This is a genomic window from Bradyrhizobium iriomotense (genome assembly GCF_018130765.1).
GTDB classification, from domain to species: domain Bacteria; phylum Pseudomonadota; class Alphaproteobacteria; order Rhizobiales; family Xanthobacteraceae; genus Bradyrhizobium; species Bradyrhizobium iriomotense_A.
Genome location: NZ_JAFCJZ010000002.1, coordinates 228424 through 343766, shown reverse-complemented (window position 1 = coordinate 343766; position 115343 = coordinate 228424). Strand labels below are relative to the sequence as shown.

The 115343-nt window shown below is 65.0% G+C and carries 91 protein-coding genes (2 of these 91 only partly in view); 40 read left to right on the top strand and 51 right to left on the bottom strand.

Annotated elements, in window-relative coordinates; all coding sequences use genetic code 11:
• The 3 genes in view from JQ635_RS05005 to JQ635_RS04995 are tightly spaced (at most 50 nt apart) and all read right to left on the bottom strand, a layout consistent with a single transcriptional unit that may run on beyond the window.
• A protein-coding gene (locus tag JQ635_RS05005) for a hypothetical protein (protein WP_211408753.1) crosses the window boundary here: on the bottom strand, positions 1-970 show its start. The gene continues 1073 nt to the left of window position 1, outside the view; only the first 970 of its 2043 coding nucleotides appear in the window; the start codon lies at positions 968-970; the stop codon falls past the left edge of the window.
• Positions 967-5370 (bottom strand): bifunctional RecB family nuclease/DEAD/DEAH box helicase, encoded by a 4404-nt coding sequence (locus JQ635_RS05000; RefSeq protein ID WP_211408752.1) that lies wholly within the window; start codon positions 5368-5370, stop codon positions 967-969. The genes JQ635_RS05005 and JQ635_RS05000 overlap by 4 nt, the downstream gene beginning before the upstream one ends.
• 50 nt (positions 5371-5420) lie before the next feature.
• On the bottom strand, positions 5421-5696 hold the full coding sequence (locus tag JQ635_RS04995) for a hypothetical protein (RefSeq protein WP_211408751.1): 276 nt from the start codon (positions 5694-5696) through the stop codon (positions 5421-5423).
• Between the two features lie 121 nt (positions 5697-5817).
• Here JQ635_RS04995 and JQ635_RS04990 point away from each other — a divergent pair, with 121 nt between their 5' ends.
• Positions 5818-6072: a hypothetical protein gene (locus JQ635_RS04990; RefSeq protein ID WP_211408750.1), complete on the top strand. Its 255-nt coding sequence runs from the start codon at positions 5818-5820 to the stop codon at positions 6070-6072.
• A gap of 7 nt (positions 6073-6079) precedes the next feature.
• Here JQ635_RS04990 and JQ635_RS04985 read toward each other — a convergent pair whose 3' ends face one another.
• Positions 6080-7006, bottom strand: coding sequence for a Ku protein (locus JQ635_RS04985; RefSeq protein ID WP_211408749.1), 927 nt, complete (start codon positions 7004-7006; stop codon positions 6080-6082).
• 176 nt (positions 7007-7182) lie between these two features.
• Between JQ635_RS04985 and JQ635_RS04980 the strand changes: the two genes are divergently transcribed.
• The 5 genes from JQ635_RS04980 to JQ635_RS04960 all read left to right on the top strand — a co-directional run bounded on the left by JQ635_RS04980 (position 7183) and on the right by JQ635_RS04960 (position 14883).
• Entirely contained in the window at positions 7183-7551 is a 369-nt protein-coding gene (locus JQ635_RS04980) for a hypothetical protein (protein WP_349631838.1), read from the top strand.
• 34 nt (positions 7552-7585) lie between these two features.
• Positions 7586-8035, top strand: a complete 450-nt coding sequence (locus JQ635_RS04975; protein WP_211408747.1) for a hypothetical protein — start codon at positions 7586-7588, stop codon at positions 8033-8035.
• A 1-nt stretch (position 8036) separates the two neighbouring features.
• The gene (locus JQ635_RS04970) at positions 8037-8771 is read left to right on the top strand and encodes an SOS response-associated peptidase (RefSeq protein ID WP_211408746.1); all 735 of its coding nucleotides are present in this window, start codon (positions 8037-8039) and stop codon (positions 8769-8771) included.
• 164 nt (positions 8772-8935) lie between these two features.
• A complete protein-coding gene (locus tag JQ635_RS04965) occupies positions 8936-11584 on the top strand; it encodes a PD-(D/E)XK nuclease family protein (protein ID WP_211408745.1) in 2649 nt (882 codons plus the stop codon).
• A complete protein-coding gene (locus tag JQ635_RS04960) occupies positions 11581-14883 on the top strand; it encodes a UvrD-helicase domain-containing protein (RefSeq protein ID WP_211408744.1) in 3303 nt (1100 codons plus the stop codon). Before JQ635_RS04965 ends, JQ635_RS04960 begins: the two co-directional genes overlap by 4 nt.
• Positions 14884-14896: 13 nt before the next feature.
• On the opposite strand, the gene JQ635_RS04955 is transcribed toward JQ635_RS04960, so the two are convergent.
• Positions 14897-20092, bottom strand: coding sequence for a DUF4011 domain-containing protein (locus JQ635_RS04955; protein WP_211408743.1), 5196 nt, complete (start codon positions 20090-20092; stop codon positions 14897-14899).
• A 472-nt stretch (positions 20093-20564) separates the two neighbouring features.
• Positions 20565-23051, bottom strand: coding sequence for a helicase C-terminal domain-containing protein (locus tag JQ635_RS39320; protein ID WP_211408742.1), 2487 nt, complete (start codon positions 23049-23051; stop codon positions 20565-20567).
• A gap of 790 nt (positions 23052-23841) precedes the next feature.
• On the opposite strand from JQ635_RS39320, the gene JQ635_RS04945 reads away from it, so the two are divergent.
• Positions 23842-24828: a hypothetical protein gene (locus JQ635_RS04945; RefSeq protein ID WP_211408741.1), complete on the top strand. Its 987-nt coding sequence runs from the start codon at positions 23842-23844 to the stop codon at positions 24826-24828.
• A 444-nt stretch (positions 24829-25272) separates the two neighbouring features.
• On the opposite strand, the gene dksA is transcribed toward JQ635_RS04945, so the two are convergent.
• Both dksA and JQ635_RS04935 read right to left on the bottom strand, forming a co-directional pair.
• The gene (gene dksA, locus JQ635_RS04940) at positions 25273-25638 is read right to left on the bottom strand and encodes an RNA polymerase-binding protein DksA (protein ID WP_008554760.1); all 366 of its coding nucleotides are present in this window, start codon (positions 25636-25638) and stop codon (positions 25273-25275) included.
• Positions 25639-25853: 215 nt separating this feature from the next.
• Complete coding sequence (locus JQ635_RS04935) at positions 25854-26465, bottom strand: NAD(P)-dependent oxidoreductase (RefSeq protein ID WP_211408740.1); 612 nt, start codon at positions 26463-26465, stop codon at positions 25854-25856.
• A 157-nt stretch (positions 26466-26622) separates the two neighbouring features.
• Here JQ635_RS04935 and JQ635_RS04930 point away from each other — a divergent pair, with 157 nt between their 5' ends.
• Positions 26623-26994 carry a winged helix-turn-helix transcriptional regulator gene (locus JQ635_RS04930; protein ID WP_211408739.1) on the top strand — a complete coding sequence of 124 codons (372 nt, stop codon included), beginning with the start codon at positions 26623-26625 and terminating at the stop codon, positions 26992-26994.
• A 175-nt stretch (positions 26995-27169) separates the two neighbouring features.
• On the opposite strand, the gene JQ635_RS04925 is transcribed toward JQ635_RS04930, so the two are convergent.
• Positions 27170-27583, bottom strand: coding sequence for a flagellar assembly protein FliX (locus tag JQ635_RS04925; protein WP_211408738.1), 414 nt, complete (start codon positions 27581-27583; stop codon positions 27170-27172).
• 283 nt (positions 27584-27866) lie between these two features.
• Between JQ635_RS04925 and JQ635_RS04920 the strand changes: the two genes are divergently transcribed.
• The 4 genes from JQ635_RS04920 to JQ635_RS04905 all read left to right on the top strand — a co-directional run bounded on the left by JQ635_RS04920 (position 27867) and on the right by JQ635_RS04905 (position 30393).
• A complete protein-coding gene (locus JQ635_RS04920) occupies positions 27867-28991 on the top strand; it encodes a flagellar basal body P-ring protein FlgI (RefSeq protein ID WP_211408737.1) in 1125 nt (374 codons plus the stop codon).
• Positions 28991-29365, top strand: coding sequence for a flagellar assembly peptidoglycan hydrolase FlgJ (gene flgJ / locus JQ635_RS04915; protein ID WP_063682348.1), 375 nt, complete (start codon positions 28991-28993; stop codon positions 29363-29365). Before JQ635_RS04920 ends, flgJ begins: the two co-directional genes overlap by 1 nt.
• An 11-nt stretch (positions 29366-29376) precedes the next feature.
• A complete protein-coding gene (locus JQ635_RS04910) occupies positions 29377-29874 on the top strand; it encodes a hypothetical protein (protein WP_211408736.1) in 498 nt (165 codons plus the stop codon).
• Positions 29875-30033: 159 nt separating this feature from the next.
• Positions 30034-30393: a hypothetical protein gene (locus JQ635_RS04905; protein ID WP_211408735.1), complete on the top strand. Its 360-nt coding sequence runs from the start codon at positions 30034-30036 to the stop codon at positions 30391-30393.
• On the opposite strand, the gene JQ635_RS04900 is transcribed toward JQ635_RS04905, so the two are convergent.
• From JQ635_RS04900 to JQ635_RS04885, 4 genes are all read right to left on the bottom strand, one after another.
• Complete coding sequence (locus tag JQ635_RS04900) at positions 30394-30759, bottom strand: hypothetical protein (RefSeq protein WP_211408734.1); 366 nt, start codon at positions 30757-30759, stop codon at positions 30394-30396.
• A gap of 13 nt (positions 30760-30772) precedes the next feature.
• Positions 30773-31141 carry a flagellar biosynthesis regulator FlaF gene (gene flaF / locus JQ635_RS04895; protein WP_211408733.1) on the bottom strand — a complete coding sequence of 123 codons (369 nt, stop codon included), beginning with the start codon at positions 31139-31141 and terminating at the stop codon, positions 30773-30775.
• 287 nt (positions 31142-31428) lie between these two features.
• Complete coding sequence (locus JQ635_RS04890) at positions 31429-33039, bottom strand: flagellin (protein WP_211408732.1); 1611 nt, start codon at positions 33037-33039, stop codon at positions 31429-31431.
• Positions 33040-33272: 233 nt separating this feature from the next.
• A complete protein-coding gene (locus JQ635_RS04885) occupies positions 33273-34877 on the bottom strand; it encodes a flagellin (RefSeq protein ID WP_211408731.1) in 1605 nt (534 codons plus the stop codon).
• A gap of 324 nt (positions 34878-35201) precedes the next feature.
• Between JQ635_RS04885 and flbT the strand changes: the two genes are divergently transcribed.
• Positions 35202-35642: a flagellar biosynthesis repressor FlbT gene (flbT, locus tag JQ635_RS04880; protein WP_211408730.1), complete on the top strand. Its 441-nt coding sequence runs from the start codon at positions 35202-35204 to the stop codon at positions 35640-35642.
• Positions 35643-35749: 107 nt separating this feature from the next.
• On the opposite strand, the gene JQ635_RS04875 is transcribed toward flbT, so the two are convergent.
• The 9 genes from JQ635_RS04875 to JQ635_RS04835 all read right to left on the bottom strand — a co-directional run bounded on the left by JQ635_RS04875 (position 35750) and on the right by JQ635_RS04835 (position 49333).
• Positions 35750-37246: a pyridoxal phosphate-dependent decarboxylase family protein gene (locus JQ635_RS04875; RefSeq protein ID WP_211408729.1), complete on the bottom strand. Its 1497-nt coding sequence runs from the start codon at positions 37244-37246 to the stop codon at positions 35750-35752.
• Positions 37243-38496 (bottom strand): ATP-grasp domain-containing protein, encoded by a 1254-nt coding sequence (locus JQ635_RS04870; protein ID WP_211408728.1) that lies wholly within the window; start codon positions 38494-38496, stop codon positions 37243-37245. The genes JQ635_RS04875 and JQ635_RS04870 overlap by 4 nt, the downstream gene beginning before the upstream one ends.
• Position 38497: 1 nt before the next feature.
• Positions 38498-40120, bottom strand: coding sequence for a hypothetical protein (locus JQ635_RS04865; RefSeq protein WP_211408727.1), 1623 nt, complete (start codon positions 40118-40120; stop codon positions 38498-38500).
• 10 nt (positions 40121-40130) lie between these two features.
• On the bottom strand, positions 40131-40913 hold the full coding sequence (locus tag JQ635_RS04860; protein WP_211408726.1) for a hypothetical protein: 783 nt from the start codon (positions 40911-40913) through the stop codon (positions 40131-40133).
• A 73-nt stretch (positions 40914-40986) separates the two neighbouring features.
• Positions 40987-42861, bottom strand: a complete 1875-nt coding sequence (locus JQ635_RS04855; RefSeq protein WP_211408725.1) for a flagellar protein — start codon at positions 42859-42861, stop codon at positions 40987-40989.
• Between the two features lie 21 nt (positions 42862-42882).
• Positions 42883-44766 (bottom strand): flagellar hook-associated protein FlgK, encoded by a 1884-nt coding sequence (flgK, locus tag JQ635_RS04850; RefSeq protein ID WP_211408724.1) that lies wholly within the window; start codon positions 44764-44766, stop codon positions 42883-42885.
• A gap of 34 nt (positions 44767-44800) precedes the next feature.
• Positions 44801-47074 carry a flagellar hook-basal body complex protein gene (locus JQ635_RS04845; protein WP_211408723.1) on the bottom strand — a complete coding sequence of 758 codons (2274 nt, stop codon included), beginning with the start codon at positions 47072-47074 and terminating at the stop codon, positions 44801-44803.
• Positions 47075-47263: 189 nt separating this feature from the next.
• Entirely contained in the window at positions 47264-47776 is a 513-nt protein-coding gene (gene msrB / locus JQ635_RS04840; RefSeq protein WP_026311967.1) for a peptide-methionine (R)-S-oxide reductase MsrB, read from the bottom strand.
• A gap of 87 nt (positions 47777-47863) precedes the next feature.
• A complete protein-coding gene (locus JQ635_RS04835; protein WP_211408722.1) occupies positions 47864-49333 on the bottom strand; it encodes an NAD(P)/FAD-dependent oxidoreductase in 1470 nt (489 codons plus the stop codon).
• A gap of 195 nt (positions 49334-49528) precedes the next feature.
• Here JQ635_RS04835 and JQ635_RS04830 point away from each other — a divergent pair, with 195 nt between their 5' ends.
• Genes JQ635_RS04830 through JQ635_RS04820 form a run of 3 tightly spaced genes read left to right on the top strand, consistent with a single transcriptional unit; the run spans position 49529 to position 51024 of the window.
• Complete coding sequence (locus JQ635_RS04830; RefSeq protein ID WP_211408721.1) at positions 49529-50065, top strand: SixA phosphatase family protein; 537 nt, start codon at positions 49529-49531, stop codon at positions 50063-50065.
• Positions 50066-50121: 56 nt separating this feature from the next.
• Positions 50122-50547: a universal stress protein gene (locus JQ635_RS04825; RefSeq protein WP_183240113.1), complete on the top strand. Its 426-nt coding sequence runs from the start codon at positions 50122-50124 to the stop codon at positions 50545-50547.
• A gap of 15 nt (positions 50548-50562) precedes the next feature.
• Positions 50563-51024: a hypothetical protein gene (locus JQ635_RS04820; protein ID WP_211408720.1), complete on the top strand. Its 462-nt coding sequence runs from the start codon at positions 50563-50565 to the stop codon at positions 51022-51024.
• Positions 51025-51979: 955 nt separating this feature from the next.
• On the opposite strand, the gene JQ635_RS04815 is transcribed toward JQ635_RS04820, so the two are convergent.
• Complete coding sequence (locus JQ635_RS04815; RefSeq protein WP_183240111.1) at positions 51980-52216, bottom strand: DUF1127 domain-containing protein; 237 nt, start codon at positions 52214-52216, stop codon at positions 51980-51982.
• A gap of 186 nt (positions 52217-52402) precedes the next feature.
• Here JQ635_RS04815 and JQ635_RS04810 point away from each other — a divergent pair, with 186 nt between their 5' ends.
• Positions 52403-53746: a PLP-dependent aminotransferase family protein gene (locus JQ635_RS04810; protein WP_211408719.1), complete on the top strand. Its 1344-nt coding sequence runs from the start codon at positions 52403-52405 to the stop codon at positions 53744-53746.
• 59 nt (positions 53747-53805) lie between these two features.
• Here the strand turns inward: JQ635_RS04810 and JQ635_RS04805 are convergent, their stop codons facing one another.
• Complete coding sequence (locus JQ635_RS04805; protein WP_211408718.1) at positions 53806-54387, bottom strand: hypothetical protein; 582 nt, start codon at positions 54385-54387, stop codon at positions 53806-53808.
• A gap of 64 nt (positions 54388-54451) precedes the next feature.
• Here JQ635_RS04805 and JQ635_RS04800 point away from each other — a divergent pair, with 64 nt between their 5' ends.
• Positions 54452-54886 carry a hypothetical protein gene (locus JQ635_RS04800; RefSeq protein ID WP_211408717.1) on the top strand — a complete coding sequence of 145 codons (435 nt, stop codon included), beginning with the start codon at positions 54452-54454 and terminating at the stop codon, positions 54884-54886.
• A 3-nt stretch (positions 54887-54889) separates the two neighbouring features.
• Here JQ635_RS04800 and JQ635_RS04795 read toward each other — a convergent pair whose 3' ends face one another.
• From JQ635_RS04795 to JQ635_RS04785, 3 genes are all read right to left on the bottom strand, one after another.
• Positions 54890-57289, bottom strand: coding sequence for a bifunctional diguanylate cyclase/phosphodiesterase (locus JQ635_RS04795; protein WP_211408716.1), 2400 nt, complete (start codon positions 57287-57289; stop codon positions 54890-54892).
• A 95-nt stretch (positions 57290-57384) separates the two neighbouring features.
• A complete protein-coding gene (locus JQ635_RS04790; protein ID WP_211408715.1) occupies positions 57385-58812 on the bottom strand; it encodes an MFS transporter in 1428 nt (475 codons plus the stop codon).
• A gap of 295 nt (positions 58813-59107) precedes the next feature.
• A complete protein-coding gene (locus tag JQ635_RS04785; protein ID WP_211408714.1) occupies positions 59108-59614 on the bottom strand; it encodes a ferritin-like domain-containing protein in 507 nt (168 codons plus the stop codon).
• A gap of 430 nt (positions 59615-60044) precedes the next feature.
• Here JQ635_RS04785 and JQ635_RS04780 point away from each other — a divergent pair, with 430 nt between their 5' ends.
• From JQ635_RS04780 to garD, 8 genes are all read left to right on the top strand, one after another.
• Positions 60045-61127 carry a lysylphosphatidylglycerol synthase transmembrane domain-containing protein gene (locus JQ635_RS04780; RefSeq protein WP_211408713.1) on the top strand — a complete coding sequence of 361 codons (1083 nt, stop codon included), beginning with the start codon at positions 60045-60047 and terminating at the stop codon, positions 61125-61127.
• Positions 61128-61214: 87 nt separating this feature from the next.
• Complete coding sequence (locus JQ635_RS04775; protein ID WP_211408712.1) at positions 61215-63167, top strand: hypothetical protein; 1953 nt, start codon at positions 61215-61217, stop codon at positions 63165-63167.
• 404 nt (positions 63168-63571) lie between these two features.
• A complete protein-coding gene (locus tag JQ635_RS04770; RefSeq protein WP_211408711.1) occupies positions 63572-64924 on the top strand; it encodes an MFS transporter in 1353 nt (450 codons plus the stop codon).
• Between the two features lie 122 nt (positions 64925-65046).
• Positions 65047-65952, top strand: a complete 906-nt coding sequence (locus JQ635_RS04765) for a LysR substrate-binding domain-containing protein (RefSeq protein ID WP_211408710.1) — start codon at positions 65047-65049, stop codon at positions 65950-65952.
• Positions 65953-66081: 129 nt separating this feature from the next.
• Positions 66082-67026, top strand: coding sequence for a 5-dehydro-4-deoxyglucarate dehydratase (gene kdgD / locus JQ635_RS04760; RefSeq protein WP_211408709.1), 945 nt, complete (start codon positions 66082-66084; stop codon positions 67024-67026).
• A 26-nt stretch (positions 67027-67052) separates the two neighbouring features.
• A complete protein-coding gene (gene gudD, locus JQ635_RS04755; RefSeq protein WP_211408708.1) occupies positions 67053-68396 on the top strand; it encodes a glucarate dehydratase in 1344 nt (447 codons plus the stop codon).
• 24 nt (positions 68397-68420) lie between these two features.
• On the top strand, positions 68421-69869 hold the full coding sequence (locus JQ635_RS04750) for an aldehyde dehydrogenase family protein (protein WP_211408707.1): 1449 nt from the start codon (positions 68421-68423) through the stop codon (positions 69867-69869).
• Between the two features lie 116 nt (positions 69870-69985).
• Positions 69986-71527, top strand: a complete 1542-nt coding sequence (garD, locus tag JQ635_RS04745; RefSeq protein WP_211408706.1) for a galactarate dehydratase — start codon at positions 69986-69988, stop codon at positions 71525-71527.
• Positions 71528-71530: 3 nt separating this feature from the next.
• Here garD and JQ635_RS04740 read toward each other — a convergent pair whose 3' ends face one another.
• Both JQ635_RS04740 and JQ635_RS04735 read right to left on the bottom strand, forming a co-directional pair.
• Positions 71531-72271 carry a hypothetical protein gene (locus JQ635_RS04740; protein WP_211408705.1) on the bottom strand — a complete coding sequence of 247 codons (741 nt, stop codon included), beginning with the start codon at positions 72269-72271 and terminating at the stop codon, positions 71531-71533.
• Between the two features lie 5 nt (positions 72272-72276).
• Positions 72277-73164 carry a MipA/OmpV family protein gene (locus JQ635_RS04735; RefSeq protein ID WP_211408704.1) on the bottom strand — a complete coding sequence of 296 codons (888 nt, stop codon included), beginning with the start codon at positions 73162-73164 and terminating at the stop codon, positions 72277-72279.
• A 342-nt stretch (positions 73165-73506) separates the two neighbouring features.
• Here JQ635_RS04735 and JQ635_RS39315 point away from each other — a divergent pair, with 342 nt between their 5' ends.
• The 4 genes from JQ635_RS39315 (at position 73507) to JQ635_RS04715 (ending at position 76373) form a co-directional block, all read left to right on the top strand.
• Entirely contained in the window at positions 73507-74187 is a 681-nt protein-coding gene (locus JQ635_RS39315; RefSeq protein WP_211408703.1) for a response regulator transcription factor, read from the top strand.
• The gene (locus JQ635_RS04725) at positions 74184-75548 is read left to right on the top strand and encodes a sensor histidine kinase (RefSeq protein ID WP_211408702.1); all 1365 of its coding nucleotides are present in this window, start codon (positions 74184-74186) and stop codon (positions 75546-75548) included. The genes JQ635_RS39315 and JQ635_RS04725 overlap by 4 nt, the downstream gene beginning before the upstream one ends.
• 188 nt (positions 75549-75736) lie before the next feature.
• Positions 75737-76006: a hypothetical protein gene (locus tag JQ635_RS04720; protein ID WP_211408701.1), complete on the top strand. Its 270-nt coding sequence runs from the start codon at positions 75737-75739 to the stop codon at positions 76004-76006.
• Complete coding sequence (locus JQ635_RS04715; RefSeq protein WP_246583309.1) at positions 75972-76373, top strand: TonB-dependent receptor domain-containing protein; 402 nt, start codon at positions 75972-75974, stop codon at positions 76371-76373. Before JQ635_RS04720 ends, JQ635_RS04715 begins: the two co-directional genes overlap by 35 nt.
• A 9-nt stretch (positions 76374-76382) precedes the next feature.
• On the opposite strand, the gene JQ635_RS04710 is transcribed toward JQ635_RS04715, so the two are convergent.
• Positions 76383-76739: a hypothetical protein gene (locus JQ635_RS04710; RefSeq protein WP_018642868.1), complete on the bottom strand. Its 357-nt coding sequence runs from the start codon at positions 76737-76739 to the stop codon at positions 76383-76385.
• Positions 76740-77107: 368 nt separating this feature from the next.
• Between JQ635_RS04710 and JQ635_RS04705 the strand changes: the two genes are divergently transcribed.
• Complete coding sequence (locus tag JQ635_RS04705) at positions 77108-78232, top strand: hypothetical protein (protein ID WP_246583308.1); 1125 nt, start codon at positions 77108-77110, stop codon at positions 78230-78232.
• A gap of 89 nt (positions 78233-78321) precedes the next feature.
• Here the strand turns inward: JQ635_RS04705 and JQ635_RS04700 are convergent, their stop codons facing one another.
• Both JQ635_RS04700 and JQ635_RS04695 read right to left on the bottom strand, forming a co-directional pair.
• The gene (locus tag JQ635_RS04700) at positions 78322-78930 is read right to left on the bottom strand and encodes a DUF2147 domain-containing protein (RefSeq protein ID WP_211408699.1); all 609 of its coding nucleotides are present in this window, start codon (positions 78928-78930) and stop codon (positions 78322-78324) included.
• 172 nt (positions 78931-79102) lie between these two features.
• On the bottom strand, positions 79103-80131 hold the full coding sequence (locus JQ635_RS04695) for an NAD(P)/FAD-dependent oxidoreductase (RefSeq protein ID WP_211408698.1): 1029 nt from the start codon (positions 80129-80131) through the stop codon (positions 79103-79105).
• 182 nt (positions 80132-80313) lie between these two features.
• Between JQ635_RS04695 and JQ635_RS04690 the strand changes: the two genes are divergently transcribed.
• A complete protein-coding gene (locus JQ635_RS04690; protein WP_211408697.1) occupies positions 80314-80781 on the top strand; it encodes an acyl-CoA thioesterase in 468 nt (155 codons plus the stop codon).
• Between the two features lie 15 nt (positions 80782-80796).
• Here the strand turns inward: JQ635_RS04690 and JQ635_RS04685 are convergent, their stop codons facing one another.
• Positions 80797-81117 (bottom strand): 2Fe-2S iron-sulfur cluster-binding protein, encoded by a 321-nt coding sequence (locus JQ635_RS04685; RefSeq protein ID WP_008143731.1) that lies wholly within the window; start codon positions 81115-81117, stop codon positions 80797-80799.
• A gap of 175 nt (positions 81118-81292) precedes the next feature.
• A complete protein-coding gene (locus JQ635_RS04680; RefSeq protein WP_211408696.1) occupies positions 81293-81667 on the bottom strand; it encodes an Hpt domain-containing protein in 375 nt (124 codons plus the stop codon).
• A 397-nt stretch (positions 81668-82064) separates the two neighbouring features.
• On the opposite strand from JQ635_RS04680, the gene JQ635_RS04675 reads away from it, so the two are divergent.
• A complete protein-coding gene (locus JQ635_RS04675; RefSeq protein WP_211408695.1) occupies positions 82065-87779 on the top strand; it encodes a negative regulator of septation ring formation in 5715 nt (1904 codons plus the stop codon).
• Positions 87780-87852: 73 nt separating this feature from the next.
• Here JQ635_RS04675 and JQ635_RS04670 read toward each other — a convergent pair whose 3' ends face one another.
• The 7 genes from JQ635_RS04670 to JQ635_RS04640 form a co-directional block, all read right to left on the bottom strand.
• A complete protein-coding gene (locus tag JQ635_RS04670) occupies positions 87853-88506 on the bottom strand; it encodes a response regulator (protein ID WP_211408958.1) in 654 nt (217 codons plus the stop codon).
• On the bottom strand, positions 88503-92048 hold the full coding sequence (locus JQ635_RS04665) for a hybrid sensor histidine kinase/response regulator (protein ID WP_211408694.1): 3546 nt from the start codon (positions 92046-92048) through the stop codon (positions 88503-88505). Before JQ635_RS04665 ends, JQ635_RS04670 begins: the two co-directional genes overlap by 4 nt.
• Before the next feature lie 142 nt (positions 92049-92190).
• Positions 92191-93684: a monocarboxylate uptake permease MctP gene (mctP, locus tag JQ635_RS04660; RefSeq protein WP_211408693.1), complete on the bottom strand. Its 1494-nt coding sequence runs from the start codon at positions 93682-93684 to the stop codon at positions 92191-92193.
• Positions 93674-93850 carry a DUF3311 domain-containing protein gene (locus tag JQ635_RS04655; protein ID WP_018317353.1) on the bottom strand — a complete coding sequence of 59 codons (177 nt, stop codon included), beginning with the start codon at positions 93848-93850 and terminating at the stop codon, positions 93674-93676. The genes mctP and JQ635_RS04655 overlap by 11 nt, the downstream gene beginning before the upstream one ends.
• Positions 93851-94078: 228 nt before the next feature.
• Positions 94079-94954: an MlaD family protein gene (locus JQ635_RS04650; RefSeq protein ID WP_211408692.1), complete on the bottom strand. Its 876-nt coding sequence runs from the start codon at positions 94952-94954 to the stop codon at positions 94079-94081.
• 16 nt (positions 94955-94970) lie between these two features.
• The gene (locus JQ635_RS04645; RefSeq protein WP_211408691.1) at positions 94971-95741 is read right to left on the bottom strand and encodes an ABC transporter ATP-binding protein; all 771 of its coding nucleotides are present in this window, start codon (positions 95739-95741) and stop codon (positions 94971-94973) included.
• Positions 95742-95743: 2 nt separating this feature from the next.
• Positions 95744-96877, bottom strand: coding sequence for an MlaE family ABC transporter permease (locus JQ635_RS04640; protein ID WP_211408690.1), 1134 nt, complete (start codon positions 96875-96877; stop codon positions 95744-95746).
• Between the two features lie 143 nt (positions 96878-97020).
• Here JQ635_RS04640 and dgcA point away from each other — a divergent pair, with 143 nt between their 5' ends.
• Positions 97021-98016 carry an N-acetyl-D-Glu racemase DgcA gene (gene dgcA / locus JQ635_RS04635; RefSeq protein ID WP_211408689.1) on the top strand — a complete coding sequence of 332 codons (996 nt, stop codon included), beginning with the start codon at positions 97021-97023 and terminating at the stop codon, positions 98014-98016.
• Here the strand turns inward: dgcA and JQ635_RS04630 are convergent.
• The gene (locus tag JQ635_RS04630; RefSeq protein WP_211408688.1) at positions 97986-99182 is read right to left on the bottom strand and encodes an MFS transporter; all 1197 of its coding nucleotides are present in this window, start codon (positions 99180-99182) and stop codon (positions 97986-97988) included. The genes dgcA and JQ635_RS04630 overlap by 31 nt on opposite strands.
• Positions 99183-99257: 75 nt before the next feature.
• Between JQ635_RS04630 and JQ635_RS04625 the strand changes: the two genes are divergently transcribed.
• Positions 99258-100670: a hypothetical protein gene (locus JQ635_RS04625; protein WP_211408687.1), complete on the top strand. Its 1413-nt coding sequence runs from the start codon at positions 99258-99260 to the stop codon at positions 100668-100670.
• Positions 100671-101105: 435 nt separating this feature from the next.
• Here JQ635_RS04625 and JQ635_RS04620 read toward each other — a convergent pair whose 3' ends face one another.
• Complete coding sequence (locus tag JQ635_RS04620) at positions 101106-101465, bottom strand: hypothetical protein (protein WP_211408686.1); 360 nt, start codon at positions 101463-101465, stop codon at positions 101106-101108.
• Between the two features lie 136 nt (positions 101466-101601).
• A complete protein-coding gene (locus JQ635_RS04615; RefSeq protein WP_211408685.1) occupies positions 101602-102045 on the bottom strand; it encodes an RbsD/FucU family protein in 444 nt (147 codons plus the stop codon).
• Positions 102046-102232: 187 nt separating this feature from the next.
• Between JQ635_RS04615 and JQ635_RS04610 the strand changes: the two genes are divergently transcribed.
• Positions 102233-104035, top strand: a complete 1803-nt coding sequence (locus JQ635_RS04610) for a caspase family protein (protein WP_211408684.1) — start codon at positions 102233-102235, stop codon at positions 104033-104035.
• Between the two features lie 242 nt (positions 104036-104277).
• Here JQ635_RS04610 and JQ635_RS04605 read toward each other — a convergent pair whose 3' ends face one another.
• From JQ635_RS04605 to thiD, 4 genes are all read right to left on the bottom strand, one after another.
• Positions 104278-105261, bottom strand: a complete 984-nt coding sequence (locus JQ635_RS04605) for a threonine/serine dehydratase (RefSeq protein WP_183240052.1) — start codon at positions 105259-105261, stop codon at positions 104278-104280.
• A gap of 164 nt (positions 105262-105425) precedes the next feature.
• On the bottom strand, positions 105426-106469 hold the full coding sequence (locus tag JQ635_RS04600) for a glycosyltransferase family 4 protein (RefSeq protein ID WP_211408683.1): 1044 nt from the start codon (positions 106467-106469) through the stop codon (positions 105426-105428).
• Positions 106469-107281: a UDP-2,3-diacylglucosamine diphosphatase gene (locus JQ635_RS04595; protein ID WP_211408682.1), complete on the bottom strand. Its 813-nt coding sequence runs from the start codon at positions 107279-107281 to the stop codon at positions 106469-106471. The genes JQ635_RS04600 and JQ635_RS04595 overlap by 1 nt, the downstream gene beginning before the upstream one ends.
• Positions 107282-107804: 523 nt before the next feature.
• Entirely contained in the window at positions 107805-108605 is an 801-nt protein-coding gene (gene thiD / locus JQ635_RS04590) for a bifunctional hydroxymethylpyrimidine kinase/phosphomethylpyrimidine kinase (protein ID WP_211408681.1), read from the bottom strand.
• A 276-nt stretch (positions 108606-108881) separates the two neighbouring features.
• Between thiD and JQ635_RS04585 the strand changes: the two genes are divergently transcribed.
• Both JQ635_RS04585 and JQ635_RS04580 read left to right on the top strand, forming a co-directional pair.
• Positions 108882-110858, top strand: coding sequence for an ATP-binding protein (locus JQ635_RS04585; RefSeq protein WP_211408680.1), 1977 nt, complete (start codon positions 108882-108884; stop codon positions 110856-110858).
• A 96-nt stretch (positions 110859-110954) separates the two neighbouring features.
• Complete coding sequence (locus tag JQ635_RS04580; RefSeq protein WP_018642903.1) at positions 110955-111200, top strand: Lrp/AsnC ligand binding domain-containing protein; 246 nt, start codon at positions 110955-110957, stop codon at positions 111198-111200.
• An 11-nt stretch (positions 111201-111211) separates the two neighbouring features.
• Here JQ635_RS04580 and JQ635_RS04575 read toward each other — a convergent pair whose 3' ends face one another.
• Positions 111212-112144 carry a c-type cytochrome gene (locus JQ635_RS04575; RefSeq protein WP_211408679.1) on the bottom strand — a complete coding sequence of 311 codons (933 nt, stop codon included), beginning with the start codon at positions 112142-112144 and terminating at the stop codon, positions 111212-111214.
• 154 nt (positions 112145-112298) lie between these two features.
• Between JQ635_RS04575 and JQ635_RS04570 the strand changes: the two genes are divergently transcribed.
• Positions 112299-112718 (top strand): CHRD domain-containing protein, encoded by a 420-nt coding sequence (locus JQ635_RS04570; protein WP_211408678.1) that lies wholly within the window; start codon positions 112299-112301, stop codon positions 112716-112718.
• 184 nt (positions 112719-112902) lie between these two features.
• Positions 112903-113277 (top strand): VF_A0006 family four-cysteine protein, encoded by a 375-nt coding sequence (locus JQ635_RS04565; protein WP_211408677.1) that lies wholly within the window; start codon positions 112903-112905, stop codon positions 113275-113277.
• Positions 113278-113289: 12 nt separating this feature from the next.
• On the opposite strand, the gene JQ635_RS04560 is transcribed toward JQ635_RS04565, so the two are convergent.
• Together JQ635_RS04560 and JQ635_RS04555 are read right to left on the bottom strand one after the other, a co-directional pair.
• On the bottom strand, positions 113290-114573 hold the full coding sequence (locus tag JQ635_RS04560) for a cystathionine gamma-synthase family protein (protein ID WP_211408676.1): 1284 nt from the start codon (positions 114571-114573) through the stop codon (positions 113290-113292).
• Positions 114574-114921: 348 nt separating this feature from the next.
• Positions 114922-115343: the 3' portion of a cytochrome c gene (locus JQ635_RS04555; protein WP_211408675.1), read on the bottom strand. 28 nt of this gene lie beyond the right edge of the window; the window shows 422 of its 450 coding nt (coding positions 29-450); its start codon lies off the right edge, out of view; the stop codon is at positions 114922-114924.

Genomic DNA, 115343 nt, shown 5'->3' with positions numbered 1-115343 from the left:
ATTTCAGCAGCCGCTGGTCCTTGCGGCCTTCGCGTGGGATCGGCGACGGCGGGATCGAGTCCGGCGTCTCCATCTCGATCGCAGCAAGAGCCGTTGCGGCGTCCGAGAACATTTTGCGATCGAACGAGGTGGCTGCGCGGATGCGCCGGTCGTTGCCCGTGAACCGACGCTCCGGACCGGACGGAATGGTTTCGACCGCAAACAATCGGAACACAGGCGGCAAACCCCTGCGGGCCGCCTCTTCGATCAGCTTCTGCCGGTGCGAGCATCTCGGACATACGCCGGCGCCCCCGTCCATGTTGCCTGCGAAGACCTTTGTCCGGACACCGCAGGCACAGCCCACAGTCTTGGCGTCCTTCTTCGATTGGTTTATGTCGCCGCAGCCGCGGCAGACGACCCATTGTTTGTCGATGTTCGGATCGGAAGCCAGGCGAAATTGCGGGTGAGCATGGTATTCGTGCCGGCATTCCTCGCAGCGCACGACCTGCACCCAGAAGGCATGCAGCAGGATCTCTTCGCGACCTTCGCTGCGGGAGCGGTAATACGGAGCGAGCTTGGCGCCGACGGTCGTGCAGAGTTGCTCCAAGGTCTGCTCAAGCGAGGGGAGGTCGCGGAGCCGCCCCTGGAACGAGGAGATCGCCGCCGCGACCGGCTCGACATCGACGCCGTTGACGTCGGCTCCGAGCCGCGATGCCTCCAACACCATGACGCCGCCGCCGAGGAACGGGTCGAGCACGGTTCGGCCTTCGTACGAGGGTGCGTCGTAGTAGGCCTGCCAGAACGAGCCGCCGGACGGCGTGCCGGCGGCGACGAGCAGCGACCGCGCCGTCACCGCCAGGCGCCGCGCGAACCACTTATGCGCCCCGTAGGCGTCGCGCGGCCGCACCGTCTCGCGGACGGCGAGACGCGCCAGGCCGACGACTGGGATGTCGCCGTCGTCGAGCAACGATCGGTCGGGAAATTTCGTCATCGTCCGTGAAGGTGACACTCAGTGAAGCCCGGTACCGAGATTTGTTCGGATCTGCGCAAGAATCCATCCACGAAGTGCTTCAGCAGCCGCGACTGGATCAAGGCCTCCTTGTCGGAAGGAAGATGGTCGACGAGCTTGCGGCTCATGATCGCCACGAACTTAGCCTTCGCGCGCGACGCGGTCACGTTGAAGCGATTGAGGTTGAAGAGGAACGTTTCCTCGGCCGCGATCTGATCCTTGTCGCCGAGCCCGAAGCTTGCGATCATGACGGTCTTTTCTTGGCCCTGGAAGCGCTCCACGGTGTCGACGGCGGCGAAGATCTCGTTCTCATCGACGCGGCCGGCGAGCGCGGCCGACAGGCGCTCGAAGACGGCAGCTTGCTGCGCGCGATGGGGTGTGACGATGCCGACGCCCTTGCGGAAGAAGTCGACCGGCGACAGAGCGGTGCGATTGTCGTCATCGATGTCCATCAGGCCAGCATCGAACAGCGCGAGCACCATTCCGGCGACGAGGTCCGCTTCTTCCTGGTTACGCTGGCTGCTGTAGCGATCGTTGTGCACCACGGCCGCGAGCGGCTGCCCGGGATCCAGTATGTCCGGTAGAGCCGGCGAGAACTCGAGTTCGCCAGGCCAGGTCGCCGGCCGGCGTGCCGGGATCGGTCGCGCGGTCGCGAAGCGCAAGCCGGCGGTGAGATCGCTCGCATGCAGGTCGGGGTAGCCGGCGAGTTTCACGAAATCGATGATCTCCCGGTTCGAGCGAAAGCTCCGGTCAAGCATCGTGCGTTCCAACTGTTCGCCGCGGTAGTTGCGGTAGAAGTCGAAGATCGAGCCAACGAGATGTCCTGCACCTTCGGGCGGCTCGATCGGATGGATCGGGGCCATCTGCAGATCGTCTCCGACTACGACCACCCGCGCATCCGGAGCCAGCTTCGTGAAGCCGACGATGGCGTGGGCGACGTCGACCTGGGATGCCTCGTCGATCAGCATCAGATCGAACATCGGCTCCATTACTCCGCGGCCGAGCTTGGCAATCTGATCGACGGTACTGGCTACGACGACGAGCCTGTCTCTGGCGGCCAGCGCAGCCTCAAGTTCGATACGGTCGGCGGCATCCCGATCGTCCATCGCGAGCATGAACGGCTCAAGCTCGGGCGCGATCTGCCCCGCCGCCTCCGCCCTCGAAACCAGTCGCGCCAACAGCACACGGTCCTCGAGGCCGAGTTGGTGCAGGATTTCCGGTACCTTGCGGGCAACGTGGTCGATCGCCACCCACGTTACGGCGGTGATCGCTATGCGCAAGCCGGTTCCCTCCTCGGCCGCACTCGCCAGCGAACCCGCCAGAAACCCCTGCGCCGTTGCGCTCTTGCCCGTGCCCGGCGGTCCCCACCAGATCGCCAGATGCCGTTGCACGGCGCGTTCGATGGCGTCGACCTGGCGCGGCGTGATGCCCAGATTGCGCTGTCGCGCGACACGTAGCACGGCATCGGCGTCAAGGCCGGTGGCGCTACGGGAGGCGATATCGGCGTTCCAGATGAAGGTCTCGGCTGGAACGCCGGCGGTGCGCCGCGGATTGAGCGCGGCGACGTTAGCAATTGCGGCCGGAAAGAGAGGACGAGCCGCTGCGAGCGGTGGATTGCGGATTCCCTGCGAGCCCGGTCTTCCGGAAAGTGCCTCGCGAAGCCGCCGCGTGAAGAAATCGATCACGACTGGATCGAGAATGCCGAAGCGCGCACGCGCAGCGTCGAAGCCAAAATCGGCGATGTCGAGTTCGACGAGATCGACGAGCAGCGTCGGTGCCTCGATGACAAGGCGCCGCGCTGCGCGGTCGAGCTTTTTGACTGAAACCTTGAGGTCGGCCCGTGCAGGCCTGGTGTAGTCCCAATTCTCGATCGGGCGGCGACGCTCCAAAGCCGGGAAGCGTCTCTTAAGACCGGCTATCGTGTCGTGCATCGTCAGAGCGAGCAGGTCCTCGGGCAGGAAAGAAAAGAGGAAATCGCCGTCCTTCACCCGCACTTCCTTGGAAGCCTCACGCAGATCGAAGACAAAGACCGCCGCGTCGGCGACTGCCCCGGGGAGTCCGATCTGGCGGAGATAGTCTGCGCGCTCGGCACCAGTCAACGTACGCTGCACGCGCGCGCTCTCGAAGCGAGCCTCGCGTTCGTGCGGGGGCATGGCCATGAGCAGGTCGTTCTCGAGCCTGTCCGCTGCATGCATCAGACGGGCGTGCTGGTAGATCATCTGGCCGTCGACGCCGACACCGGTGAGCGCCTGCACGGGCCGGAAGACGTCGTCGACGTTCGGCGCATCCGCACTCAACGTGTCGCTCAGCCGCCGCTGCAGTCCCTGCACGGTCCACGCAACCGCGCGGAGCTTATCGATCACGACACGCCTGGTCTGCTCCTGATGCCACTGGAAGTCCTGCGTCCGGAACGGCGACTTGCGCTCCCAGATTTCGGTGCCCCGCTCGGAAGGGATCTGGTCCGACAGCGGGTCCAGATAGAACTTGTTCACGTTGAAGTGCCATGGCCGGCCGTCGCGCACGCGGCGCTCGGGATCGATCGCATTGGCGAGGGAGACCAAGCCGTAGTGATGGGGCACGGCGGCTGCCATCAGGCTGTTGACAATCTCAGAGACGACGGTGATCGGCGAGGAGACAGCCGTGAAGCGGGCGTCTTCGAGGACGCTGTCGGCGGGGAACAACCATGAGACCGGGCTCACGTTGGCGCCACCCGCATCCACCGGCTGCAACATGAGATCGAGATGCCGCCCCATGACGCGACACAGGTGATCGAAGATCAGTCGGTCCCAGACGTAGAACTGGATGCTCACGTCATCCTTGTCGGGATCGTACTGTCGATAGCCGGCGAGCAGCTCGGCACGGGCGCGCATGATGTCCTGGACAAGGAATCCCAGCCACTCACGGAGAATGCGCCCCTCCTCCTCCACCGAGCGATCGAGCACCAGCATCGGACGGCGGCGCTCTCTGAAATCGCGGCCATAGCCGCGGTTCGCCGCCGGATCGCGCGGAGCGTTCGGTATCCCGTAGGAGATGAAGGAGCCGAGCGCGAAGGTGATGCCTGTCGCCACGTCGAAATCGGCGGAAAGGAAAACGCGGATGTCGGAAAAGCGCGGAAGCACCGCCGAGGTACCCGCTCTGTCCGGAATCTCGGCGGGGCGCCGTTCAGTGAGCGAGACGCCGCGAGCCACCAGCACTGTGCGCTTGGCCCGCAGCGTCTGGTGCGTCTCGAACACGGGGTTGCCGGGTTGAACCCCGGCCACCTCGGCGACGCTGGCGATCCCGCGTTCGAGCAGTTTGCCGGTTGCGCCCTCCGTCAGCCCCGCGATCTGGCTAGGATGACCGACGTCGCGGGCCATCGTCCAGCAGTACGCCATGTTCTCGCGCTCGGATCGCGCGGGTGGAGTGGCGATACCCGCAGCGGCGTCTTCGTCCGTGGACCAGCGGTAACCGAGATAGTCGCAGCCTAGACAACGACGATCCACGTGCCACGACAGGTCGCGCCAGTCGGGAACGGAGAGCACCGCCCGCAGCTCGTTCTGCAGGAAGCGCGAAACACGACCGAGCACGACCTCCGGCGGCATCTGCTCGAGATCCTGCGCGAAGGCCGCCAGATACAAGGCCGGCCGCCGCTCGAGGATGTGCTCGGCGACGTCGGCCTGAAGTTGGCGCTCGATGCTGGAGGCGTCATGCCGTCCGGGCCAGACCGCTGCCTCGGCCAGTACGAAGAAGCGGTCGTCGTAGCCGTGTTCTGTCAGCCAGCCGGCGAGCGTCATGCCGTAGTAGGCGAGTTCGGCGAAGTGCGCCGGCGACGCTTCACCCGAGATCTTGATGTCCACGATCTTGAGGCCAAGGCGCCGCTGATCGTCGACGGACTCGAGCCGACCGTCGACGAGCATCGCGCGGCGCGGGGTACCGTCGGGCGGCACGACATGGATAATGTCCGGCCTGACCTTGGCGAATTCCAATCTGTCTGTCCCGCCGAAAAAGGCGCCGCCGTATAGATCGTCGAGCCCGTGAGCCGCCCTGAACGGCGCCTCGACCTCATACTCGGCCTCGATCAGAATCTGATTGGGAATGACTCCACCGAGGCGGTCCGCCAGCGACAGCGTGCCGAACGCACGCTCCTCGCCCTCAGCGAAGGCTCTCGACTCCCCGTGCATCACCAAGCCGGGCAGCACTTCCGCTAATTCGCCGAATTTGCGCCGCTCATGACTGCGACCGGCCTGGGTGAGCAGAGCCAAACCGGGCCGATGGGTATCCCGCTTCGGCGCACCGACTGCCTCCCTGTCCCTTTCGGACCTGTACAGGTCGAGCCGCAGGCGCCGCTGACAATCAGAGCGGATGAACTGCGAAATGGCTCGCTTGCCGAGACGATAGACCATGAGACCGGAGCTCCATGCCCAAGCCGCCAAGGAAACCCGATCCTTGGATGTCAGGGTTGCGGGACGCGGACGGAAACGCCAGAGATTGATTCAAGGGAACATGCGAAGTCAATGAGCGGCGCGCTTCCCGACCGATCTTTCCCTATATATTTGAGCGACTTGGCGCGAGCGACCGGGAAAGTCGGTCGCACCCACCCGTATTTTTCCCAGTGGCCGATCACGAATACCGGTGCCGACTCGGAGACTGCGCATCGACCGCCTGCGATCGCGGGCCAGCAGGTGCCGCCGACCAGCGAGTTGATGGTGCCGACGATGACAATTGCCATGATCAGAACTCCGCGGAACACGTGGACAAGCCCGGTCCTTCCGATCTCGAATCCCAGCCCTGTGCTAACCGCTCGGAACGCGGCAGCGACCGAAGGGATTCGTCAGGCAGGAGTTATTCGGATGCCAATGGCGAGGAAGAGACCACAAACGCTGCGCGGCTGGGCGATCAACGTGCTGCTGGAGGCGGGGGCGATCCAGGAGTGTGAGCAGCATGGATGGGCGCAAGACCGCGCCGATCCCCACGCGCGCGAGCGCGCTATCGATATCGCGCGCCACGATCCACCGAACGGCATTACCGCCGACGAAGCTGTCATGGAAGTCCGTGAGATCCTGGCTTCTACTGGAGACATCTGCCCTGAATGTCCGGGCGATTGAGGTCAGTTCAGGCCGATTTCCGCCGCGCCCCTGCTGCGGGCTTCTTCGCCGTCGTCTCCTTAGCCGGCTTCTTGCCCGCGATCGGCATCAACATTTCCTTTTGACCGGCAGACGCCTTCTTCGGCTTCTTGGCGGGCTTAGCCGCCTTCGCCGGCGCGGCCTCGCGGCCGACGCTCTTACGCAGCGCCTCCATCAGATCGACCACGTTCTCGCCTTTGGGCCGTTCTTTCGGGCGGATCACCTTTCCTGCGCGCTTCTGGTTGATCAGGTCGACCAGCGCCGTTTCGTAGTGGTCCTCGAATTTGTCCGGCTCGAAGTTGCCCGCCTTCTGATTCACGATGTGCTTGGCTAGGTCGAGCATGTCCTTTGTGACTTTGACGTCCTGGATGTCTTCGAAATACTCGGCTGGATCGCGAACCTCATAGGGATAGCGCAGCAACGTGCCGATCAGGCCTTTGTCGCGTGCTTCGAGCGCGATGATATGCTCGCGGTTGGTCAGCACCACCCGCCCGATCGCGACCTTGTCCATTTCCCGGATGGTCTCGCGGATCACCGCGAAGGCGTCGTGACCGACCTTACCGTCGGGACGCAGATAATAGGGCCGGATCAGATACCTCGGATCGATGTCGCTGCGGTCGACAAACTCGTCGATCTCGATCGTGCGGGTCGATTCTAGCGCGAGCTCCTCGAGTTCCTCTTTAGTGACCTCGATGTATTGGCCCTTCTCAAGTTCGTAGCCCTTAACGATGTCCTCGTTCGCCACCTCGTCTCCCGTATCGGCGTCGACCTTGAGGTACTTGATGCGATGGCCGGTCTGCCGGTTCAGCTGGTTGAACGAGATCTTTTCAGATTCCGAGGTGGCTGGATAAAGGGCCACCGGACAGGTCACCAGCGAGAGACGCAGGAAGCCTTTCCAATTCGCGCGAGGGGCCATAGCGAACGCAACACTCCTTAACGGGACTCGGACTCAAGACGAACGAACGCGCCCGGTTCCGACAGCAAGGCAGCCCGGCGGCGGCAATTTTTCACTTCTACGGGCTCGCGTTTTTGTTCTTGTTATGTTCTTATGGGTTTATGTCAGATCGTCCGGCCAGTTGGCGTTTCCCGACCATGAAACAGATCCAAACACTCGCCAATGCCCCTGTCGTCGGCAAAAACACTCCTCCGGCGCCATCCGTGGGTCCGGGCGACGATCTGCCCGATTCCTATTGGGAGGCGCTGCTCACGGACGCGCGGGCCGATGCAGTCGCTCCCGCGAAGCCGGTCCAAACGCGCAAGCTGTGCGAGATCGGCCGCCACGTGCTGCGGGTGTCATGCCGACGCTGCGGCAGGATCGTCGAGATTCAGAAGGCCGACGCCACCAGGCTCTACGGTCCGCAAGCCCTCTGGAGAGACGTCGGTCAGCGCCTACTCGACAACACCTGCCAGCAACGCACGGGCAGCCACGAAGAGGATGGTTGTTGGCCTGCGTTCGAGTAACCGCGCTGGCGATGCCTGACCCTAGGATATCCGGATGGCCCCTCGCTATCACCCAACGCCTTTAAGCGGCGGCGATCGCAAGGCACTCGCGAAGGAGCTCGGCCGCGCACGCGCGATGACGACCATCCTGGCAGCGCAATCCGCCGTAGCCCGATCCAAAGGGGAAGCGCTGATCCGCGAGGCCGACAAGCTTCTTGCGGAAAGCTGGAACGAGCGCATGTGGTCGAACGGCGGCCCGATCGATCCCTCACCGACGATCGATCAGGCCATCAACGGCGGCTACGGCTGGCTCGAGATTGAATGCTCGAGATGCAAGGCGAAGCGGGAAGTCGACATGGCTGCGCTGCGCCATCCGCCCACGACGGCGGTCCATGACCTCGCGGGCAGACTTCGATGCAGCAAATGTGCTAAGGCCGGCCGCCGTCCCGCCGCCACCCTCCTGCAATTGACGCCACGAGCCCACCAGGCCGCTCCGGAGACCTGAGATGTGCAACCTCTACAGCATGACCAAGAACGTCGACGCGATCCGGCGATTGTTCGGAGCCCTCAAGAGTAGCGTCGGCAACTTGCCAAGTATGCCCGGCATCTTCCCGGACTACCCGGCACCGATCGTCTGGAATGCGGCCGGCGCTCGCGAGATCGTCATGGCGCGATGGGGCATGCCGTCCTCATCGAAAGCCCTGATGGACGCAACGAAGAAGCGGGCCGAGAAGCTGGAGGCGAAGGGAAAGACGGTTGATTTCAAGGAGCTGTTGCGGCTGGAGCCGGACAGCGGGACAACGAATATCCGCAATACTAGTAGCGGTCACTGGAAGCGGTGGCTCGGTCCGGACAATCGTTGCCTTGTGCCTCTCACCTCGTTCTCGGAATATGACGCGATCGACGGCAAGAAGGTGCCTGTCTGGTTCGCCCTCGATGAGTCTCGCCCGCTGGCCGCTTTCGCCGGCATCTGGACGAACTGGACCAGTGTGCGAAAGGCGAAGGAAGGCGAGATCACCACGGATGTCTTCGGCTTCTTGACCTGCGATCCAAACGCGGAGGTGAAGCGTGTCCATCCGAAGGCGATGCCGGTGATCCTCACCACCGCCGACGAGTACGACACGTGGATGCGCGCTCCATGGGACGAGGCCAAGGCGCTGCAGCGTCCCCTCCCCGACGGCGCACTACAGGTTGTCGCGACGGGCGAAAAGGAAGATCCTTCGCCGGCGGCTGCGACCTGAATTAGCCGGTCAAGATCGAGGCATGACGTCCGGATGGATGAGCGGGACATTCTTCAGCTTCATCGCCGCTGTCGGCTTCTCGCCGAAAAGGTCGCTTTTCGGTACCGTCAACGTTCTAGCTGTTGCCAGCGCGCATTGTTTCAGATGGGATGCGACTCGTTATCATGTTCGAACTCCGCACTTCTGTTGTCGGGAACCGGCTCGCTCTTCGGATGCGGCGCGCTGTCGCTGCTCGCAGGAACGAATGCGGCGTCCAGATCTGGACGCTACCGCAGCTTGCCGCACGACTCGCGGGCGGCTTCTCGACTCCGCTCTCGTCAGAACGACTCGACCTCACCGTCCAAGATGCGCTCGCGGAGAGTCGCTTCGCGGAGTTAGAGCGCGTTCGGCACCTTCCGGGCATGGCCCGAGCGGTGTCGCGGAGTTTGCGCGAGCTGTGGGATGCCGACGTCGATCTGCGCGCGGAAGCCCACGCGGAAAATGCTCGGCTTAACGACTTGGGATTGATCGAACAGCGTGTTCGAAATGATTTACCGTCAGCAATGCTGATTCCGCGCGATCTGCGTAACGGAGCACTCGCACGAATCCGATACGCGGCACGCACGATCGGTCCGGTGACCATCGAAGGTCTTTCGTTCGTCGCACCTGTCTGGCGTCCTCTGATCGACGCGCTCGCGAATGAGGTTCCGGTCGAATGGCGCGCCCCCGAACATGCCGAAACCGAGTGGTTCGCGGGGACCGTTGTCCGAGCGCCGACCTCCAATCGGCGATCCACCATCGCGGCAGTGTCCTGCGCCGATCCGCATCATGAAGTCGTCGAGGCGCTTCGCTGGGCGCGCCGGCTGATCGTCTCCGGGACCGCGAGGCCGGACGAAATCGCGATCGCTTCGGCCGGCACCATCGCGTGGGACGACCATTTTTGCGCGCTGGCTGCCGACGCCGGGTTGAGACTGCATTTCGCTCACGGGATTCCAGCCCTCTCGACGCGCGACGGCCAACGATGCGCGGCGCTCGCGGACATCCTGCTGCACGGCTTAAACCAGCAGCGCATGCGACGCCTCGTTTCGCTGTGCCGAGGACAAGGTTCGCTCGACGCCCTTCCCGAGCGATGGCTCGGATCCCTTCCACGTGGCGCGACGTTGGCCCGGGTCGACGATTGGCGGCGCGCGATATCCGCCGCGACACTGAAGGATACCTCCTTGGCCGGCGTCGAGGCGATCCTGCCACTTCTCGGCATGCTGGCCACGGGCGTTTCCGCAGCGCAGGAGGCGGCGAAACATTTTCTGCGCGGGCGCGCGCTGCAGCTTTGGGGAGCGGCCCTGCGAAGCGCGCCGGCCGAGGCAATCGAACTTTCCCTGGCTAATGCCCGGTTCGCATCCGAAAACGATCCCACCGATTCGATCGTCTGGTGCTCGGCGCGTGAACTCGCGGCTGCGCCGCGCGCGCACGTCCGTCTGCTCGGACTGACGGACCGGAGCTGGCCCCGGCGCGCCGGCGACGATTCCATCGTGCCCGATCACGTGCTCTCCTCGACCTTGCTGGACGTCGATCCGATCGCTCGGGCGGATCGCAGGCATTTCCAAGTCATTCTCGAAAGTGCGTCCGGCGGCGTCGTGCTGTCGCGCAGCCGCCGAAGCGCGCAGGGTGCCAGGGTCGGACGCAGTCCACTGTTGCAGGATGTCCCGGAGATATCGCTGTCGCGGGCCCGCGTGCCCGAACATGCCTGGAGCCAGTCGGACCGCCTGATGGCTCGCCCGAACGACGCTGCGAAGGACGGAGGAATGGCATCCGCGGATCTGTGCTGGCGCAATTGGCATCTCGGGCGGCTGACGCCACACGACGGACTGTTCGGCGCCGACCATCCGGTCGTTCTGAAGGCCATCGACCGAGTGCAGTCCCCGACGTCGTTGCGGCTGTTGCTGCGGGATCCTCTCGGCTTCGTCTGGCGCTATGGGCTCGGATGGAGAGTGCCTCGCGATCGCGAGCAGCCGCTCACGATAGCGCCCGAAGAGTTCGGCAAGCTGGTCCACGAATTGCTGCGGCGAGCGGTCGACGCGCTCGAGCCTTGGCCTGGCTACGCCCGCGCGTCAGACGAGGAGATCGAAGCCGCCCTGCAGGACGCCGTGCGCACCGTGCGGGAAAGCTGGCCTTTACAGGAACAAGTGCCTCCGCTCCTCCTGTGGGCCAACACGGTCGACTTCGCGGCTTCGATGGCCTCAGTGGGCTTGTTGCGCAAGGAAATCTCCGATGCCGGTACGCGCAGTTGGACCGAAGTTCCCTTCGGCCAATCCGAAGAACTCGTCATCGAGCGGGAGCTCCCCTGGGATCCAACAATTCCAGTCGCCGTGCCGGGAACGCCGATCTCTTTGCGCGGAGCGATCGACCGCGTGGACTTGCGAAGCGATCATTCGGCGGTCCGCGTCACCGACTACAAGACGAGCGCGCCTCCCAAAAACCCCGGTCGCATCGTGATCGGAGGCGGCGCCGAATTGCAACGAACCTTGTACGCGCTCGCCTGCCGTCAGTTGCTGACGGAGGATTCGCAGGTTGTCGCAAGACTGCTCTATCTCGGCGGCGAGACGTTGGTGCTCAGACTTCACGATCTCGACGCGGCCATTGGACAGATCGCGGACTTCGTGAACGCGGCGGTCGCGATGCTCAGGCGCGGCACGGCCTTCCATGGGCGGTCGTCGTTCGACGCGTCGAACGAACTGCGATTGGCACTTCCGGCGTCTCCAGGCTACGGACGGCGCAAACTCATCGCCTACAACAGGGCGAGCGAGGGTCTCGCGCGTTTCTGGAGCGCGCCATGACGGGTGCGGTCGACGAAGTCGCGCGCCAGCGGGCGCTCACCGAGCTGGATTCGTGTCTACTGGTCGAGTCAGCCGCCGGTACCGGCAAGACGTCCCTCCTGGCCGGCCGCGTTGTCATGCTACTTGCCTCCGGCACGGCTCCCCGATCGATCGCCGCCATCACCTTTACCGAGCTTGCGGCCGGCGAGCTGCGCCAACGCATCGCCTGGTATCTGGACAGCGTCCTTTCAGGAAGCGTTCCCTACGAACTCCGGCTTGCCCTACCGGACGGACCTTCGACGGAACAGAGGGCGGCGCTGCGGGCAGCTTCCGAACGGCTCGACGAGTTGACGTGCGGCACGATTCACTCCTTTTGTCACGACCTGCTGCGGACCTACTCCGTGGAAGCGGCTATAGACCCCGGCGCCGAGGTTCTGGACGGCGACCAGGCCGACTTTGCCTTCGACGCGATCTTCGACGGATGGTTTCGCGCTCGCCTCGATGCCACGACTGCCGCGGCCGATGATCCGATCGCCGCCATCGCGCGGAGAGACCCTATTGGCGCCGAGGAGCTCCTGCGGAACTTCGCGCGATTCCGTCGGCGTTATCGCACCGCGCGGCCCCTCCCCTCCGATCTGGATCCGAACGCAGACCTCGAATTCACGGAAGCTGTCCGGGAATTACGCCGATGGTGCGACCACGTCGATGTGACGCCGGAGGCGGACCCTGACATTGTCGCTCTTGAGACGTTGGTCGCGCACTTTCGGGGCGGCTTCGACCCTCTGCCGGACTTCGAAAAGCTCTGGACGTTGGCGCACCCGACCTGGCTGCCGATCATGCGCAAGAACTCTTTCGACTTGCGCGACTACAAGCGGCGCTCGATCTGGCGAAAGATTTCCGGACGCGAAGCGGGCGATCGCCTGGCGGACGAGGCAGAGGAACACTATGCGCGGTGCCGGAACGCCTATAGCGCGCTGATGGGCCGCGTCGCGACCGCGATCATCGGAACGTTCTCCGCGGAGGTCGACGAGGTGCTCGACGGGTACGCGGCGTTCAAACGAAGCGCCGCGGTGTTGGATTTCGACGACCTCCTGTTCACGTGTCGCGACGTGCTTCGCGACCATCCGCTCGTCCGAAGTAGCGCCGCCGAGCGGTTTTCCCGGCTCCTCGTCGACGAATTTCAGGATACGGATCCGACACAAGCCGAGACCTTGTTCTTGCTGTGCGGATTGGAGGGCCACTCGCCGACATGGCACCAAAGATCGTTGCGGCCGGGGTGCCTCTTCCTCGTCGGAGACCCCAAACAGGCTATCTATCGCTTCAGAGGTGCGGATCTCGCGACCTATCTAACGGTACGACGGGCCGTCGAGGCGCAGTTTCCGGACAACGTCCTGCATATCACGGCGAACTTCCGCTCCCGGGGGCAGATTCTCGACCACATCAACAGTTGTTTCGAAGAGCGGCTGTCCTCCCAGGAAGCTGGTTACGTCGCTCTTCGTAGCACGCGGACCGATACCACGCCTGGCTTGCCGTGCGTTGCAAAGGTGTCGGTGCAGCTTCCGCCCGAGACGCGCGTCGACGGCGCGCGAGACGAGGAAGCTCGCGTCGTCGCCGAGGTCTGTTGCCGACTGATCGGCAACGTCGAAGTGAAGCTCAACGACGGCGAGACGAGGCGCCTCGGTCCTGGCGACATTGCCTTGCTCGCGCCCGTCTCGACCGATCTTTGGAGATACGAAAGGGCATTGGAGGAAGCCGGCCTGCCTTTCGCGTCGCAGGCGGGCAAGAACCTGTTCAAGCGGCAGGAAGCGCAGGATCTGGTGGCCTTGATCCGGGCCTTAGCGGACCCTCGCGATACTTTAGCGCTCGGGGCACTGCTGCGCGGGCCTCTGGTCGGTCTCACCGAACAAGAACTGCTCGACATAACTGCGGGCCTGCCGGCAGCGGATAATCGAGAAGGAATCGTCGGGCTTTCCCTGCGGACCGACCCGAGCACGATCGAACATCCGGTCGCACGGGACGTGCTGACCGTGCTCCGCGATCTCCGCATCCGGGTCAATGGCACGACGCCCGCCCTGATCCTCGCCGAGGCTATCGAACGGCTGCGGGTTCGCGGCATCGTTGCGGCCCGCAGCGCCGACCAAGCCGCCCGATCGCTCGCGAACATCGATGGGCTGGTCGAACGGGCGCGCCGCTATCGCGTCCGGGGCTTCGTTCAGTTCGCCAGGGACATCGACGACGAGTGGTCGCGTGGGCAGGCTTCGCCGGAAGGAATGGTCGAGGCGGACGGACAGTCTATCGAGATCGTCACCGTCCACAGCAGCAAGGGGCTCGAGTGGCCGGTCGTCATACCGATCAATCGTGCGTCGATGCCCCGCCGCGCCGAAACGTTCGTCTACCGCCGGTCCGACGAGAGTCTGCATTGGTCTTTAGGGCAAGTCGTGCCGCCTAGTCTCGGAGACGCCTTGCTGGCCGAGGAGACGGAGAAGCGCAACGAGAACCTCCGCCTGCTCTACGTCGCGTGTACGCGCGCGATGGAATCCCTGATCATACCGGACTTCACCTGGAGCAACGACGCTTCTTGGGCGAAGCTCCTGGACTTCAGGCTGGACACGATTCCCGAGCTGAACACATCGCGCCTATCTCGCGCCGCGACGGTACCGCCGGTCACGACAGACAATTTGCAGAGCGCAGAAATCTTCGCCGAGGAGCAATCGCGGTTGGAGAGCACGCCACGGACCCGTTGGATCGCTCCGAGCGACGGCGATCCCGACGAGATCGCCGATATTCTTCCGTCGGCGATCGACGCCGATGAACCGCTTCGCCTGACGATCGAACTCGAAGGAGGACGTGTTCGCGGCATTCTTCTGCACAAATTAATGGAGGAGCTGATCACCGGCGAGCTCCCGGAAGACCTTGAAGCAGCAAGCGCGAGAGCAGCGTTATTGTACGACCAATTGCTTTCACTGTCGTCGTCCGACGCTGCGATCGAAGCGGTCGAACTGGCGACCACCGCGCTCGCCACTCTGCGCCTCCCGGAGATTGAACCGTATCGTAGTCGACTCGTCGCGGAAGTTCCGATTCATGCCACGACCACAACAAGCGCGTACGACTTGATCGCGGGTCGCGCTGATGCGATGGCGCAAACTAAGGATGGCGACATCGTTGCCTTCGACTGGAAAAGCGATATCGCGCCTGACGACGCCAATCGCTCGGCTTACAGACAGCAGCTCGCGCAATATCTTCGCGCGATCGGAGCTCGAAAAGGTGCTGTCGTCTATATGACGATAGGCCACCTCGATTGGATTACCATTGCCCCGTAGGATGCCCGAACTTTCATGCGGGAACTCTAAGCCGCTCGATGCGCTCGATCAATCGATCGAACTCTCTCTCAGGGTCTCGGTACCAATCGGTCGACCATATCCTGTAGATCGTCCAGTTGAGTCCTTCGAGGACGTCCTGTCGCAGACGGTCGCGATCCCGCGCTGACTTCGAGGAGTGGTAGGTCGCTCCGTCGCACTCCACACCCAGGATGTAACTGCCCGGCTTGTTGGGGTGCACGACACCGATATCGATCCGGTACCCCGCCACGCCGACCTGGGGATGAGCTTCGTAGTTAGCCGCCTTCAGGCGCGACAGGAACCATCGCTCGAAATCGCTCCCGGGCTCCTCTCCGGTACCGCGTCCTGGTGTAAAGGTGCCGCGATCCGCATATTCGAGGAACTCCTTCAAAACTCGAACTCCGCGGCGATTTCCGTCGGCCACGATGCGACCGGGGTCGAGCGAAGTGAAGACCGTGAGTTTGCGCTTCGCTCGAGTGAACAGCACGTTGAGTCGCCGATGACCATACGCTCGGTTCAAAGGGCCGAAGTTCTGCCGGAAGACACCCTCGGCCGTGGGCCCGTAGACCGTCGAAATCAATATGACGTCGCGTTCGTCGCCTTGCACGTTCTCGAGGTTCTTGACGAAAAAGTCTTCCAGGCTGTCGGCCCACTTTTCACGGTACGCCTGGACGTCGGGATCCGAAGTGGCCCGATCGTCCATCAAGGTCTCGATGAGATCTCGCTGCGCTTGGTTCATCGCGACGATGCCGATCGAACGATCGGCCCGTGTTCGCATCAGCTCCGCCGCTTCTGCCACGATCGCTTGGGCTTCCTTGGGATTTCTTCCCTGGCCAACCTCGTAGTCGCCGACGATCTTTCGGCACGACACTCCGTAGTCCGGATCATCGAGCACCGGACTGGGGTAGACCAGAAGTCGCTCACCATAGAACTCGCGGTTCGAATATGCGATCAGGCTTTGGTGTCGCGAGCGATAGTGAACTTCCAGCATCCGCATCGGATGCCAGCAGCGACGACCGAGCTCTAGGATCGATTCTTCGGGAGCATCTTCGACTTTTTCGTCGCTCAGGTCGTCCGACGCGCTGAAGAAGTCCGTGGGCGGCAATTGTTCGGGATCCCCCACGATGACGGCCTGCCCGCAACGCAGCATCGCGCCCAGCGCGTCCTCGGGGCGCATCTGTGAAGCCTCGTCGATCACGAGCAGATCGAAGCTATGTCGGCCAGGTTCGAGGTACTGCGCTACAGACATCGGGCTCATCATCACGCAGGGCGTGTACGCACGGATGGCGTTTCCTGCATTTGAGAACAGTCGGCGCAGTGCGATCCGCGGCTGCTGCAGGCCGGTTTGGTGCGTCAACATCTCATTGTCGGTGTAGTCGCGCGTCGAGCCCGCGCGCCGACCGGGAGGAATCGACCGAGCGCGAAGCTGGGCCGCGACCATCTTGCGATTCAGTTGAAGTATCTCGCGATCCAAGTCCTGAAACCGCTTGCGCACCTGCTCGTGAGTGTTCCCGGCATGCCGCGTCAAGACGGGATGCTCCCTCATGAGCTTCTCCGCAGCCGAGCGATAGAATGCGGCTTCGATGGCGAGGGCGACGCCCGAGTAGCGTAGCCCTTCCGTCGGCCAGCAACGGATAAGGTCACTCAAACCAAGGCTTGCGGCTTCGAGCTCCGTCGACAGCAACGCGATTTGCTTTTCGAGAGCATCGGGAGCCTGAGACGCTCGCTCGCACTTTTGCAATAGCGTCCGGATCGGCACAGCTCTCCAGGGGCCGCCGCACCATTCCTCGGGTCGAAGCTTGAGGAGTTCATCCGCCTCCGCGGCAGCTCGATCGACTTCGGCGATCGCGGCCTTCAGATCCTCTGCGGTTCGCTTCAAACTGGACGATCGGTCGCCGTAGCCTTCTTGTAGGAGATAGCGTGCGACGGAAGGCGGGAGCTTCTTCGACTGCACACCTACGACGAAGCGAGTCGTCGCTCGAACACGCCGAGCCCGCTCCAATTCAGATCCCGCAGCAATCGACGCGCAGGCGTTCGTTGCCATGACATCTGCGGCCATTTCCTGCCGGAGGACCTTGGCCTCTGTCTGCATCTGCAGGGCTTTCGGAAGAGAGGCCACCGGCTGGCTGGGCTGAATACCAAACTGCTGACTGGTCGTGACGATCAAATCGAGGGCTGACGCGCGAGATTCGTGGCGATCGGCCTCCGCGTGGATCGTGGATCGGGCAGCGAACGCTGTCTGGAACGCATCGACGAGATTCAAGCTGCCGGCAGCTTCCGCGAAGCGGACGAGCATCGCGAATTCGTCGGGGCCGCCTTCGAACGCCAGCCGCCGCAATTCTCGTGAGCCCGACTCGCCGGGAGGAGTCACTTTCTGGACCGATCGCATCCATTCCGACACTTCAATGAGGCGCTCGAACGGAGTTTCCGCCCCTTTCCAGTGTCGACCGGCAGCAGCTTTTGCTTCGGCGCATTCCTCCAACCGATGCAACCGATCCTTCCACAGAGCCGCCGCAATCAGCCGTTTTGCAGCATCGACCGGAGGAAGCTGGGGCTCGTCCGGAAAGGTTTGGCGGCAGACGGCGCGCGCAGCCCGCCATTCTCCTCCGAAGATTTTGCCGAAGAAACCAGTAGAGCGAAACGTTCCTGCAGCTCGACGCAGTTCGGCCACAGACGGAATCGAGTCAGCAAGCCTCGTCGTAGCCTGCTCCGAAAAGCTTGCTTCGGCCGCCGCGGATTTGACCTCGCCAGCAAGCTCGTGGGCGGTACCCAAATCGTCGATCGCCGCTTCCGCCGTGAGTGCCTGCGAGCGATAGCGAAGATTGTCCTGCCGGATCTTGGGAACGACGAGAAGGTAGCCCGCGGCCATCGCCTCTGACTTGACGTCGGATGGCGCATTCGGATCACGGCTCGCCGCGCTGAGCAGGTCCGCCATCAGTCGGACCAAGGAATCAAGTCTCGCAGCGGATTGTCTCGCCGCTTCGAGATTCGTCGATATCGCATCGACCGACAGAGTGGCTACTTCGAGAGCCTTCGCCCTCTCGAACAGCGTCCCGACGCCTTCACTGTTGGTTTCGAGCGCCTGCTTTGAGCAGATACCGTCTACCTGCAGTTCGAGATCATGGGCTCTTAAGCAACGATCGACCCAATCGTCGAGCGACTTTCGAGCCGATTCGCCGGACGCAAGGGTGAGCAACTTCTCCTCGACGTCCACCGCCGGTGTGGGTAGATCGGAAACGATCGTCGCTGCCGCGGAGGCGTCGGCCGGCGAGTTTAGACCGTCCCACGACGTCGCGCCGGCGAGTGCCTCGACGTGCTGCAGAAGCTGCCTCAGCGCGGCGCCCCAACCCGCCACGACTTCAACGGCCCTGGTCCGATCGAAGCGGTTCAGGTTGAGGTTCCCGACGCCGCGCCAAGGCTGATGCTTCGGTTCGGCGGCGGCCCCCATCGCCATCGCCCAATCGTCCAAGGCTTTGCCGAGTCCGACCAGTTCGGCGAGCTTGAAACGGTCGATGCCTAACGGCTCCGGAAAACGGAACTCCGTCGTCGGTCTTGGAGGTGCAGGCTCTTGACCGGCTCTGGTGGAGTCGCCCCAAAGGACCTGATGAACGCTGAGGCCGGTAGCGCCGGCCGAGCTGTTGATCAGACTCGCATACTCGGTGAGACGCTGACGCGCCTGGCGAAGAGCTTCGCGGGCGCTCTCGACCTCCTGGACGTTCGCGGCGCTACGCGGGGTTTCCATGCGCTCGCGTATCGATTTGAGGACCGACGCCTTCGAAGCTTTAGCGGAGTGCACCTCAAGGCAATAAAGCCCGAGGCCCATATGATCGAGCCGATCCTTGACCACCTTCAACGCGGCCATCTTTTCGGAGACGAACAAGACCGATTTGCCGTGCCAAAGAGCGTTGGCGATGATGTTGGTGATCGCCTGCGACTTGCCGGTGCCTGGCGGCCCCTGGATGACGAGGTTCTTCCCGCTTGTGGCGTCGATCACGGCGCTGAGCTGCGAGGCGTCGGCCTCGATGACCAACGCGGGGGCTTGAGACTCGAGCTCTGGATGGTCGACGTCGTAGACCGCAGCGACGTTGTCGCCGTGCTCGCCGACGACATCGCCGTAGACTTGCCCCAGCAATTCGTGAGCCTCTGGACGGGAGTCGGCCGGCCATCGAGCCGAGTCGAGATCGCTCCACATCGCCTGCCGGGCAAATGAAAAGAGCCCGACGGTCGCGAAGCGCCGAACCTTCCATCGAGGTTTGTTGGTGAGGCGGGCAGCTACGCCGGAAAGATAAGTTTCAATTCCGGCCTCTGGATCGTACTCGGGCAGATCTATCGCGAAGCGCTTCAGCTTTTCGCGAAGCGCGACATTGCTCGCTTCGTCGTCGTCCCGTCCGGCGATGGAATAGACGTACTCGCCGCTCGCGATGCGCTTCTCCATGTTGATCGGCAACAAGACGAGGGGAGCGTACGATGGATCCGTCGAATCGTCCTGTTCGTACCATTCGAGGAAGCCGACCGCGAAGTATAGCGCGCTGAGGCCGGCATCCTCCTGGAGCGCCCGCGCGGCACTGTGGATGCTGGCCAGTTTCGGCTCCAGGCGATCCGGGAAAAAGAGTGTCTGCAGAGTGTTGTCTGCATGGTGCTTTTGCGCGGAGCGTTTGGACGGCGGCAGATCGTACGATGGGTCTATTCCGAGTTCCCGGGCTCTTGCTCTAGCATCGGTCGCGACCCGCCATTCTAGCATCCCGAGCTTCGCCCTCACACGATCGCGTAGCGCCCTTTCAGCGACCTTATCCTTCGTGCGACGGCGGTTACCTGCAGCGCGACGCGCATCTTCAGCGGCCAGCCAGTCCGAATCGGTTTCCTTAGCCGTCTTCAGGGCGGCTCGGAAATCGTCGGTCTCCTCGTCCCGAGGAACCTGCTCGACAGGTGGAATCGGAATGACATCGAGGGATTTGCCCGAGGCCAAGGCTGCGATCAGCAGCGCCAAATCCTCGTCGACGATGCGGACGTGCTTTGCCGACGTCTCCGAATGACGAAAGTTCAGCATGGTATTACGCATGCTGAGATCGATCAGCTTTTCCCGAGCTTTGCGGACGCCTTCTCGCACCAACTCGGCGATGCCGGAAATACCCTCACTGGACCTGGTCGAGCGAGAAGAGTTGTTGCCGTTAGTTTGCCCGAACGTCGTCATAAACTGGAACTGCCACCTGAACTGAGTCGCCAGGCATGCCGTCTCGTTCCTTGTGAAATTGCCGACGCCGGCCCCCTCAGAACAAGCTATGCCCCCTTGATTTCGCTTGCATATTGCCTCGCGGACAACCGGCTCGCAAGCAAAAGGAATTCCCTCTTTGGTTCAATGGTGGCAATCTGAACGCTGGTCACCGTCCGCCGATGTGTAGACCCGCAGCGGCGCGAGTTCGAGAGCAAGCCCGCGCGTCAACGCCTCCATCGCCGCAGCCACGGCTCCCTGCAGCACGGTGTTTACCGAGAGACGCGCGCTCCGGGAGCCGGAAACGAAGCAGAGCGAGCCTCCGCTCTTGATCTTCGCCGCTCGCGCCACGTGATAGGCGCCCCAGAATGCATAGCGATTCTCGGCCAGGCAGATCGAGGCGCTTGCGCTTCTTCCCGCCCGGCTTGGCGTTCACGTGATTCTCCCGCCTCGCTCAGGACTTCTTGAAGCGCACGGTAAACTTCGTGACCAAATCGTTCGGTGTCAGACCGAAGTGGTTCAACTGGGCAGCCACTACCTTGACGTCCGCGTAGCCGTTCTTCTGGCTGATCGCCACCGCGTACTTCCTGACCGCCTCGACCAGGCGAGCCAGGCATTCCACCGTGATGATCCTCGCGTCGGCATGCAGGGTCGCGGCGTGCTCGGGCGTGATCTTCGGATGCACCATGACCGGCGTCGCGCTGCAGCTCTTGTCGTACTTGTCGGCGAACCACGTCATGGAGCCGGTGAGCTGGTTGCAGTCGTGCTTGTTGATGGCAGTCGCCTTGACGGCGCCGCTCTTGCACTCGATCACAAGGTACTGCAGAGAGCCCAGAGCCCAGAGGTTATCGGGCCCGCGACCGGTGTCTTGTTCGGGTCGCTGGGATCCGAAGCCGAGGAAGAGGCCGAGATCGAACATCGTCGACTCGAATTTCTTGCTGTTTTCCTCGCCCCACGCCAACGTTTCGATCAGCGCATTGACCCACATAATCAGATCGTTCGCTTCGAGGAAGCGCTTCATGAATGTTACCGCCATGGCGGCCTGGCTGTCCTTGGGGACGCTGAGCTTGCTGTAGACGATGCCGCTGATCGGGCGCACCAACGCGGGGTTGGCCTGAACCGCCGCAAGTTGGATTTCTTGCGCCTTCGTCTGGTCGGTGTGATGGACGTACTCCGCAAGCTGTTGCTTCAAGTAGCCGAGCGCCTTCTTCTCGGTCACCTTCCTGACGGCCTCCTGGACCGTTTGCTCAGCGAGGTCGAACCGCTTCGAGCGCGCGAAATCGAAGGCCTTGCGCAGCGCGACCACGGTCTCGTCGACGTGGCTCGCATCGCCGGCATCCGCGTTGACGACGGCGGATCTGCTGGCGTCGAGCCATTCATCGTCGCCCGTCAGGCAGAGGTCCATCACCGTCTCGATCTCGGACAGTGGCTTGCCTTTCAATTGCGCGGTGACCTCACGCCCGAGATCGAGTTGCGCGCGCGTCGCGGACGAGAACAGCGCCCGGGCATCCGGCCGATGCAGGCGCTGCGTCAGCTTGGCGCCAACGAGGAGAACGACGCAGTGATCCTGGCTGGAACGCACGCCGCGCCCCATGCCCTGCTCGATCCGTTGTACTTGGCGGACCAATTGCCGGCGGGTACCGTCCAGCGCTTCCTGCTCGATCCTCTCCAGCAGGCCATAGAGCTCGGGCAGACCGTCGATTACCAGAAGTTCGCAGGCCTTGGCAGGCAGATCGACGCCGTCGTACTTGCCGACGAATACCGTCAGGCCGACGTGCCCCTTGCGGAGCTTGTCGGTCCCCTCCTCGATGTTTTCGGCCGTAAGCGTCTGGTTGGCGATGTCGGACCAGAATTCCGCCCTCTTCTTCGACGGCACGATGACCGCGACGTTGATGGTCTTGGCCTTGGCTGCGACCAGCGCCTTGATCTCGTCCATTGTGATGTCGGGGTTGATCTCCTGCGGCGCGAGGATCATGCGGTCGCCGATGTCGCCGCCGCCCTTGGGCCGAATAGGATCGGCAACCTCGGCGGCGTCGGCCTGGAAGTGGCTGACCAACACGCCGTCGTCCGCCAGGGTCGCGGTCATGTAGATGCGCCGCTTCGCGCCGGTGAACGCGGGGATGTTGTCGATCGGGATGAAGCGCGGCGCGATCTCGACGTTGCCGCCTCCGAACGCGCACTGGCAGAGCTCCAGGACATCCTCGACGAGGCGCCACGGCCACTTCAACGTCTCGTCGCCGCGGTGAGGATGCAGGATTCGAAGGACTTCGCTCTGCTTGTTCTTCCAGGCCCAGAACGGCACCGCCATGGCGATCTGCGGATCGTGGTCGGCGACGTCGAGATAGGCCGACGCCGACTGGTTTTCGAGATCCGGCTTGAACAGCTCCAGTAAGGCGTCGTAAGCGGGATGCGAAGCGGGTAGCCGTATCTTGAACTGGTCGGCGACGGTCGCGAGGCAGGCGTGCGCGTCATCGATGACGAGGCTTCCGATCTCGATCTTGGCGCCGCCGCGCCCGACGCCGAAGACGGATCTGCCGTTGACGAGCTTCCAGATGTTGATGACGAGGATCGCGTTCCCGGAGAGGAAGGCCGCGTCTCCCTCGTCTTCGGTCACCGCCACGCCCAAGGACCCGGCTTCGGCGATGACCTGGCGAAGGAGGTAGTTGTCGGGCGTGACGTACACCGCGGGCCCGACGCCTTCGTTCAGGCTGCTCTGCAGGCACAGCAAGCCGACCACGGTCTTGCCGGAGCCGGTGTTCATTTTCAGGGTGTTGTCGCCCCGCGTCCTCTTGCCGTACCAGGCGTCGAACACGTCGCCCTGCTCGTCCGACGGTCGCTTGAACTTGGTCGTGTCGCGCTTGAGCGTCGTGAAGATCTTGCGGGGGTCGGTTGGCTTCGTCGATGGGAGGCCGGATTTGATCTTCTTGTAGTCGAGGGCCACGGGGTTTACTCCAAAACTTTACTGCTGGCGCCGACGGGCGCGGTCGCCGGCGAGAATTCGTCCGCCAGCGCCCAGTTCAAAATCCGGAACAAAATCATCGAATCGGCTGCCGCGGGGGCGTCAATAGAAAGCAATTCTCACCGGGTCGCAACGCCCGGTAGCAGAAAGTGTAATAGACCTCCGCACTCTTAGAGCGTCATCGGTTCCCGCCAACGCGTGGCTTCAACCGGTGCAGCCCCCGTCTGGCGAGCGTGCGCAGAGGCAAGGATGGCCGATTTCGTCGAGCTGTAGCCACGCGAGGGGCCCCGGAAGCGGCCCGGTTCGGCAGCAAATCTACAGAAAAATCGCGATGGTTAACGCCGGATGCCGGATTCCGGAAAATCTCGCGATTTAGCTGACTTAGCCAATTTCCGGGTGCAATTTTTCAAGGATTCGTCTGCCGTAAGTCACTGATCTAACTTCTCTTTTTCGAAGATTCTTGTTGATCTTCACCGGGGCATGGCCTCAGTTGACCGCAGGCCTAAGACGTAGGCCGGCGCCGCCTTCTCTTGCGCGAGGGACCTTCGCCTAGGATTCGCGACCGTTCGGGTGAACGGCGGCGGCGCCCCCGGGCCACACGACAGACAATTCCACCGACGCCGCGCGAGCGGCGAACGCCGATCCATGTCGGGACGGCGAGCGGAGAGCTGCGTTCGATGAGCAAGAAGCGACCGAGGCCAAGGCACGCCGTCGCGGGCCGGCCGACTGACCTGATTGCCTGACCATCAGAGCCGATAGGAACCGATTTCCAATGGTTGACGATAGCGTTGCATCAACTGTCCCCGACCAAGAAGCCCGCCGGCCCAAAACGGCCGCCGAGCGACAGCGCGCTTATCGGCAGCGCAAGCGGCAACAGCGCCAAATAGCGCCGGCTAGTGCTCCGCCCGAAGCGCTACCTGATGCCCAGCCAGTCGCTGCGGTCGTTGGGTTGCCAGTCGCGTCCAACGTCACCGTCACGCCTGCCGCGTTACCCGTCACGGCCGTCACGCCCGTCACGCCCGTTACGTCCATCACGCCCGTCACGCTCGCCGTCACGTTACCCGTCTCCGCCGACGTCACGCACGTCACGGAGCCACTCAGCCAGGTGACGAACGGGCGGCCGATCAGCGCGCACGGGTTGACGGTGGCAGCCCTCGCACTCGCTGCCGTTGGCATCACGATGAACGGTTGGTTCGCCCAGACGCTGGGTTCGACCGATCTTGCTGGATTGCTTTTTCTCGCCATCGGCATCGCCAGCGATCTTGTGGCCCTGGCGGTGCCCCCCACCGCCGTCCAGCTTTGGCAGGCACGCCGTCGGGCCACAGCCATCATAGCTTGGCTGGTATGGTTGGCGACCTTTGTGTTCGCCGTCACGTCTGGCATCGGGTTCGCTTCCGTCAACATCGCGGACGTCACCCTCACCCGCGCGTCACGCGTGACGCCAGCCGTAACGATAGCGCAGGACGCGTTGCGTGACGCCGTTGCGGCACGTAACCGAGAATGCGCCGGCGGAGTGGGTCGCTTCTGTCGCGAGCGCGAGCAAGCCGTGACGGATCGCCAACGCGCGCTCGATGCTGCGCTGAGTGCGGTCGAACGTGCCGCGGATCCCCAAACCGACGCGGCCGCTAAGATCGTGGCCTGGCTCAGTGTCGGAGTCGCGAACCCGGGGGCTGATGCCTTCGCAATGCTGCGCCTAATACTGCTGGCGCTCTTGCCGCAAATCGGCGGCATCTTGCTGATGATTGCTCGGTCGCGCTAAAAGCCACCTGGCGGGCTCTCAAGCCGCTGCGGCAACCGGCAAACAGGCGCGATCTATCGTAACGCCCGGATCACGATCCCCGCTGAGGAGATCGCCAAGCTTGGAAGGTCAAGCTGATCGCCGGCGTGCCGGTGTAGGCCTTCGTCAAGACCGCCGATCGCAGCGAAATGTCCTACCTGACGCAACCGACAGCCGATCAGATCGCGCGGGCGTTCCGCTTGGCTGCGGGCGTGGTCAGCCCAGGCGCTGAGTTCGAAATTTGAAACAAAACTAGCGAATCCGCCGCCGTCGGCAGGCGCCGATAGAAAGCAAATTCTCACCGGGCCGCAACGCCCGGTAGAAGAAATAGCAATAGACCTACCGCCCCACTCTTAGAGCGTCATCGACGCGGTCTAAGCGTGTCGGCATACAAAAACAAAGAGCCGCATCGCTGCGGCTCGGACCTTATTCGTCGCGATAAACCTTCTCGCGTTTCTCGTGGCGCTCCTGCGCTTCCACCGAGAGCGTTGCGATGGGCCGGGCTTCGAGCCGCTTCAACGAAATTGGCTCGCCGGTGTCCTCGCAATAGCCGTAGGTGTTGTCCTCGATACGCTGGAGCGCGGCGTCGATCTTGGCGATCAACTTGCGCTGGCGGTCGCGGGCGCGGAGTTCGATGGCGCGGTCGGTTTCGGACGATGCCCGATCGGCGAGATCGGGGTGGTTCACGTTCTCCTCCTGCAGAGCCTGCAGGGTGAGCTTGGACTCTTTGAGGATCTCATCCTTCCAGGCGAGGAGCTTCAAACGGAAGTACTCCTTCTGCCGGTCGTTCATGAAAGGCTCTTTTTCGGTCGGTCGGTAGTTTTTCAACTTTTCCAAGGGCGGCCTATCTGTCTAAGCAACGACTCGCAAACGGAACGGGGTCCGTTGAGCGGGGCGTTATATAGCGGCCTCCTGTGACAGACAATATTTCCTTAATCACTCGGTTACCGCCCCCAAACCCTTGCACAGGAAGGTTTATCCTGGAGAGCCCAGGGGCGGCCGAAGGCCTAGTAGCCGACCGTGAAACGCTGCTTCAGATGGGCCGGCTTCTCGATCTCGTCAGCCAGCGCAATGGCGTAGTCGGCGAAGCTGATCCAGCTCTTGCCGTTCGCATCTGCGAGAAGCTGATCGGTCCCGAGCCGGAACTTGCCGGTGCGTTCCCCCTCGATGAACAGCGCCGATGGCGAGATGAAGGTCCAGTTCAGGTCCTTTTCCTGCCGCAGCAGGTCGAGAAAGGCGGAGCCCGCCTCCGCCTCGGCCTTGTATTGGGCCGGAAAACCGGGAGTTGTGACCAGCTTCACGCCGGGGGCGACTTCGAGGCTGCCGGCTCCGCCGACGACGAGGTAACGGCCCACCCCGGACGCCTTGGCCGCGCCGATCAGCTTCTGCGGGTCGCTTGCCAGGAAGTGGACGGAACTCACGGCGACGTCGTGCCCGGCCCACTGCTTGGTCAAGCCCGCCTGGTCGAGCACGTCGCCCTTGGTCGGCGTGACGTTCGGCAGGGCCGCGATCTTCTCCGGGTTCCGGGCGATCGCGGTCACGCTATGGCCGCGGCGCGACAGCTCCTTGGTGAGCTCCGACCCGGCTCGGCCCGAGGCGCCGGCGACTGCGATTTTCATTGGAAGGCTCCTTTGCTTCTGTGGTAACTAACAGTGACTAGATATCGCAAAGAATGCTGGTGTTAAGAGAGCACTTTGTGCTTACCTGATTACGCTCGAGTAACCGGCACAACGGACCGGCGCGCGCAGGCGACCGGTATGGATTGAGGACCCGACGATGAAGCCCGACGTCTATGCAGCGAATTGCCCTACTCGCCAGATCCTCGACCGCGTCGGCGACAAATGGGCGGTGCTGATCCTCTTGCTGCTGCGCGAAGAGCCGATGCGCTTCAATCAGTTGCGCCGCACGATTGAAGGCATTTCGCAGAAGATGCTGAGCCAGGTTCTCAAGTCGCTCGAACGCGACGGATTGATCAAACGCCGCGCCATCGCAACCGTGCCTGTGACGGTGGAGTATTCGATCACGCAGCTCGGGCTGACGCTCGCCGCCGCGGTCGATCCGCTGCGCGATTGGGCCGAACAGAATCTGAAAGACGTTCTCGCCGCCCAGCGCCGCTACGACGCCCAACAGAAGGAGGAAGCGGCGTAAGGTGTGCGAGGCGACGTGCGGTTTCGCCCCAAACTCCGCTGTCATGCCCCGGCTTGACCGGGAATCCAGTACGCCGCGGCTATCGATTCAACAATAACTGTCTCTGGAATACTGGATCGCCCGCCCCTGTGCGCAATTGCGCACCAGGCGGGCGATGGCAGCGCGCGACGCCTGATCAGGCCTGCCCCGCCTTCGCCAGTTCCACCTCGACGCGCAGCTCGATTTCCGAGAGCACGGAATCCAGTCCGGGATCGCCCGAGGACGATTTCAGGTTCGCCGCGGCATCGCGCAGCCGCATCACAGTCGATGCATCGAGATTGCCGGACAACAGCCCCATCTTGAGCTCGTCGAGCACGTCGAGCGCGGTCCTGCCGCGGGCGACCGAGCGCTTGCGGCGCTCGACCGGATCCTCCTCGACGCCTTGCAGCGCGAGCAGAGCATCGATGTTGGCGGCGGCCTTCGGTGCGGCAGCGCTCCGCGTCTCCTGCGCCGACGAGGTGTCGGGCAGCACGAAGGTGCCGGAGCCGGTCCGTCTGGCCTGGCTGGCCGACGTTCCAAGCGTGGTGCCGTTCGGTCCGTAGATGCGCATCGGAAGCAATCCGGGTGATCGATGCGCCACATTCGCCGTTTTATGGTTAACGGCCCGTAAACGGCCCGGCAAAATCTGCCGACAGGCGGCAGTTTCGCTCCTGAAGGCGAACGCCCGCTGACACCGGTCGAAACAGATTTATTCAACCTATTCAACCGCCTAACTCCTCTGCCCCGCGTTGGCACAGCGCTCGCAAGGAAAGCGCCGGACCAGCTCGTCATGGGAGTGTCGTGCAGGTCTTGTCGATTTGAGGAGGCTCTTTGGAAGCCTTGGGGAGCAGAGGATGCCAGGCGTTCGTTGGGTGAGGATTGTTGGGGTGGCCTGCGCCGCGCTGTCAGCGCTGGCGTTGTCGGTCGCGTCGGCGGCTGCGACCTCGCGCATCAAGGACCTCGCCAATATCGAAGGCGTGCGGCAGAACCAGCTCATCGGCTACGGCCTCGTCGTCGGCCTCAATGGCACCGGCGACACGCTCAACAACATCCCCTTCACCAAGCAGTCGCTGCAAGCGATGCTCGAGCGCATGGGCGTCAACATCCGCGGCGCCACCATTCGTACCGGCAACGTCGCTGCCGTGATGGTGACAGGCAATCTGCCGGCCTTCGCCACCCAGGGCACGCGCATGGACGTCACAGTGTCCGCGCTCGGCGACGCCAAGAACCTGCAGGGCGGCACCCTGCTCGTCACTCCCCTGTTAGGTGCCGACGGCAACGTCTATGCGGTCGCACAGGGCTCGCTCGCGATCTCCGGCTTCCAGGCCGAGGGCGAGGCGGCCAAGATCGTGCGCGGCGTTCCGACCGTGGGGCGCATCGCCAACGGCGCGATCATCGAGCGCGAGATCGAGTTTGCGCTCAACCGGCTTCCGAACGTCCGCCTGGCGCTGCGCAACGCCGACTTCACCACCGCCAAGCGCATCGCGGCGGCGGTCAACGACTATCTCGGCGTCAAGACGGCCGAGCCGATCGATCCTTCGACGGTGCAGCTGTCGGTCCCGCCGGAGTTCAAAGGCAACGTCGTCGCCTTTCTTACCGAGATCGAGCAGCTCCAGGTCGACCCTGATCTGGCCGCCAAGATCATCATCGACGAACGCAGCGGCATCATCGTGATGGGCCGCGACGTCCGCGTCGCCACCGTCGCGGTTGCACAGGGCAACCTCACCGTCACGATCTCCGAGAGCCCGCAGGTGAGCCAGCCCAACCCGTTGTCGCGCGGCCGCACCGTGGTCGCGCCGCGCAGCAGCGTCAGCGTCACCGAGGACGGCAGGAAGCTGGCGCTGGTCAAGGACGGCGTCTCGCTCCAGCAGCTCGTCGACGGCCTCAACGGCCTCGGCATCGGCCCCCGCGACATGATCAGCATCCTCCAGGCGATCAAGGCCGCCGGCGCGATCGAAGCCGACATCGAGGTGATGTGATGCAGACGAGCACGATCAATACCCCGCACCTCACGACGTACTCCCCGGCCTTCTCGGTCGAGAGCCGCAACGGCCGGCCCGACTTCGAGCTCGCCGCGGCCCTGCAAAAGGTCGCGCCACAGCAACAAGCCAAGGCGCAGAAGACCGCCACCGACTTCGAAGCGATGTTCCTCAACAGCATGTTCTCGCAGATGACCTCGGGCCTGAAGGGCGATGGCCCGTTCGGCAGCACGCCCGGCACCGGCGTGTGGCGCTCGATGCTGACCGAGCAATATTCCAAGAACTTCGCCAATGCCGGCGGCGTCGGTGTCGCCCGCGACGTCTATCGCACCCTCATCATCCAGCAGGCGAAAACCACTCTTCGTACGGCATAAGGTCCAACGAGATGAACCAGTTCAACGCCTCACGTCAGCCGATGCAAGCGCAGCGCCCGAACGCCGCGCCCAGCCATGCCGAAGCGCGCAAGGTCGCCGAGCAGCTGATGGATGCGATGAGCGCCCTGCTCAGCCTGATCGAGCACGAGACCGAGCTGGTGCGTGCCGGAAAGGTCCGCGAGGCGATGACGCTCGAGAGCAGGAAGCAGGAGCTGTCGCGCAACTATGTCGGCGCCGTCAGCCAGCTCAAGGCGAACCAGGCTCAGCTCGCGAAATCCGCGCCCGAGCTGCTCTCGACGCTGCATCGGCACCACGATGCGTTCCGCGCGATGCTCCAGGTCAACCTCACCGTGCTCGCGACTGCGCATGCGGTCTCCGAGAGCGTCGTGCGCGGTGTCAATGCCGAGATCCAGAAGCGCAACGTACCGAACACCTATACCGCCGCAGGGCGTCGCGCTGCTCCCGGCCCGCGCCACATCACCCCGCTCGCGGTCAGCCGCTCGCTCTGAGCGCAGTCGAAGACAAGCGACAATTTTACGAAAAACCGCGCGACGATGTCGTCGCGCGGTTAGTCACGTTTGCTTACCGGGTCTTCAGTCCTGGTGTTCCAAGGTTGCGTTATTAGAGGGGTTGGGATTTGACTCAAGTAAGGCAACCAGGAGGCTGCCATGAGTACAGATTTCAGCATCAGGCCGGTGGGGATCCCGGCCCCCGTGCAGATCACAACGACGTCGAATGCGGCGGCGAATGAAGCCGTGCAAACTGATCTTCCGGTGAGCCAGACGGTCGCCGCGAGCGATGCGAGCGCGATCGTGCGCAATGATTTGCACACCAACGACAACGTCTCGCGCCAGGTCGTGTTCGACCAGGCGGCAGCATCCTTCGTCTTTCAGGTCGTCAATGACAGGACGGACGCGGTGGTCAATCAATTTCCCGACGAGGCCATGCTGCGGCGGCGTGCTTACTTCCATGCACTGGACTTGAAGTCCGAACCCACGCGTCCGCTCAACACGGACCTCAGCGCCTGATCAAGTGCTCCGCGTCGCTTGGGCGGTGTCGATGTAGGTCGACCCGGTCGCGGGGTCGGTGACGACGTTCTTGATCTGGGCCTTGCCGTTACCCGTCAGGATGAACTTGGTGTTGCCGAACCGAAACGCCGAGTCCTTGATCAGCACCTGCTGATACTGAGACGTGCTGCCACTTTGATAGTGGACCTGCGCGCGGAAGCCGTCGATCTGCGAGATGCTGAGCGAGAACGTCTTTCCGTCGGGATACTTGCCCGTCCACGTGCCCTGATAGAGCGAGGCATCGACCGGAACGTATTTGGTATGGCTTGGAATCGACATGCCGGCCGACTTGTACGAGCTCGACAGGATGCTCATCACGTCGGCCACGACTCGTCTCCGTCTACGGCCGCCCGGACAGACCGGCGGCAATATTCCTGTTGATCTCGATCAGCGGGCGGAAATGATCGAGCTGCGGGCTCGCCTGGAGCGCCGCGGTCTGACTCAGCACGAACACGCTGATATTTGCGATCTTCTGCCGCACGTCGATCGGCTGCGGGTTGGTGTCCCGCATCGCCTCGCTCAGGAAAATGGTCCAGAGCTTGCGGTTGAACATCAGGGCCTGCATGGTCTGCTCCCCGTAGGGATCGTCGCTGTTGATCGCGTCTTGCAGCTTGTTGGCGGCCTTCAGCAGCGTTTGCGCCTCAATGTCGCGGGGGGACGCAGTGGTCGTTGCGACGCGCGCATAAGCCGAAGCAGCAGAACTCGACATTTATCACCCTGGAAGTTTCCTTGCCCGTTATGCAGGCTTAAGGATTCATTCCGACACTAGGCAGCACCGTTTAAGATTTGCTTACGTGAGAGTACGGACAGTCTCCGGACAATTACGGGCCCGGTTCTCATCGTGCTTCAAGGATAAATCCGAGAGCGCGCACTGTAAACGATGCATCGCAGCCTGCGCCGATCTCGACTAATCGAGCGTTAGCGATCTCGCTCAAAACAACGGCGAAGCTTTCAGCTTCGCCGCTGCATCATCCGTCATCTTCGTCGGCGCTACTTTTAGCGGAGGAGCTGAAGCACGCTCTGCTGCGACTGGTTGGCGAGCGACAGCGCGGACACCGCGATCGACTGGCGCGTCGAGAGCGCCTGGCTGTTGGCCGCTTCCTCGTTGGTGTCAGCAAGGGTCAGGCTCGAGGAGCCAGTCTGCAGCACATTGATCAGGTTCTTGCTGAAGTCCTGCCGGATCTGCACGATCGACAGGTTCGAACCGAGCGTCGACGCTTCCGCGCGCAGCGTGGTGCTGGCCGCGTTGAGCGAAGTCAGAATGGCGTTCGCCGAATTCGAGTCGAGGAAATCGACGCCCTGGTTCAAGGGCGCAAGGCTGAGGCCGGCGTCGTTGAGAGTCACGCCCTGAATGGTCAGCGTCGATCGCCCCGTCTCATTGAACACGAGCTTGAGCGTATCGCCGTTCAGCAGGTTGACGCCGTTGAAGGAGGAGTCCTGCGCGGTGGTGTTGATCTGCGCGAGCACGTTGTTGTACTGCGCGACAAGGTTGGCGCGTGTCGCCTGCGAATTCGCGTCCGCGACGGGCGGCTGCGCGATCAGGCCGTAGAAGGGCTGACCGCTCGCCGCGGCCGTGCCGCCGATTGCGCCGATCGTCAGCGAAGCGGCATCGTTGCTGGTTACGATGTTGAGATGCCCCGTCGGGTCGATCGTTGCCTGCAGATTGTTCGGCGCCAGGGCTGCGTTGAGCTGATTGAGCGTGGAAATCTGCCCGGTGCCGGTGCCGAAGGTGATGCTGACGGGGCTGCCGCTGCCGGTCGCGCCGATCGTCAACGTCTTGCCGCTGAGCGGAGGCGGGACGCGGGCGGTGGTGCCGGCGGCGAGGCCGAGCGCCGTGAGCACGTTGCCCGATCCGGAGATCGCAAGATCCTGGCCCGTGCCGGTGCTGAGCACGAGCTGACCGGTACCGTTGACGGTCGACGGCGTACCCGCGCCCGTGATGCCGTCGATCGCGCTCAACACGGTCTGCACCGAGAGAGCGCTGCCGGCGCCGATGCCGATCGTAACGTTGCCGAATGAGTCCGTGGTCGAGGTGGTTTGCGCGGTCGAGAATGTGATCGTCTTGCCGTTGACGGTCAGAACCGAACCGTTGGTGATGGCCGAGCCGAGGTTGTCGGACGACGTGCCCGCCGTGCCAACCAGCTTGGTGTTAGCCGTGATGTTGGCGGCAGTGGTGGTATTGTCGTTGGTAACGGTTATGCCGTTGACCGTGTTGTTGGTGTAGGCGGTACCCAGCAGGTTGTTGGCGGTTGCACCGGTGATCGCGGCCGCCGTCACGTTGGACTTGGGCGAATAACCCGTCGGGCTTTGCAGCACCTGGCTGGCGATCGACTTTGCGCTGTCGACCAGCTTCTGCAACGAGGTGATGCCGGTATTGGCGGCCTGCAGAACCTGCACGCCGTTGCTGATGCCATCGAGGAGATTGCTGATGTCGTTGGCGCGGTTGTCGAGACCCTGGGCGGTAAAGAAGTTGGTCGGATTGTCCAGCGCCGTATTGACCTTCTTGCCGCTCGCGAGGCGCTGCTGCGTGGTGGCGAGCAGGTCGGCTGTCGACTGCAGCGACAACAGGTTCTGGCGAACTGATGCCGAGAGAACGATGTTGGACATTGGCGGATCTTCCTCTTGCGCGACGCTGTACGAATCGGTGCTCGCCGATCGGGGAATGCACTTTCGTCCAGTCTTAGGGGGTCTCCTTTAAATTAAGGTTAATGGCGGCTTAAGCAGCAGGGTTAACAATGCGTTAACCCGCCCCGGTTCCCCGGCCTCGTGCGAACGCGCAAAAAAAAGCGGCGGGGCAAAAGCCCCGCCGCGATGCCTTGAGTAGCGATTTTCGTCGCGTATCAGCGCAGAAGCTGCAACACGCTCTGCTGCGACTGGTTGGCCAGCGACAGCGCCGAGACCGCGATCGACTGGCGGGTCGACAGCGCCTGGCTGTTGGCCGCTTCCTCGTTGGTGTCGGCCAGCGTCAGGTTGGACGAACCGGTCTGCAGAACGTTGATCAGGTTCTTGTTGAAGTCCTGGCGGATCTGCACGACCGAGAGGTTCGAACCCAGCGTCGACGCTTCCGACCGCAGCGTGCTGCTGGCGGCGTTGAGCGTGGTCAGAACCTTGTTGGCCGAAGCGTTGTCCAGGAAGTCGGTGCCCGAAGTCAGGGACGAGATGCCCAGACCAGCGGTGTTGAACGTCACACCGGTGATGCTCAGCGTCGACTTGCCGGTTTCGTTGAACGTCAGCTTCAGCGTGTCGCCGTTCAGCAGGTTGACACCGTTGAACGACGCATCCTGGGCGGTCGTGTTGATCTGCGCGAGCACGTTGTTGTACTGCGCGACCAGGCTGGCACGCTGGGCCTGCGAGGTCGGGTCCGCAACCGGAGCCCCCGCGGTCAGGCCATTGAATGCCAGGCCGGAGCCTGTCGCAGTGCCCGTGACCGCACCGATCGTCGCGGAAGCCGCATCGTTCGTCGTCGTGATGGTGATCTTGCCATTCGAGTCGATCGAGGCCTGCAGGTTGTTGGCCGCCAGCGCCGAGTTGAGCCCGTTCAGCGTGTTGACCTGGCCGGCGCCGGTGCCGAAGGTGACGTTGACGGCGGTGCCGCCACCGGTCGCGGCGATCGACAAGACCTTGCCCGAGATGGTGGGCGGGGTACGGGCGGTGGTGCCGGCCGTCAAACCGAGGGCGGTGAGCACGTTACCGCTTCCCGCGATCGTCAGGTCCGAGGCCGTGCCGGTGCTGAGCGTGAGCTTACCAGCGGCAACCAAAGACGCAGTCCCGGCACCCGTGATGCCATCGATAGCCGAGAGGACATCGCTCACCGCCAAGGTGCTGCCCGAGCCGATGCCGATCGTGACATTGCCGGAAGCGTCGGTGGTCGAGGTGGTCTGCGCAGTCGAGAAGGTGATGGTCTTGCCGTTGACGGTCAGAACCGAACCGTTGGTAATGGCCGTGCCGAGGTTGTCGGAGCCGGTGCCGGCCGTACCGACCAGCTTGGTGTTAGCCGTGATGTTGGCGGCAGTTGTGGTGTTGTCGTTGGTAACGGCGGTGCCGACGACCGTGGCGTTCGTGTAGCCCGTACCGATCAGATTGTCGGCAGTCGCACCGGTGATCGCAGCTGACGTCACGCTCGACTTGGCGGAATAGCCCGTCGGGCTCTGCAGCACCTGGTTTGCAATCGACTTGGCGCTGTCGACCAGCTTCTGCAGCGAGGTGATACCAGTGTTGGCGGCCTGCAGCACCTGAACGCCGTTGCCAATGCCATCGAGCAGATTGCCGATGTCGCTGGCGCGGTTGTCGAGGCCCTGCGCGGTGAAGAAGTTGGTGGGATTGTCGAGAGCCGAGTTCACCTTGCGGCCAGTCGAAAGACGGGACTGGGTGGTGGCGAGCAGGTCGGCGGTGGACTGGAGAGAGAGCAGGTTCTGACGAACCGATGCGGAGAGGACAACGGACATACTGATACCTTTCTGGTAGCTACGCGTCCCATCTGACCACGATTGGTCAGACGACCGCCGGAACCTGCGTCCAAGCCTCTAACAATCCGTGAAATGAAACCCCCGCTTTCTCTGCGTTGGCAGGCGAGCCTCCTCCCGGCAGCAACTATCGAGGCAACCAAATGCCGCTACAACGCTCTAATCACTAAACTTTCGGCCGCGAGCGCATTCGTTTACTAACCGTTAACCATGTTGCGCGACGATCGCCCCAAATCGCTGCCGATCGTCGCCATATAGAAGGGGCGCACCGACCGCTTGCTGCAAAAGGATTGATGGAGAACAGGCATGGCTCTCAAGGTCGAGCTCAAACCGCACGAGCGCATCATCGTCGGCAACTCCGTGATCACTAACACGGACCAGCGTGCCCGCCTCCTGATCGATGGCGAGAACGTGCCGATCCTGCGCGAGCGCGACATCCTCACGCCCGAGACCGCCGACACGCCGGCCAAGCTTGTCTATCTGGCGGTCCAGCTCATGTACATCTCGCCGGACCCGCAGACCCAGCACGGCACCTATTTCAGCCTGGTGCGCGACATCGTTACCGCGGTGCCGAGCGCCTGGCCGATCATCGAAGACATCAACAACAACATCATGAGTGGCGATCTCTATCGCGCGCTGAAGGATGCCCGCAAGCTGATCGCTTATGAGGAGAAGCTGCGGAGCCAGTTCGAGGCGACGCATCCCAAGACGGCAGCGGACAAGGGCGACGTCAGCACCGCCGCCTGAACAGAGGCGGTCGCGCGAACGACCACACCTTACGAATGACAACGGCCCCGGATCGCCTCCGGGGTCGTTGTCGTTTCAGCCATTGTCGTTTCAGCGATGCAGCGATGCTACTGCGCCACGAGCGGCGGCGCCTCGACCTCGATCACTCCGCCGCTCCGGCGTTCGCCGAACTCCAGCACGGCCGCAACCAGCGCATCGATATCAGTCTCGTCGGTGCGGTGATTGACGATCGCCGCACGGATCGCGAACTTGCCGTCCAGCGTCGTGCCCGAGGGCGCGGCGATGCCGGACTCCTGGATGTCGGCAACGATCTCGCGATTGATCGCATCGCCGCACCGGTAGCGGAAGCAGACGATGTTGAGATTCACCGGCGCCAGCAATTCCAGCCGCGGCTCGGCCAGCACGCGCGCCTCCAGATATCTGGCGAGCGCGCAGCTTCGCGCGATCACCGCACCCAGCCGGTCGGTGCCGAACGTCTTCAGCGTGAACCAGGTCTTCAGCGCCCGGAAGCCGCGCGACAGATCGGGACCGAGATCGCAGGGCCAGACCGCACCGGCCGCAAGCCCCCTCGCCTCGCGGCTCAGATAGGCCGCCGGCTGGGCAAAGGCCTGCCGATGCTGCTCACCGTCGCGCACCAGCAGGAAGCCGGCGTCATAGGGCACCTGTCCCCATTTGTGGAAGTCGAGCGCAATGGAATCGGCAAGCTCGATGCCGCCGAGCAATGGCGCGAGTTCGGGAGAGAGAATTGCGAGCGCACCAAAAGCGCCGTCGACGTGAAACCAGATGCCTTCCGCGCGGCACAGCTCCGCGACGGCCCTGAGATCGTCAATCGCGCCGACATCGACCGTGCCGGCGGAAGCGACGACGAGGAACGGCTTGAAACCGACCTCGCGATCGGCCGCGATCTGCGCACGCAGCGCGGCGACGTCGATGCGATGATCGGCGTCGACGTCGATCTTGCGCAGCGCATCGGTGCCGAGCCCGGCGATGTCCATCGCCCTGGAGACACAGCCATGCGCGGCCCGTGACGTGTAGGCCGTGAGCAGCGCGCCGTCATTGCCGATACCGTGCTGCCGCGCCAGCGTGCCGAGCGCAGCGCTGCGCGCCACCAGCACCGCCATCAGATTGGCCATCGACGTGCCCGTGACGAAGATGCCGCTCGCTTCTTCCGGGAAGGTGAACAGGCGGCGCATCCAGCCGACGATCTGCCGCTCGACCTCGATCGGCATATGATCGCGCCCGCCGAGATTGGCGTTCAGACCCGCGGCAAGCATCTCCGCGACCATGCCGACAGCGGTGCCGCCGCCATGTACCCAGCCCATGAAGCCGGGATGAACGTTGCCGGTCGCGTAAGGTGCGACATGTTCGGCGAACTCGCGATAGACATCGGCGAGATCGCTTGCCTCGCGCGGCACGTCGGACTTGATGGCCGCGCGGACCTCATCGGGGATCGGCTGCCAGACGGGGCGCGCGCGAACATTGGCGATGCCGTCGATCGCCTCGTCGAGCATGCGATGGGCGAGCGCGCGGAATTCGCTCCAGTCCTGCGGATCGAGCGCAGTGTGCGTGACGGAGGCTTGCGTGTTGCGGATGATCTCGTTCATGCTGCGCTCCCCTCGCCCGCCTTTGCATGCCGCGACAGCATTGCCGTGAACGCGGCGAAGATCTTGCGCATCTGCGGCGGCTTGTACGGAAACACGGCGGGCGGATCCATGTTGTGCACGACGGCGGTGTTGTCGGCCTCGAACACCAGCAGTTCGCCGTCCTGGTTCTCGGCACAGTCGACGATGAAATAGTCGAGGCCGACGCGGCGGCTCATCTCGTCGAGCGCGTTCTTGTGGCGCGCAGCGAAAGCGCTGTCGAAGTCTTGTATGAAGACGGCCTCTTCAGCGCGCTTCTCGTCGCTGAATGCCATGTAGGCGTTGAGATACCAGATGTCCCAACGATCGGCGATCGCCATGTGACAGGCGTAAGGCTTGCCGTCGACCATGGTGAGCCGGATCTTGCGAAAGAGCCCGTCGGGGCTCGCGTAGTTGACGAAACGCGCGACGAAAAAGTCCTGCTCCTGTCGCTCGGCCAGATAAGCCTTCAGCGCCGCAGCATCGTCGACCTTCGCAAGCCCGACGCCGGCGTGCGTGCCGCGCGGCCGTACGATCATTGGAAAGTGCAATTCGCTCGTAATCTCCGCGCAAGCGATCCGTCCGTCCGAGAGAGCCGTCAATTGCGCACGGGTCGCGTTGGCGGTGACGGGAATATCGAGACCGGGGATATCAGCCAGCAACCGATAGAGCTTGTCGCGATCGAGATTGCCGATGAGCTCGGGGCGATTGAGCAGCGGACGCGGCCAGCGCGGCGCGGCCTGTTCGATGACGGCGAGCGCCTCGCGGCATTCCGCGGAATCGGAGGCGACCACGATGGCCACGTCATGCTCGGGCAACGTCTCGGGCAGGCCGACGCCCTTGACCACGTAGAGCGTCAAAAGCTCGATGTCGGAGCCTTCGAGCAGGAACTCGATCGGCGTATTGCCGCCCATGTCGATATCGGCCGCGAGCGCCAGCACGCGCATGCGTGGTTTGGCAACCGCGCAACGCGTGCGAAACAATTGATGGAAGGCGAGCACCTCGGTCTGGATCACGAGGCCGGCCTCCTTCTCGCCGAGCAGTTGGGCAACCAGCGACAGATCAAGGCCTTCGCCCGCCTCTGCCGTCCCCTCCGCGATCCGCGCAAGGAGCTGCTCGCGCAGCGGATGCAGGTCGCCGCCCTCAAAGGCCCGGCGCGTCAGCTGCGCAAAGCCGATACGGTCGGAATAGGCTGGCGCGGCGGCGCCGTTCGGCGCGGAAACAGGATGGAGCATCTTAGGCCTCGAGCACAAACTTCCCCGGCGCAGCCGTGGCACTGTCGAGCAGCAGCTCGATCTTCACCAGCACGTGGGCGATGCGATCGAGGATATGTTGCAGATTGCGTTGCGATTGTGCGGCGTCCGCCGACCAGGCTTCGGTGACGAGCCGCGCGCCGACACACAGCCGCAGCAATCCCTGCTTGCCGTCCGCCCGCTCAAGCCGTACCGGCTGACCGACGAGGCAGCGTTGTGCGGCGACCTGCCGGTCCGCCGCACTGCCGCCGATGTCGTTGCTCATGTCGCGCGCCAGAGCGCGATGCACGGCGCTGGTGTCGGCGATGGAGACCGGCTTGCCGTCGCGCAGCAGCGTGAACGGAAAGATCGTGGCGGCCGCGAATTCCTCGTCGTCGACGCCACCCTTCTCGGATGCGTTCGGAACCGGGCGAAGCGCCGGCGACAGCTTGATCATGCTGTCGATGCCGGCAGCAAACTCGGCCAGCGCCTTTGCACGGAACGCGCCGGGCACGGCATAGTAGCTGCCGATCTCCGCCAGCGCCGCCTCCCAGCGCAGCCATTGACCGAAATTCGGCCGGCGCTCGAAGCGCGAGCGCAGCGCCGTCCAGGCCATCGGCCAGTCGCAGCGGCCGGCATAGTCGAAGATGCCCGGCGCGATCGCGCCAATCCGGTCGATCGACCGCGACAGGCCCTTCGGCACCAGCAGCGCGCCGCTGAAGGCGGGGCCGCCGAAGAATTTCGAGCCCGTCATCAGCACCATGTAACCGCGATCGAGATAGGAACGCAGCCGCCGGCCGCCGAGTCGCGCCTGGCAGGCATCGACGACCACCTGAACCTTGCGCGGCCAGCGCCGCGCGATCTCATCGAGGCAGGCAGCACTCGGCGCGCGCCAGCCGAGTTTTGACGAATCCATGATGTGCAGGAGAACGCACCGGCCTTGCGCGAGGCTGTCCTCGATTGCACGCATTACTGCAGCGTCGGCATCGGCGCGCATCGCGATGTCGGACGCGGCGGCGTCGAACAGCGGCACCGCGATGCTGTCACCGGCAAGCCCCGCCACCGCGCCGTCCTTGCGCACCGCAAGGCCGCTCGCCGTCAGCGTGCTGAAATGGCGCCCGCCCGCAGTATGGACCATCCCGCTGCCGGTCTGATCGGCGCCGACCACGATCGTCACCGGCGGTGCGCCGAGCACCGCGCGCGCCAGGAACAAAGCGTGGAGCTGGGAATCGGTGCCTGACGGCGAGAACACGATGTCGACGCGCCGCGGGAGCTGGAGATGCCCGCGCAGCTCCTCGCGCATGCCCTCGCAGCGCGCGTCGAAGGCGACCTCGACCTCGTCGAACAGGCATTTGTGCATCAGCTCTTCGCGCGCCAGCGCAGCGCGGTCATAGGCCGCCTGCGAGATCACGGATGCGGTCGAGGATGCGAAATTCCAGATCTCCGGCTCCGGCGATGGCGCACAGCCATAGGCGTTGACGCGATCGTTCGGATCGAGCGTCAGGCGCGGATCGCCGCCGGAGACCAGCAGCGTGTCGAGCGGCGTGAAGAGATCGCGCAGGCGATAGCGCGAGCCGCCCTCGGACGCCCGCTCGATGTCTGACAGAGGGGATGCGCCGGTGCTCATCCCGGACCGCTCACGCCGCGTCGGCCGCCGCCGCGGGCGCCGGTGCGAATTGCGAGGCGATGTCGCCATGGAAGACCGACGGCCCGACGTGATCGAGCGAGCTCTGGATGTCGGCCCAGATCTCGCCGCCGATATCGGTCCAGCGCCTGCAGAAGGCGAAGTCCTCGGAGAGATAGGTGCCGGTCGCAGGATCGATCATGCATTCGAACAGCGCGAACCGGTTCTGGCTCGCCGCCAGCGTGTCGTGCGAATGCTCGCGGAAGAACTGCAGGTTCGCATAGTCCGGATGGCGGCACATCGCCTCCAGCACGTGGCGCCGGATCATCAGGAAACCCGTACCGGCATAACGCACGCGGGTGAAGCCGTTGACCACCACGATGCGATCAGGATCCTCGATCTCCAGCACGTAGTCGAGCGAGGCAGCCGGCACGTCGGCCCGACCTGACTGGATCGCCCGCTTCACCTTGTCCCAGTTGACCCGCTTGATCGGATAGCAGCCCGCAACGACGTCCGCGCCGCATTCGATCAGCCGGAACACCTGCTCGGGCTTGAAGCCGATATCGGCATCGATGAACAGGAAATGCGTCGCCTTGGGATCGTCCAGGAACATCGCGACCAGATTGGCCCGCGCCCGCGTGATCAGCGCATCGCCGTCCCGCAAGTGTACCTTGAGCTCGAGATTGGCCATGCCGTGCACGGCGCGCTGGAGCGCGAAGATCGAGCTTGCATAGATGCTCGACACCTGCCCGCCGAAGCAAGGCGTTGCCACCACCAGTTGCATCCTGTCAGACATCGACCGCTCCGCCCCCGCTTGCAATCCTCACCAAGAGGTAAACAGGCATGGTTAACGGCGTCTTAACGTATCCTTACAGGAACTTGACGAGCGAGAGCTGCGCGAGGTTCGAGGTCACCTGGTAGGACGCCTGGAGCGCGTTCTGCAGCGACAGGATTTCGCTCGCGACCTGATCGGGCGAAGCCGATTCCGCTTGGTCGACGATGGTCTGGAGCTGCGCCTTGGCCTGGGTCTGGCGCGTGGTCGCGTCCTTCATCGTGTTCTGGGCCATCGCGATGTCGGTCTGGATGTCCTCGATGCGCTGCTGGCCGGGCTGCTGGGTCAGCGCCTGCGTCACCCGCAGGCTCAGCGCCGAGACCTGCCCGCCCGAATACTGCCCGGTCGGCGAGGTCGAGAAGGTCCCGAACACGGCGATCGCCTGCAACTGGCGGCGGATCGCGTCCTCGTTCGCCTGCGCGCCATACTGCACCGTGACGGAATCGTCGACCCGCGCCATCGCGGTGGAGCGCGGCGAGCCGGGCCCGTCATTGCCTTGGTACCATTTCACGGTGTTGGCCGAGCCGTTCACCAGCGTCGTCGCCGAGCTCGCCGGCGAGGAGCCGACGCGCAGCGGCGGCTGCGTGGCGGTCACCGGCGTCGCGCTGAAGCCGAGCGAGCCCAGCGCGCCCGTATTCGAGCTCGTGATGTTCAGGCTCGCCGCATCGTCGGTGTTGATCGTGATCGCGCCACCATGGACCGTCGACGGCTTCGAGGTCCCCGTGATCGCGTCGATCTTGCTCAGCAGGGTCTGGATGCTGTCGCCGACATTGAGCTGGTTGCCGGTCGCGCCCGAGCTGACGAAGGTGAGCGTGGTGCCGTTGACGGTGATGGTGTCGCCGGCGGCGAAGCCCGGCGAGATCGAGTCCGAGGGAGCCGTGCCCGACAACGCCGTCGCACCACTGATCGGTGCGGCAGGAGCCGCCTGGTTGGTCTTGGGAGCGCCGATCGCAGAGCTCGCCGTGTTGAAGAAATTGTCGCCGGCGGTCACGGCGGACGCTGCGACCAGCGAGGTGTTGGCGAGCTTCTTGATGGCGGTGTTCAGCGCCGTGTTGAGATTGGTCGCGGTGTTGCCCGGAGTGGTCGTATCGATCGCAAAGCTGCCGGCCGGCGTCGGCGTGGCGGTCGAGGCGGTCAGATCGATCTGCTCGGTCGTACCATCTGGCAGCGTGAACTGGACGCTCAGCTTGTCGCCGTTGTTCGGATTGGTGCCGTTGAGGTCGACGGAGAACGACACCGGCGAGCCGCTCGGGCCGGTGACGGTCGCGCCCGTCAACGTCGAGGACACCGCCTTGATCTTGAGCCCGAACGGCGATCCGGCGACGTCCTCCGACACCTGCACTGAGCTCGGCGTCGGCTGCGTCTGCACCAACCGCCCCATACCGTTGGCCCCGAGGTCCGCGGCCTGGCGCTCCGCCATCACGGTCTTGAAGCCCGCCTGCGTCGTGGTGCCGTTGATGATGTCGCCGGCATCGGTGACCGACTGCGTGTTGACCGCCGTTCCCGAGAACAGATAGCGGTTGCCCGATTGCGTGTTGAGCACGCCGACCATCGAGCCGAACTGCGCGGCGGCGGTGTTCTGCGCGACCGTCTGTCCGTTGACGTTGAGATCCTGCGCGGTGCTGGCCGAGCCGGTCTGCACCGTGTTGCGGATGGTCGTCAGCGACTGCAGCGCGGTATTGGCGAGGTTGATGTTGACGTTGACGTTGGTGATCGTGTCGGTATAGGCGGCGATGTTGGAGAGCTGCGCGCGCGAGGCGATCGCAAAGCCCTCGTTGGTGCCCATGCCGGAATAGTTCTGCGACAGCTTGCCGGTCGAGAGCTGCGTCGACAGGTCGGTGAGCTGCTGATTGATGTTGCGGATCTGCGCGCCGAGGATCGACGAGGAGTAGTTGATGCTGCTGATCGACATGTTTCAGAGCCCTGTTACTTGTTACGCTTGAGCCTGGAGCAATGTGTTCATCATGCTCTGCACCACCGACATCACGTGGGCGTTGGCGGCATAGGCATTCTGGAGCTGGATCAGGTTCGACATCTCCGAGTCCAGATTGACTTTGGAGGTCGAGTCGAACTTGGCCTGCAGCGTCGAGACCACGACGCTCTGGCCCTGCTGGAGCTGCGTGGCCTGGGTCGAGGCATTGGCCTGGATGCTCAGGAACTGCTGGAGGTAGTTCGAGACGCTCCCGGTAAAGGGCTGGTTCGCCGAGCCGAGGCCGGTCGTCGGCGAATAGGAGAACACCGCATTGGTGAGCTGCGAATACAGATAGTCCGAACGCGTGGTGTCGCCAGCGGGCGTCACCGGCGAGGTGTTGTAGACCGACAGCCGCGTCGGATCGCTGACCAGCTGCGTGTTCACGGCGATGCGCCCGGCAAGGCCGGTCATCTGCGAGCCCGAGGCGGTGATCGCACCGGTGTAGAGCGCCTGCCCGCCGTCGGTGAACACCGCCAGCTGCGGGCTGCCCGAGGTCAGCGACGAGATCGTCTTGGTGGTCGAGGCCGAATTGACCTTGGCAAGGCCGGTGTTGTCGTCGGTGACCCGCAGCGTCGTGGCGGTGGCCGGCGACGGCGCGGCGGAGAACGAAAGATGCGAACCCGATAGCGCGGTGTTGAGCGCAGCGGCGATCGCACCCATTCCGCCGGAGAAGTTGACGCCCACCCGCATCGGATTGGCGTTGGTGGCGTTCTGGAGGGGCAGCGCCGCCGGATCGGTCACGTTGACCAGCGTGATCTGGCGCTGGGTGTTGGTCGCCGTGTCCGTGTAGGTGATGTTGACGGTATTGCCCGGCTGCGCGCCGGCGAGGTCCAGGTCGAATCCGGCCGGCGGGCCCGAGACCGTGCTGCCGGCCGTGGTCTTGTCCGACAGCGCGCTCGACATCGTCGCGGCGAGCTGGTCGATCTGGGTCTGCGCCTGCACCAGCGTCTGGTCGCGCAGCTTCAAATCGGCCGCGATCTGGCCGGACGAGACCACGTTGTTGGCGACGACGTCGAGCTGCGAGCCGTTCGGCAGTTTGATATTGAGCGCGCCGACGCCGGACTTAGCCGGGTCGGTGTTGTAGAGCGAGGTCGCCGACAGTGCGCCGGCGGAGGCAAAGGTGAATTGCGAGGCGAGCCCGGCGCCGACCAGTTGGACGCCGGTCGTGGTGTAGATGTTGGCCTGGTTCGAACCGTCGGTGGTGACGCGGACGTCGACATATTTCGACAGCGTGTTGATAGCCTGGTCGCGCTGGTCCATCAGCGTCGCAGCCGAAGGATCGTTGGCCGACAGGCCCTGAAGCTTGGTGTTGATGTCGGCGACCGTCTGCATCGCCGCGTTGGCGGCTTGCGCCGAGGTACCGAGATCCTGCTCGACGTTGGAGCGTAGCGACTGGATACCCTTGGTGGTGACGTTGAGTTGCTGCGCCAGCGCCTGCGCCGCGCCGAGCGCAACGGTTTGCGCCGACGACGCGCCCGAGCTGGTCGACAGCGCCTGCAGCGCGGTGGTGAAATTGTTCAGCGCGGTTTCGAGCGTGCCGTTGTTGCCGGGCGTGCCATAGACACTCTGAAGCTGCTTCAGAAAGTTGGCCATCTGGTCGGCGTAACCGCTGCCGCCGGTCTCGGTACGCAGCTGGTTCAGCACAAAGGTGTCGAGCTCCCGGCTGACGCCGGTCGTCATCGCCGTCGAGCCGAAATCGCCGGTGGTGACCTCGATCTGGTTCGGCGTCTGGACGACGTAACCCAGCGTCTGCGAGTTGGCGACGTTCGAGGAGACGATCGAGAGCGCGGCCTGGTTGGCACGCAGACCGCTCATCGCACTGGCGAGGGCTGAACTCAAACCCATGTTACTTGCCGCCTTTGGTTACGTTACGCGCCGATCAGCGCAACACGTTCAACAGGTCCTGCACCATCGAGTTCGCCGTCGTGATCACCTTGGTGTTGGCCGAATAGGCCTGCTGGGTCACGATCAGCTTGGTGAACTCGTCGGCGATGTCGGTGTTCGAGCCTTCCAGCGACGAGCCGCTGATGGTGCCCGAAGCGCCGTCGATCGCAGGTCCCGATTGTTCGGTCGCGGCATAAGCGCCGCCGTCGAGCGCCTTCAGGTAGTTGGTGCCGTTGAAGTGCGACAGCGAGACCTGTGCGAGGTCCAGGTTCTGGCCGTTGGAGAAGGTGCCGACCACAAGCCCGTTGTTGTTGACGGCGACCGAGCGGAGCTGACCGGCGGCGTAGCCGTTCTGGGTGATGGTGTTGATGGTCACCGCGCCGCTGGTGCTGGCGTATTGCGTCAACCCGCCCGAGGAGATGTTGAAGGCGAGCGAGCCGAGCGACTGGCCGCCGACGCTGACATTGTTGATGGTGACGCCCGAGCCGCTCGGTGAGGTCAGCGAGCCGTCGGCGGCAAAGGTGAACGCCTGTCCGGTGTTGACCCAGCCGACCGTCGTGCCAGTCGCATTCGGATCGGTCTGGTAGAACAGGTTCCAGGTGTCGGAATGGCCTGTGCCCAACGAGGCGCTGTCGGTCTTGGCCCAGCGCAGCTGCAGGTTCACCGGCGTGCCCGCGGCGTTGTAGGCGGTCACCGCACCGCCGCTGATCGATTCCTTGGTGAAGGTCGCGATGTCGTTGCCGATCACGGTGCCGGTGCCGGCGGTGCCGCCGCCGCCGCGGTTCTTGGTGACGGTCGAGGTGAAGCCGAGCGCGGCGAAGGCGCTGCTGTTGTTGCTGGTCACCGTCAAGGTGGGATTGGCGATACCGGTATTCAGGGTGATCACGCCGTTGCTGATCGACGAACCGCTCGCACCGCTGAGGTTATCGATCTTCTGGAGCAATGTCGCGATGTCGTCAGTGACGTTGATCAGGTTCGGGGTCGCACTGGTAGCGCCGGAGTTCACGAAGGTGATCGTATTGGGGCCTGCCGTGCCGTTGACCTGGATCGTGTTGCCGGCCACGAAGGGCGTCGAGAGGACTTCCGCCCCGCCGGGCGTCGCGGAGCCGCCGAGCACTGTCGCACCCGTAATTGCGGGGGTGGACAGCACGTTACCGCCGCGCGTCACGCTGCTGACGCCGAGCAAGCTTGCTGCAGTGCCGCTGATCGTCACATCGGCCGTCGTGCTGGTTGTGATCTGGATATTACCGCTGGAATTCATTGTCGCGGTGGCTGGGGCGCCACCGGCGCCCAGGGTGATCGCATTCAGGACGTCGGACATCAGTGAGCCGGTGGGCGAGAGCAGACCAATCGTGGTGGTGCTGCCGCTCGTCGAGGCGCCGGAAACGGTGGCATCGAAGTTGATAGTCTGGCCGTTGACCTTCAATGTCTTGCCGGCCAGGCTGGTGAGAAGACTGGTGTTGAGATGCGGGGACACGGCGGAATCGAGCGACGTAGCGCCAGTTGCCGCCGCCGAAGCGCTGTCCAGCAGCGCCACCGTGCCGGTCGCGGTCGTCGCCGTATAGGCCGAGCGCAGATTGCCCGTCGCCGCTGCGCCGGAGACCGTCGCATTCGTATAGGGCGGCGGCGGCGTGCCGATGATCAGCGGGTTGGCCGCGAAATCGGACGGGTTCAGGCCGCCGGCCGCCAGCAGCGTGCCGCTCGCCGCGGTCGAACTCGCCGCCGTGTTCGGCACGCTCGGCAGGTTGGCAGCGTACTGGATCGAGGTGGTCGCCTGGGCCGGGATGAAGTTGTTCTGGAATTTCAGGACCGTCGCCACGTTGCCGGTCGGGTTACCGGTCTTGGGGTCGACCGTGACGCCCATCAGGTAATAGCCGGCACCGTTGACCAGATTGCCGTTGGCATTGAGCTGGAAGTCGCCGCGGCGGGTGTAGTAGGTGACGCCGCTGAACACCGGCACGTTGTCGACGACGCCGGTCGCCTTCTGGATCGAGAAGAAGCCGTCGCCGGTGATCGCCATGTTGGTGGCGACGGTGGAGGACGAGATCGTGCCCTGGGTGGTGATGGTCGCTTTCGCGTTGGCCGTGACGCCGCCCGCGACCTGCTTGCTGGGCACCGAGGCGTCGGGAATGAGATCGACGAAGCTGGTGCCGATGCCCTTGTAACCGGTGGTGGAGGAGTTCGCGATGTTGCCGGAAATGTTCTGCAGCGCGTAGGACTGCGCCTGCAGACCACCCACCGAGGTGTTCATTGCATCGAAGATACCCATAACTTTGTCTCCAAATCCGATCTCGGCGGCCGGTCGACCATGGCCGCAGTCGGAGGAGACAGTCGCAAGGGCTATGCCAATGCGGGTATTCTCACGAAATCAATAACTTAAATAGAAGCGCCCCGGTCGGATGACCGGGGCACAATTGCCGGGCCGGCAACAATTGCCGGGGCATGACACCTCAACTCACTACGTCGCCGACGCTGCCGCCGGGTGGAAAACCAGCCCGAAACCGTCAATGCAGTAGCGCAGTCCGGTCGGCTTCGGGCCGTCGTCGAAGACGTGGCCGAGATGGCCGCCGCAGCGCCGGCAGTGCACTTCGGTACGCACCATGCCGTAGGTGCGGTCCTCGGTCTTGCCGACATTGCCCTCGATCGGCTGGTAGAAGCTCGGCCAGCCCGTGCCGCTCTCGAACTTGGTCTCGGACGCAAACAGCGGCAGGTCGCAGCCGGCGCAGGCGAAGATGCCCTTGCGGTGTTCCTTCAGCAGCGGGCTGGAGCCAGGCCGCTCGGTGCCGTGATTGCGCAGGATCTCATATTGCTGCGGCGTGAGCTGGGCACGCCATTCGGCCTCCGTCTTCGTGATCTCGAACGTTTCCGCGGCCTTCTCGCCGGCCTCGGCAGGTGAGCCTCTCAGCCAGCGGAAGGCCGAAAGGCCGAACAGGCCGGCGACAGTCGTCAGCAGGATGCGGCGGTCAAACATCTCATTCTCCGTGCGCGGGAAGTCCACGCCCTGAGATACGGGCTCTAACGGCCGACGTTACACTTCCAGGCGGAGGATTTTCTCAACTTATTGCGAGACGCTCTGGTCCTGCACAGCCGGTTCCGCAGCCTGTTTCACGCCTTGGGCCGCATGTTCCGGTGCAGGCGCCGGCTGCGGCCGCACGCCGGGCGGCGGACGGCGCGGACCGGTGCCGGCGGCGCGGTTGGCTTCGGCCAGACGGGCCTCGCGCTCCCTGTCCTTGACCCTGGCACGTTCGCGGTAGCGGGCCAGCGAGCCCGCTGCGGCGGAGCTCGCCCTGCCCCAGATGCCGACCAACTGGCCGGCAACGCGGCCGGTCGCCCCGCCAGCCCAGACCAGTTCGAACGGCGAGAACAGCTTCCAGCGGTCATCGCCCCACAGGATGCTGCGCGCGATCATCTGTCCGGCCATGGCCGAGGTGTTCATGCCCTGGCGGCCGAACCCGCTCGCCACCCACAGGCCTTTGCGCAACTGGCCGATCTGCGGCATGCCGTGCACGGTCTGGCCGGTGGCGCCGCCGAACGTCTCGGTGATCTCGACGTTGCCGAGCTGGGGGAAGATCGTGCGGATGCGCCGCTTGACGCTGCCTGCAAAACGCTGCGGTCGCGCGGCCCAGGTGGTCTCCGGGCTCTCCCACATCAGGCGGTCGCCATCGACGATGCGAAAATGGTCGACGCCGTCGGAATCCATCACCGAACCCTTGAAGGCGATGATCTCGTGCACGCGCTCGCCGAGCGGCGCGGTGATGCCGGCGTAACGCCAGACCGGCAGCAGCGTCTCCGACAGGCGCCGCAAGGGCGCACCGAGATGGATGTTGCCGGCGAGCACGATGTGGGTTGCGCGCAGCCGCGCCGAGGGCGTGACGATGCGCTTGCGGATGCCGGAATGATCGATGCTGACGACCGGCGTGTCCTCGAAGATGCGGGCGCCCGCGCGCCGCGCCAGCGCCGCAAGGCCGTGCACATATTTGCGGCCGTCGACCTGCAACGCCCTCGGGTAATACACGCCGTGGAAGTAATGATCGGTCTTCAGCACCTCGCGGACGCGATCGACCTGCCAGCCCTCGACCTCGGTGTCGAAATCCTCGTTCAGCATCTGCAGCCGGCTGATCAGCCGGTCGCCGGCATCGACGTTGGAGACCTCCAGCACGCCGTCGCTGGGGGCGATCCCCGGCATGTTCGCCTCGGTGGCGTTGGCGCGGACGAATTCGGCGCCCTCCTTCGACAGCGCCCACAATTCGCGGGCGTCCTCGAAGCCGATGCGCTCGATCAGCTCAGTGAGCGGCAGCGCAAAGCCCGGCATCACGGTGCCGAGCTGGTTGCCGGAGGCATTCCAGCCGACATGGCGGCCCTCGAGCACTGCGACGCTGGCCCCGAGCCGGGCCGCCTCCAGCGCGATGGAGAGCCCCGCAAGCCCGGCCCCGATCACGCAGATGTCGGCATCGAGATCGAATGACAGCCGCGCGCGCTCGCGAAAGCCGGCTTCTTCCTGGGACACGCTTGTGAAAGTCTCGCTCATGTCGTTTTCTTAGAGCATGATCCGGAAAAGTGTGCAGCGGTTTTCCGAAAAGTTCATGCTCAAAACCAAAAATTTAGAGCACGACGAGGATTGTCCTATTCGCATCGCGCTTTAAAGGACTGTGCGGGCGCCTGTCACCTTGTCCTCGACCGGCGCCTATAGATTATCCCGAACGTGGAACGATTCGAGAATGCCATGCGCCGTTTGATGCTGCTGCGTCACGCCAAGACAGAGACTGACGCGCCAAGCGGCCGTGACCAGGATCGCCGCCTCGACGACCGCGGCCACAAGGATGCCGCGCAGATGGGCGACTGGATCGCCTCCCATCCGCCCTTCCCCAATGCCGTGCTGGTGTCGCATGCCGTCCGGGCACGGCAGACCTGGGACATCGCCTGGCATACGATGAAGGACCGCGTCCCGGCGCCGCAGGTCGAGGTCCTGCCGGAGCTCTATGGCGCCCATCCCGCGCAGATCCTGGAGGCCATTCGCACTGCAACGATTCCCGCCGATCCGAAGCGATTGCTGCTGGTCGGCCACAATCCCGGCATGCACGAGATCGCCCTGATGCTGATCGGCGGCGGCGATCCGGCCGGCGCCAAGGCGCTCGCCCACAACCTGCCCACGGCGGGGCTTGCGATCTTCGACTTTGACGTCAAGGATTGGGGGGACGTGGCCTACCGCCGCGGCAAGCTGGTGCTGTTCGTCAGCCCCAAGCTGCTTCGATCGGGCTAGAGACGCGCGGGCGCCGTCTCGACCGGTTGATCAGCTTGATCAATAGGGAGGCGCAGATGTTCAAGTCCATCCTCGTGCCCATCGACCTCGCCGACACCGACCTCGCCAAGCCGGCGATCGCGACCGCGGCAACGCTGTCGCAGACCTGGAGCGGCACGGTGCGCCTGCTCAACGTGCTGCCGATGACGCCGGTGATGCTGGCCGAATACGTGCCGGCCGATTTCGACGAGCAGCAGCGCCAGACCTCGGAGGAAGCCCTCGCCATCGTCGCGCGCGAATCCGGCATCGACGCTTCCCGCATCTCCAGCGTGGTACGCCAGGGCGGCATCTACCACGAGATCCTGGAAGAGGCCGTGCACATGAAGGCCGACCTGATCGTGATGACCTCGCACCGGCCGGCGATGCGCACGTATTTCCTCGGCTCCAACGCCGGGCACGTCGTGCGCTACGCCAAGTGCTCGGTGCTGGTGGTCAGGCACTGAACTCGGAGCAATGTCGTGAAGCAATGGTGGCGGAGATGGACTTACGAGGTCCCGCTCGCGATCGGCGATGCGCTATGGGAGGTGCTGGTCGTACAACTGGCCGCACTGCTGGACAGGCTGACGGTGCGGAAGGTGATCGCCTTCATCCCCGTAGCGATCATCGTACTCGCCTACTACCACAGGATCCCGATTCCGCCGGAACTGATCCTGGTCGGCGACTTCCTCGCCTATATCGACATCTTCTCGGTGCTCATCCTGCTCGGCGTGCTGAGCCGCGTCGCGACGATCCTGTTCGTCGTCAAACAGGCGGCGGCACGTATCGTCACGTTCGCGGGCAGCGTCGCCGCCCATGCGCAGCGGCTGGACCTGCGACATCGGCGCGAACGTGGTGCGTCAACAAGGCCTCGCCGCGAGCCCGGCCGGTCCGAGGACGATCGACCTTATGGCGGCATTTGGGACCATGTCGCGATCGCCTGATCCCGGCAGCACGTTGCTACAAGACCTTGCGTTGCCCGGCGGGCAAAACACGCCAGCTGTGGGTCCATGCGGCGTCGCTAAAATATTCCACTTTACCGAAATTCGGAATTAGCGGATAGTGCGCACACTCCGGCCCAAGGAAGAGGGGCGTATCGCGATCGTCACGAACGCGGGCCGGACGGCGGTGGACGCTGGCCACATCGGCGCGAAGGGTTTTGCAGGGCAGGCAACTGTGAGCAAAGACCTCGCGCACACGACCGATGTGATTCTAGCGTACGGCCAAATCGTGTGGTCCTGGCGCCCGGGGTCTGTGCGCCAAGTCTTGCGGTGATGCGGCGGCCCGACCGGGCACGCGCATCAGTCATCCGCACGGCGACGGGGGCAATAGTGCATCGCTCCCCGGGGAGAGCGCGACATAAACCGTAAAACCACTGCGCAGGGAAGGCCGGGATGTCCTGGCTTCACCTGTATGCCGCTGTGCAGATTTTCTGACTGCAAACTTCGCACAGTGGACCGCGGGTGCCAGCCGGCTCCCGGCCTTCCCTGCGCCCTCTTTCATTGGGGGCAAGGCGACGACGCAAAGCTCGGGCGACATGAGCCGCGAGGATGCGAAGGTGTGTCTGCGATTGAGACGCGAGCGAAAGGAACGATGGTACCAACCACACACTCCGCCATTGCGAGCGCAGCGAAGCAATCCAGAGTCTTTCCGCGGTGGGATTCTGGATTGCTTCGCGGAGCCTGTCATCGGGCCGCGCTTCGCGCGGACCCGTTGGCTCGCAATGACGATGTCGAGGCAAGTGTGCGCGAAAACTGGGTTTCGTGCCCCGGACGCAGCGCAGCGCTACTTCAGCGGTGCGCTGCTGAGCCGGGGCCCATGCTGCAGCGAGCGCCGTGGCTCTCTGGGTCCCGGCTCAGCGCCGCAACGCTCGCGCGCTGCGTCGGGGACACGAGAGGCTCACAGATACCGCGACAGCTCGGTCTTGAACTGCCCGTAGACGGCGTCCTCGATCTGGCTGCGATTGATGCCGATGTCGCGCAGGGCGCGGTCGTCGAGCTCGTTCAGGGTCTTGACGGCGGAGCGGCGCTCCAGGCGGTCGAACAGCGCGTAGGCGGCGGTGACGAGCGTGCCAAAAAATCCGCTCGACGAGGATGGGCGTAAACTCCGCCCGGCAGTTTGCGAGATCGTGGTCATTCTTCTTCTCCGGCGTATTGTCCCGCGCGGCGAAGCAGGTGCCGTTGGCGCGGACGCTGTCAGCGTCTGCACCTCATTTGCCGTCGGATTGCTCTCGCTCTCCTCGGCTCAATCGCGGAACTTGATGGAACTTAAATGCTCCAGTACACTTCTCGGATCAAGTAAAACATTGCTCTCGGTGCAATAATGTCCAAGTTCGAGTACGTGAAGCTTGCCGATGCCATTGCCGCGGATATCTCTAACGGCACGTTAAGGCCCGGCGACCGGCTGCCGCCGCAGCGCAATTTTGCCTATGATCGCGGCATTGCGGTCTCCACCGCGAGCCGGGTTTATACGGAGTTGCTCCGCCGCGGCCTCGTGGTCGGCGAGGTCGGCCGCGGCACCTTCATCTCCGGCGACATCAGGCGCGAGGTCGAGGCGCTGAGCGAGCCGCGCGATGCGCGGATCGATTTCGAGGTCAATTATCCGTTATTGCCACAGCAATGGGCGATGATCGCCAAGAGCCTTGCGGGGCTCGAGCGCGTCGACGCGCTCGAATCCGCGCTGCGCGTCTCCACCAGCACCGGTACCAAGAGCGCACGCAATGCGGCCGCCGCCTATCTCGCGCGCAAGGATTTTGCGCCGCAGGCCGAGCAGATCGTCTTCACCGCCAACGGCAAGCAATCGCTCGCGGCCGCGCTCGCCGCGCTCGTCCCCACCGGCGGCCGCTGCGGCGTCGAGGCGCTGACCTACCCTTACGTCAAAAGCATCGCCGCGCGGCTCGGCATCACGCTGGTGCCAATACCGATGGACGAATTCGGCGCGCGACCCGACGCGATCCAGAAGGCGCATCGCGAGGCACATCTGTCGGCGCTGTATCTGCAGCCCATCATCCAGAATCCGCTCGGCGTCACCATGAACGCGACGCGGCGTGCCGACATCATGCGCGTTGCCGAGAAGCTCGATCTCACCATCATCGAGGACGCCGTCTACGGCTTCCTCGCCGACGACACGCCGCTGGCCACCCTCGGGCCGGACCGCTGCATCGTGATCGACAGCCTGTCCAAGAAGGTCGCGCCGGGCCTTGCGCTCGGCATCCTCGTCACGCCGCCTCACTTACGCGAGAGCGTGATGAGCGCGGTCCGCACCGGCGGCTGGATCGCCTCGGGCCACGCGCTCGCGTCTGGCCAGCGGCTGATGGCCGACGGCACCGTCGCCGAGCTGACGCGGCTGAAACGCATCGACGCCGCACGCCGCCAGCAGACCGCGGCAAGGCTGCTCGCCGGCTACCAGATCGCGGCCGACACCCGCGCATATCATTTGTGGTTGACGTTGCCGCCGCACTGGCGCTCGCAGACCTTTGTCGCCGCAGCAGCAAGGCGCGGCATTGCGCTGACGCCGTCCTCGACCTTCGCGATCGCGCATGGACATGCACCGAATGCGGTGCGGCTCGCGCTCGCCCCGCCCACCCCTGAGCAACTCGATTCCGGCCTGCGCACCATCGTCTCGCTGCTCGGCACCAAGGAAGAGGATTTCGACTCGACGGAGTAGCGATCTCATTTGACGCGTTTTCTTCACGCGAACCGGTACCCACTTCGCTCGAAAACGCTTTAGGGCAGCAAGGCTTTCGGCACGCGATCGAAACTGTAGCTCTGCGGCTGGTTGCGGCGCACGAAGCCGCCGACCTGCCAGACGAACAGCGCGGCGAAGCCGAGGATGAACAGCACACCGGCGAATTCGCCGATCATGAGCGCGCGGATCAGAAGGCCCGCCATCGCCACGGCGAGCACCGCCAGGAACGCCAGCACCGCCGCATAGGTCTTGCGACCTAGACCTGCCGTCAATTCCGCGCGGCTACCGGCCTTTGCCATCCGCGCATGCAGCTCGATGAGAAAATCGCGAAAACCGTTGTCCTGCGGCGCCATCAGGGCCGCGGTCTGCCAGCTCGTCGACAGGATGGCGATGCGGCCGCCCTTGGCGTGGCTGACATCGGCGCGAAAGCGATGCTGCTGCATCGACACCGGACGGAACGACAGCCGGATCGCCGAGATCTCGTCATAGCGCCACAGGCCCGAGCGGCCGGCGATGTGCCAGGACAGCCCCTCCTCCGTCAGCTCGAAGCGATGCGCCGAGCCGATCAGCGAGGCCTTGTAGGCGTAGCTCGTGGCCGTCTCGGCTCCCGAAACCTGCATCTCGAATTCAATCCCGTCCGCGATCCGCTTGCACGATCGCCCTCGCCCATCCTACAAGCGGGGCATGGCTGAGACGATATTTTTTCCGCGCCGCCTGATTCTCGGCGCCGCGATGATCTCCGGCGTGCTGCTCGCGCTCGCGGTGCACATGCTGGGCGCGCGCTACGGCCTCGACCTCGGCGGCCTCTGGCGCTCCGACACGCAGGAGTTCATTCCGGCCGGTGCGGCGATCGCCTGGTGGCTGATCGCGACCGTCGGCTTCTCCGGCGGCTATTTCACGGCGAGCCTGATGCAGAGCGCCGTCTCCGGCCAGATCCCGCAGCGGATGCGGCAATTCCTGATCGCGGTCGGCGTGCTCCTGCTCGCGGGTGCCGGCCAGGTGGCCTCGGCGCCGAGTCCGATCCCGACCGTATCAGGCGTGCTGGCCGGGCTTGCCGCGCTGTGCCTCGGCGCCGTGATGGCGTTCTGCGGCGCGCATTTCGCGTTGCGCCGCGGCTAATCCTTACGCCGAGGCGCGCAGCCGCGGCCGTTCCAGCATCAACGCCACTTCCGAAGCCGGCCGCGGCTTGCTGAACAGATAGCCCTGCGCCTGGGTGCAGCCCTCGCGCCGGAGCAGCTCGAGCTGCGCGTCGTTCTCGACGCCTTCCGCCGTGGTGACGATGCCGAGGCTGCGGCCAAGGCCGGTCACGGCGCGGATGATCGCCATGGAATCCTCGCGCGTCGCCAGCTCCGACACGAAGGAGCGGTCGATCTTGATCTTGTCGAACGGGAAGCTGCGCAGATAGCTCAGCGACGAGTAGCCGGTGCCGAAATCGTCCAGCGAAATCCGCACGCCCATGGCGCGCAGCTCGTGCAGCGTCGTCAGTGTCGCCTCGCTGTTCTGGAGCAGCACGGATTCGGTGATCTCGAGCTCGAGGCGGTGCGCCTCAAGTCCCGAGGCGGCCAGCGCCGCGGTCACGGATGCGATCAGGTTCGGGCTCTTGAACTGCACCGGCGACAGGTTGACGGCGACGTCGATATCGTCGGGCCAGCTGGCCGCGTCGGTGCAGGCGGAGCGCAGCACGAATTCGCCGAGCTGCACGATGAGGCCGGTCTCCTCGGCCACCGGGATGAAGTTGATGGGCGCGATCAGGCCACGCTGCGGATGGTTCCAGCGCAGCAGAGCTTCGAAGGCGACGACGCGGCCGCTGGCGACGTCGCGGATCGGCTGGTAGTAGGGCTGGAACTCGTCGCGTTGCAGCGCCGCGCGCAGATCCATTTCCAGCAGGCGCCGCGCCTGCGCGCGCGCATCCATCCCGGTTTCGAAGAAACGGTAGGTGCCGCGGCCGTCCGCCTTGGCACGGTACAGCGCGAGGTCGGCGTTCTTCAACAGCTCGTCCGGATTGCTGCCGTCCTGCGGCGACAACGAGATGCCGATCGAGACGCCGATAACGATCTGATGGTCGTCGATCTCGTAAGGCGCCGAGATCACTTCGACAAGGCGGCCGGCAAGCGATCTGGCCGCGGTTTCCTCCGACCGTCCGATCTGGACCACGGCGAATTCGTCGCCGCCAAGCCGCGCCACGGTGTCGCTCTCGCCGACCGTGGCCTTCAGCCTGCGGCCGACCTCCTTGAGCAGTGCATCGCCGATGGGATGGCCGAGCGAGTCGTTGATGTCCTTGAAGTGATCGAGATCGAGGCAGAGCACCGCGAGCTGGTCGTCCGACTTCGCCCGGTTCAGTCCGTGCTCAAGTTGCTCGTGGAACAGCACGCGGTTGGGCAGACCAGTCAGCGCGTCATGGCGTGCCATGTGCGTGATCTTGGCCTGGGCCTCCAGCCATTCAGTGATGTCCTCGAAGGTCGCGACCCAGCCGCCGCCCTGCATCGGCTGGTTGACGACCCGGATCGAGCGGCCGAACCGGTTGACGACCTGGCTGGTCGTGCGGCCCTCGCGCGCGTCGGCGACGAGGCGCGCGAAGAATTCATCTGCGTCGCCCTGCCACTGGCCCTTGGCCTGCTCTTCCCTGAGAACGTCGACCAGCAGACGGCCGGTGAGCGCGATGTCGGTGCGGCGAAGCATCGCCGCGTAGCGCTCGTTGAACAGGATGATCTTGCCGTCCGCATCGAACATGCACAGCCCCTGCGACATGTTCTCGAGCGCGGAATCCAGCACCAGTTGCTGGCGTCCCAGTTCGCCCTTGGCGCGGCGGTCGAGCAGCGCGGCAACGAGCGCAATTGCGATGATCGCAACCGCGGCGCTCGCGGTGAGGAAGGACATCGACGCAGGCAGAACCGCGAGCCCGCTGATCGCGAGCGTCGGGTCCGGCGTCAGCAGCACGGCGCCCATCGCGGTGAAATGATGCGCGACGATGGCAACCGTCAGCAGGACAGTCGCCGTCAGCGCATGGAACAGGTCGTCGCGCCGGGCGGCGACGAACAGCGCGAGTGCGGCAAAGACAACTCCGAACAGCACGGAGGCAGCAACCGTGCTACCGATCCAGTCCACGCGGGCCGGCATCTCCAGCGCCGCCATGCCGGTGTAATGCATCGCCGCGACACCGCCGCCGACGATGGCGCCGCCGAGGACGATCCAAGCCGCGCGCGAGGACGACACTGCGATGCTCAGCCCGACGAAGGTCACGGAGATCGCAAGGATCAGCGAAAGAATGGTGACGGGGATGTTGTAGGCGCCGGCGCCGCCCGGCCCGTAGGCGAGCATCGCGATGAAATGCGTCGCCCAGACACCGCATCCGCTCACGGCCGCGTCCAGGGTGATCCAGGCGAGGCGTCCCGGGCCCCGCGTCGCGCGCGCGCGGTGAAACAGGCTGATGGCTGCGGCACTCGCCAGCAGGCACACCGCTCCGCCAAGCGCGACCAACCGCCAATCATGCTCGTCGGTGAGACAGTAAAGAACTTGATACATTGCCGGCCCCTATGGAGCCGCACTTCAACCGACAGAGGTGGACGATCGGTAACCGGCTATGTGCTGCTTCCCCGAATGGTGAACGGGAGATGTGTTCAATCGCTCGGATTGTTCATCCCCTGCGAAGGCGCGCCGATCCCGATCACGGCGGCGGCGAGCAGCAGGACGCAGGCCGATGCCGCCAGCGATGCGTGCAAACCGGCCATGAACGCCCCCTCCGAGGCCACCAGCGAACCGAATAGCGCAACGCCGAGCACGCTGCCGGTCTGCCGCGTCGCGTTCAGGACGCCGGCCGCGATGCCGGAGCGCGCCTTCTCGACGCTGCCCAGCAGGGTCGAGGTCAGCGGCGGCACCAAGAGGCCAAGTCCGCCGCTGATCGCGATCATCTGCGCGCAGATCATCCAATAGCCCGTGTTCGCCTCGATCCCGAGCAGGCCGAGACAGCCCAGCGCCGAGATGCAGGCGCCGACGACGATGGTCGGGCACGCGCCGATGCGCTCGGCGAGAACCGGCGCCAGCAGATTGACCGGCAGCACCGCCGCCATCATCGGCACGAAGGCGAGCCCGGTCCACCACGCCGACAGCCCGTTGATCCTCTGGAAGTACAGGCTGAGCACGAAGATCAGTCCGTAGATCGCGATGTTGACGAGCAGCCCGACCAGCGCGGTCAGCGTAAATAGCCGCTGACTGAACAGCGACAGTGGTAGCATCGGCTGCGCCGCGCGGCTTTCCCGCCAGACAAACAGCACGCCCACGACCAGGGCCGCAGCGAAGGCCGCGAGCACGGCCGGATGATCCCAGCCAAGCGCGCCGCCCTCGATGATCGCGCCGGCGAGCGCCCCCAGCGCGCCGATCGCTGCGAGCTGGCCGGGCAGATCGATCTCGCGCGAGAGCGCGCGCGTGGTCTCGGTCGCGTAGCGCCAGCTCAGCCAAAGACCCACGAGGCCGATCGGGAGGTTGACAAGGAAGATGGCGCGCCAGCCGACCAGCGTGATCAGCGCGCCGCCGACAAAGGGACCCGCAGTGAGCGCCAGGCTGGCGCCGGCAGCCCAGATCGCAACAGCCCGGCCGCGCGCCCGATCGTCCCCATAGGCATGATTGAGCAGCGCTAGGGAATTCGGCACCAGAATCGCCGCCGCCAGCCCCTGGACCAATCGTGCCGCGATCAGCGCGATAGCATTGGGCGACAGCGCGCAGGCGAGCGAGGCCGCGGTGAAGATGGCAAATCCCGCCATGAAGACGCGCTTGGCGCCGATCCGGTCGCCGAGGGCGCCAGCCGTCAGGATGAAGGCGGCAAAGGCGATGGTGTAGGCGCTGACCACCCATTGCAGCTCGGCCACCCCACCGCCGAGCGTCTTGCCCATCGCATCGAGCGCGGTGTTGACGATGGTGACGTCGAGCTGCACCACGCCATAGCCAAGGCTCATCGCGGCCAGCGTCAGCGAGGTCGCAAGACGCGAGCCGGCACGGCGTGCGCCGGCTCCATCGTCGAAGGCTTCATATTTGATGGTGCTCGCTCGCATGCCGCCACCTCGGTTGCAGCCCCATGCGGGATATAGGCTATCGGCGCGCCATCATGCTTCGGCAATGACCGAAGGATGGTTGTGGATAGATCGATGTCGCCGCGGAATTGTTGTCGTCACGCGCTTGTTCTTCACCCTCTCCCCTTGTGGGAGAGGGTGGCTCGCCGCGTAGTGGCGAGACGGGTGAGGGGTTCTCTCCGCGAACTCATCTTCACTGATCGCGCCGAGAGAGACCCCTCATCCGGCGCTCCGCGCCACCTTCTCCCACAAGGGGAGAAGGAAGAGCAGACTTACATCAGCTCGCCGCGCGCAGATTCACCTTGCTCTCGGCAAGCATCGTCAGCTTCTTGTCGGTCGCCTTCTCTTCCTCCAGCGTCTTGGCGAGCACGCTGGCACAGTCGTTGCGGCCGAGCTGCTTGGCCCAGGCGATCAGGCTGCCATAGCGCACGATCTCGTAATGCTCCGCGGCCTGCGCTGCGTTGATCAGCGCGGCGTCGAGCACGGCCTTGTCGGCGACTTCGCCGGCGGTCTCATCGGCTTCCTCGATGATGCCGTCGATCGCCGGGCAGTCGACTGCCTTCACGGCGACGCCGTGCATCTTGAACACTTCCTCGAGCCGCGTGACGTGTTGCTTGGTCTCTTCGAGGTGCGTCAAAAAGCCCTGCTTCAGCTGCGGATCGGTGGCCTTGCTGGCCATTTTCGGCAGCGCCTTGGTGAGCTGCTGCTCGGCGTAATAGATGTCCTGAAGCTGGTGCACGAACAGGTCGTTCATGGTCTTGATGTCCTTTGTGAACAGTCCCATCGTTCCAATCCTCATTGGGTTTCGGGAACACGGAGGCGCCGGCTTGCACGAATAGCCGCTGAATTCCGCCATGTTCGGTTGCTGATGGGGCGCTAACGAGCACCCGGCATCGACGTTCCAAAAAAGCCTCAATCGCTTGAGCTGGAACAATGCCGGGGGCAGCGCGATGTGAAATCATGCCGGCATGTGAACATACGTTCCGGGCCGAACTGCCGACTCATATGCTTAACGCGCGGTCCGATGTGAACCGCATATGACAAAAGTAGGTGGTCTGGCGCAGAACCTATCCTTGTCAAGGGCTGCACAAGTCACCGTTTTTGCCTTAAATGAGCTGGATCATATCTAGCGATCGACACTTGCCTTCGGCAACGATCGCGCCCGACTGGCCAATGCCCGGCCGGGTCGGTCTTGCCCCCCGCCGGGAGGATGAATGCACGGACTGCTGCCCGCGCTGAAACGCGGCTTCAAGAGATGGATTGGCTGGCGACGGCTCGGAATTGCCGCGAGCGTCTTCATCATCGCCTTCGCGATCACAACGCTGGTACGGACCCTCAAGGGCATCGATACCGGTGTCATCCTGACCGCATTAACCGAGATTCCCCGCGGCAGCATCGGGCTGGCGGCGATCTGTGTCTTCTTCGCCTTCTGTACGCTGACCTTCTACGACTTTTTTGCACTGCGAACGATCGGCAAGAAGCACGTTCCTTATCGCATTGCAGCACTCTCCAGCTTCACGTCCTATTCGATCGGCCACAACATCGGCGCCACGGTGTTCACCGGCGGCGCAATCCGCTTCCGGATCTATTCGGACTACGGGCTGAACGCGATCGACGTCGCAAAAATCTGCTTCCTGTCGGGCCTGACCTTCTGGCTCGGTAACATCTTCGTGCTCTCGATCGGCATGGCCATCCACCCGGATGCGGCATCCTCGATGGATCAGCTGCCCTCGTCGCTCAACCGGCTGATCGCACTCGGGGGCCTTGCCTCGATCGGCGCTTATCTGGTCTGGCTCTGCATGGGCGAGAAGCGGCGCGAGCTCGGCCAGAAGGGCTGGAAGGTGGTGCTGCCCTCGGCGCCGCTGACGCTGGTGCAGATCCTGATCGGCGTGGTCGATCTCGGCTTCTGCGCCACGGCGATGTACCTGCTGATGCCGGCCAATCCGCCGATCGACTTCCTCTCGCTCGCCGTGGTGTTCATCCTGGCGACGCTGCTCGGCTTCGCCAGCCACGCGCCCGGCTCGATCGGCGTGTTCGACGCCGCCATGCTGCTGGCGCTACCCGAATTCGGCCGCGAGCAGCTCCTGGCCACGCTGCTGGTGTTCCGCATCCTCTATTTCGTGATCCCGTTCGGCCTCGCCATCTCCATCATGGGCGCGCGCGAGCTGTGGATGAACGTGGTCGAGCCCTGGCAGGAGCGGCGGCGGCTGGCGGAGGCCTGCGCCCAGGCCAATCTGCCCAAGCAGGTGACGCCGATGGAGCGGGAACGGCTGCTCCGGCAGGCCAATAAACGGTAAGGCCACGATCTGGAGCCGGAGGGGTTGCCGGCGGGAAGGCAATCCTCTCTTATTTCCGCCTCAACTTTGCCGTTGAAAACGCGGGCCATGATCCCTGTATCCCTTCGCACCCTCTCCGCAAGCGTCCTGCTGCTTGCCGGAATTCTGACCGCTTTGCCGCTTCCGCGCGCGGCGGCGCAGGATACCGGCGCCATGCAGATTTCCTGGGAGGTGCGCAACCGCTTCCGCCTGTTCCGCGAGGAGCGCGACTTCCTGCTGCATGTCGAGAACGCGCGTAACCGCAGCATTCTGGCCGCCGAGCAGTCGCTGGAGCTCCAGAGCGAAGGCCGCGGCTGGGCCCGCAACATGGTCAACCGGCTTTGCATCGACCTGCAGGGCCGGGTCAACCAGCCCTGCACGCGCGACAACACCAAGGAAAACTACCTCACGCCGATCGACCACCCCATCACGGTGCGCCTGGCCGGCGCGGTGCCGGTCGGGGCCACCTGTGCCTGGTCGTTCGACGACGGCGACGGGCCGCAACAATCGACCTTCGACTGCGCCGAGCCGGTCAATTTGCGGGTCCGGTACGGCAAGCAGACGGTTGCGACCGTCGATGTCTCCGCCGGCTCCGACCCGACCCAACGCGTCCAGACCGAGATCCAGGTTCGCGACGTCTTCGTCGCCGGGCTCGGCGACAGCATCGCCTCGGGCGAAGGCAATCCGGACCGGCCGCTGGCGCTGTCGGACGAGGGATTCTGCTTCCGCTCCTATCTCGGCACCGCTGGTGCGCAGTACTACCGGCCGAGCCGCGCCGGCTACAAGGGCGGGCGCGCCTGTGAGGCGCCGGATACGCTCGCCAACTGGCAGCACTACAGCGCGCTGTGGTTCAATGCGCCCTGCCATCGCTCGCTCTACAGCTACCAGGCCCGCACCGCACTGGCGCTGGCTGTGCGCTATACCCACATCGCAGTGACCTTTCTGCCGCTCGCCTGCACCGGCGCCAGCATCGGCGACGGGCTCCTGGGCTCGCAGCGTGCCCGCGAATGCCCGCCCGGCAAGACCGGCGTCTGCAACACCAGCGTGAACGCGCAGGTCGCCGAGCTGCGCGAAGCGCTCACCGCGGCGAAGAAACGCCAGCCGGACCGCACGCTCGATCTCGTGCTGCTGTCGGTCGGCGCCAACGACGTCTATTTCTCCGGTCTCGTCGCCGACGTCATCGTCGACACCGCGACCGAGCGGGCGCTGTTCCGCCGCTCCGGCGTGATGGCGAGCGTCGACGATTCCCGCGACGCGCTGGCGCGCGAGCTGCCGCAGAATTTCGTCAAGCTGCGCGAGGCGCTGAAGCCGCTGGTCGGCGGCGACCTCTCGCATGTGGTCTACGTGTCGTACGCCAATCCTGCGCTCGCCAACGGCGGCGTGCCCTGCCGCGGCGGCCGCGCCGGCTTCGACATCCATCCGTCCTTCAACGCCGATCCGCAGCGTCTCGCCCGTGTCTCGACCTTCGTCGACACCGAGTTCCTGCCGCAGCTGAAGGGCCTCGCCACCTGCACGCGCGGCGCGCTGTGCCGCGATCCCGAAGCCGACCGCATGACCTTCGTCGATGCGCATCAGGCCACATTCGCCGATCACGGCTTCTGCGCCCATTCCGGCAACGATCCCGAATTCGACCGCAGCTGCTTTGCCGAGAACGGCCAGAGCTTCAACCCCGACATCGTCAGCTCGGCGAGCCAGCCGATGCTGTGCGGCCGCGGTGCCTCGGAGTACCGCGCCTACCTGCCGCGGGCGCGCTGGATCCGCGACGCCAATGACAGCTATTTCGCCGCGATGACCTATCCGCAAGGCTTGCCCGCCGCGAGCCAGCCGACCGACATTCACGACGCGACCTGGGGCGTGCTCTCCGCCGTCTATGGCGGCGCCGTGCATCCGAGCGCCGAAGGCCACGCCGCAATGGCGGATGCGGCACTGCCGGCCGCAAGCGCCGTGCTTGGTCTCGATGCCGTGCCGCCCAACGTGACGCGCGGGTTTCTGCCGCAGTTGCTGCCGAGCGCGCAGCAGTAGCGCACGGACATCGTAGCCCGGACGAGCGCAGCGACATCCGGGACCACTCTCCCCGCATATCGCTTCGCTCATGCGGGCTACGCACTGCCCGCCACACGCTCGGTGTCATCGCCCGCCTAGTGCGCAATTGCGCACAGGGGCGGGCGATTCAGTACTCCGAGACAACTGTGATTGAATCGAGACGCCGCGGCGTACTGGATTCCCCGCTTTTGCGGGGAATGACAGTTGAGGGCTTAGCGCCAGCTCGCTTACGCATTCTCACGATTTCACGATCGTTCCCCTCACCTGCCGTTCCATCAATCCAAAAACGGCATCAATCGATACTGCCTTGAACTTGGACACCTTGCCGCACGCGCCTCTAGGACTCGCCTTGAGGAAACATTCGAGTTCTAAGGAGGCGCGTGATGAGCGCAGTGGTGTCCGCAGCGGACGTGAGGAGGTCTCGCGTCAGGCTGTTCATCGTGACCATGTTGTTCCTGGTCACCACCGTGAATTATGCCGACCGCGCCACGCTGTCGATCGCCGGTCCCGCACTCTCCAAGGAGCTGCACCTCGATCCCGTCGCCATGGGCTGGATCTTCTCGGCGTTCGGCTGGTCCTATGTCGTCGCGCAGGTGCCGGGCGGCTGGCTGCTCGACCGCTACGGCTCGCGCATCGTCTACGCGTTCAGCATCATCATCTGGTCGCTGTTCACGCTGATGCAGGGCTGGGTCGGCTTCCTCAGCGCCGGCTCTGCCATTGTCGTGCTGTTCGCGCTTCGCCTCCTTGTCGGCGTCGCGGAGGCGCCCTCCTTCCCGGCCAACGCCCGCATCGTCGCGGCCTGGTTTCCGGGCAATGAGCGCGGCACCGCCTCGGCCTTCTTCAATTCGGGACAGTATTTCGCGACCGTGATCTTCGCGCCGCTGATGGGCTGGATCGCGCACAGCTACGGCTGGCGCTTCGTGTTCTTCGTGATGGGCGCGCTCGGTGTCGTCATGGGCCTCGTCTGGCTCAAGACCATCTATGGCCCGAAGGAGCATCCCTCGATCAACGAGGCGGAGTTCGACTACATCAAGGAAGGCGGCGCGCTGGTCGATCTCGACGCGCCCAAGGACGACCAACTGCGCGAGCGCGCGCCCGAGGCCGGCTCCGGCTGGGATCACATCCGCCAGCTGCTCTCCAACCGCATGATGCTCGGCGTCTATCTCGGCCAGTACTGCATCAACACGCTGACCTATTTCTTCCTGACCTGGTTTCCGGTCTACCTCGTCAAGGAGCGTGGCCTGTCGATCCTGCAGGCCGGCTTCGTGGCGACGCTGCCCGCGCTGTGCGGCTTCATCGGCGGCGTGCTCGGCGGCATCATCTCGGATGCCATCCTGCGCAGGACCGGCTCGCTGACCATGGCGCGCAAGATCCCGATCGTCGGCGGCATGCTGCTGTCGATGTCGATCATCGCCTGCAACTATGTCGACGGACAGGCACTGGTGGTCGGCTTCATGGCGCTCGCCTTCTTCGGCAAGGGCATCGGCGCGCTCGGCTGGGCCGTCGTCTCCGACACCTCGCCGAAGGAAGCCGGCGGCGTCTCCGGCGGCCTGTTCAACACCTTCGGCAACCTCTCCTCGATCACCACCCCGATCGTGATCGGCTACATCCTGGCCGCGACCGGCTCCTTCAACGGCGCGCTGGTGTTCGTCGGCCTCAACGCGCTGGTGGCCGCCTTCGCCTATCTCGTCATCGTCGGAAAGATCGAGCGGGTGACGCTCAAGCGTTCCTCCTGAGGGCTCCCATGGGAGCTTGACCAGGCAACTCAACGGCGGCTTCACAGCCGCCGTCTTTGTTTTGGGGATGATCGATGCTAGAAGTGCCGGGGAAACGCCTTATTCATCTAAGGCATGTATCGATGTTCGACCTCAACCAGCTCCGCTGTTTCGTCACGGTGGCGGAAGAATTGCATTTCGGCCGCGCCGCCGCGCGGCTCAACATGACCCAGCCGCCGCTGTCCCGGCAGATCCAGGTGCTCGAGCACATCATCGACGCGCCGCTGCTGGAGCGTACCAGCCGCTCGGTGCGCCTGACGCCTGCGGGACGCAGCTTCCTGCCGGAGGCACGGCGCATCCTCAAGCTTGCCGAGAGCGCCTCGCAGATCGCCCGCCGCATCGCGCTCGGCAAGACCGGCTCGCTGAAGATTGGCTTCACCGCGGCCGCCGCCTACGGTTTCCTGCCAGAGCTCGTCGCTGCCTGCCGCGCCAAGCTGCCCGAGGTGGACTTCTCGCTGAAGGAGATGGTGTCGGGCGACCAGTTCGAGGCGCTGACCTCCGGCCAGATCGACGCCGGCCTGCTCCGGCCGCCGATCGCGCGGCCCGAGCTGACCAGCCGCCGCGTCGTCGCCGAGCCGCTGCTCGCCGCGATCCCGAAAAAGCATCCGCTCGCCAATGCCGAAAGCATCACCATCAAGGATTTCGACGACCAGCCCTTCGTGATGTATTCGCCCTATGAGAGCCGCTACTTCCACGATCTGCTGGTAGCCCTCTTCACCCGCGCCGACGTGCTGCCGCGCTACGTCCAGCATCTCAGCCAGATCCACTCCATCCTCGCCATGGTCCGCGCCGGCCTCGGCCTTGCCATCGTGCCGGCCGCGGCCGCGAGCCTGAAGATCTCCGACGTGCGGCTGCGCCCCCTGAAGCTGCGCACCCGCGTCCCCGTCGAGCTGTTCATGGTCTGGCGCCGCGCGGACGAGAATCCGTTGCTGTCGGCGCTGGTCAAAATCGCCGGTGAATTGTCCTCCGCGGAGACGATGGAAGATTGATGCTGAATCCGCATTGGTCGATATAGGCTTTGGCTTGGACGCGCATCGAACGGTTGCCTAAACCACGGCGCATGGACGCGCAGCCTTCTGCTTGCGTCCTCCACAACACGCAATAAGGGAGCCGCGCCCATGAGCAAGATGACCCCGCAGGAAATGGCCCAGAAGATCGGATCGGGCCTCCTGTCCTTCCCCGTCACGCCCTTCAAGGCGGACTACTCCTTCGACGAGGCGACCTACCGCGCCAACATGGACTGGCTGTGCGGCTATGATGTCGCAGGCCTGTTCGCCGCCGGCGGCACCGGCGAGTTCTTCTCGCTGACCCCGACCGAGGTTCCGCAAGTCGTCAAGGTCGCCGTCGACGAGACCAAGGGCCGCGTGCCCGTGCTCGCCGGCACCGGCTACGGCACCGCGATCGCCCGCGAGATCGCGATCGGAGCGGAAAAGGCCGGCGCTGACGGCCTGTTGCTGCTGCCGCCCTACCTCACCCATTCCGAGCAGGAAGGCCTTGCCGCCCATGTCGAGGCGGTCTGCGCCGCCGTGAAGATCGGCGTCATCGTCTACAACCGCGACAACGCCATCCTCCAGCCCGACACGCTCGCGCGTCTTGCCGAGCGCTGCCCGAACCTCGTCGGCTACAAGGACGGCATCGGCGACATCGAGCTGATGACCCGCGTCTACACCAAGCTCGGCGATCGCCTGACCTATGTCGGCGGCCTGCCGACCGCGGAGACCTTCGCGCTGCCCTATCTCGACATGGGCGTGACGACCTATTCCTCGGCCGTGTTCAACTTCGTGCCGGAATTCGCCACCAACTTCTACGCCGCCGTGCGCAAGCGCGACCATGCGGCGATCCACGCGGGCCTCAAGGATTTCATCCTGCCGCTGATCGCGATCCGCAACCGCAAGAAGGGTTATGCGGTCTCGATCATCAAGGCCGGCATGAAGGTGATCGGCCGCGATTCCGGCCCGGTCCGTCCGCCGCTGACCGATCTCACCGAGCAGGAGATCGCGGAATTGGCCGCACTGGTGAAGAAGCTGCCCGCCGCACGATCGTCACAACAGGCTGCAGAATAACGATAGACAACAGGGAGGAGCGTGCGATGGCCGAGACCAATATCTCTGGCGCACCGGTCGTCACGGCGATGCAGGTGATCCCGGTCGCGGGCCGCGACAGCATGCTCCTCAACCTCAGCGGCGCGCATGCACCGTTCTTCACCCGCAACATCGTCATCCTCACCGACAATGCCGGCCACACCGGCGTCGGCGAGGTGCCGGGCGGGCAGAAGATCTGGCAGACTCTGCAGGACGCCCGCGACCTCGTGATCGGCAAGACCGTCGGCGCGATGAACAACATCCTCGCCGATATCAGGACCGCCTTTGCCGACCGCGACGCCGGGGGCCGCGGCAAGCAGACCTTTGACCTGCGGGTGATGATCCACGCGGTCACCGCCGTGGAATCCGCCCTCCTCGACCTGCTCGGCCAGCATCTCAATTTGCCGGTCGCCGCCCTGCTCGGCGAAGGCCAGCAGCGCAAGAGCGTCGAGACGCTCGGCTATCTCTTCTTCGTCGGCGACCGCCGCAAGTCCAAGCTCGACTACGTCCCGGGCGAGACCGGCAAGCCGGAATGGTTCAACCTCCGTCACCAGGAGGCGATGACGCCCGAGACCGTGGTGCGGCTCGCGGAAGTCACCCACGACCATTACGGCTTCGCCGATTTCAAGCTGAAGGGCGGCGTGCTCCGCGGCGAGCAGGAGATCGAGGCCGTCACCGCGATCGCAAAGCGCTTCCCCAACGCGCGCGTCACGCTCGACCCGAACGGCGCCTGGTCGCTGGACGAGGCGATCAGCCTCTGCAAGGACATGCACGGCATCCTCGCCTATGCCGAGGATCCCTGCGGCGCCGAGGCCGGCTTCTCCGGCCGCGAGATCATGGCCGAGTTCCGCCGCGCCACGGGCCTGCCGACCGCGACCAACATGATCGCGACCGACTGGCGACAGCTCTCCCATGCGCTGCGCCTCGGCGCGGTGGACATTCCGCTGGCCGATCCCCATTTCTGGACCATGCAAGGCTCGGTGCGCGTGGCCCAGACCTGCCGTGACAACGGCCTGACCTGGGGCTCGCACTCCAACAACCACTTTGATATCTCGCTGGCCATGTTCACCCATGTCGGCGCCGCCGCCCCCGGCAAGGTGACCGCGATCGACACCCACTGGATCTGGCAGGACGGCCAGGCGCTGACCAAAGAGCCGCTCCAGATCAAGGGCGGCAAGATCTCCGTCCCGGACCGCCCGGGGCTCGGCATCGAGATCGACCGTACCGCCATCGAGGCCGCGCATGAGCTCTACAAGAAGCATGGACTCGGCGCCCGGGATGACGCTATGGCCATGCAGGACCTGATCCCCGGCTGGACGTTTGACGACAAGCGTCCCTGCCTCGTCCGTTAAAAAGCGTTCCCCTGGAGGAAAAAGATGACTGCGATCCTTAAAAACTTCATCGGCGGCGAATGGGTCGACGGCTCCGGCGTCACCAAGAACATCAACCCCTCCAACACCAACGATCTCGTCGGCGAATACGCCAAGGCCGACAAGGCGCAGACCGAGAAGGCGATCGCCGCCGCCAAGGCCGCCTTCCCCGCCTGGGCGCAGTCGACCCCGCAGGTGCGCTACGACGCGCTCAACAAGATCTCGACTGAAATCCTCGCTCGCAAGGAAGAGCTCGGCCGCCTGCTCGCCCGCGAGGAAGGCAAGACCCTGCCGGAAGGTATCGGCGAGGTCGCCCGCGCCGGCCAGATCTTTGCATTCTTCGCCGGCGAAGCGCTGCGCCTGATCGGCGAAAAGGGCGCCTCGGTGCGTCCCGGCCTCGACGTCGAGCTCACCCGTGAGCCGGTCGGCGTCATCGGCATGATCACGCCCTGGAATTTCCCGATCGCGATCCCGGCCTGGAAAATTGCGCCCGCGCTCTGCTACGGCAACACGGTGGTGTTCAAGCCGGCCGAGTTGGTGCCGGGCTCCGCGCATGCGCTGTCCGAGATCATCACCCGCTCCGGCATTCCCGCCGGCGTGTTCAATCTCGTCGTCGGCTCCGGCTCGGTGGTCGGCCAGACCCTGCTCGACCATCCGGATGTCGCGGCGATCACCTTCACCGGCTCGGTGCAGACCGGGCGCAAGATCGCGCAGGCCTGCGTGCTGTCGACCCCGATGAAGAAGTTCCAGCTCGAAATGGGCGGCAAGAATCCGCTGGTCGTGCTCGACGACGCCGATCTCAAGACCGCCGTCGAGGTCGCTGTCAACGGCTCCTATTTCTCGACCGGCCAGCGCTGCACCGCGTCCTCCCGCCTGATCGTCACCGAAGGCATCCACGACCGCTTCGTCGCGGCGATGGCCGAGCGCCTGAGCGGCCTGTCGGTCGACGACGCGCTCAAGGCCGGCGTCCATATCGGCCCGGTGGTCGACCAGAGCCAGCTCGACCAGGACCTGCGCTACATCAAGATCGGCCAGGACGAGGGCGCCAAGCTCGCCTTCGGCGGCGAGCTGCTCAAGCGCGAGAATCCCGGCCACTACCTCCAGCCGGCACTGTTCACCGAGGCCAACAACAACATGCGCATCGCGCGTGAGGAAATCTTCGGCCCGGTCGCTGCGGTCATTCGCGCCAAGAACTACGAGGAAGCGCTCGCGATCTCCAACGACACCGAGTTCGGCCTCGCCTCCGGCATCTGCACCACCAGCCTGAAATACGCCTCGCACTACAAGCGCAACAGCGAGTCCGGCATGGTGATGGTCAATTTGCCGACCGCCGGCGTCGACTATCACGTGCCGTTCGGCGGCCGGAAGGGCTCGAGCTACGGCGCCCGCGAGCAGGGCTCCTATGCCCGCGAGTTCTACACGACGGTGAAGACGGCTTATACGTTCCCGGGCTGATAGGCTGATATCGTAGGGTGGGTTAGCGCAGCGTAACCCACCTCTTCTGCCTCCAAGGATGAAGACATTGGTGGGTTACGCTGCGCTAACCCACCCTACAAATCCCGGAGTCCGCGATGGACCAGGACGTCGCAGCGAAAGAGCAGCCCCGCTACATCAAGCTCAACGAGCGCGACAATGTCGCCATCGTGGTCAATGATTTTGGGCTCCCTGCCGGCTCCCGCTTTGCGAGCGGACTGACGCTGCGCGCCTTCGTGCCGCAGGGACACAAGACGGCTTTGGTCGACATCGCGCAAGATCAGCCGATCATCCGCTATGGCGAGATCATCGGCTACGCGCTCTCGCCAATCCTCGCCGGCGAATGGGTGGACGAGGCCCGCATCCGCATGCCGGAGGCCCCTGCCCTCGACAAGCTGGAGATCTCCACCGCCGTCCCCGCGCCGCTGCCGCCGCTCGAAGGCTTCACCTTCGAGGGCTTCCGCAATCCTGATGGTTCGGTCGGCACCAAGAACATCCTCGGCATCTCCTCCTCCGTGCAATGCGTCAAGGGCACGATGGAATATGCGGTCAAGCGCATCCGCGCCGAGCTGCTGCCGAAATACCCCAACGTCGACGACGTCGTGCCGCTGACGCATGCCTATGGTTGCGGCGTCGCCATCACCGCGCCCGACGCGGTGGTGCCGATCCGTACGCTGCAGAACCTCGCGCTCAACCCGAACTTCGGCGGCGAGATCCTGGTCGTAGGCCTTGGCTGCGAGAAGCTGGCGCCCGAACGGTTGGTGCCCGAAGGCGTGGATAACGCCATCGTGCGCATGCAGGACGAGGCCTTCGACGGCTTCGGTGCGATCGTCGATGCGATCATGACCCAGGCCGAGGCGCGGCTGAAGGTGCTCAACACCCGCAAGCGCGAGACCTGCCCGGCGTCCGATCTCGTGATCGGCCTGCAATGCGGCGGCAGCGACGCCTTCTCCGGCGTCACCGCAAACCCCGCCGTCGGCTTTGCCGCAGACCTCCTGGTGCGCGCCGGCGCCACCGTGATGTTCTCCGAAGTCACCGAAGTGCGCGACGCCATCCAGCTGCTCACGCGACGCGCCATCAACGAGGACGTCGGCCGCGCGCTGGTGCGCGAGATGGCCTGGTACGATTCCTATCTCGCCCGCGGCGGCGCCGACCGCAGCGCCAACACCACGCCCGGCAACAAGAAGGGGGGCCTTGCCAACATCGTCGAGAAGTCGCTCGGCTCGATCGTCAAGTCCGGCTCCTCCGCGATCACCGGCGTGCTCTCGCCCGGCGAGAAGGCGACGCAGAAGGGCATGCTGTTCGCGGCAACGCCGGCAAGCGATTTCATCTGCGGTACGCTCCAGCTCGCCTCCGGCATGACGCTGCAGGTGTTCACCACCGGCCGCGGCACGCCCTATGGTCTCGCGGCTGCGCCCGTGATCAAGGTCGCCACCCGCAGCGAGCTGGCGCGGCGCTGGAAGGACCTGATCGATTTCGATTCAGGCAGCATCGCCACCGGCGAGAAGACCATCGAGGAATGCGGCTGGGACCTGTTCCGCCTCATCCTCGACGTCGCCTCTGGCCGGACAAAACCGTGGTCGGACCGCTGGGGCATCCACAACGACCTCACGCTGTTCAATCCGGCGCCGGTGACCTGAGCGTCACTGGCCGTCGATCAGGTGCATGTCGCCCAGCGTGACGGGTAGGCTGCGCGTGATCAGGTCCGCAATCGCCGCGCGCAATCGCTCGCTTGAAGCCGGACCGTCAAACGTCGCGTCGACCGGTCCGCTCGGGCCGGCGAGCCGCAGGGTCCCGGTGTTGTCGAGCGGCGTAGCCGCCCGCTTCTCGATCACGTCGAACGACTTGCCGTCGATGACGCGAACTTCGTACAGCGCGTGAATCAGGCCGTAATCCGCAAGCAGCGTGCGGTATTCGGCGAGCCCGACGCCCTCGACGTTGCGGCCGTTGCCAAGCTTCGATCTCGCGCGGGTAATGATGATATACGCATCCAGCCCCTGGGGCGCGACATCGCTGCGAACCAGCTCCTTGAACGGATCGCTGCGCAGCAGATTGAAGGGCGTAACCACTGAATCCCTGACAGCAGCGAACGCTGCACGCCTGTAAGTCACCGGCTGCACGCGAAAGCGTCCACTCAAGAGCTTCGTCGCCTGCTGGACGATCAACTCGTCCAGCCCCCATGCGCTGATCGAGGTGCTTTGCGCGGTGTTGCCAAGCCCGGTCAGGCCGGCGCGCGTCAGGCTCATCTCCTCACCGATGGCCGAGATGATGCCGATGGTCTTGATCGCCTGGAGCTTCGTCGCGCGCGTCTCGAACGCTGCGGCGGCACCGAGGACAGCGGACGCGACCGCGATGGCAAGAGATAGAATAATACGGCGGCGCATAACGACTATCGAATCCTGAAATCGAACGAATAGGACGCACCGAGGCCAACCGTGGTCTGGTTCGACGATCCCCGCAACTTCACCAGCGGGCTGTCCGCGGCATCGCCGAGCAGTTTCTCGTATTCGACATAGGCATGGACCTCCCATTGCGGATTGATGCGGTAGGAGACCTGGCTGCCGAAGCCGACCGAGTGCGCGCCGCCCCTGGCATTGTACATCGGCAACCCCGATGCCAGCGCCTGCACGGCATCGACGCCGAAATAGGGCGCGGTCGCGTTGGTGCTCTTCCAGGTGAAGCGCGGGCCGGCCGAAATCGTCAGCCTCTGGATCAGCGGCACGATAACGTCGGCGGAGATATCGGCGACCGTTCCGGTATGGCCGCCCATGCCCTGGCGCAACTCGCTGCGCAGGCGCAGCCAGTCGACCGGATAATATTCGACGAAGCCGCCGAGCTCGTAGGCCGCCTTGACGTCGCCGAGGCCGGTCAGCTCGGCATATTTGTCGCTCTTGCGCGAGGAGACATATTTGAACGCAGGGCCCGCGCGAAAATTGCCGACGTCGAGCAGTGCGATGCTGGCGCTGTCGCGCGGACCGCGAAACTGGTCGATCGATCCGGCACGGCGAATGGTGAAGATCGGGATCGGAAGAAACTTGCCGTTCTTCGATCCCACAAAGTCAGGCGTGTATTCGTCGCCGATGCCGACCATGACGGTCCAGTTGCCGGACGGCGACGGCAGCATCGGCAGCTCGAAGGGCGGGGCCGGCAGCGTGAACGCGGTCTGCGCCGATGCGGATTGCGCTGCCGCCATGATCGCACCGAGTGCGGCGAGACAGGCGGTCGTCCACCGCGCATTCACCGTGAGGCGGAGAGCGGCTTCGTCAAAATGCTTCATTGCGGGGCCCCGGACCGGCCTTGCTGGCCGAGTCGACTGATGTGGTTGGAGCCCAGCATGTGGTCCGGCAAAATTGCCCCAAGATTGCAACGGGGCAACCGTGCCCGCGACATTCCGCGCGCGGAGTGCGCAGCCGGATCAACATTGCCCGAACATTGCCCGAGACGCGTTCGCGGGCACAAGTTTTGACCGCGCGAGCCGTTCTCCCCCTCCGTTCCTGCCTTTTATTCGCCAAGCTCGCTGCCTTAAACGGAACTCGCGCACGAACCGAACCGCCGGACTTCGGCCAGAGAGCGTCAACGTCGGGGTCCTGTGGCCCCAGGAGAGTCAGGGACGACCCGCGTGCGCTCGCTCGTGATCGAAGACGAACCGCAGATCGGCGCCTATGTCAGCCGCCTGCTCGGACAATTGCACGGCGTCGTCGACCTCGTCGGCTCGATCGCCGACGCGCGCCAGGCGCTGGACAATTTCAAATATGATCTCGCGATCGTCGACCGGATGCTGCCCGACGGCGATGCGCTCGAGGTGGTCACGGCGCTGAGCCAGTCGCCGGATCGCCCAGCGATCATCATGCTGACGTCCAAGGATGCCAAGGAGGACGTTATCGACGGTCTCAACGGCGGCGCAGACGACTATCTCGGCAAGCCGTTCGAGCCGCAGGAGCTGATTGCGCGGGTGCGCGCCGTGCTGCGGCGGCCGCGACTGCTCGCACCTTCGGTGCTGTCGCTCGGCAATGTCGAGCTGCATCTCGGCAGCAACGAAGTCGTGGTCGCCGACAGGAAGATCCTGCTGCGGCGGCGCGAGGCGCTGATCCTCGGAGCGCTGCTGATGCGCCGCGACCGCGTCATCACCCGCGCCGCCCTGATCGAGGAAATCTACGGTTTCGACGACGAGATCGAATCCAACACGCTCGAAGCGCAGGTCTCGCGCCTGAGGAAGAAGCTGGCCGCATTCGGCGGCGACGTCGAGATCCGCAGCATGCGCGGCATCGGCTACATCCTGCGGCTGGCGACGCCGCGATGACCTCGATCGCCCGGACCTTTGCGCTGTCGCTCGGCATCGCCGCGACGACGATCTTCCTGATCATGCTCGGCATCTTCATCTGGCGCTATCCGATGGAGGAGCGCGAGTTCAGGGCTTGCCGGGTCGTGGTTGCCGTTCTCGACCGCGCCACCGATATCGAAGGGCAGAGCCTGACGGTGCGCCCGACGCGCGCCCTCGAAGAGCTGAAGGCGGACAGCCCGAACCTCTGGTACGTCGTGTCCGCAGGCGACATGGTCAGCGAGTACGGCAGCGAACGCCGGCCGGCCCTCCCCTTCGCGTTTCCCTATCACGGGCCCGTCGGATCGTCCGTCTTCAACACGCTCGACCAGAAGAGCACCTTCTGCCTCGCCGTCGTGCAACGAGGTTCGTTGCAGCTCACAATGATGGTCGGCGAGCCTCAAGTGCGGTTCGGCCGGATCGCAAGAAACTTTCTCGTCCGCAGTGTTTTCTCGATCATGCTGCTGGCGCTGGCCTTTGCCGCGACCGTTGCCGTCGGTGCGGCGCTGGCCGCACGTTTCGTCACGCGCGGCATCGAACGGGTGGCGCTTCGCGCACTCGCGATCGACCCTGCAGCACCGCAAGGCCTGATATCGCTGTCCGAGGTCCCACGCGAGCTGAAGCCGCTGGTGGAGGCGCTGAACCGCGCCTTCGGCGAGATCGACGCCTATATCAGGATGCAGCGCCGCTTTCTCGGCAATGCAGCCCATCAGCTCCGCACGCCGCTGACGCTGCTGCGCGCGAAGATCGATGACGTGCCCGATCCGGCCCTGAAGACCGAGCTGGTGCGGGATGTCCGCCGCCTGACGTCGCTGGTCTCAGCCATGCTCGACCTGGCGCGCCTGCAAAATCACGCGATCGAAAAGCGTCCGATCGATCTTGCCGAAATCACGCTGGACGTGCTGGCCGATTTCGGTCCCTCGGCGCTGGATGCCGGCATCGAGCTTGCGCTGGAGCGGGCTGACGAAGGGCCATTCCTGGTGCAGGGCGTGGACGCCGCCATCCGCAGCGCGCTCGCCAATCTCGTCGGCAACGCACTCATCCACGCCCGTGGCGCGCGGCGCATTGTCGCCACACTCGGCCGCGGCAGCATCTCGATCGACGATGACGGCGCAGGCCTGCCCGACGGCACGGAGCACAAGCTGCTGGAGCCGTTTCAGACCGGCAACAGCGCAGGCGACGGCGCCGGCCTCGGCCTGTCGATCGTCCGCGAGATCATGGCCGCCCATGGCGGCGAGCTCGTCATCGCCTCCGAGCCCGGCCGCGGCACGACGATGCGCCTGCGCTTTCCCGAGGCCACCGCGGCGGCCAGCTCGCGGCACTTGGCTTTGGAGGCGCACTAAGGCGTCGCCTTCCTTCCGCGAAACCGTCCGGAAACATTGGCGCTGAAAACTTCTTCCTCGTTTCATCCTTTCGCACCAAGCAACCAATATGTGCGCCGACGGCAACAGGAATGTTCGCGCCCAAGCGAACCTGCCGCGGCATCACCGCGACCAAACCTCCGATTGACATCTTTCACGGAGATTTTCCAATGCGCGTTCTCTCGATGATTGCCATTGCCGGTGCAATGATTGCCAGCTCCGCTGCCGCGTTCGCCGGCGAGCTTCCCTCTTACGAAGTGAAGTCGTTTCCGATCTCGTCGACGCAGGTGCAGGTGCTCGGCGGTGCCGGAGTCGAGGAGCAGTCCACCGCGCCCACGATGATCGTCGCCGGCATGCCCGCCTCGCCCGCGCAGGTCTCGGTGCTGTCGCCGCGCGTGAAGCGGCTTGCGAGCGCGAATTCGCAGAGCGAAGCGCGCTGACCGGTCGCGTCCACGCACACCGCGCCATTCTCTCATTCACGCATCCGCGCGCCGACATCAATCGGCGCCGGATCACCAGGCCTCGCTCTGGGCGAAGCACCGCCTTTCCCAGTTTGGCCTGCCCGGCGTCACCCTCGGCGGCGGCGTGCGCTATATCGGCGCCTCCTGGGACGGCACCGACACCATCCGCACGCCCGACTACACCCTGTTCGATGCCATGGCCCGTTACGAGACCGGTCCCTGGCGGCTGCAGGTCAATGCCAGCAACCTCTTCGACAAGCGCCACCTCACCACCTGCCTGGCGCGCGGCGATTGCTTCCTCGGCATCGGCCGCACCGTGCTCGGCAGCGTGACCTACAGATTCTAGCAGTAGCCTCTACGTCATGCTGCCCGGCATGAAGCAGCGCACGCGCGGGTGGCCGTCGATATAGTGCTTCCACACCATGGTGCGGCCGATCTTGTTCGGCTCGGTGATCACCGCTCCCTCCGGCACGAGCACCCATTCGCCGTCGAGATGGACGCGGTAGCGCCCCTTGTCGGATTCCCAGTCGACATCGGCGACCACATAGCCGTCGGCGTCCGAGCAGCATTGCCCAAATTCGCTGTGCAGGCTCTCGAACCAGGGTTTGAGCGGCGAGTTTGCGTAGCGCCCGTCGTCGCGCGCCAGCGCCGATGTCGCCAGCAGCACGGTCAGGCCGAGCAGCATCGCCGCACACGGTCTTGCAAGTGTCATGTCGTCTTCCCGCGGGTCGAAGTCAGCGCCGCGAGGGACAGGCGCCATCGTCCGCCCTCCGCGCATTGGCGGCAGGCGGTGAGACGGCGACTCGCTCCCCAGCAGCTTTGCGACAGCTATGCAAATCCGGCGCCAGCGCGCATTCCGGAGAACTACTGCCGCACACAGTTGCCCACGCTTGCGTAGGCCTGCATGCATGACGTGCCGGCGATTATGCCCGCGCATTTTCGAGGCTTTCCTTGTCGCACCTCAACGTGTACGAACGTGGCCGCGAAACTTATCGCATTTGTTTAACCGGCTGTTTCGATTAGAGAATCAGGTGACGGCGTGACTGGCATTGGACCGGCAGCGCTATGAGTTCGAGAGAGTTGCTCCCTGGCCAGCAGGACGCGACCGATCTGCCCGCAAACCAGGTGCAGTTTGCGCTGGTGATCTCGCGCATGCTCGAGACGGTGAAGGACGACGCGGACGCCAGGCGGCAGATGGTCTACGACCTTGCCCGCTACAAGCTCCAGGAGCAGTTCACCTACGCCGACGCCAGAAACATCGACCAGATGAAGCGGGCGCTCGAGATCGCCATCGAGGAGGTCGAAAAATTCTCGCGTGAAGAGGCGCCGCTGGAGCGCCTGCCGTCGCAGCAACTCGCCTCGTCCAAGGAGACCGGCGGCGTTCTGTTGTCCGGCGATGGCACCGTCTTGCCATCAGGAGTCGGCAGGCCGCGCAGCAAGCTGCCTGCGATCTCGGGCCCGCTGCTGCCGGTGATCAAGCGCACGGCGGCCATCCTGCTTGCCGCCAGCGCAGTGATCCTGATCGTCTCGCAGCGGGACAATATCGCCGCGCTGCGGCGGAAGAACGCGTCCCAGCCCCCGGAGATCGCGCAGGTCGCGCCCAAGCCGGAGACGACGATTGCGGTCGCCAAGCCGGAGATGGTGACGCCCGCCGCACCTGCCCCGACGCGCGTGCTTCCCACCGACTACGGCGTCTACGCCCTGATCGACGACAAGTCGCTGGCGGAGTTGACCGCGACCGGCGTGATGGCGCCCGACATGCGGATTGCGATTTCACCGGAGTTCAGGAGGCCCGATCGGCCGCATCTGCCGAACGGCCGCGTCAAGTTCATCGTCTTCCGCCGCGATGTCGCGAACGCTATTCCCGAATACGTCGAGGTTCGGGTCGTGGCGAAGGTCGCCAGGGAATTTTCCAGCGACGCCGCCGGCAAGGCGCTCAGCAGCGGAGACGATGTCGGAGTGATCCGCAACTTCTCCTATCCGCTTCGGGTCTCGCCGATTCCGGGGAAGGCCGAGATGCATGAACTTCACGCCGGAGCTTCGGAGCTCGAGCTTCCGCCGGGACATTACGTCCTGAGCCTGGGAGCTCAGGCCTATTATTTCCAGGTCGACGGCGAGATCACCGATCCCCGGCAGTGCCTCGAGCGGGTCGTCGCCGGCAGCGGCACCTTCTATGCGCCGTGCAGGAAGGCGCGGACGTATTGACGGCCTCGTAGCCCGGTGAGCGCAGCGATATCAGGGACTCCCGCATATCGCTTCGCTCATGCGGGCTACAAGAAAACGCGAAAGCAGTCCTACTGCTTCGGCGCCGGCGCCATCATCGCGCCACCCTTCTTCGCGGGCGCGGGTGCCGGCTTGGTCGCGGCGGCCTGCGCGGGCAGATATTTGGCGACGATGGCGGGATCGACCTGGGCGATGTTGGCATCGGGCAGGCGCGTCCAGGTTTCGTCCTTGCCGAACAGGGAAATGCCGAGGAAGCCGCGCATGGTCAGGGTCTGACCATCGGGGCTCACCGTCATCTTGGCTTTCCAGATGTTGCCGTCGCGCGGATTGACCACGTTGCCGCCGTCATACTTCAGGCCGTCGCGCTTCATGTCGCGGATGAAGGAGAGCCCGAGCACCGGCTGGTTCTTGCGATCGTCCGTGCACTTCGTGCACGCCTCGTTCGGGTCGTCGCCGGGGCGCGGAAAGGTTTTTGCGATCACGCCTTCGAAGATGCCGTTGTGGTCGATGAAGAGGAACCATCCCACCGTCTTGCCGTCTTCGACCTTCTGCCACAGCCCAGCGGCGGTTGGCTGGGCCGACGTCGCAGCCGGAACTTGCGCCGCGGCCGGGCTCACCACGCCGAGCAGCGCAAGCGCGAGGAAGGGCAGCAGCCGAAAGCTGGAAAAGAGAGTCCGCATTATCATCACCTTGCTGAGCCAATCGCCTTGCTGAGCCAACACTTTGTCAAGCCAAGACCTTGGCAAGCCAAGACTATCCTAAGCCAAGACCGGAATGGCCGCACACTACGGCGATTTCGCGAACGGTTCCAGCACCAGAAACATGGGGCATTGCCTTGCTGCCCCCTCGCCCTCAGTTGACTCCCAGCTTCTTTTGCAGGCTGGAGGACGAGGTCGTGTACTGGAACACGAGCCGCTTCTCCGGATAGACATAACGATGGGCTTTTTGCGACATCAGCGCGCCCTCGTGGAAGCCGCACAGGATCAGCTTGATCTTGCCGGGATAGGTGTTGATGTCGCCGATGGCGAAGATGCCTGGCACGTTGGTCTCGAATGCGCTGGTCTCGACCGGCACGAGGTTGTTCTCGAGCGCAATGCCCCAGTTCGCGACCGGACCGAGCTTCATGGTCAGCCCGAAGAACGGCAGCATGGTGTCGCAGGCGACTTCCGTGATGCTGTTGTCGTTGCCCTTGACGGTCGCGCCGGTGAGCTTGCCGTCGGCGCCTGAGAGCGAGGTGACCTGGCCGAGCCGCAGATCCATCTTGCCGCTCGCGACCAGCGCGCGCATCTGCTCGACGCTGTGCGGGGCTGCGCGAAACTCGTCGCGCCGGTGCAGAAGCGTGATGCGCTTGGCCAGCGGATGCAGATTGAGCGTCCAGTCGAGCGCGGAATCGCCGCCGCCGACAATCAGAACGTTCTTGTCGCGGAACGTCTCCATCTTGCGCACGGCGTAGTGGACGGACGTGCCCTCATAGGCCTCGATCCCCGGCACCGGCGGACGCTTGGGCTGGAACGAGCCGCCGCCGGCAGCGATCACCACCACCTTGCATTCGAATACCTTGCCGGCGTCGGTGGTGCAGCGGAATGCGGGATCGCCGATCTTCTCCACGGTCTCGATCATCTCGCCGAGATGGAAGGTCGGGTGGAACGGCTTGATCTGTTCCATCAGCGCGTCGGTGAGCCCCTGCCCCGAGACGTGCGGAATGCCAGGAATGTCGTAGATCGGCTTTTCCGGATAGAGCTCGGCGCACTGGCCGCCGACCTTGTCGAGGATGTCGACGAAATGCGCCTTCATGTCGAGAAGGCCGAGCTCGAAGGCGGCGAACAGACCGCAGGGGCCGGCGCCAATAATCAGCACATCGGTTTTGATCACGTCGCTCATGTCGTCTCTTTATCGGTCGTTATCGGTTGGACGGCGCCCGTTGGGCAGAGGTGACCCTGCCTGTCTAGCCAACGGGGATGAAACAGGGAAGGCATAAAAGCGGGATCGCCCCGCCGCCGCGCCCACTTGCCGGGCCAAAATAACTCGGCTGTAACGAGGATGGATATGACGGAGATCAATCGGTGAACGCACCAGCCCGCCTCGACACGACGCCGCGCCTTGAGGACTTTCCGTTCCGCCTCAGTGACAATGTCCGCTTCGGCGACCTCGACCCGAACCAGCATGTCAACAACGCGGTCTACGCCACCTATTTCGAGACCGGCCGTGTCACGCTGATGAAGCTTCCCCAGTACGGGCTGACCCCGCCCGGCCTCGCCTGGATCATGGTGCGGCTCGACATGCATTTTCGCGCCGAGCTGCACTGGCCGAACACGATCGAGCTCGGCCTCGGCGTCGTGAAGCTCGGACGAACGTCCGTGACCTTCGAGCAGGTCGTGTTTTCGAACGGGAAGTGCGTTGCGTCAGCGACCTCCGTCGGCGTCCTGCTCGACGAGGCGACGCGCCGGCCGGCACCGCTGACCGCAGAGGTGATCGAGAAGTTCAGACCCTGGCACAAGCGCGGCATCGAGGTCGCGCCGCCCGGCATGTAGACTATGGAGGGACGATCAGGCCTGACGTTCCGGCGTCGCCACGACCAGCCCGTCGAGCTCGTCGGAGACCTTGATCTGGCAGGACAGGCGCGAGTTCGGGCGCACGTCGAAGCCGAAGTCCAGCATGTCCTCTTCCATCGGCGTCGGGCTGCCGACCTTCTCGCGCCAGGCTTCATCGACATAGACATGGCAGGTCGCGCAGGCACAGGCGCCGCCGCATTCGGCTTCGATGCCGGGAATGCTGTTGCGGATGGCGGCTTCCATCACGGTCGCGCCGTTCTCGATTTCCACCGTGCGGGTTTCGCCCTTGTGGTCGACAAAGTGAATCTTGGCCATGTGTGCTCGTGCTGCCGCGATGTTGGGAATGAAGGAGGGTCCGGGCTGTCCTATAACGGGTCGGGTAGCCCGGCGCCATAGCGTTTTCGAGCGGCGTGGATCCCGGTTCGCGCGCAGAAAACACGTCAAATCAAACGACTAGTGCGCAGGCCCCATATTCGTGGGGGGCGCCGGCCTAATGCTTCAGGATCGACGCGATCGCGGCACGGACCTCGGCCACCGCCTCTTTCAGCGCGGCAAGCGCAGGGAGCCGGTTGTGGCCGGTCCGGACCGCCGTCTCAAGGCTGGCGGCAGCATCGGCCACCGCAAAGGCGCCGATCCCGCGGGCCGACCCCTTGAGCGTGTGCGCGAGCGCGCCGGTCTCGGCCGGCAGCGCCGCCATCGCGGCGAGCAGACGGACGGCCTGCTCGGCGAACATCGCGAGCACTTCCTGTTCCAGCTCGGTGTCGCCGAGCGTCATCCGGGAGAGGTGGTCAAGATCGAGCGGGCTGTCGATCGGCGCAAGCGGGGGCGAGGGCATCCAGTCCATCCGTTGCAGTTCAGGCGTCATGGCGCAGGCCCCGGCATCGCGCGATGGTTCCGCCGGTCCGGCGGTGCGGTTCGCCCCAGCCAAGCATGGAAATGGTTAACGAAATGTTTGGGCTGATTTACGTAATTCTGCCCGTTTATTGACGAAAAGTCGCCGCAATTGGCCGGGTTCCGTGGAGAATTTCATTTATTGCTAAGGCGTTACGGCCCGATCCTGTTAACGATGATTAAGATTGTCTTAATCGCGGGCATTTCATTCGCGACGCTCTGCCAATAGGATGTTGCGGAAATTGGCGGACAAGCCGTCCGGGTGGGGACGGCTCGGAGATCCGCATAAGCGGCATGATCCGGTCTGTGGGCTTGCGTAGCGCGCAGGGCTCGCGGGGGGCGTGTACAAGTAACGAGGGCTCGGACTGAACATGGCGAACACTCCCAAAAAGGTCAAAGACCCCACAGAAGTTGCGCTTTCTGCGATCCAGGAAGCCCTGAACATCAGCGATACCGCTGCGGACACCAGCCGCAACGCCTCGATGCGGAGCGAAACGGCGCCTCAGGTGGAGCCTCCGCCGCCCCCGGTCTTCGACGATCCGAACTTCGAGCCGCGCCCCGCCGCCAACGAACGGTCGAACGTGTTCGACCCGGTCGAGGAGCCGCGCACCACACGCCGGGCCGCCAATGACGACCGCGAGACCATCGGTCAGCTGCTCCAGGCGCTTCAGAGGGGCCGCCCCGCCCGCAGCGTCTATACCTTCGCCACCATCTTCGCCGGCGTCTGGCTCGCCGCCTGCGCCGCGCTGACGGTCGGCTTCCTGCCCTCGATCCAGGCCGCCATGGGCCAGAGCGGCGGCGTGCTCGTCATCGCCGGCCTGATCGCGATGTTCTTCGCGCCGATCATGTTGTTCTACTTCCTGGCGAGCCTCGTCTGGCGCGGCCAGGAAATGCGCATGATCGCGCAGGCGATGGCGCAGGTTGCGATGCGCTTCTCCGAGCCCGAAGGCTCGGCCTCCGATTCCATGGTCACCGTCGGCCAGGCCATCCGCCGCGAGGTCGCGGCGATGGGCGACGGCATCGAGCGCGCGATCGCGCGCGCCGGCGAACTCGAGACGCTGGTCGCCAACGAGGTCGCCGCGCTGGAGCGCGCCTATAGCGACAACGAAGTGCGCATCCGCGCCCTGCTCCAGGACATCGCGCATCAGCGCGACAATCTGGTCGGCCAGGCCGAGCAGGTCCGCAGCGCCATCTCCGGCGTGCAGATCGATCTGCGCCACGACATCGCGCTGATCTCGGACGCGATCGCCTCGCGCGTCGACGAGGTCGCCAAGTCCATCACCGGCGCTCTCGAAGAGCGCGGCGCCCACATCACCAGCGCCTTGAGCAACGCCGGCGACAACATGATCCTGGCGCTCGGCGAGCGCGGCGGCGACCTGCTCGACCGCCTCGAGGAAGCCAGCAACGAGACCACGCGCGCCGTGCTCGACGCCAGCGAGCGGCTGACCACCAGCCTCAACTTCAAGACCGGCCACGTCCACGACGAATTCGTCGACCTCGCCGACCGTGTCCACGAAATGCTGAACGAGCGCATCGACCGCATCACCGGCGAGTTCGAGCAGCGCTCCTCGGCGATCGTCGACGGCATCTCCGACCGCACCGAGCAGGTGCACGACAGCTTGAAGAACTCGTCGGACTCGCTGCTGCTCGAGCTCGAGCTGCGCTCCAACGACATCTCCGCCAAGATCGACGACGCCGGCAGCCGCCTCGCCAACCAGATCATGACGAGCGGCGACAAGGCGAGCGAGGCGCTCGACGCCACGGTCAACACCCTCGTCGCCAAGGTCGTGAGCCAGACCGAGACCGCGCACGACTCGCTGTCGCTGCAGATGAGCGCCTTCGACGAGCTGGTAAAGAACCAGGGCACCGAGCTGGTCGAGAAGTTCGCCCGCGATTCCGGCACGCTGGGCGCGCTGATCACCCGCCACATCTCCGAGTTCGACCGCACCGTGAAGACGTTCGGCGGCGAGATCGTCGAGCGCATGGGCCAGCGCACGCAGGACATCCATGAGTCGCTGAAGACCTATGTCGACAATTTCGACACCCGCTTCACCTCCAACGGCGGCGAGATCACGGCCGTGCTCGACCAGCGCCTGGTGCAGTTCGAGACCACGATCGGCGAACGCGTCAACCATCTCGATGCCTCGCTGAACGGCAAGATCGCCGGCCTCGACGGCACGATCGAGGGCCACATCAAGACCTTCGACAACCAGCTCGTCGGCCGCGTCGCCGCGCTCGAACAGTCGTTCGACACCCGCGCCAAATCCGTGACCGAGACCATCGACGGCCGTCTCAACACGCTCGCCTCGTCGCTCACCGACGGTGCCGCGCAGGCGATCCAGTCGATCGACACCCGCCTCACCCACCTCACGACGTCGCTCACCGACGGCGCTTCGCAGGCCATCGAGACGATCGATGCGCGCCTCAACCATCTCACGAGCTCGCTGACCGATGGCGCCTCGCAGACCATCCAGTCGATTGATACCCGCCTCACGCATCTCACGACGACGCTGACGGGCGGCGCGACGCAGGCGCTCGAATCCATCGACTCCCGCCTCACCTACCTCGCCACCGCCGTGACCAACGGCGCTTCGCAGGCGGTGCAGTCGATCGACACCCGCCTCACGCTCCTGACCTCGACGCTCACCGACGGCACCGCGCAGGCGATCGAAGCGGTCGACCGCCGCATCACCGGCGTCACCGAGATCATCGACGGCCGCAGCACGCACCTGACCGACACGGTCACGGCGCGCTTCCAGGACATCCACCAGGCCATCGAGACCAAGGTCGGCTCGGTTGCCAACGACATCGACGTGCGCGTGGCGCAGTTCGAGGACCTGCTCGGCTCGCGCGTCGAAGCCGTCGCCGGCCGCATCGAGAGCAGCGGCCGCCAGGCCAGCGAGGACATGATGTCCCGCGCCGAGATGATCTCGACCGCGATCCGTTCGCATGTCGAGGACGCCGAGCGCTCGCTCACCAACCTCGTCGTCAACACCAGCGAGACGATCCAGACCGGTGCGCGCACCGCCCAGCAGTCGCTGATGACGGTCTCCTCCGACGTCAACGCCCAGCTCAAGATGACCTCGACCGAGGTCGAGCGCGCGCTGACCGCGGTCGGCACCGGCGCCGCCAACTCGATCCTGTCCAGCGCCCGCGAGGCGCAGTCGACCCTGGTCGCGGCCTCGGGCGATGCCTCCACCCAGATCAAGGGCCTCGCGGCCGACGTCGAGCGTACGCTGTCGGCGGCGGGTTCTGCCACCGCAGCCTCGATCCTGGCCGGCGCCCGCGAGGTGCAGACCACGCTCGTCACGGCGTCCTCGGATGCGGCCAACCACGTCAAGACGCTCACCGCCGACGTGCAGCGCTCGCTGTCGATGGCCGGCGCCACCACGGCGGAATCGATCACCGCCGGCGCCCGCGATGCGCAGAGCTCGCTGATCGCGACCTCGACCGAGACCGCCAACCAGATCAAGGCGCTGTCCTCGGACGTGCAGCGCTCGCTCTCGATGGCGGGCACCGCGACGGCCGAGACCATCATGACCGGCGCCCGCGAAGCCCAGAGCACGCTGGTCACGGCGTCTTCGGATGCGGCCAGCCAGGTCAAGTCGCTCGCCGCCGAGGTGCATCGTTCGCTCTCGCAGGCCGGACAGTCGACCGCCGAGACCATCACGACGAGCGCCCGCGACGCCCAGAGCACCCTTCTTGCTGTCTCCGCAGAACAAACCGGCCAGGTCCGTTCGCTCGCGGCCGAGATGCAGCGCGCGCTGGCGACCGCCGGCGGCGCCACCATCGAGGCGCTCACCAGCGGCGTGCGCGAGGCCCAGGGCACGCTGATCTCCGCCTCGACCGATGCGGCCAGCCAGATCAAGTCGCTGACCACGGATATCGAGCGCACGCTGACCGCGGTCGGCGCCGACACCGCCTCGACCATCCTCAACAGCGCGCGTGAGGCCCAGACCTCGCTGACCTCGACCTCGGCGGATGCCGCGAGCCAGATCCGCACGATCTCGACCGAGATCGAGCGCGCCCTGAGCACGGCCACGACGAACGCGACCAGCGAGATCCAGACCAGCGCGCTCAACGCCCAGAACGCGCTGATCTCCGCCTCCAACGAGGCGAGCTCGCGGGTCAAGTCGAGCTCGGCCGACGTCGAGCGCTCGGTGCTCGCCGCCAGCTCCAGCTTCGGCCAGGCCATGACCGGCAAGACCGACGAGATCGTCACCTATGTGCAGCAGCAGGCCGACCGTCTGTCGAACATGATCGACGCCAAGCGCGGCGCGCTGGTCGATGCGATCGGCTCCAAGACCAGCCAGCTCACGCTCGACATCGACCGCGTCACCTCCGACGCGCTGAAGTCGATCGAGACGCGCGGCCATGCGTTCTCGCAGACCATGATGGGCAACGGCTCGGAAGTCGCCCGCACCATCAATGCGGCGAGCGAGATGGCGACCGGCGCGGTCGGCAAGTCGCTCAAGGACCTCGAGCAGGCGTCGCGCTCGGCGATCGACCAGTCGCGCCAGGTCTCGATCGCGGCCGTCACCGAGATGCAGGAGACCAGCAAGATCCTGCGCACCGACACGGTCGCTCTGTTCGAGCGTCTGCGCGAAGGCAACATCCTCCTCCAGGAGGTGCTGACCGGTGCGCACGACAACCTCAATTCGCTGGAGCGGGCGCTGGTGACGCGTGTCGCCGACTTCGTCTCGGCGATGAACGACGTCACCTCGCGCAACGGCGCGGCGACGCAGAACCTGGAAGACCAGCTCAACGTCTTCAACAGCAAGACCACGAAGGCGCTGCAGGATCTCGGCGAGCTGTCGACCCAGTTCGACAAGCACGGCAAGGCGCTGGTCGATGCCGCGCAGGTCGTGGAGCAGAGCAACAAGAACACCACCGCCTCGCTCGCCGAGCGCAAGCAGGCGCTGGAATCGCTCGTCACCACGATCGACCTGCGCACGGCCGATCTCGACCAGCGGCTGTCGCGCTTCACCGGCCTGCTCGATGAATCGCTGGCCGCGGCCGAAGAGCGTGCCCGCGACATCGCCCGCGTCGTCGCCGAGACCGCCGGCGCAGGCTCGGCCGCGATCACCCGCCAGTTCGCGGCGGTGCGGTCGGCGTCCGAGGAGGAGCACCGCCAGACCATCGAGGCGATGCACGACATCTACCGCCAGACCACCGACGAGGCGGATGCGATGTTCAAGCAGTCGACCGAGAAGTTCACCAACCTCGTCTCCAGCATGAAGCAGATGGCGTTCGAGATGCACAACGAGCTCGAGGCCACCCGCAACGAGCTGCGCCGCGGCGTGCTCGAGATGCCGCAGGAGGCCGCCGAGAGCACTGCGCAGATGCGCAAGGTGATCGTCGACCAGATCGAGGCTCTCGCCGAACTCAACCGCATCGTGGCCCAGCATGGCCGCGGCCTCGACGTCACCACGACGGGCCGTGCTTCTGTCGCCGTCCAGCGTCAGGAAGAGCCGATGATGGCCGCTGTCGGCGGCCGAGCCACCGAGACCCGCATGCGCGACACCGGCAGCGCCTCGACGCTGCCGCCGCCGGACCTCGGCATGCCCGCGCCCTCGCGCCGCACCGAAGCGCCGCCGGTCGCGCCTTCCAGCAACGATCAGGGCCGTGACGGCTGGCTGTCGGACCTCCTCAACCGCACGGACGCCAACCAGGGCGCTCCGGCCGGACGCGAGGCTCCCCGTGCCCGCCAGGCACCTGCACCGCAGCCGCAGGCCCCGCAGGCGAGCAGCAATCCGCTGGAATCGCTGTCGCTCGACATCGGCCGGCTGATGGACCGCAACCTCGCCGCCGAGATGTGGGACCGCTACCAGCGCGGCGAGAACAAGGCCTTCACCAAGCGCCTCTACACGCCCGCCGGCCAGAAGGCCTTTGACGAGGTCGCCCGCAAGTACCGCGCCGATCGCAATTTCAAGGGCACGGTCGACCGCTACGTCGCCGAGTTCGAGCGCCTGCTCGACGAAGTCGCCCGCGACGGCCGCGGCCCGCAGGAGCTGCGCGGCCACCTGACCTCGGAGACGGGCCTGGTGTACACGTTGCTCGCACATGCGGCGGGCCGGCTGGGGTAAGACGGCAACAGCGATTGACGAACAGGGAAACGGAGGCCTCGCGGCCTCCGTTTTCGTTTGAAACGTGGAAGGTTCAGTTGCCGCCGGGCTGGGCGAACGACAGCCGCTCGGCGAGGACGGCGGCCTGGGTGCGCGATCCGACGCCGAGCTTGCGCAGGATGGTCGAGACGTGCCCCTTCACGGTCTGCTCGGCGATGTCGAGCTCGCCCGCGATCTGCTTATTGAGCTTGCCCTCGACGATCATCGCGAGAATGCGCAATTGCTGCGCCGACAGCGTCGCCATTCGTGCAGCCAGCTCGACATCGGCGCTCTGGATCGAGCCGCGGCCACCGACATTCGGCGGCATCCAGATTTCACCGGCGAGGATTTTCGTGATCGCATCCGCCATCTCGGGCAGGCTGAGCGATTTCGGGATGTAACCGGACGCGCCATAGGCAATGGCGCGGCGAATCGTGGCGGCGTCCTGCCGTGCCGAGATGATCGCCACCGGCACCGTCGGGAATTGCGCCGACAGGATGAACAGCGCTGCAAATCCCTGGATGCCCGGCATCGTCAGGTCCCACAGGATCAGGTCGATCTCGTCGGACTGGGCCGACAGCACGCCCAGCGCCTCGTCGAGCGACTGGCAGGCGATGATGTCGAGATCGGGCAGCACGGTCGAAAGCGCGCTGCGCAACGCAGCCTGCACCAGCGGATGATCGTCGCCGATCAGGATGCGCATCGTCAGGGAGTCTCCTGTTTCGTCGCGAGTTGCCGGCTCAAGGCTTCGCTGCCGAGAAAGCGCCGCAGCGCCGCCGGCTTGACCGGCTTCGACAGGATCTCACAGCCGCGCGCCCTTGCCTCCTTGCGCACCGCCTCGCTGCGATCGGCCGTGACGATCAGTGCGCGGACGTCGCGTCCCGACTTCTGCCTGAGATCGTCGAGAAAGTCCAAGCCGCTGCGACCGCCGTCGAGGTGATAATCGAGCAGCACGAGGTCCGGCGGGTGGGACGCGGCTTCTGCCATTGCTGTGTCGGCGTCCGCAGCGACCAGCACATGGTGCCCCCATCCGCCGAGCAGTGCCGTCAGGCCGTCGAGAATGGCCGCCTCGTTGTCGAGGCACAGGATCGTCAGCGCGCGTTCCGCGACCGCGGGCGGCGTATTTGCCGGCTTGCGCTGAAGCGGCGTTCCCGCTCCGCGAGCCAGCGGCACGGTGACGGCAAAGCACGAGCCCTGTCCCGGGCGCGACCGGACGTCGACGGGATGGCCCAGCAGCCGCGAGACGCGATCCACGATCGCAAGCCCGAGCCCCAGGCCCTTCTCCGATCCGGGTGCGAGACGTTGGAACTCCTCGAAGATCCGCTTCTGATCCTCCGCCGCGATCCCGACGCCGGTATCCCAGACCTCGATGCGCAGACCGCCGCCGCGCCGCCGGCAGCCGAGCAGGATACGGCCCCTAGGCGTGTAGCGCAGCGCGTTCGACAGCAGGTTCTGCAGGACCCGACGCAGGAAGTGCGGATCGCTGCGCACCGCCAGCCCGCAATCGACGACGCGCAGAACGAGCCCGCGCTCGCGCGCCATCGCCGAGAACTCCACCTTCAACTGCACGAGCAGGTCGGCGATCGGGAAGTCGAACGGCTCGGCGCGAACGGCGCCGGCATCATAGGAGGAGATGTCGAGCAGCCGGTCGAGCACATGCTCGGTCGAGCGCAGCGCCGTGATCGCGCTGCTCGCCAGATTGCGCTCCTTCTCCGCTCCGCCGGATGGTGTCGCGGCGTGCAGGCTCTCGTCGAGCGCGGACAGGAACAGCCGCGCCGCGTTCAGCGGTTGCAGCAGATCGTGGCTGGCCGCCGCCAGGAAGCGGGTCTTGCCGAGATTGGCCTGCTCGGCCTCCGCCTTGGCCTGCTCGAGCGCCTCGGTCCGCTCGCGGACACGCAACTCGAGACCCTCATTGGCCCGCCGCAGGGCTTCCGCCGCGCGATGACGCTCGGTGACATCGGTATAGGTCGAGACGTAGCCGCCCTCCGCGACGCGATCATAAACGATCTCGAGCACGGTGCCGTCGGGCCGCTTACGCTCGTAGCGATAGGGCCAGCTCTGCGTCGCGACATCGCGATTGACCAGGAGCGCGGCGAATTCGGAGGCGGCATATTCGCCGCGCTCGACGTTGAAGGCGATCAGCTCCGCCAGCGGAAGGCCGACGCGCACGAAGTCCGGCGGCAGGTCCAAAAGCGCGATGAAGCGGCCATTCCAGGCGGTGATGTTGAAATCGGCATCGAACGCGCAGATGCCCTGCGGCACGCTTTCGAGCGTGCTCTGCAGCAGCGTGCGGTTGAAGCGCAACGCCTCGGAGGCCTCGTCCAGCATCGCCATCGCCTCCCGCCGCGACAGCGAGTGCCCTTCCAGCGACGCCGCGATCACCACGCGCGCCGACGCCGCGCCGATCGCACCGGCGAGAAGGTTCTCCGTGAAGCGGATCGAGTCGAGGTCGACAAGGCCCGACGGATCGAGCCGCGGTCCGGCACCGGTCGCGCGGGCAGCCAGATAACCGTCGAAGGCCGCCGAGCCCCGCTCCACGCCGACAAAGCGCAGCGTCAGCGCGCGGAGATCGTCGAGACGGACCACCACGCGCGACGACAGTTTTGGCACCATCTCGCGGACGACGCCGTCGGCAAACGCGGCGGCCTGGTTGCGCTCAACGGTCGATTGCCGTCCGAGCGCGGAGAATGCCAGGAAGCAGACGAGGTTGGCGGCAAGGCTCCACAGCGTGGCATGCGAAATCGGATCGAGCCCTTCCAGTCCGAACAGCGCGTTCGGCTTGAGCCAGGCCAGCTGCCAGGGACCATGGCGCACGATCTCCTCGACGCCGGGCCAGAGCGGCGCGGCCGAGGGAAGCAGTAGCGTATAGGCCCAGATGCAGAATCCGGCCGCGATCCCGACCGACGCGCCGACCTTGTTGGCACGCGGCCAGTACAAGCCTCCGACGAAGGCCGGCCCGAACTGCGCGACCGCCACGAACGACAGCAGGCCGATCACGGTGAGCGGATAGGACTGGTTGACGAGGCGGTGCATCAGGTAGGCGAGCAACAGGATGCCCAGGATCGAGAACCGGCGCACCGCCACCAGCACCGAGGTCATCGGTCGGCTCTGTGCACGCAGGCCGAAGAACCGCGAGCGCAGCAGCAGGGGCATGATGACGTCGTTGCAGAGCATCGTGCTCAGCGCGACGGACGTCATGATCACCATGCCGGTGGCGGCCGACAGTCCGCCCAGGAAGGCCATCAGGCTGACGGCGCCGGCGTCCGCCGCGATCGGCAGCGAAATGACGTAGGTGTCGGGATCCATCATGGCGCCGAACCTCGTAAGCCCCGCCGCGGCGATCGGCAGGATCAGCAGGCTGAACAGCGCGAGGTAACCCGGATAGAGCCAGGCCGCGGTGCGCGTGTGGTTCGGGCTTTCATTCTCGACGACGGCGACATGAAATGCCTGAGGCAGGCACAGGAAGGCGATGGCAGAGATGATGATCGTCGAAGGCCAGACCGGCTGCGTCGGGTCGAAGCTGAGGATTCCCGCCAGTTGCGGATCCGATTTGAACTGCGACAGCAGTGCGGCCGGCCCGCCTGATAGCCCGAACAGCACGAACAACGCCACGATCAGGAAGGCGACCAGCTTGACGACGCTCTCGAAGGCGATCGCGAGCATCAGCCCGCGATGATGCTCGCTGGCGTGAACATGGCGGACGCCGAACACGATCGCGAACAGCGCCATCGATGCCGCCACGCCGAATGCGGAGTCCTGCCAGAACCGCAGCGCCTCGCCGCCGGCCCGCTCGGGCTGCAGGATCAGATAGTCAAAGCTCTTGCCGACCGCCTTGAGCTGGAGCGCGATGTAGGGAAGCACGCCGAGCAGCGAGGCCAGCGTCAGGAAGGCCGCCAGCACCTGGCTCTTGCCGTAACGCGCCGCGATGAAGTCGGCGATCGAGGTGACGTTCTGCGCCTTCGCGATCGCGATGACCTTGGACAGCAGCCGCTGCCCGAACAGCAGCACCAGGGTCGGGCCGATATAGATCGTGGCGAAGTCCAGACCGCTGGTGGCGGCGCGCCCGACCGACCCGTAGAAGCTCCACGAGGTGTTGTAGACCGCAAGCGTCAGGCAATAGCTGATCGCCGCCGCCCAGGAGTTCGGCGAAACCAGCGGCCCGCCGGCGCTCCGCCGGTCGCCCCACCAGGCCACCAGGAACAGCGTGGTCACATAGCCGGCAGCGACTGTGAGAACGAACCACGCCTGCAAGAGATCCTCACCCGAGACCGTCTGATCCGCCCGCGACGAGCGGCCGGGGCGCGGGCGGATACTAGAGCGTTTTCAATCGCATGGAAGGGTGTTCATTCCGAAAGAGAGCGGCGGCCGGACAATCCCCGGCCGCCGCTCGCAATCACTCGGCCGCCTCGCCGGACAGACGTTGCTGCGGTACGCGCTTGACCACCAGGTTGACCACCACGGCCACCACGATGTTGAGCGCGAGCGCGAGCAGGCCGGTGTAGATCGCGACCTTGCCGGCGCCGAAATCAATACCGTGCAGCGGCTTCAACCCGTCCGACCAGGCCAGCCACGACCCGCCTGCGAGGCCGACGGCCCAGCCGGCCAGCAGCGCGGTGCTCGAGAACCAGTTCAGATAGAGACCGAAGACAAGCGCCGGCAGCGTCTGCAGGATCCAGAGGCCTCCGAGCAGCTGCAGGTCGAGCGCGAACTGCGTCGGCATCAAGAGGATGGCGAGCAGCGCGCCGACCTTCACCAGCATGGAGGTGATCTTGGCGACCTTCGCTTCACCGGCCGGCGTCACCTTCGGATCGACCCACACCTTCCAGAAGTTGCGGGTGAACAGGTTGGCCGCGCCGATGCTCATCACCGCCGCCGGCACCAGCGCGCCGATGGCGATCGCCGCGAAGGCGAAGCCCGCGAACCAGCTCGGGAACAGCGTCTTGAACAGCTCGGGCACGACGTCGTTGTTGCTTGCGAGCTTAAGCCCGGCCGCATGGCCCATGTAACCCAGCAGCGCAAGCAAGCCGAGCAGCAGCGTATAGGCCGGCAGCAGCATCGCGTTCTTGCGAATGGTGTTGCCGCCGGACGAGGCGAAGATGCCGGTCAGCGTGTGCGGGTACATGAAGGCGGCGAGCGCCGAGCCGAGCGCCAGCGAGGCGTAGGGCACGATCTGCGCTGGCGACAGCAGGATGCCGCCCGAGCCCTTCGCGGCGAATGCCGCATCCGCCGCAGTGAAGATCGCTCCGTAGCCGCCGAGCTTGGACGGCACGATCGCGATCGCGGCGATCACCACGATGTAGATCATGATGTCCTTGACGAAGGCGATCAGCGCCGGTGCGCGCAGGCCCGACGAATAGGTGTAGAGCGCCAGCACCAGGAAGGCGAGGACGAGCGGCACCTCGCCGTGAAGGCCGAGCGCTTTGATCGCCACTTCCATGCCGATGAGCTGGAGCGCGATGTAGGGCATCGTCGCCAGCACGCCCGTCGCCGCAACGGCGAGCTCGAGCCCGCGCGAGCCGTAGGCACCGCGTACCACATCGCCCGCGGTGACGTAGCCGCGCTCCTTGGCGACCTTCCACAACACCGGCATCACCGCGAACACGAAGGGATAGACGATGATGGTGTAGGGCAGCGCGAAGAAGCCGTAGGCGCCGACCGCATAGACCAGCGCCGGAACGGCGATCACGGTGTAGGCGGTGTAGAAGTCGCCGCCGACCAGAAACCAGGTGATCCAGGTCCCGAACTTGCGGCCGCCGAGGCCCCACTCGTCGAGATGGGCGAGCGTTTCCGGCTTGCGCCAGCGCGATGCGACGAAGCCCATGCCGGTGACGAGGATGAACAGTGCGAGAAATACGGCGAACGCCGCGCTATCGACATCAGTCAGCACGACGCACGCTCCTGTAGACGATGTAGGTAAGCAGCGAGGTCAGCGGCACCCAGGCGAGCTGGTACCAGTAGAAGAACGGGAAGCCGAACAGATGCGGCTCCCTTATATTGTAGAACGGCACGATCATCAGGCCGATGAACGGCAACAACAGCAACAGGCGTACCACGCGCTCTCCTCCCCTGTGAGTGAAGTCGACGCGCCTTTTCGTGGGCGCGACTTGAGCGCGATATAGCGGACAATGACGGTCAGCCCATCCCCCTACCTTGGCTCGGCCAGCCCCCCATACTTTCGTATCGTCAGCGGACTCCCGCAGTCCTCAGCAGCGCGCACGCCGCGGTCATCCCGCGACGCCGATGCGCGTCGCGCGTGATAGGAATGAAGTACGGAGGGACCGCTACTGCCTGCGGCGTTCGTTCGACGGCGCCGGCTTCGGCGGCTCGGGCGGCGGGGCGGCTTGCGATGAGTTGCTGGCGCCGAACAGCACGCGGGTCGGGTTGCGGTCGAAATTGTTCACGGCGCGGCTGATGTCGCCGAGGGTGCGGCGGCCGTCGCTGATCAAGGCGCCGGAGCGCTTGTCGAAATCGTCGGCGAGTTCGCGGATCGACTTCACCGCCTGGAACAATTCGCCGCCGTCCTTGCCGCCGGCCAGCGTGTTGAGGCCGAGCATGAGGTTGTCAGCCTTGAGCATGACGCCGTCGACCTTGGCCATCACGCCGTCGATCTTCTCGGAGTTGCGCGCCAGCGAGTTGGTGAAGGTCTCCAGATTCTTCAGCGAGTTCTTCACCGATTCCTGATTGTCGGCGACGATCTTGTTGATGTTCTGCAGCGTGCCGCGGATCGCCTCGGTGACGTCCTGGAGCTTGTTGGGGTCGGCGGTCAGCGTCGGGATGCCGTCCTCGTCGAGCGGCGGCGCCGGTGCCGCCTCCTCGCCGCCCTTGAGGGAGATCGCCGCGACACCGGTGAGGCCCTGGAATTCGAGGCCGACCAGCGTGTCCTTGCGAATCGGGGCGTTGTTCTCGACCATGGCGAGTGCGACAACCCGCCGCGGGTTATCGAGCTTCACCGAGACGACTTCACCTACCCTGATACCGTTAAAATTGACGCTGCCGCCATTGCGCAGGCCCGCCGCCGGGCCCTCGAACACGACGCGCAAGGGGCTGCGCTGCTTGGTGGTGTGCAGCGACTGGAACCAGAGCACGAAGCCGATCGCCGCGGCGATTACCGCCAGCGTGAACGATCCGATCAGGACGTAATTCGCCCGCGTTTCCATCAGGTGCTCCGGCTACTCAACTCATGACCGCGCGGGCGCGCTTGCCATGGAAATACTGCCTCAACCAGGGATGCTGCGAGGCCTGCATGTCGGCGATCGACCCTGCCGCAATGATCTTACCGTTCCCTAAAACGGCGATGCGGTCGCAAGCGGTGTAAAGGCTGTCGAGGTCGTGGGTTACCATGAAAACGGTCAGACCCAAAGTGCGCTGGAGCGTCCGCACCAGCTCGTCGAAATCGCCGGCACCGATCGGATCGAGCCCCGAGGTCGGCTCGTCCAGGAACACGAGGTCCGGATCGAGCGACAGCGCGCGTGCGAGCGCGACGCGCTTGATCATGCCGCCCGAGAGTTCCGACGGGAAACGCTCGGCGACCTCGGGCTTGAGCCCGACCATGGCGAGCTTGGCCATGGTGATCTCGTCCATCAGCCGCTGCGACACGCGAAGATATTCGCGCATCGGAAACTGGATGTTCTGCCGCACGGTCAGCGAGGAGAACAGCGCGCCCTGCTGGAACAGCACGCCCCAGCGCCGCTCGACATTGCGCCGCTGCGACGTGCTGGAGGAATCCAGATCAACGCCGAACACTTCGATGGAGCCCGCGACCTTCGGCACGAGGCCGATGATGGTGCGCGTCAGCACCGACTTGCCCGCGCCGGAAGGACCGACAAAGCCCAAAATCTCGCCGCGCTTGACGTCGAGGTTGAGCCCGTCGAGCACGCGCGTTGCGCCGAACTGCACGGTGATGTCGCGGACGCGGATGATGGGATTTTGAATTTCGCCTGTCATCGTCACATCCCGATCGAGGCGAAGAAGATGGCGAACACGCCGTCCATGACGATGACGAAGAAGATGCCCTTCACCACCGACGCCGTGGTGTGCTGCCCCAGCGATTCCGCGCTGCCCTGCACCGCAAGTCCCTCGACGCAGGCGACGATGCCGATCACCGCGGCCATCACCGGTGCCTTCACGATGCCGACGATGAAATGGTCGATCGAGATGGCGTCGCGCAGACGCAGCAGGAACGCTTCGGGATCGACGCCGCCGTAGAGCCAGGCGACGAGACCGCCGCCATAGAGCGCGGCCATGGCGCCGAGGAAAGCGAGGATCGGCAGCGCCAGCACGAGGGCCAGCATGCGCGGCAGCACCAGCACCTCGATCGGGTCGAACCCCATGGTGCGCAGCGCGTCGATTTCCTCCCGCATCTTCATCGAGCCGAGCTCGGCGGTGTAGGCGCTGCCCGAGCGGCCCGCGACCATGATCGCGACCAGGAGCACGCCGATCTCGCGCAAGACCAGAACGCCGAGCATGTCGACGACGAAGATGTCGGCGCCGAAGCGGCGGAAGTGGAAGATGCCCTGCTGCGCGATGATGCAGCCGATCAGGAAGGTGATCAGCACGATGATCGGCACCGCGCGCCAGCAGACCTGCTCCATGTGGTGCACGGTCGAGGTCAGGCGGAACGAGCGCGGGTGGATCAGCACGCGAAGGCCCGCCGCCAGCACCGCGCCGAGCATGTCGATCAGGCCTGCCACCGTGCCGCCGACGCCGGCGACAGTGCGGCCGATCTGCTCCAGCATGCCGGTGATGGTGATCGTCGAGGTCTCGACCACGGGCGTCGCCCGGACCCGCCGCACCTCGTCCACGAGGCTCGAATAATTGGCCGACAGCCCGGCGATCTGCGCCTCGACCGCGCCTTGGGTCAGGCTGCGGCGCAGCCGCTCGATCAGCCAGGCGCCGAACGTGTCGAGCTTGGCGACCTCGGAGACGTCGATGAAGATGCTTTGCGGACTGCCGGCGAGCTTCTCGGCATCCGCGACCATCCGCTCCAGGACCGGCGCGAAGCTCGCGGTCCAGGTTCCGGTGGCGCAGAGTGCCAGCGCGTTGCCCTTCGCAATCCGCTCCAGCTTCGGATCGCTGTTCAAGATGTCCGCTCCCGCGCCGGGGCGCAAGAAACAGATGAATTCAGATAGTTGCGCACGCGCCCTTACCCAGAGAAGGTATCCCCAAGTGGTTAATGTTAGTTGCTACAGGTAACCAGCAGGTTCAGATTTCGCCAGAGTTCAAAATGACTTCCAGCAAAGTTCCGGCACTTCGGGCGCGAATCGAGCGCTTTCCCATTGCCGGCAGTTTCACGATCAGCCGGGGGGCCAAGACAGAGGCCGTCACCGTTTTGGCCGAAGTGAGCCGGAACGGCCTCACCGGCCGCGGCGAATGCGTGCCCTATCCCCGCTATGGCGAGACCCCCGAGGCGACCCTAGCCGCCATTGAGGCCATGCAGGCGGCCGTGGCCGGCGGTCTGACCCGCCAGGCCCTGCAGGCCGCCATGCCCCCAGGCGCGGCCCGCAACGCGCTGGATTGCGCCCTGATCGACCTGGAAGCCAAGGCGGCGGGCTTACGGGCCTGGAACCTGCTCGACCGCCCGGTGCCGGGGATGCGCACCACGGCCTACACGATCTCGCTGGGCACGCCCGAGGCCATGGCCGCGGCCACCGCCAAAGCGGCGCACCGGCCACTGCTCAAGATCAAGCTCGGCGGCGACGGCGACCCGGAGCGGATCGCGGCCGTGCGCAAGGCGGCCCCGGAGTCCGAACTGATCGTCGATGCCAACGAGTCCTGGACCGAAGCCAATCTGGCGCACAATCTCGCCGCCTGCGCCGCCGTCGGCGTCACCCTGGTCGAGCAGCCGCTGCCGGCGGGCAAGGACGAGGCGCTAGCGCGGATCCGGCGGCCGCTCGTGGTCTGCGCCGACGAGAGCGTGCATGACCGCAAGTCACTGGCGCCGCTCCGTGAGCGCTACGACGCCGTGAACATCAAGCTCGACAAGACCGGCGGCCTCACCGAGGCGCTCGCCATGGCTGACGCCGCGCAGGCGCTCGGCTTCGAGATCATGATCGGCTGCATGGTCGCGACCTCGCTGTCGATGGCCCCCGCCATGCTGGTGACGCCGCAGGCGCGCTTCGTCGATCTCGACGGCCCCTTGCTGCTGGCGCGCGACCGCGATCACGGCCTGCGCTATGACGGCAGCCTGGTCTATCCGCCTGATACCTCGCTCTGGGGCTGAGCCTTGAGCCGGTGCCGCGCCGACCAGATCACCAGCGCACCGGCCGCAGCCATCGCCGCCATGACGTAATACAGGCCGTCGCCGATGCGGGCGTAGATCGCGCCTGACGCGATCGAGGTGGTCGCGCCCAAGAGCCCGCTGCATGCGGCGTAATAGCCCTGCCCCCGCGCGAGCTGATGCGAGGGCACACGTTGCACCAAGAGGTTCATCGTGCCGACGATGGTCATGCCGAAGGTCAGGCCATGGCCGAGCTGCACGATCGCGAGCAGCGCCAGCGGCGGCTCGCTGGCGGTGACGATCCAGCGCACCACGGCGCTCAAGCCACCGATCGCCATCATCGTGGATGGATGCAGCACGAAGCGCGGCGACAGCGCGAACACGACGATCTCGGCGATCACGCCCAGCGTCCAGAGGCCCGCGATCATCAGCCCACTGATTCCGTGGAGCTGCCAGTTGATGGCCGAGAAGGTGTAATAGGCGACGTGGCTGCCCTGGATCAGCGCCGCGGAGACGATGAGCGCCCAGAATCCGGCATCGCGCAGCAGCGCCGTGTCGGCACGCGGTTCGGCGCTCTTGCGCCTGACGTCGTCGAGCGGCTGCAGCAGCAGGCTGGCGAGCACTGCAACCACCGCCCAGGCGACGATCACCCAGATCAGGTCGCGGCCTGCGATGACGTCGACGAGATAGCCGCAGGCGAGCGAGCTGGCGGCGAACGCCGCCGAGCCCCACAGCCGCAAGGGCCCATAATCGAGCCCGTAGCGCGCAACGCCGCGCAGCGCGTAGGCATCGGTCAGCGGTGTCGACGGCGTCCACATCATGCAGGTGAGCGCGTAGATCAGGAACAGCGCCAGCGGCTGCTGTTGCAGGCCCACGGCCGCAAAGCCGATCGCGGTTGCCAGCACCGACAGCATCATGCCGGCGCGAATGGCATGCCGCTTTTCAGCAAAGGCGGTGATTTGCGGCAGCGTGGTGAAGCGCGTGATCGCCGGCAGCGCGTTGATGAGGCCGATCCAGGCTGCGTCGATGCCGATCGCCTTCAGCCAGACCGGGAAGAACGGCAACTGCGTGCCCGCCACCGCGAACAGCGCCGAATAGAACAGGGCGAGGCTCACGGCGAATCGCCGCTTCACGGCCGCTGGCGTGGGGATTTGTGATTCGGTCTGCATCAAACCAATTGCGATTCGGTCGATATCGTGGTGATCGTTACTGTAACGCGCACTGATTTGCGCGACGAGATTGTCATGGCCAACGAAGCATTCGCCCTTTCGCCCATGTCTGCCCGCGCGGCCGAGCCGAACGAGCAGGATTACGACGCGATCCGCGAAGCCTTCATGGAGACCGCGCGCGGCCGCTGGTTCCTCGGCGAATATGCCAAGCGCAACCGCAATGCGGATACCCGCATGGTGCTGGATGCGGTCGCGAAAATCGAAGAAACCCTTGCGGCACAGCGACAACCCGTCGTCGAGGACCGCCTGCCCGAGGCGCTGGTCGAGATCCGCCGCGCCATCCGCGAGGCCGAGACGATCGCGATCGCGGCGTTCGATCCCGCCGCGATCGAGGCAAGTCTCGCGCCGATCCCGCGCGGCGTGCGCATCATCAAGGAGATCTCCTGGCGCTGGCGCGAGATCGGCGCCGACGGGCGAATCTGCGACCTCATTGATTCGCAGCTCGCCTCGATCGAGGCCGCCTGCGGACAGATGTCGACCATTGACCCCCGCGTCGAGCTCAAGGCCGCATTCGATCTGCTCAGGGAACGGATCGAGCAGACCGAGGGCGGCGCATCGCCGCAGGCCGAGCGTCCCTCGCCGGCTCCGGTGCAGGAGACACCCTCCGCGGTGGCGGAAGCTCCGCTTGTGGAGGCCTCGCCTGCCGTGACGGCGAGCGAAGCGCCCGTGGCTTTTACGGAGAGCCCGCAGGACATCGCGGTGGCTGGCGAGCCCGAAGCAGCGGTTGAGGAAGCCGGCAGCGCTGAAGCATTCGCGATGGCCGAGCAGGCCATGGATGCGACCGTCGCCCCGGAGATCGCAGCCGACAGCGAGATCGCGCCTGACAAGGCATCACCCGACAACGCCGCGGTGGAAGACGTTGCTCTTGAAGAGCCGGTCGCGGAGGCCAGCGCGGCCGCTGAGGTCACCGACGCGTTCTCGCTCGACGCCGCCGCGGTAGCCGAGGACGAAGCCATCCTCGATGCCATCGCGCTGGAGATGGCCGCGCCCGATCCAGAGTTCGACGAGATCATCGAGCCGGTCGAGATGGCCGTCGCGGAGCCGATGGTTGCGGAGGCCGTGGCGCCCATTGCGGCCGAGCTTCCGGAGCCGGTCGCACCCGAGCCCGTCGCCGCCGCGGTCGCGGAAGAGCCCGCAGCCGACGCGCCGATCGCGATGGACTCGCTCGCGCGCCTCACCGACGCCATCGCGGAAGCCGCCGCCGAAGTGATGGAGCAGCAGGCCCCGGCGATGGCAGCCACGGCATCACTCGCCGCAGCACCGGCCGCAGCGCTGCCGATGCCCTCTCCCTTGCCCTCGCCCGAGCCCTCACTCGGCGCCACCATCCTCGCCAGCGGCATCCTGCAAAAACCCCGCGCACCGGCCAACGACCCGCTCGCGCCGATCCGCCGCATGACGCAGGCCGAGAAGATCGCGTTCTTCTCGTAAGAGGGCACGCTTTCTCTCGTGTCCCGGACAAGCGAAGCGCTAATCCGGGACCCAGGAGCCACAACCTCATTCGCAACATGGGCCCCGGCTCTGCAGCGCACCGCTGAAGAAGCGCTGCGCTGCGTCCGGGGCACAGGAGGAAAGTGAGGCGCACACTCACAGTCGTCATTGCGAGCGCAGCGAAGCAATCCAGACTGTCGCCGTGGAAAGACTCTGGATTGCTTCGCTCCGCTCTCAATGACGACATCACTAGTCCCGTCATCCTGAGGTGCGAGGCGCGCGATGCGCAGCATCGTGCGGGGAGCCTCGAAGGATGAACGGCCCCGATGCAGCCGGGCCGTCGCCCTTCGAGGCTTGCTCAGCGGCGCGGTTGCGCCACTGAGCGCGCTCCTCAGGGTGACGGTGATATACGAGCGCTCGCTATGATGCGCGCGATCACCCGCAATTCCACACCGCCCCGATCGGCGTCCGCGTCCAGCACGGGCCAAAGCTGCCGCCGTTGTAGCGGCCGCCGCCGAAGCCGGGTCGGCCGAAATAGTGCCACTCGCCGTCCCAGCGATAATACTGAGGCACCGGGTCGATGTACCAGTGGCGACGCTCACTCCGCGCGAGGCGCCGCATCGCATCCTTCTGCTTGTAGAGCGGAATGCTGTTGCTCAGCGGCTGACGATAGCCCGGCAGGAAGCCGTAGCCCTTCCAGACCGGCTTGGGACGTTTTTGCGCGGGCTCAGCGGGCGCGACAGCGGGCAGCAGCGACAGGATGACAGCAACGAATAGACACAGAAGGCGAGACATGGATCGACAATAGACGCTCGCCTGCGGGAAGACCATTCAAATTCGAGTGCTGGTTGATCCTCGCCATGCGCAGGATCGTCGCACACGATGTCCGCATGCGCTTTGCATCGCGCGTGCGTCGATCGAACGCAGCCCGCTAGGTGATCACGCCCTTGCGGATCAGGAAGCAGCCATAGCCCCTGCTGTCGCCGACCTGCACGACGCCGAAGCCCGTAGCCGCCGCGCGATAAAAATCCGGACGCGAGAGCTTGCCGGGAGTGACAGTGCGGCCGACAGCGCGCTCGATCTCCGCAAGCACGGCGCGCTGCACGTCGGGCACGCGATCGGGATCGTCGACCGGCATCATCACGCGCACCGGATCCGGATCGAAATCGTCGAGCGGATAGACCGACATGATAGCCCGCATTGCGGTCTCCATGCTCATGCCCGGCAGCTGGATCAGGCGCTGCGACGTCGTGCTCTGCGCGATGCGGGTCGCGGGATGATTGGCGTCGACGAAAACCAGGTCGTCGCCGTGCCCCATCGCGGCGAGCAGCCAGAGCAGATCGGGCGTGAGGATCGGATCGATCGATTTCAGCATGTGACGGCACTTCCCCCAGAGCATGTTCTTCGCCGGCGGAACCGGCCATTCACTATAGCAGGTTCCAAAGCGTGATTCAGATCACGCAGCCTACCATGGTGACAGGGATCACGGACCCCGAACTCGAACGCGGCCAGTCTGCCTCGCAACCAATCTCGCATCGAGATCAGTGCCAGAGGAGCACGCCATGTTCCGCCTAAGACCTTTCCTGATGACGGCTAGCCTCGTGGGAAGCCTGTTCGGCTTCGCCTGCGGCCCCGTTTCCGCGCAAGTCGCCCCGGTCCAGCCTGCTCCCACCGCCCTGCAAGGGCCGGAGCAGCGCGTCGCGCTGGTGATCGGCAATTCGAACTACCAGAACGCGCCGCAGCTCGCCAATCCCGACAATGACGCCCAGTCGATGGCGCAGTTCCTGAACTCCGCCGGCTTTGAGGTGGTCTCGGCGACCGACCTCGGCCAGAACGACATGCTCCGCGTGGTGCAGGACTTCTCCGCAAAAGTTTCGGCGCGCGGCCCGAACACCGTGGCGATGGTCTACTACGCCGGTCACGGCGTGCAGCTCGCCGGCGAGAACTATCTCGTTCCGGTCGATGCGAAGGTGTCCAGCCCGACCGAGCTCGTCAGCAATTCGGTGCGCCTCGTCGACGTGATGTCGACGCTGGAGACGATCCCGAGCCGCATGCGCATCGTCATCCTCGATGCCTGCCGCAACAACCCCTTCCCGTCCGTCAACGACGCGGGCCGCGGCCTCGCCATCGTCGATGCGCCGAACGGTTCGATCGTCGGCTACTCGACCGCGCCGGGCGCCGAGGCGCTCGACGGCACCGGCGGCCACAGCCCCTATACGCAGGCCTTCCTCAACGTCGCGCGCGAGCCCAACGTGCCGATCGAGCAGTTGTTCAAGCGCGTGCGCCTTCAGGTGAACCAGAGCACCAGCGGCGCGCAGATCCCGTGGGAGAGCTCCTCGCTCACGAGCGACTTCACCTTCTTCGGCGACACCGCAATTGCCGCCAACCGCGCGCCGGTGAATGCGCCCGTGGTGCAGATGGCTTCCAACCTGCCGAGCCGCTCGACCCGTCAGGCCTACGACTACGTCGTGTCCGAGGGCCGGCCCGAGTACTATCAGGAGTTCATCCAGATGTATCCGCACGACCCGCTGTGCGAGCACATCCGCTGGCTGCTTAGCAACCTCCTGATCTCGCAGGCCTGGCACAAGGCGGTGCTCGCGAATTCGCCGCTCGGCTACCAGACCTTCTACGACAGCTACGGCACCAGCCCCTATGCTGTGTCCGCGCTGAAGCTCGCAGCCCAGCCCAAGCTGATCCCCTTGATGCAGCCGACCAAGTTCCTGGCGCCGCAGAACATCGCCCCGGTCTTCAAGATGGGCAATCTCGGCCAGCCCAAATACATGCCGCTGATGCAGGGCAATGGTGGCGCGCAAGTCAACGGCAACCTGCCGGTCGTGCAGAAGCCGATCGACGGCAACGTGGTCGGCAAGCTCGGCAATGGCGGTCCGATCGGCAACCTGCCGGCGGGCAACAACCAGCCGAACGGCACGCCGTCGCAGACCCCGGGCAAGATCGTCACCCTGCCTGCGCCGACTAACACGACCAACAATACTGGCGGCACCGGCAAGATCGTGACGCTGCCCGTGACCAACAACACGCCGAACGGCGGCAACGCCAACGGCAATCCCGGCAAGATCGTCAGCATGCCGGTCAATGCCGGCAAGGGCGGCACGACTGTCGACGTGAAGCCTGTCCAGACGCAGAACAATCCGATCCGCGTCAACAATGGCAACACCGGAATCGTGAAGCTCAACAACAACCCGGTGAACAAGGTGCAGGTCCAGAACAACGTGCAGACCAACCGTCCGCAGCTCAACACAACGCCGAACCGCATGGTCAACAACAACAACAACTTCCGCCAGTCGATGAACCAGGCGCCGAGCATGGGCGGCGGCAACAACAACCACCGCGGCTTCATGCACTGATCGCGCGGAGAAGACGGTGCGCTCCCTCCCCCGCTTGCGGGGGAGGGTTGGGGAGAGGGTGCTTCCGCAGAGAGATTCCCCTAGAGGAGAGAGCCCCCACCCGGCGCTTCGCGCCGACCTCCCCCGCAAGCGGGAGAGGTTGCACCGAGCGAGCCGATAGCTCGATCCCGTCAAATCGGCGAAACGACAAAGGGGCAGAGCGGAAACGCTCTGCCCCTTCTTCATGTCAAAATCTCAGATAATCAGGCCACCAGCTCGGCGAACAAATCCGCATCCACATTGCCGCCTGACAGCACGATAACGACGTTCTTGCCGGCCACATCGAGGCGGCCCGCGAGCAGCGCGGCGAGGCCGACGGCGCCGCCGGGCTCGACCACCAGCTTCAGCTCACGATAGGCGAACGCCACGGCCGCGCCGACTTCCTTGTCCGACGCCGTGACGCCGCGCGCCAGGAGTTTGCTGTTGATCGCAAAGGTCATCTCGCCCGGCATCAGCGCCATCAGCGCATCGCAGATGGTGCGGCCTGCCGGCGGATGCGGTTCGCGATGGCCGGCGGTCAGAGAGATGCCGTGATCGTCGAACGCCTCGGGCTCGGCCACCACGATCTCGGCCTGCGGATAGCGCGCCTTCACGGCCGTCGCCACGCCCGCGATCAGGCCGCCGCCGGAGGCCGGGGCCACCACGATGTCGGGGCTAAGGCCGAGCGTTGCCATGTCCTCGGCGATCTCGCGGCCGGCGGTGCCCTGCCCTGCGATCACGAAGGGATCGTCATAGGGCTTGACCAGCGTCGCGCCGCGCTTCTCGGCGATGCCGCGCGAGATCGCTTCGCGATCGTCCTTGTCCCGATCGTAGAGCACGACCTCGGCACCATAGGACTTGGTGCGCTCACGTTTCGAGAGCGGCGCATCCGCCGGCATCACGATGGTCGCCTGCATGTCGAGGATCTTTGCCGCGGCCGCCACGCCTTGGGCGTGGTTGCCGGAGGAGAACGCGACGACGCCGCCGGCGCGCTTGTCCTGCGGGATCGAGAACACCTTGTTGAACGCGCCGCGGAACTTGAACGAGCCGGTGCGCTGGAGCATCTCCGGCTTCAGAAACACCTTGGCACCGACACGCTCGTTGAGCACGGGAAAGGACAACAGCGGGGTGCGGATGGCGTAGGGCGCAATCACGCGCGCTGCGGCATCGATGTCGGCGGGGCCGACCGGGAGGAGCTGTTCGGTCATGGCGGAATGTTATCGCGGCAGCCTGAGCGCGGGCAAGACACCTCCGCGCGATGGACCCAAAGCGTTTTCGAGCGAAGTGGGTACCGGTTCGCGTCAAGAAAACGCGTCGAAACAAGGATCTGGAGGCCCGTTCCGAGCCATCGGAACGGAAATGGCTCCAGTTTTCAGGCCACGAAACTAACCGGCTCCGCTCCATTCCTGCCTGATAGCACCGCCCCGACCGCCTGGATGCTGTCGATGAAGACCCGGGCCGAGGCCTCCCAGGTGTAGTTGGCGGCGAATTCGACGCAGTCCTGCCGGGAGACGCCGAGCGCGGCAAAGCAGGCGCTGCGCAGATCGTGATCGAGGGCGCCGACCGGCGCATCGCCGATGACGTCGCGGGGACCCTTCACCGGGAAGGCCGCGACCGGCAGGCCGCTCGCCAGCGCCTCCAGCAGCACCAGGCCGAACGTGTCGGTCTTGCTCGGGAACACGAACACGTCGGCCGCAGCATAGATTTCCGCCAGCGCCTCGCCGTGCTTCTCACCGAGGAAGATCGCGTCGGGATAGGCCTCTTCGAGCGCAGCGCGCGCCGGGCCGTCGCCGACAACCACCTTGGTGCCGGGTAGATCGAGGTCGAGGAACGCCTCGAGATTCTTCTCCACCGCGACGCGGCCGACCGACAGGAACACCGGCGCCGGCAGGCAGAGATCGACGGCGCGGGGGTGGAACAGGCCGGTGTCGACGCCGCGCGGCCACAGCACGACATTGTCGAAGCCGCGCTCGCTCAGCTCACGGGCGAGCGCGGGCGTTGCCGCCATCACGGCGCGGCTGGGCGCATGGAAGCGGCGCAGCGCCCGCCAGATCAGCGAGCCCGGAACCGGCACGCGGGCGCGGACATATTCGGGAAAGCGGGTGTGGAAGCTGGTCGTGAACGGCAGCTTGCGCTGGCGGCAATAGCGGCGGACCATCAGGCCGATCGGCCCTTCGGTCGCGATGTGGATGCTGTCGGGACGGGCCTCCTCGATCAGCTTCGCGATTCGCGCCGGACGCGGCATCGCGAGGCGCACGTCGCGATAGCTCGGCATCGCGAAGGTGCGGAACGATTGCGGCGTCAGGAACGCGAACTCTACACCGAGCCCTTTGGCTGCGTCAGCGAGCTTGGTCAGCGTCCGAACCACACCGTTGACTTGAGGGTGCCAGGCGTCGGTCGCGACCAGGATGCGCATCAGGCAGCCCTTGCTGCCACTTGCGGGACCTGCGCCGGCTTCTGCAATTGGTCCGCCCAGGTGATGATCTCGAAATGGCCGTCGTCGTGCTCGACCAGGGCGGTGCAGCTCTCCACCCAGTCGCCGCAATTCATGTAGCGGATGCCGGCCTCGTCGCGGATCACGGCATAGTGGATGTGGCCGCAGATGACGCCGTCGGCCTCATGGCGCCGCGCTTCGGCGGCCAGCGCCTGCTCGAACGCGCCGATATAGTTGACGGCGTTCTTGACCTTCTGCTTGGCCCATTGCGACAGCGACCAATACGGGACCTTGAACATGCGCCGGAAGAAGTTGACGAAGCGATTCATCTGGATCGCGAAGTCGTAGGCCTTGTCGCCGAGATGGGCGAGCCAGCGCGCGTTCTGCACCACGAGGTCGAAGATGTCGCCGTGGATGACGAGGTAGCGCTTGCCGTCCACGCCGGTGTGGACGGTGTTCTCGACCACGTCGATGCCGCCGAAATGCGTGCCGTAATAGTTGCGCAGGAACTCGTCGTGATTGCCGGGGATGTAGACGATCTTGGCGCCCTTGCGCGCCTTGCGCAAAAGCTTCTGGACGAGGTCGTTATGCGACTGTGGCCAGTGCCAGCTCGATTTCAGCGCCCAGCCATCGACGATGTCGCCGACGAGATAGATCGTGTCGGCATCATGGTAGCGCAGGAAGTCGAGCAGAAGGTCGGCTTGAGAACCGCGGGCTCCGAGATGAACGTCGGAGATGAACAACGTGCGAAAGCGCCGCTCCGGGCTCTCGTCACTCACATCGTAACTTCCCATGCGCCAGCCTGTAACAATGTCCCGTGACAGGGGGATGACTGATTGAACCCTTGAGGCACCTTCAAATACGAATCACGCCTTGCCTCGCCCTCCTCCGCGAATATCAGTCGCATGCGACAATCAGGCGACATGGCGCCGCCAGCGGTGCCCGCAAGACCACGGAGGCCTGGTGACCCCTCCCCTGGAGGGGGCTATCGCATATGGTGTGCACGATGCGGCGGCATCGGCACTGGGCTCCCTCTCCCGCTTGCGGGGGAGGGCTGGGGTGGGGGTGTCTCCGCGTCGGGATTATTGGGGATTGCGGAGGATGTCCCTGCGTGGCGAGAGCCCTCACCCGCCGCGCTCTGCGCGCGTCGGCCTCTCCCGCAAGCGGGAGAGGCGGACCAAGCCCGCAGACAGTCCTCGTGAAATCGATATGCGATCGCCCTGCCCCCCAGCGGAGGGTGAAACGGGCCGCCGCAGAGGCTATGCTGAACGGATCAACGGCAGCGGTTCTGCTCACCGCTGATGCACGCTCGCGGCGTCAGTAAAATTTGTGGAAATGATGGATCGGCCCGTGGCCATGGCCGACGCTGAAGCGGTCGGCGGCCGCAATCGCCGCGCTGATCCAGGTCTTGGCGTTACGCACGGCAAGCTCGAGATCCTCGCCCTTGGCGAGCCCCGCCGCGATTGCCGAGGACAGTGAGCATCCAGTGCCATGGGTGTTGCGGGTAGCGACGCGGGGCGCGGCGAGCGCGGTCGTGTGTCCGGACGTGACGAGATAGTCGATGCTCTCGGCGCCCTCCCCGTGCCCGCCCTTGATCAGGACCGCGCGGCAGCCGAACGCCAGCAGCCGATGTCCCTGGGCTTCGATCTCTGCCTCGTTCGCCGCAATGTGCTCGCCGAGAAGAGCCGCAGCCTCCGGCAGGTTCGGCGTGATCACCGAGGCCAGCGGCATCAGTCTCGTGCGCAAGGCATCGACGGCTTCGGACGCCAGCAGGCGATCGCCGGAGGTCGCCACCATCACGGGATCGAGCACGATGTGGCGCGGCTGCCAGCGCGACAGCGCTGCTGCGATCTCATCGATGCTGGCGGCTTGGGCGACCATGCCGATCTTCACCGCGCCGATGTCGAGATCGGAGAACACCGCATCGATCTGCGCGGCGACGAACTCGGCCGGAACGGCATGAATGCCGGTAACGCCGCGCGTATTCTGCGCCGTCAGCGCCGCGATCACGGAGGCGCCATAGACGCCGAGCGCGGCAAAGGTCTTCAGATCCGCCTGGATGCCGGCGCCGCCGCTGGAATCCGAGCCTGCAATGGTGAGGGCTGTGGGCGTCGTCATCGCCGGATACGCTCGTTTGAGAAGGACACCGCCATAGTCTGTCCTAGCGCGCCCCCGACGTGCCCGCAAGCCGGGCCGGCGATGGCCTGCGAATCAGGCGGAGAGCGGCCTCGGGCCGCCTGTCCTCCCGCAATCGTGCACATTCCGCCAAAATATGACATCGGCATCGCCCGGCCTTGGCATCGATTCCGATGAATGAGAGGTTGGCCCGTGGATTCGTCCACAGCGCCATGTTGCGGGCCGACCTCGGCTCGCAATCCTCTCGGGAACCCGATCATGTGGGCCTATTTCGAACGTCTCCTCGACTCCTCGATGTTCTCCCCGCACGGCATCTGCCTGCTCTGGGAACCCGAGCTGATATGGCTGCATGTCGTCTCGGACGCCAGCATTGCGCTCGCATATTTCTCGATCCCGTTCGCGCTTGCGATCCTGGTCACCAAACGGCGCGACCTCAAGTTCGGATGGGTGTTTTGGGCGTTCGCCGTCTTCATCATGGCCTGTGGCCTGACGCATGTGCTGTCGATCTACACGCTCTGGGTGCCGATCTACGGTATCGAGGGCATCGTCAAGGCGCTCACCGCCGTGGCGTCGGTCTTCACCGCGGGCGCGCTCTGGCCGCTTCTGCCAAAGATCCTGAGCATCCCCTCGCCGTTCGAGCTCCGGCAGGTCCAGGCCGCGCTCGAGGAGGAGGAGACCAAGAACCGGGATGCGGCGCAACTGCTCGGCCAGGTCAGTGAAGCCCAGCGCGCGCTGCGCGAGAGCATGACGCGTCTCACCGCCGTCGTCGACACCGCGGTCGACGGCGTCATCCTGTTCGACGCGCAAGCCCGCATTCTCCTGTTCAATCCCGCCTGCGAACGGCTGTTCGGCTATCGCGCCGACGAGGTCATGAATCGCGACATCGGCATGCTGATGTCCAAGGAGAAGCCCTCATCCGCCGGTCGCGCGCAGCGTTTCGCAACAGGGGAAGCCGTCGGCCTGCGCAAGGACGGATCGAGCTTTCCGATGAATCTGTCGGTGGGCCAGGCGTGGCAGGACGGCGAACTGATCCATGTCGGCATCGTTCACGACCTGACCACGCGCAAGCTGACCGAGCAGCAGCTGCAGCAGGCGCAGAAGATGGAGACGGTCGGCCAGCTCTCCGGCGGCATCGCCCACGACTTCAACAATCTGCTCACGGTCATCATCGGCAACGCGGAATTTTTGAGCGAGCAGCTCCGCGAGCGGCCCGACCTCCGCCGCTTCGCCGACGACATTTGCCAATCGGGCGAACGCGGCGCGGAGCTGACGCAGCGGCTGCTGGCGTTCAGCCGGCGCCAATTGCTGCAACCCCGCGCGATCGATTGCCGCGAGCTCCTGACCTCCATGCACAAGCTGCTCAAGCGCACCCTGCGCGAGAACATCGAGATCAGGACGGCGTTCGGTTCCGGCTCCATCCTGGCCTTCGCCGACCGCGCCCAGCTGGAATCCGCCGTGCTCAATCTGGCGCTGAATGCGCAGGATGCCATGCCATCAGGCGGGCATCTCACCCTCAGCACCGAGCTCGCGGCGATCGACGATCACTATCGCATGCAGCATCCGGAGGTGGCGTCCGGCAGCTACGCCTTGATCTCGGTCACCGATGACGGCGAAGGCATGGCACCCGACGTCATCGAGCGCGCCTTCGAGCCGTTCTTCACCACCAAGGAGGTCGGCAAGGGGTCCGGCCTCGGCCTCAGCATGGTCTATGGCTTCGCCAAGCAATCAGGCGGACATGTCTCGATCTACAGCGAGCCGGGCCTCGGCACGACGGTCCGCATTTACCTGCCACATGCCGGCGGCGAGCAATCGCTCGCCGACATCGAGGCGCGCGAGGAAGCCGCGCCCCGCGGCCGCGAAACGATTCTGATCGCCGAGGACGATCCGTTCGTCCGCTCCTCCGTCACCCTGCGCGTGGAGGCGCTGGGATATCGCGTGATCTCGGCCGTCAACGGCAAGGAGGCCTTGCAGCTGCTTCGCACCAACCCGGCCATCGACCTCCTGTTCACCGACATCGTGATGCCCGGCGGAATGAGCGGTTGGGAGCTCGCCGACCAGGCCCGGCGCATCCGCCCCGGCCTGCCGGTCGTGTTCTCGTCCGGCTACGCCCTCGAGACCCTGGTCGAGCAGGGTCGTGCCCACGCGCAGTCGATCGTACTGACCAAGCCCTATCGCAATGCCGAACTCGCCCATCGGCTCAGGGAAGCGTTCACCGCCGCACCCCTGCCCTCCTAGAGACGACCCCAGGCGACCGCAAGGCGGCAAGTTCGCTTGCCAAGCCACCCCGGTTTTGGCCTATTAGCCTCCAGATGCGCTTTCGGAGTGACTGCAATGGTTCCCTTTTTCGTCCAGATCAAATGCAAGCTCGGCCAGTCCTATACGGTCGCCAATGCGCTCGCCGAAGCCGAGATCGCCTCCGAGATCTACTCCACCGCCGGCCAATATGATCTGCTGGTGAAGTTCTACGTCGACAAGGACACCGACATCGGCCACTTCGTCAACGAGAAGGTACAGGTGCTGCCGGGCATCCAGGACACTCTCACCATCATCACCTTCAAGGCGTTCGGCACGGGCTAGAGCTAGCGGCGCTAGCTGCCCTCCTTGCGCTTGGGCGGTGTCGGTCCCTGCACCGGGGGCAGCGATTTCAGATAGGCGGCCATCGCGGCGCGATCTTCTGCGGTCAGTTGCGCCAGGTTCTTGATCACCGGCCGCATCGCGCCCGAGGCGCTGTCGCCCTCGGGCATGTCGCCGGTCTCGAGGAAATCGGCGATATCCTTCTCGCTCCAGCTGCCGATGCCCTGCTGCGTGATGTTCGGCACCCAGCCCTTCCCTTCCGGATTTGGGCCGCCGGCGAAGCGCTGCGCCGTGATGATGCCGCCGAGCAGATTGCGCGGGCTGTGGCACTCGGCGCAATGGCCGAAACCGTTCACGAGATAGGCGCCGCGATTCCATTGCGGCGAGCGTGCAGCGTCCGCGACGAACGGCCCGGTGTCCATGAACAGCAGTTTCCAGATGCCGACATTGCGGCGGATGTTGAACGGAAACGGCAGCGCGTGGTCGCGCACTCTGCCTGACACCGGCGGCAGCGTCTTCAGATAGGCAAAGAGATCGCGGACGTCATCGATCCTTGCCAGATGATAGGACGTGTAGGGAAACGCCGGGAAGTAGTGCGTGCCCGTGGGCGAGATGCCTCGCATCACGGCGTCGACGAAGTCAGCCTCGCTCCACCGGCCGATGCCGTCGACCGGATCGGGGGAAATATTGGGGGCGTAGAATGTCCCGAACGGCGAGCCGAGGGCCAGGCCGCCGCCGAGCCGCAGGCGATCGGGCTGGTTGGGCACTGCATGACAGGACGAGCAGCCGCCGGCATTGAACATCTCCTGCCCGTTGGCGAGATCGGGGCTGCGTGTCGGCGCCGGCAAGGCCAGCGCGGCCGGAGCGACCGGGGCGGTCAACCACCAATAGAGGCCGAACGCCGCGACGGCGGCGATCAGGGCGGCAAGTATAGTTCGTCGCAGCATTCAATCATTCCATCGTGAGCGCGCGAACTTAAGGGTCATGCCGGGCCCGATCCAGCCACGAATATTTTAGATGGTTCGGCTGTAATGCGGGAATAAACTGCAGGACGTACTGTTTGGAAGTTCACAGCAATCAGGCGTCAACAGGGAGAGACCCATGACCAAAGCCGTTTTTGCCACACTGGCACTCGGAGCTGCCGTTGCGTTCGCCGCCCCGGCCAGCGCGGAGAAACTGAAGGCGACGCTGGACGGCAAATCCGAAGTGCCCGCCAACACCAGTAGCGCCACCGGAACGGCCGAGCTCGACTATGACGCCGCCAGCAAGAAGCTGTCGTGGACCGTCAGCTATTCCGGGCTCTCCGGCCCTGCCACCGCAGCTCATTTCCACGGCCCCGCCGAGGCCGGCAAGAATGCCGGCGTTGCGGTCCCGATCGCAAATGCGGCTTCGAGCCCGGTCAAGGGCGAAGCGACGCTCACCGACGCGCAGGCCGCCGACCTGCTCGGCGGCAAGCTCTACATCAACATCCACACGGCGGCGAACCCGGGCGGCGAGATCCGCGGCCAAGTGACGAAGTAACAGGTGACGAAGTAAAGCGAAAACGCGGCTTCGTCGCGGAAAGGCCGGACGCAAGGAGGGAGCGTCCGGCCTTTTCGATTCGCGGCGGAGGATCTTGCGGCGCGGAACTGTCCGAACCTCGCGCCTTGCCAGCTTCGCGCGTTCCGCCGTAAACTTCGGCCTCACCAATTTCCAGAGTGGCACTGTGCGGTTCGTCTCCAGCGTTCTCGATCGGCCCGACGACGCCAGCAACAGAAAATCTGTGCGCGCGTCGTGGCACGTTGTGGCAGGCCTCGTCGCGGCCGGAGCCTTTCTTTGCTTCTCCGGACCGGTCCTCGCGCAGAGCGACATGGAAAGGCAGGCGCAATGCGAGCTGTCCGCCATCCGGGATACGCGATCGCCCCTTGCCGTGCAGTACATCCGTTCCGCCTGCAACTGGCTCGTCGTCAACGGCGACTCCCTGCTGAACGCATCCAACAAGGGCTATTATGTCTGCCTCGTGCGACAGCTCTCGGGCGCGCAGAGCAACGAGGCTGCAGCGGCGATCATGTCGGCGTGCCGCGCGTCCAATCCGCTTTGAGCCCCCACGCTCTCAAGCCGCGTTCAGCGCCTGCGCGAGATCCGCGATCAGATCCGACGGGTTCTCGATGCCGATCGACAGCCGGATCGTGGAATCGAGCACGCCGATCTTCTGGCGGATGGCGGCGGGAACGCCGGAATGGGTCATCGTCGCGGGCAGGCTCGCGAGCGACTCGGTGCCGCCGAGGCTCACCGCCAGCTTGAGGATCTGCAGCGCGTTGAGGAATTTCACCGCCGCCTCCTTGCCGCCGACGATGTCGAACGAGAAGGTCGATCCCGCGCCCAGGCATTGCTGCGCGAACACACGGCCCTGGGCTGAGTCCTGCTCGTGATGACCGAGATAGTGCACCCTGGCGACCTTGGGGTGGTCGCGCAGGTAGCTCGCCACCAGGCGCGCATTCGCATCGGCCTTTTCCATGCGCAGGCTCAGCGTCTCGAGCGAGCGGTTGATCATCCAGCAGGAATGCGGATCGAGCTGGGTGCCGATGGCGCCGCGCAGCGCCTTGATGCCCTTCATGATCGCCTTCGATCCGAGCGCGGCGCCCGCAATCAGGTCGGAGTGGCCGCCGACATACTTCGTCAGCGAATACAGCGACAGGTCCGCGCCGTGCTCGATCGGCCGCTGAAACACCGGCCCGAGCAGCGTGTTGTCGCAGGCGATGATCGGCGTGTGTCCCTGGGCCTTGCCGACGGAATCGGCGATGCGGCGAATCATCGCGATGTCGACGAGGCCGTTGGTCGGGTTGGCCGGGGTCTCGATCAGGATCATCGAAACCCGGCCCTTGCGCATCGCCTCCTCCGCGGACTGCCTGACGGATGCTTCATCGATGCCGTCGGCAAAGCCGACCGCGCCGATCGACAGGCGCGCAAGCGTGTTCGTCAGCAGCGTCTCCGTGCCGCCATAGAGCGGCTGGGAGTGCAGGATGACGTCGCCGGGGCGGACAAAGGCGAGGATCGTGGTCGCGATGGCCGCCATGCCCGACGAGAACAGCGCGCAGCTCTCGGTGCGCTCATAGACCGCGAGCCTGTCCTCGACGATCTCGCTGTTGGGATGGTTGAAGCGCGAATAGACGAGGCCCGCGCCCATGCCTTCCGGCGGCTCGCGCCGGCCGGCGACGTAATCGAAGAAGTCCTGCCCGTCTTCGGCGGTCCTGAACACGAAGGTCGAGGTCAGGAACACCGGAGGCTTGATGGCGCCTTCCGACAGTTGCGGATCGTAGCCATAGGTCAGCATCAGGGTTTCCGGATGCAGCATATGGTTGCCGATATGGGTTTTCGACGGGAACGGTTTTACCATGGCCTGTCTCGCTGTTGGTTCAGCTGCCCGCCGCGCGTTGGAACTCCCGACGTCGTGAGGCTGTCGGAGGAAGATGCGTCGACTCGTGTCAGCGCACGGCCGCTCACGCAAAGATAGCCGCTCTCACGGCGATCCGTCAGGCCTTGCGGACAGAATTTCTGCGGGCCGACTCATTGGCTGGTCATGAGTCCTGTAGCCCGGATGAGCGAAGCGACATCCGGGACAGGCTTTCGGCTAGGCTCCCCGGATATCGCTCCGCTCATCCGGGCTACGAGACTGCGACTCGCGGTCACACAAAAAAGGCGGCTGCTTTCGCAACCGCCTCCTTACTGATTCCTCGCCGCCCGGTTATTTCAACTTCAAGCGATAGGTTTCGTGACAATCGGTGCAGCGGTCGTTGATCGCGGTGTAGGCCGCCTTCAGGCTCGCGACATTGGTGATCTTGCCTTTGACGTCGGCGATCGCCTTCTGCACCGGCGGGATCTTGGAGTCGAAATCGGCCTTGTTCTGCCAGACCTTCGGCGAGGCGCCGTAGGATGCATTCACGACGTCCTGCTTGGGATTGACCTCGAAGGTCTTGGCGATCTTGGCGACGTCCGCCTCCAGATTAGCAATCGCCTCGTCGACGGCCTTCTGGTTGTAGGGAATGTCGCCCTTGGTCATCTTCTGAATGACCGAGTACAGGCTCTTTGCCTGCGAGCGCATCAGATTGTCCTGCTGGACGGCAATCTCCTGTTGCGCCATTACGGCGCCCGCGCCCAGCACGAGGG

Coding starts and splice junctions, on each gene's coding strand:
- JQ635_RS05000 (WP_211408752.1), bottom strand. CDS start 5,370: ATGGTCTATCGTCTCGGCAAGCGAGCCATTTCGCAGTTCATCCGCTCT.
- JQ635_RS04995 (WP_211408751.1), bottom strand. CDS start 5,696: ATGGCAATTGTCATCGTCGGCACCATCAACTCGCTGGTCGGCGGCACC.
- JQ635_RS04990 (WP_211408750.1), top strand. CDS start 5,818: ATGCCAATGGCGAGGAAGAGACCACAAACGCTGCGCGGCTGGGCGATC.
- JQ635_RS04985 (WP_211408749.1), bottom strand. CDS start 7,006: ATGGCCCCTCGCGCGAATTGGAAAGGCTTCCTGCGTCTCTCGCTGGTG.
- JQ635_RS04980 (WP_349631838.1), top strand. CDS start 7,183: ATGAAACAGATCCAAACACTCGCCAATGCCCCTGTCGTCGGCAAAAAC.
- JQ635_RS04975 (WP_211408747.1), top strand. CDS start 7,586: ATGGCCCCTCGCTATCACCCAACGCCTTTAAGCGGCGGCGATCGCAAG.
- JQ635_RS04970 (WP_211408746.1), top strand. CDS start 8,037: ATGTGCAACCTCTACAGCATGACCAAGAACGTCGACGCGATCCGGCGA.
- JQ635_RS04965 (WP_211408745.1), top strand. CDS start 8,936: ATGTTCGAACTCCGCACTTCTGTTGTCGGGAACCGGCTCGCTCTTCGG.
- JQ635_RS04960 (WP_211408744.1), top strand. CDS start 11,581: ATGACGGGTGCGGTCGACGAAGTCGCGCGCCAGCGGGCGCTCACCGAG.
- JQ635_RS04955 (WP_211408743.1), bottom strand. CDS start 20,092: ATGACGACGTTCGGGCAAACTAACGGCAACAACTCTTCTCGCTCGACC.
- JQ635_RS04945 (WP_211408741.1), top strand. CDS start 23,842: ATGGTTGACGATAGCGTTGCATCAACTGTCCCCGACCAAGAAGCCCGC.
- dksA (WP_008554760.1), bottom strand. CDS start 25,638: ATGAACGACCGGCAGAAGGAGTACTTCCGTTTGAAGCTCCTCGCCTGG.
- JQ635_RS04935 (WP_211408740.1), bottom strand. CDS start 26,465: ATGAAAATCGCAGTCGCCGGCGCCTCGGGCCGAGCCGGGTCGGAGCTC.
- JQ635_RS04930 (WP_211408739.1), top strand. CDS start 26,623: ATGAAGCCCGACGTCTATGCAGCGAATTGCCCTACTCGCCAGATCCTC.
- JQ635_RS04925 (WP_211408738.1), bottom strand. CDS start 27,583: ATGCGCATCTACGGACCGAACGGCACCACGCTTGGAACGTCGGCCAGC.
- JQ635_RS04920 (WP_211408737.1), top strand. CDS start 27,867: ATGCCAGGCGTTCGTTGGGTGAGGATTGTTGGGGTGGCCTGCGCCGCG.
- flgJ (WP_063682348.1), top strand. CDS start 28,991: ATGCAGACGAGCACGATCAATACCCCGCACCTCACGACGTACTCCCCG.
- JQ635_RS04910 (WP_211408736.1), top strand. CDS start 29,377: ATGAACCAGTTCAACGCCTCACGTCAGCCGATGCAAGCGCAGCGCCCG.
- JQ635_RS04905 (WP_211408735.1), top strand. CDS start 30,034: ATGAGTACAGATTTCAGCATCAGGCCGGTGGGGATCCCGGCCCCCGTG.
- flaF (WP_211408733.1), bottom strand. CDS start 31,141: ATGTCGAGTTCTGCTGCTTCGGCTTATGCGCGCGTCGCAACGACCACT.
- JQ635_RS04890 (WP_211408732.1), bottom strand. CDS start 33,039: ATGTCCAACATCGTTCTCTCGGCATCAGTTCGCCAGAACCTGTTGTCG.
- JQ635_RS04885 (WP_211408731.1), bottom strand. CDS start 34,877: ATGTCCGTTGTCCTCTCCGCATCGGTTCGTCAGAACCTGCTCTCTCTC.
- flbT (WP_211408730.1), top strand. CDS start 35,202: ATGGCTCTCAAGGTCGAGCTCAAACCGCACGAGCGCATCATCGTCGGC.
- JQ635_RS04875 (WP_211408729.1), bottom strand. CDS start 37,246: ATGAACGAGATCATCCGCAACACGCAAGCCTCCGTCACGCACACTGCG.
- JQ635_RS04870 (WP_211408728.1), bottom strand. CDS start 38,496: ATGCTCCATCCTGTTTCCGCGCCGAACGGCGCCGCCGCGCCAGCCTAT.
- JQ635_RS04865 (WP_211408727.1), bottom strand. CDS start 40,120: ATGAGCACCGGCGCATCCCCTCTGTCAGACATCGAGCGGGCGTCCGAG.
- JQ635_RS04860 (WP_211408726.1), bottom strand. CDS start 40,913: ATGTCTGACAGGATGCAACTGGTGGTGGCAACGCCTTGCTTCGGCGGG.
- JQ635_RS04855 (WP_211408725.1), bottom strand. CDS start 42,861: ATGTCGATCAGCAGCATCAACTACTCCTCGTCGATCCTCGGCGCGCAG.
- flgK (WP_211408724.1), bottom strand. CDS start 44,766: ATGGGTTTGAGTTCAGCCCTCGCCAGTGCGATGAGCGGTCTGCGTGCC.
- JQ635_RS04845 (WP_211408723.1), bottom strand. CDS start 47,074: ATGGGTATCTTCGATGCAATGAACACCTCGGTGGGTGGTCTGCAGGCG.
- msrB (WP_026311967.1), bottom strand. CDS start 47,776: ATGTTTGACCGCCGCATCCTGCTGACGACTGTCGCCGGCCTGTTCGGC.
- JQ635_RS04835 (WP_211408722.1), bottom strand. CDS start 49,333: ATGAGCGAGACTTTCACAAGCGTGTCCCAGGAAGAAGCCGGCTTTCGC.
- JQ635_RS04830 (WP_211408721.1), top strand. CDS start 49,529: ATGCGCCGTTTGATGCTGCTGCGTCACGCCAAGACAGAGACTGACGCG.
- JQ635_RS04825 (WP_183240113.1), top strand. CDS start 50,122: ATGTTCAAGTCCATCCTCGTGCCCATCGACCTCGCCGACACCGACCTC.
- JQ635_RS04815 (WP_183240111.1), bottom strand. CDS start 52,216: ATGACCACGATCTCGCAAACTGCCGGGCGGAGTTTACGCCCATCCTCG.
- JQ635_RS04810 (WP_211408719.1), top strand. CDS start 52,403: ATGTCCAAGTTCGAGTACGTGAAGCTTGCCGATGCCATTGCCGCGGAT.
- JQ635_RS04805 (WP_211408718.1), bottom strand. CDS start 54,387: ATGCAGGTTTCGGGAGCCGAGACGGCCACGAGCTACGCCTACAAGGCC.
- JQ635_RS04800 (WP_211408717.1), top strand. CDS start 54,452: ATGGCTGAGACGATATTTTTTCCGCGCCGCCTGATTCTCGGCGCCGCG.
- JQ635_RS04795 (WP_211408716.1), bottom strand. CDS start 57,289: ATGTATCAAGTTCTTTACTGTCTCACCGACGAGCATGATTGGCGGTTG.
- JQ635_RS04790 (WP_211408715.1), bottom strand. CDS start 58,812: ATGCGAGCGAGCACCATCAAATATGAAGCCTTCGACGATGGAGCCGGC.
- JQ635_RS04785 (WP_211408714.1), bottom strand. CDS start 59,614: ATGGGACTGTTCACAAAGGACATCAAGACCATGAACGACCTGTTCGTG.
- JQ635_RS04780 (WP_211408713.1), top strand. CDS start 60,045: ATGCACGGACTGCTGCCCGCGCTGAAACGCGGCTTCAAGAGATGGATT.
- JQ635_RS04775 (WP_211408712.1), top strand. CDS start 61,215: ATGATCCCTGTATCCCTTCGCACCCTCTCCGCAAGCGTCCTGCTGCTT.
- JQ635_RS04770 (WP_211408711.1), top strand. CDS start 63,572: ATGAGCGCAGTGGTGTCCGCAGCGGACGTGAGGAGGTCTCGCGTCAGG.
- JQ635_RS04765 (WP_211408710.1), top strand. CDS start 65,047: ATGTTCGACCTCAACCAGCTCCGCTGTTTCGTCACGGTGGCGGAAGAA.
- kdgD (WP_211408709.1), top strand. CDS start 66,082: ATGAGCAAGATGACCCCGCAGGAAATGGCCCAGAAGATCGGATCGGGC.
- gudD (WP_211408708.1), top strand. CDS start 67,053: ATGGCCGAGACCAATATCTCTGGCGCACCGGTCGTCACGGCGATGCAG.
- JQ635_RS04750 (WP_211408707.1), top strand. CDS start 68,421: ATGACTGCGATCCTTAAAAACTTCATCGGCGGCGAATGGGTCGACGGC.
- garD (WP_211408706.1), top strand. CDS start 69,986: ATGGACCAGGACGTCGCAGCGAAAGAGCAGCCCCGCTACATCAAGCTC.
- JQ635_RS04740 (WP_211408705.1), bottom strand. CDS start 72,271: ATGCGCCGCCGTATTATTCTATCTCTTGCCATCGCGGTCGCGTCCGCT.
- JQ635_RS04735 (WP_211408704.1), bottom strand. CDS start 73,164: ATGAAGCATTTTGACGAAGCCGCTCTCCGCCTCACGGTGAATGCGCGG.
- JQ635_RS04725 (WP_211408702.1), top strand. CDS start 74,184: ATGACCTCGATCGCCCGGACCTTTGCGCTGTCGCTCGGCATCGCCGCG.
- JQ635_RS04720 (WP_211408701.1), top strand. CDS start 75,737: ATGCGCGTTCTCTCGATGATTGCCATTGCCGGTGCAATGATTGCCAGC.
- JQ635_RS04710 (WP_018642868.1), bottom strand. CDS start 76,739: ATGACACTTGCAAGACCGTGTGCGGCGATGCTGCTCGGCCTGACCGTG.
- JQ635_RS04700 (WP_211408699.1), bottom strand. CDS start 78,930: ATGCGGACTCTCTTTTCCAGCTTTCGGCTGCTGCCCTTCCTCGCGCTT.
- JQ635_RS04695 (WP_211408698.1), bottom strand. CDS start 80,131: ATGAGCGACGTGATCAAAACCGATGTGCTGATTATTGGCGCCGGCCCC.
- JQ635_RS04685 (WP_008143731.1), bottom strand. CDS start 81,117: ATGGCCAAGATTCACTTTGTCGACCACAAGGGCGAAACCCGCACGGTG.
- JQ635_RS04680 (WP_211408696.1), bottom strand. CDS start 81,667: ATGACGCCTGAACTGCAACGGATGGACTGGATGCCCTCGCCCCCGCTT.
- JQ635_RS04675 (WP_211408695.1), top strand. CDS start 82,065: ATGGCGAACACTCCCAAAAAGGTCAAAGACCCCACAGAAGTTGCGCTT.
- JQ635_RS04650 (WP_211408692.1), bottom strand. CDS start 94,954: ATGGAAACGCGGGCGAATTACGTCCTGATCGGATCGTTCACGCTGGCG.
- JQ635_RS04645 (WP_211408691.1), bottom strand. CDS start 95,741: ATGACAGGCGAAATTCAAAATCCCATCATCCGCGTCCGCGACATCACC.
- dgcA (WP_211408689.1), top strand. CDS start 97,021: ATGACTTCCAGCAAAGTTCCGGCACTTCGGGCGCGAATCGAGCGCTTT.
- JQ635_RS04630 (WP_211408688.1), bottom strand. CDS start 99,182: ATGCAGACCGAATCACAAATCCCCACGCCAGCGGCCGTGAAGCGGCGA.
- JQ635_RS04625 (WP_211408687.1), top strand. CDS start 99,258: ATGGCCAACGAAGCATTCGCCCTTTCGCCCATGTCTGCCCGCGCGGCC.
- JQ635_RS04620 (WP_211408686.1), bottom strand. CDS start 101,465: ATGTCTCGCCTTCTGTGTCTATTCGTTGCTGTCATCCTGTCGCTGCTG.
- JQ635_RS04615 (WP_211408685.1), bottom strand. CDS start 102,045: ATGCTGAAATCGATCGATCCGATCCTCACGCCCGATCTGCTCTGGCTG.
- JQ635_RS04610 (WP_211408684.1), top strand. CDS start 102,233: ATGTTCCGCCTAAGACCTTTCCTGATGACGGCTAGCCTCGTGGGAAGC.
- JQ635_RS04605 (WP_183240052.1), bottom strand. CDS start 105,261: ATGACCGAACAGCTCCTCCCGGTCGGCCCCGCCGACATCGATGCCGCA.
- JQ635_RS04600 (WP_211408683.1), bottom strand. CDS start 106,469: ATGCGCATCCTGGTCGCGACCGACGCCTGGCACCCTCAAGTCAACGGT.
- JQ635_RS04595 (WP_211408682.1), bottom strand. CDS start 107,281: ATGGGAAGTTACGATGTGAGTGACGAGAGCCCGGAGCGGCGCTTTCGC.
- thiD (WP_211408681.1), bottom strand. CDS start 108,605: ATGACGACGCCCACAGCCCTCACCATTGCAGGCTCGGATTCCAGCGGC.
- JQ635_RS04585 (WP_211408680.1), top strand. CDS start 108,882: ATGTGGGCCTATTTCGAACGTCTCCTCGACTCCTCGATGTTCTCCCCG.
- JQ635_RS04580 (WP_018642903.1), top strand. CDS start 110,955: ATGGTTCCCTTTTTCGTCCAGATCAAATGCAAGCTCGGCCAGTCCTAT.
- JQ635_RS04575 (WP_211408679.1), bottom strand. CDS start 112,144: ATGCTGCGACGAACTATACTTGCCGCCCTGATCGCCGCCGTCGCGGCG.
- JQ635_RS04570 (WP_211408678.1), top strand. CDS start 112,299: ATGACCAAAGCCGTTTTTGCCACACTGGCACTCGGAGCTGCCGTTGCG.
- JQ635_RS04560 (WP_211408676.1), bottom strand. CDS start 114,573: ATGGTAAAACCGTTCCCGTCGAAAACCCATATCGGCAACCATATGCTG.